The organism is Arsenicibacter sp. R0_47, assembly GCF_057652235.1.
Window position 1 is genome coordinate 623,349 of sequence record NZ_JBYFCJ010000001.1, and the last position, 115,343, is coordinate 738,691.

General features: G+C 53.0%; 88 protein-coding genes and 1 tRNA gene (1 of these 89 only partly in view). 49 read left to right on the top strand and 40 right to left on the bottom strand.

The window, feature by feature from the left end; translation table 11 throughout:
- The 10 genes from AC23NW_RS02525 to AC23NW_RS02570 form a co-directional block, all read left to right on the top strand.
- Positions 1–808: the 3' portion of a hypothetical protein gene (locus AC23NW_RS02525; protein ID WP_487447491.1), read on the top strand. 647 nt of this gene lie to the left of the window's left edge; the window shows 808 of its 1,455 coding nt (coding positions 648–1,455); its start codon lies off the left edge, out of view; its stop codon occupies positions 806–808.
- A 70-nt stretch (positions 809–878) separates the two neighbouring features.
- Entirely contained in the window at positions 879–1,424 is a 546-nt protein-coding gene (locus AC23NW_RS02530; protein WP_293833389.1) for a hypothetical protein, read from the top strand.
- A gap of 38 nt (positions 1,425–1,462) precedes the next feature.
- A complete protein-coding gene (locus tag AC23NW_RS02535; protein ID WP_487447494.1) occupies positions 1,463–3,085 on the top strand; it encodes a hypothetical protein in 1,623 nt (540 codons plus the stop codon).
- Between the two features lies 1 nt (position 3,086).
- Positions 3,087–4,277, top strand: a complete 1,191-nt coding sequence (locus AC23NW_RS02540) for a zinc metalloprotease (protein ID WP_487447496.1) — start codon at positions 3,087–3,089, stop codon at positions 4,275–4,277.
- Between the two features lie 108 nt (positions 4,278–4,385).
- The gene (locus AC23NW_RS02545) at positions 4,386–5,711 is read left to right on the top strand and encodes an AAA family ATPase (RefSeq protein WP_487447497.1); all 1,326 of its coding nucleotides are present in this window, start codon (positions 4,386–4,388) and stop codon (positions 5,709–5,711) included.
- A gap of 13 nt (positions 5,712–5,724) precedes the next feature.
- Positions 5,725–6,723 (top strand): tetratricopeptide repeat protein, encoded by a 999-nt coding sequence (locus AC23NW_RS02550; protein ID WP_487447499.1) that lies wholly within the window; start codon positions 5,725–5,727, stop codon positions 6,721–6,723.
- Positions 6,720–8,024, top strand: a complete 1,305-nt coding sequence (locus tag AC23NW_RS02555) for a tetratricopeptide repeat protein (protein WP_487447501.1) — start codon at positions 6,720–6,722, stop codon at positions 8,022–8,024. The genes AC23NW_RS02550 and AC23NW_RS02555 overlap by 4 nt, the downstream gene beginning before the upstream one ends.
- A 103-nt stretch (positions 8,025–8,127) precedes the next feature.
- Positions 8,128–9,006, top strand: a complete 879-nt coding sequence (gene lipA / locus AC23NW_RS02560) for a lipoyl synthase (protein ID WP_293833401.1) — start codon at positions 8,128–8,130, stop codon at positions 9,004–9,006.
- A gap of 64 nt (positions 9,007–9,070) precedes the next feature.
- Positions 9,071–10,222: a lycopene cyclase family protein gene (locus AC23NW_RS02565; protein WP_487447503.1), complete on the top strand. Its 1,152-nt coding sequence runs from the start codon at positions 9,071–9,073 to the stop codon at positions 10,220–10,222.
- 447 nt (positions 10,223–10,669) lie between these two features.
- The gene (locus tag AC23NW_RS02570; RefSeq protein WP_487447505.1) at positions 10,670–14,842 is read left to right on the top strand and encodes an ATP-binding protein; all 4,173 of its coding nucleotides are present in this window, start codon (positions 10,670–10,672) and stop codon (positions 14,840–14,842) included.
- A 55-nt stretch (positions 14,843–14,897) separates the two neighbouring features.
- Here AC23NW_RS02570 and AC23NW_RS02575 read toward each other — a convergent pair whose 3' ends face one another.
- The 5 genes from AC23NW_RS02575 to arfB all read right to left on the bottom strand — a co-directional run bounded on the left by AC23NW_RS02575 (position 14,898) and on the right by arfB (position 25,241).
- A complete protein-coding gene (locus AC23NW_RS02575; protein WP_487447506.1) occupies positions 14,898–19,136 on the bottom strand; it encodes a beta strand repeat-containing protein in 4,239 nt (1,412 codons plus the stop codon).
- 185 nt (positions 19,137–19,321) lie between these two features.
- The gene (locus AC23NW_RS02580; RefSeq protein ID WP_487447508.1) at positions 19,322–21,115 is read right to left on the bottom strand and encodes a hypothetical protein; all 1,794 of its coding nucleotides are present in this window, start codon (positions 21,113–21,115) and stop codon (positions 19,322–19,324) included.
- Between the two features lie 60 nt (positions 21,116–21,175).
- Complete coding sequence (locus AC23NW_RS02585; protein WP_487447510.1) at positions 21,176–22,675, bottom strand: LamG domain-containing protein; 1,500 nt, start codon at positions 22,673–22,675, stop codon at positions 21,176–21,178.
- Positions 22,676–22,981: 306 nt separating this feature from the next.
- Positions 22,982–24,382 carry a hypothetical protein gene (locus AC23NW_RS02590; protein WP_487447512.1) on the bottom strand — a complete coding sequence of 467 codons (1,401 nt, stop codon included), beginning with the start codon at positions 24,380–24,382 and terminating at the stop codon, positions 22,982–22,984.
- 454 nt (positions 24,383–24,836) lie between these two features.
- Entirely contained in the window at positions 24,837–25,241 is a 405-nt protein-coding gene (arfB, locus tag AC23NW_RS02595) for an alternative ribosome rescue aminoacyl-tRNA hydrolase ArfB (RefSeq protein ID WP_293844232.1), read from the bottom strand.
- 182 nt (positions 25,242–25,423) lie between these two features.
- Here arfB and AC23NW_RS02600 point away from each other — a divergent pair, with 182 nt between their 5' ends.
- From AC23NW_RS02600 to AC23NW_RS02615, 4 genes are all read left to right on the top strand, one after another.
- A complete protein-coding gene (locus AC23NW_RS02600) occupies positions 25,424–26,374 on the top strand; it encodes a hypothetical protein (protein ID WP_487447513.1) in 951 nt (316 codons plus the stop codon).
- A gap of 159 nt (positions 26,375–26,533) precedes the next feature.
- Positions 26,534–27,226 (top strand): hypothetical protein, encoded by a 693-nt coding sequence (locus tag AC23NW_RS02605; protein ID WP_487447515.1) that lies wholly within the window; start codon positions 26,534–26,536, stop codon positions 27,224–27,226.
- An 11-nt stretch (positions 27,227–27,237) separates the two neighbouring features.
- On the top strand, positions 27,238–27,582 hold the full coding sequence (locus AC23NW_RS02610; RefSeq protein ID WP_487447517.1) for a hypothetical protein: 345 nt from the start codon (positions 27,238–27,240) through the stop codon (positions 27,580–27,582).
- A gap of 29 nt (positions 27,583–27,611) precedes the next feature.
- Positions 27,612–28,538 (top strand): 1-phosphofructokinase family hexose kinase, encoded by a 927-nt coding sequence (locus AC23NW_RS02615; RefSeq protein ID WP_487447518.1) that lies wholly within the window; start codon positions 27,612–27,614, stop codon positions 28,536–28,538.
- Here the strand turns inward: AC23NW_RS02615 and AC23NW_RS02620 are convergent, their stop codons facing one another.
- The 5 genes from AC23NW_RS02620 to AC23NW_RS02640 all read right to left on the bottom strand — a co-directional run bounded on the left by AC23NW_RS02620 (position 28,539) and on the right by AC23NW_RS02640 (position 35,867).
- Complete coding sequence (locus AC23NW_RS02620) at positions 28,539–29,612, bottom strand: phosphotransferase family protein (protein ID WP_487447520.1); 1,074 nt, start codon at positions 29,610–29,612, stop codon at positions 28,539–28,541.
- A gap of 9 nt (positions 29,613–29,621) precedes the next feature.
- On the bottom strand, positions 29,622–30,830 hold the full coding sequence (locus AC23NW_RS02625) for an acyl-CoA dehydrogenase family protein (protein WP_487447522.1): 1,209 nt from the start codon (positions 30,828–30,830) through the stop codon (positions 29,622–29,624).
- A 24-nt stretch (positions 30,831–30,854) separates the two neighbouring features.
- Positions 30,855–32,648 (bottom strand): acyl-CoA dehydrogenase, encoded by a 1,794-nt coding sequence (locus AC23NW_RS02630; RefSeq protein WP_487447523.1) that lies wholly within the window; start codon positions 32,646–32,648, stop codon positions 30,855–30,857.
- A gap of 113 nt (positions 32,649–32,761) precedes the next feature.
- A complete protein-coding gene (locus AC23NW_RS02635; RefSeq protein WP_487447525.1) occupies positions 32,762–33,970 on the bottom strand; it encodes an FG-GAP repeat domain-containing protein in 1,209 nt (402 codons plus the stop codon).
- Between the two features lie 103 nt (positions 33,971–34,073).
- Positions 34,074–35,867, bottom strand: coding sequence for an acyl-CoA dehydrogenase (locus AC23NW_RS02640; protein ID WP_487447527.1), 1,794 nt, complete (start codon positions 35,865–35,867; stop codon positions 34,074–34,076).
- A gap of 126 nt (positions 35,868–35,993) precedes the next feature.
- Between AC23NW_RS02640 and AC23NW_RS02645 the strand changes: the two genes are divergently transcribed.
- The gene (locus tag AC23NW_RS02645; RefSeq protein ID WP_487447528.1) at positions 35,994–36,518 is read left to right on the top strand and encodes a DUF2911 domain-containing protein; all 525 of its coding nucleotides are present in this window, start codon (positions 35,994–35,996) and stop codon (positions 36,516–36,518) included.
- A 119-nt stretch (positions 36,519–36,637) separates the two neighbouring features.
- Here the strand turns inward: AC23NW_RS02645 and AC23NW_RS02650 are convergent, their stop codons facing one another.
- From AC23NW_RS02650 to AC23NW_RS02670, 5 genes are all read right to left on the bottom strand, one after another.
- Positions 36,638–37,723 carry a Gfo/Idh/MocA family protein gene (locus AC23NW_RS02650; RefSeq protein ID WP_293839467.1) on the bottom strand — a complete coding sequence of 362 codons (1,086 nt, stop codon included), beginning with the start codon at positions 37,721–37,723 and terminating at the stop codon, positions 36,638–36,640.
- Positions 37,720–37,980, bottom strand: coding sequence for a putative signal transducing protein (locus AC23NW_RS02655; RefSeq protein WP_293839470.1), 261 nt, complete (start codon positions 37,978–37,980; stop codon positions 37,720–37,722). Before AC23NW_RS02655 ends, AC23NW_RS02650 begins: the two co-directional genes overlap by 4 nt.
- A 32-nt stretch (positions 37,981–38,012) precedes the next feature.
- Entirely contained in the window at positions 38,013–39,716 is a 1,704-nt protein-coding gene (locus AC23NW_RS02660; RefSeq protein WP_487447530.1) for an ArnT family glycosyltransferase, read from the bottom strand.
- A 71-nt stretch (positions 39,717–39,787) separates the two neighbouring features.
- Complete coding sequence (locus AC23NW_RS02665; protein WP_487447532.1) at positions 39,788–41,758, bottom strand: c-type cytochrome; 1,971 nt, start codon at positions 41,756–41,758, stop codon at positions 39,788–39,790.
- Positions 41,759–41,764: 6 nt separating this feature from the next.
- Positions 41,765–43,618 carry a 3-keto-disaccharide hydrolase gene (locus AC23NW_RS02670; protein WP_487447533.1) on the bottom strand — a complete coding sequence of 618 codons (1,854 nt, stop codon included), beginning with the start codon at positions 43,616–43,618 and terminating at the stop codon, positions 41,765–41,767.
- Between the two features lie 136 nt (positions 43,619–43,754).
- Here AC23NW_RS02670 and AC23NW_RS02675 point away from each other — a divergent pair, with 136 nt between their 5' ends.
- From AC23NW_RS02675 to AC23NW_RS02685, 3 genes are all read left to right on the top strand, one after another.
- Complete coding sequence (locus AC23NW_RS02675; protein ID WP_293839482.1) at positions 43,755–44,537, top strand: 3-keto-disaccharide hydrolase; 783 nt, start codon at positions 43,755–43,757, stop codon at positions 44,535–44,537.
- A 118-nt stretch (positions 44,538–44,655) separates the two neighbouring features.
- Positions 44,656–45,555, top strand: coding sequence for a ChaN family lipoprotein (locus tag AC23NW_RS02680; protein WP_487447535.1), 900 nt, complete (start codon positions 44,656–44,658; stop codon positions 45,553–45,555).
- Between the two features lies 1 nt (position 45,556).
- On the top strand, positions 45,557–46,741 hold the full coding sequence (locus AC23NW_RS02685; protein ID WP_487447537.1) for an MFS transporter: 1,185 nt from the start codon (positions 45,557–45,559) through the stop codon (positions 46,739–46,741).
- A 1-nt stretch (position 46,742) separates the two neighbouring features.
- Here AC23NW_RS02685 and AC23NW_RS02690 read toward each other — a convergent pair whose 3' ends face one another.
- Complete coding sequence (locus tag AC23NW_RS02690) at positions 46,743–47,195, bottom strand: N-acetyltransferase family protein (protein ID WP_487447539.1); 453 nt, start codon at positions 47,193–47,195, stop codon at positions 46,743–46,745.
- 196 nt (positions 47,196–47,391) lie between these two features.
- Between AC23NW_RS02690 and AC23NW_RS02695 the strand changes: the two genes are divergently transcribed.
- On the top strand, positions 47,392–48,774 hold the full coding sequence (locus AC23NW_RS02695; protein WP_487447540.1) for a TolC family protein: 1,383 nt from the start codon (positions 47,392–47,394) through the stop codon (positions 48,772–48,774).
- A gap of 68 nt (positions 48,775–48,842) precedes the next feature.
- On the opposite strand, the gene AC23NW_RS02700 is transcribed toward AC23NW_RS02695, so the two are convergent.
- Positions 48,843–49,784, bottom strand: coding sequence for an alpha/beta hydrolase (locus tag AC23NW_RS02700; protein ID WP_487447541.1), 942 nt, complete (start codon positions 49,782–49,784; stop codon positions 48,843–48,845).
- A gap of 186 nt (positions 49,785–49,970) precedes the next feature.
- Between AC23NW_RS02700 and lacZ the strand changes: the two genes are divergently transcribed.
- The 3 genes from lacZ (at position 49,971) to AC23NW_RS02715 (ending at position 55,738) form a co-directional block, all read left to right on the top strand.
- A complete protein-coding gene (gene lacZ, locus AC23NW_RS02705; protein ID WP_487447543.1) occupies positions 49,971–53,207 on the top strand; it encodes a beta-galactosidase, LacZ type in 3,237 nt (1,078 codons plus the stop codon).
- Positions 53,208–53,223: 16 nt separating this feature from the next.
- Positions 53,224–54,261 (top strand): WD40/YVTN/BNR-like repeat-containing protein, encoded by a 1,038-nt coding sequence (locus tag AC23NW_RS02710; RefSeq protein WP_487447544.1) that lies wholly within the window; start codon positions 53,224–53,226, stop codon positions 54,259–54,261.
- Between the two features lie 88 nt (positions 54,262–54,349).
- Entirely contained in the window at positions 54,350–55,738 is a 1,389-nt protein-coding gene (locus AC23NW_RS02715) for a CotH kinase family protein (protein ID WP_487447546.1), read from the top strand.
- A gap of 4 nt (positions 55,739–55,742) precedes the next feature.
- Here the strand turns inward: AC23NW_RS02715 and AC23NW_RS02720 are convergent, their stop codons facing one another.
- Genes AC23NW_RS02720 through AC23NW_RS02730 form a run of 3 tightly spaced genes read right to left on the bottom strand, consistent with a single transcriptional unit; the run spans position 55,743 to position 59,074 of the window.
- A complete protein-coding gene (locus AC23NW_RS02720) occupies positions 55,743–56,156 on the bottom strand; it encodes a Fur family transcriptional regulator (protein ID WP_293837583.1) in 414 nt (137 codons plus the stop codon).
- Positions 56,157–56,216: 60 nt separating this feature from the next.
- Positions 56,217–58,025 carry an ABC transporter ATP-binding protein gene (locus AC23NW_RS02725; RefSeq protein ID WP_487447547.1) on the bottom strand — a complete coding sequence of 603 codons (1,809 nt, stop codon included), beginning with the start codon at positions 58,023–58,025 and terminating at the stop codon, positions 56,217–56,219.
- Positions 58,026–58,069: 44 nt separating this feature from the next.
- On the bottom strand, positions 58,070–59,074 hold the full coding sequence (locus AC23NW_RS02730) for a gliding motility protein GldB-related protein (RefSeq protein ID WP_293837585.1): 1,005 nt from the start codon (positions 59,072–59,074) through the stop codon (positions 58,070–58,072).
- Positions 59,075–59,114: 40 nt separating this feature from the next.
- Here AC23NW_RS02730 and AC23NW_RS02735 point away from each other — a divergent pair, with 40 nt between their 5' ends.
- Entirely contained in the window at positions 59,115–60,068 is a 954-nt protein-coding gene (locus AC23NW_RS02735) for an outer membrane beta-barrel protein (RefSeq protein WP_487447548.1), read from the top strand.
- Between the two features lie 220 nt (positions 60,069–60,288).
- Here the strand turns inward: AC23NW_RS02735 and AC23NW_RS02740 are convergent, their stop codons facing one another.
- From AC23NW_RS02740 to rpmH, 7 genes are all read right to left on the bottom strand, one after another.
- Positions 60,289–61,167, bottom strand: coding sequence for a MerR family transcriptional regulator (locus tag AC23NW_RS02740; protein ID WP_293837587.1), 879 nt, complete (start codon positions 61,165–61,167; stop codon positions 60,289–60,291).
- Positions 61,168–61,363: 196 nt separating this feature from the next.
- Positions 61,364–62,020: a carotenoid biosynthesis protein gene (locus AC23NW_RS02745; RefSeq protein ID WP_293837588.1), complete on the bottom strand. Its 657-nt coding sequence runs from the start codon at positions 62,018–62,020 to the stop codon at positions 61,364–61,366.
- Between the two features lie 112 nt (positions 62,021–62,132).
- Positions 62,133–62,206, bottom strand: a tRNA-His gene (locus AC23NW_RS02750).
- Between the two features lie 109 nt (positions 62,207–62,315).
- The gene (gene tsaB / locus AC23NW_RS02755) at positions 62,316–63,017 is read right to left on the bottom strand and encodes a tRNA (adenosine(37)-N6)-threonylcarbamoyltransferase complex dimerization subunit type 1 TsaB (RefSeq protein WP_487447550.1); all 702 of its coding nucleotides are present in this window, start codon (positions 63,015–63,017) and stop codon (positions 62,316–62,318) included.
- 71 nt (positions 63,018–63,088) lie between these two features.
- Complete coding sequence (locus tag AC23NW_RS02760; RefSeq protein WP_293837590.1) at positions 63,089–64,741, bottom strand: S41 family peptidase; 1,653 nt, start codon at positions 64,739–64,741, stop codon at positions 63,089–63,091.
- Between the two features lie 65 nt (positions 64,742–64,806).
- Positions 64,807–65,223, bottom strand: a complete 417-nt coding sequence (locus AC23NW_RS02765; protein WP_293837591.1) for a ribonuclease P protein component — start codon at positions 65,221–65,223, stop codon at positions 64,807–64,809.
- A gap of 85 nt (positions 65,224–65,308) precedes the next feature.
- Positions 65,309–65,476: a 50S ribosomal protein L34 gene (rpmH, locus tag AC23NW_RS02770; protein ID WP_083422208.1), complete on the bottom strand. Its 168-nt coding sequence runs from the start codon at positions 65,474–65,476 to the stop codon at positions 65,309–65,311.
- 254 nt (positions 65,477–65,730) lie between these two features.
- On the opposite strand from rpmH, the gene AC23NW_RS02775 reads away from it, so the two are divergent.
- Complete coding sequence (locus AC23NW_RS02775; RefSeq protein WP_487447551.1) at positions 65,731–67,179, top strand: M61 family metallopeptidase; 1,449 nt, start codon at positions 65,731–65,733, stop codon at positions 67,177–67,179.
- Between the two features lie 49 nt (positions 67,180–67,228).
- Here AC23NW_RS02775 and AC23NW_RS02780 read toward each other — a convergent pair whose 3' ends face one another.
- Together AC23NW_RS02780 and AC23NW_RS02785 are read right to left on the bottom strand one after the other, a co-directional pair.
- Positions 67,229–67,657 (bottom strand): T9SS type A sorting domain-containing protein, encoded by a 429-nt coding sequence (locus tag AC23NW_RS02780; RefSeq protein WP_293837593.1) that lies wholly within the window; start codon positions 67,655–67,657, stop codon positions 67,229–67,231.
- Between the two features lie 118 nt (positions 67,658–67,775).
- Positions 67,776–69,014: an MFS transporter gene (locus tag AC23NW_RS02785; RefSeq protein WP_293837594.1), complete on the bottom strand. Its 1,239-nt coding sequence runs from the start codon at positions 69,012–69,014 to the stop codon at positions 67,776–67,778.
- A gap of 219 nt (positions 69,015–69,233) precedes the next feature.
- Between AC23NW_RS02785 and gcvH the strand changes: the two genes are divergently transcribed.
- The 6 genes from gcvH to AC23NW_RS02815 all read left to right on the top strand — a co-directional run bounded on the left by gcvH (position 69,234) and on the right by AC23NW_RS02815 (position 73,594).
- The gene (gene gcvH / locus AC23NW_RS02790; protein ID WP_293837595.1) at positions 69,234–69,617 is read left to right on the top strand and encodes a glycine cleavage system protein GcvH; all 384 of its coding nucleotides are present in this window, start codon (positions 69,234–69,236) and stop codon (positions 69,615–69,617) included.
- Positions 69,618–69,707: 90 nt separating this feature from the next.
- Positions 69,708–70,997, top strand: coding sequence for a dihydroorotase (locus AC23NW_RS02795; RefSeq protein ID WP_293837596.1), 1,290 nt, complete (start codon positions 69,708–69,710; stop codon positions 70,995–70,997).
- Positions 70,998–71,019: 22 nt separating this feature from the next.
- Positions 71,020–71,571, top strand: coding sequence for a DUF4199 domain-containing protein (locus AC23NW_RS02800; RefSeq protein WP_293837597.1), 552 nt, complete (start codon positions 71,020–71,022; stop codon positions 71,569–71,571).
- 62 nt (positions 71,572–71,633) lie between these two features.
- Positions 71,634–72,149, top strand: coding sequence for a DUF4199 domain-containing protein (locus tag AC23NW_RS02805; protein ID WP_487447552.1), 516 nt, complete (start codon positions 71,634–71,636; stop codon positions 72,147–72,149).
- 350 nt (positions 72,150–72,499) lie between these two features.
- Complete coding sequence (gene gldF / locus AC23NW_RS02810) at positions 72,500–73,219, top strand: gliding motility-associated ABC transporter permease subunit GldF (RefSeq protein WP_487447553.1); 720 nt, start codon at positions 72,500–72,502, stop codon at positions 73,217–73,219.
- A 9-nt stretch (positions 73,220–73,228) separates the two neighbouring features.
- Complete coding sequence (locus AC23NW_RS02815) at positions 73,229–73,594, top strand: VanZ family protein (RefSeq protein ID WP_487447555.1); 366 nt, start codon at positions 73,229–73,231, stop codon at positions 73,592–73,594.
- 70 nt (positions 73,595–73,664) lie between these two features.
- On the opposite strand, the gene AC23NW_RS02820 is transcribed toward AC23NW_RS02815, so the two are convergent.
- Entirely contained in the window at positions 73,665–75,029 is a 1,365-nt protein-coding gene (locus AC23NW_RS02820; RefSeq protein WP_487447556.1) for a tetratricopeptide repeat protein, read from the bottom strand.
- A 246-nt stretch (positions 75,030–75,275) separates the two neighbouring features.
- On the opposite strand from AC23NW_RS02820, the gene AC23NW_RS02825 reads away from it, so the two are divergent.
- Positions 75,276–76,544 (top strand): MFS transporter, encoded by a 1,269-nt coding sequence (locus AC23NW_RS02825; RefSeq protein WP_487447558.1) that lies wholly within the window; start codon positions 75,276–75,278, stop codon positions 76,542–76,544.
- Positions 76,545–76,677: 133 nt separating this feature from the next.
- Entirely contained in the window at positions 76,678–78,186 is a 1,509-nt protein-coding gene (locus tag AC23NW_RS02830; protein ID WP_487447559.1) for a flavin-containing monooxygenase, read from the top strand.
- Positions 78,187–78,244: 58 nt separating this feature from the next.
- Here AC23NW_RS02830 and sov read toward each other — a convergent pair whose 3' ends face one another.
- The 3 genes from sov to AC23NW_RS02845 all read right to left on the bottom strand — a co-directional run bounded on the left by sov (position 78,245) and on the right by AC23NW_RS02845 (position 88,474).
- Positions 78,245–85,846, bottom strand: a complete 7,602-nt coding sequence (sov, locus tag AC23NW_RS02835) for a T9SS outer membrane translocon Sov/SprA (RefSeq protein ID WP_487447561.1) — start codon at positions 85,844–85,846, stop codon at positions 78,245–78,247.
- A gap of 190 nt (positions 85,847–86,036) precedes the next feature.
- Positions 86,037–86,633 (bottom strand): Holliday junction branch migration protein RuvA, encoded by a 597-nt coding sequence (gene ruvA, locus AC23NW_RS02840; RefSeq protein WP_293842500.1) that lies wholly within the window; start codon positions 86,631–86,633, stop codon positions 86,037–86,039.
- 131 nt (positions 86,634–86,764) lie between these two features.
- Positions 86,765–88,474 carry a GH39 family glycosyl hydrolase gene (locus tag AC23NW_RS02845; RefSeq protein WP_487447563.1) on the bottom strand — a complete coding sequence of 570 codons (1,710 nt, stop codon included), beginning with the start codon at positions 88,472–88,474 and terminating at the stop codon, positions 86,765–86,767.
- Positions 88,475–88,784: 310 nt separating this feature from the next.
- On the opposite strand from AC23NW_RS02845, the gene eno reads away from it, so the two are divergent.
- The 7 genes from eno to AC23NW_RS02880 all read left to right on the top strand — a co-directional run bounded on the left by eno (position 88,785) and on the right by AC23NW_RS02880 (position 94,873).
- Positions 88,785–90,065 carry a phosphopyruvate hydratase gene (gene eno / locus AC23NW_RS02850; RefSeq protein ID WP_293842506.1) on the top strand — a complete coding sequence of 427 codons (1,281 nt, stop codon included), beginning with the start codon at positions 88,785–88,787 and terminating at the stop codon, positions 90,063–90,065.
- Between the two features lie 281 nt (positions 90,066–90,346).
- Complete coding sequence (locus AC23NW_RS02855; protein WP_293842509.1) at positions 90,347–90,658, top strand: FtsB family cell division protein; 312 nt, start codon at positions 90,347–90,349, stop codon at positions 90,656–90,658.
- A 47-nt stretch (positions 90,659–90,705) separates the two neighbouring features.
- The gene (locus AC23NW_RS02860) at positions 90,706–91,221 is read left to right on the top strand and encodes a low molecular weight protein-tyrosine-phosphatase (protein ID WP_293842512.1); all 516 of its coding nucleotides are present in this window, start codon (positions 90,706–90,708) and stop codon (positions 91,219–91,221) included.
- 61 nt (positions 91,222–91,282) lie between these two features.
- Positions 91,283–92,860: a 2,3-bisphosphoglycerate-independent phosphoglycerate mutase gene (gpmI, locus tag AC23NW_RS02865; RefSeq protein ID WP_487447565.1), complete on the top strand. Its 1,578-nt coding sequence runs from the start codon at positions 91,283–91,285 to the stop codon at positions 92,858–92,860.
- 78 nt (positions 92,861–92,938) lie between these two features.
- Positions 92,939–93,514, top strand: a complete 576-nt coding sequence (locus AC23NW_RS02870; RefSeq protein ID WP_293842517.1) for a hypothetical protein — start codon at positions 92,939–92,941, stop codon at positions 93,512–93,514.
- Between the two features lie 141 nt (positions 93,515–93,655).
- Positions 93,656–94,141: a 5-(carboxyamino)imidazole ribonucleotide mutase gene (gene purE, locus AC23NW_RS02875; protein WP_487447566.1), complete on the top strand. Its 486-nt coding sequence runs from the start codon at positions 93,656–93,658 to the stop codon at positions 94,139–94,141.
- Between the two features lie 18 nt (positions 94,142–94,159).
- Positions 94,160–94,873, top strand: coding sequence for a LysM peptidoglycan-binding domain-containing protein (locus tag AC23NW_RS02880; RefSeq protein WP_487447568.1), 714 nt, complete (start codon positions 94,160–94,162; stop codon positions 94,871–94,873).
- 29 nt (positions 94,874–94,902) lie between these two features.
- Here the strand turns inward: AC23NW_RS02880 and AC23NW_RS02885 are convergent, their stop codons facing one another.
- Positions 94,903–95,739, bottom strand: a complete 837-nt coding sequence (locus AC23NW_RS02885) for a DUF481 domain-containing protein (protein WP_487447570.1) — start codon at positions 95,737–95,739, stop codon at positions 94,903–94,905.
- 126 nt (positions 95,740–95,865) lie between these two features.
- Between AC23NW_RS02885 and AC23NW_RS02890 the strand changes: the two genes are divergently transcribed.
- From AC23NW_RS02890 to AC23NW_RS02915, 6 genes are all read left to right on the top strand, one after another.
- Positions 95,866–96,840 (top strand): Gfo/Idh/MocA family protein, encoded by a 975-nt coding sequence (locus AC23NW_RS02890; protein WP_487447571.1) that lies wholly within the window; start codon positions 95,866–95,868, stop codon positions 96,838–96,840.
- A gap of 39 nt (positions 96,841–96,879) precedes the next feature.
- A complete protein-coding gene (locus AC23NW_RS02895; protein ID WP_487447572.1) occupies positions 96,880–97,836 on the top strand; it encodes a Kelch repeat-containing protein in 957 nt (318 codons plus the stop codon).
- 60 nt (positions 97,837–97,896) lie between these two features.
- Positions 97,897–98,106 (top strand): zinc ribbon domain-containing protein YjdM, encoded by a 210-nt coding sequence (locus AC23NW_RS02900; protein WP_293838699.1) that lies wholly within the window; start codon positions 97,897–97,899, stop codon positions 98,104–98,106.
- A gap of 197 nt (positions 98,107–98,303) precedes the next feature.
- The gene (locus tag AC23NW_RS02905; protein ID WP_487447573.1) at positions 98,304–99,467 is read left to right on the top strand and encodes an AIR synthase related protein; all 1,164 of its coding nucleotides are present in this window, start codon (positions 98,304–98,306) and stop codon (positions 99,465–99,467) included.
- 60 nt (positions 99,468–99,527) lie between these two features.
- Positions 99,528–100,634, top strand: coding sequence for a T9SS type A sorting domain-containing protein (locus AC23NW_RS02910; RefSeq protein WP_487447574.1), 1,107 nt, complete (start codon positions 99,528–99,530; stop codon positions 100,632–100,634).
- Positions 100,635–100,755: 121 nt separating this feature from the next.
- On the top strand, positions 100,756–102,219 hold the full coding sequence (locus AC23NW_RS02915; RefSeq protein WP_487447575.1) for a M48 family metalloprotease: 1,464 nt from the start codon (positions 100,756–100,758) through the stop codon (positions 102,217–102,219).
- Positions 102,220–102,282: 63 nt separating this feature from the next.
- On the opposite strand, the gene AC23NW_RS02920 is transcribed toward AC23NW_RS02915, so the two are convergent.
- The 4 genes from AC23NW_RS02920 to AC23NW_RS02935 form a co-directional block, all read right to left on the bottom strand.
- Entirely contained in the window at positions 102,283–105,363 is a 3,081-nt protein-coding gene (locus AC23NW_RS02920; protein WP_487447576.1) for an efflux RND transporter permease subunit, read from the bottom strand.
- 112 nt (positions 105,364–105,475) lie between these two features.
- Positions 105,476–106,528, bottom strand: coding sequence for an efflux RND transporter periplasmic adaptor subunit (locus AC23NW_RS02925; RefSeq protein ID WP_293838653.1), 1,053 nt, complete (start codon positions 106,526–106,528; stop codon positions 105,476–105,478).
- A gap of 85 nt (positions 106,529–106,613) precedes the next feature.
- Complete coding sequence (locus AC23NW_RS02930) at positions 106,614–108,008, bottom strand: TolC family protein (protein ID WP_487447577.1); 1,395 nt, start codon at positions 108,006–108,008, stop codon at positions 106,614–106,616.
- A 48-nt stretch (positions 108,009–108,056) separates the two neighbouring features.
- Positions 108,057–108,668 (bottom strand): TetR/AcrR family transcriptional regulator, encoded by a 612-nt coding sequence (locus AC23NW_RS02935; RefSeq protein ID WP_293838647.1) that lies wholly within the window; start codon positions 108,666–108,668, stop codon positions 108,057–108,059.
- Between the two features lie 184 nt (positions 108,669–108,852).
- On the opposite strand from AC23NW_RS02935, the gene AC23NW_RS02940 reads away from it, so the two are divergent.
- The 4 genes from AC23NW_RS02940 to AC23NW_RS02955 all read left to right on the top strand — a co-directional run bounded on the left by AC23NW_RS02940 (position 108,853) and on the right by AC23NW_RS02955 (position 112,406).
- Complete coding sequence (locus tag AC23NW_RS02940; protein ID WP_487447578.1) at positions 108,853–109,476, top strand: thioredoxin family protein; 624 nt, start codon at positions 108,853–108,855, stop codon at positions 109,474–109,476.
- A gap of 69 nt (positions 109,477–109,545) precedes the next feature.
- A complete protein-coding gene (locus tag AC23NW_RS02945) occupies positions 109,546–110,064 on the top strand; it encodes a sll1863 family stress response protein (protein ID WP_293838641.1) in 519 nt (172 codons plus the stop codon).
- Between the two features lie 243 nt (positions 110,065–110,307).
- Positions 110,308–111,891: an aldehyde dehydrogenase (NADP(+)) gene (locus AC23NW_RS02950; protein ID WP_487447581.1), complete on the top strand. Its 1,584-nt coding sequence runs from the start codon at positions 110,308–110,310 to the stop codon at positions 111,889–111,891.
- A gap of 11 nt (positions 111,892–111,902) precedes the next feature.
- Complete coding sequence (locus AC23NW_RS02955; RefSeq protein ID WP_487447583.1) at positions 111,903–112,406, top strand: N-acetyltransferase family protein; 504 nt, start codon at positions 111,903–111,905, stop codon at positions 112,404–112,406.
- An 85-nt stretch (positions 112,407–112,491) separates the two neighbouring features.
- Here the strand turns inward: AC23NW_RS02955 and AC23NW_RS02960 are convergent, their stop codons facing one another.
- Both AC23NW_RS02960 and AC23NW_RS02965 read right to left on the bottom strand, forming a co-directional pair.
- Complete coding sequence (locus tag AC23NW_RS02960; RefSeq protein ID WP_487447585.1) at positions 112,492–113,697, bottom strand: DUF1501 domain-containing protein; 1,206 nt, start codon at positions 113,695–113,697, stop codon at positions 112,492–112,494.
- 135 nt (positions 113,698–113,832) lie between these two features.
- Positions 113,833–115,272, bottom strand: a complete 1,440-nt coding sequence (locus tag AC23NW_RS02965) for a DUF1800 domain-containing protein (RefSeq protein WP_487447586.1) — start codon at positions 115,270–115,272, stop codon at positions 113,833–113,835.
- Positions 115,273–115,343 lie beyond the last annotated feature (71 nt).

The window sequence follows — 115,343 nt, forward strand, 5'->3', positions numbered from 1 at the left end:
CAATACCGTCGATATTTCCAATACGGCCGTCGGCCCAAACGTGAGTTTTATTCATTACGGGGCAACGGGCGATTGGCTGATCCGGTCGGCGGCTTACTCCGGTAATGTGATTATGCAGGATTTTCCTGGCGGACGGGTTGGTATCGGCACCGCATTTCCCGGCTCTACACTTAGTGTGCAGGGGCGACAGAACAACCTCGCGGCGTCGAATACGGCTGAATTTTCGAACCCGTTGCTTGGCCCTAATATCAGCCATATCCATTACGGGAGTTACGGGGATTGGTATATCCGGTCGGCTGATAATGCTGGCCGGGTCATTCTGCAGGATGTCAGTACGAATGGCCGTGTCGGTATTGGTACAAGTAATCCGCAGGCAAAGCTCGACATCAACGGCAACACCATCATGAGCGGGCCGCTGGCGGTGCGGAGTGATATATCGTTTACCAATGCGCTGACCAGTTCTGCCTTGCCGGGGCTTAATCTGCGCCCGATCGGCCTCTTTGAAATCTCGGTTTTCGGGTATGATGATGGTCCGCATGAACCGGTAATCCGGCAGGTGCCGGCCAATCTGTTTACCGGCCAGCTGGTCGGAAATGCCTCTTTTGCGGTGCCGGTTGACTTAACGATTAACCCGGCGCTGTTAACCGGAGTCAGAGAACTGTATCTGGTAGGAGGTATTCAAACGGATTTTGAAGGCTCAAGTTCCATTGAGATTGCGGGCGATAGGCTTGTTCGCGTGTATGCCTATTTCGACGGCAATGACTACGCCGGTCTACGGGCAGGCGGAGTAATCTATGCCGTCTATTAGCGACGGCGTAATGGTCGTTGTGCCATTGGTATATAAACTCTGCTTCAAAGATTTACACGAAATAAAAACTATGAAAAAACTGCTTCTTTATCTCTCACTAAGTACCGTATTGTTTGCCGGCGGCGGGGCCGGATGCGGTAAATCCGGCGATCCGCAGCCGGACAACTTCACCTCGTTAACCGGACGCTGGGAGATTACCTCGGCGGAGGTTTATGCACAGGATGCCGGCCAGTCGCAGCCCCGGTTGCTCGGTCAGTTCGGGGCTGGTCTGGCTTATATTTTCTACCCGGATGGGTCGTATGACGGCTGTATTCTGCCGGGTTCAGACTGGGACAATGCCGGCCAGAGCGGGCAGTCGGGCAGCTGGAACTGTACAACCAACAAGCCCGGACGCTGGCAGCTAAACGTAACCAAAACGCAGGGCACAGACATCGACGACGGTAAACTGACGCTGACTGCTCCGACTTTATCCGAACCGTTTATCCTCGAAAAACTCTACGCCGGCACCGCTACTTCAGGCAGCACTAAAGTGACCGTCCTGATTGGTGAAACACCGGTTAAAACCGATGCGCAGGGCCGAAAATCCTGGGGTGAATATCATTTTACAAAAAAATAGACTGCATTACATCCGGTACAGCTTTGACAATCAGGTTTATGATTACTCGTTACCTCTTTCTTTTCGGGTTTGGGCTGGTGGTCGGATCTGCCACCGCCCAGACCCTGCAACTCAACCGCACCGGCGGCAGCGTGGTGATCGGCTCCGATGGCAGCGCGGCCAACGCATCGGCCGCGCTGGAGGTCAAAAGTACGTCTCAGGGTGTGTTGCTGCCCCGGCTGAGCACCGCCCAGCGGACGGCCATCAGCAATGCGGCCAACGGGCTGCTGGTGTTCGATACCGACACCCAAAGTTTCTGGTTCCGCCAGAACGGGGCGTGGGTCAACCTGGCGGGCGGAGGCAGTTCGGGGGCTGGTGTGGGCTGGCAGCAGACAGGCGCCAACATCAGTAATACCAACAGCGGTAACGTGGGGATTGGAACCACCAACCCGCTGGCTAAGCTTAGTGTGGTCGGGAGCTCGGTAAACGCAACGGGGACCAACACCGCCGATTTTGCCAATACAAACCTTGGCCCCAATGTGAGCTTTGTTCATCTGGGCAGCAAAGGCCACTGGCTCATCCGGTCGGCGGCCGACTCGGGCAACGTGGTGATGCAGGACATCAATCGCGGACGTGTCGGTATTGGTACGGCCTTCCCCAACTCCACGCTGTCGATTGTAGGGCGTCAGGCGACAAGTGATGCGACTAACACCGTCGATATTTCCAATACGGCCGTTGGCCCCAACGTGAGTTTCATTCATTACGGCCGCTACGGCGACTGGTATATCCGGTCGGCGGCGAGTGCCGGTACGGTTGCCATTCAGGATATGAATGGTGCCCGGACGGGGATCGGCAATGGTTTCCCCGGCTCAACGCTGAGCGTGCGGGGCCGGCAAACGGGCTCCGAGAGCAATACCGCCGATTTCTGGCATCCGGGGCTGGGGCCGAACCTGAGTTATATCCATTACGGCCTCAAGGGCGACTGGTTTATCCGGTCGGCGGCCAATGACGGCAAGGTAATTATTCAGGATGTCGGGGCCACCGGGCTGGTCGGCCTCGGAACGGCTTCCCCGATTGCTAAACTACACATCTCGACTACCGGCGAAAACGCTATGCGCGTCGATGGGATTAACCCGTACATCATGTTCCGGAACGTAAACGACGCCGCCCGCACGGATAACGGCCATGAGCTGGGTTTTATCCGGACCTGGACCACCAACCCGTTTAACCCCGCCGGGTATTATGGGTTCGAAATCGGGGTGCCGCCCGCCGCCTCGGCCCAACCGGCCAAACACCTGATGTTCTCAACGGCCTATAACCTGCGGATGGTGATTCTGGACAATGGCAACGTCGGTATCGGTACCAATATTCCAACCACAAAACTGGCCGTCAACGGGACAATCCGTGCCAAAGAGGTAATTGTCGAGACCGACTGGGCTGATTTTGTGTTTGCCCGCGGCTACAGGCTCCGGCCATTGCCTGAGGTAGAGCAGTTTATCCGGACCCATCGCCATTTGCCCGATATTCCGGCGGCCGCCACGATTTCCGGAAATGGGGTGGCACTGGCAGAGGTAACTACGAACATGATGCAGAAAATCGAAGAACTGACGCTGTATGTCATTCGGCAGGATAAACAAATCCGGGCGTTGCAGCGTCGTTTAGTTACGTCAAAACGCCGGTGATATGCGATATATATACCTGATTTTGTGGTTGTTTGGCTCACTAACGGCGTCTGCACAGGTTGTTACTCCGCCGAATATAACGGAGCCAGTGCTGCGGTTCGGGCAACTGAATAAGCCGGTTCCGGGGTGTGGTACGCGCCCGAAAAAGCCGCTGGCTCCGATTCCGGCGGCCCGGCAGGCGCGGATTGCCCAAAAAAGCGGTGCGCTCCCGTATTGCGTCAAAGTGGTACTGACCGTTTTTGCCGATAACGACGGTTCAAACCGCGCATCGACCGATGCCGATCAGCTGCGGCAGTTTAATGCGATGGTTAATTTTTACCGGCCACATAACATCTGCTTTGTGCTGATGGGCATCCGGCAGATCAACAACAGTGACCTGAACATTCAGGACCGTTCGGAAGAAGATGAGTTAACGCCGTTTTTGCTGGCCAATGTCTTTAACATCTTTACCCACAAGGAAGTCTATACCGATGGTAAGCGGATTGGCGGGACCGCCTATGACATTCCGAATACGGGAGCGTATGTGAGTCTTGATCAGGGAAATGTTTCGAATGCCAGCGATAACGTTACAATGGCCCATGAAGTAGGCCATGCCTTCGGGTTGCTGCATACGTTTGAGCGACATGCCTGGGACCCGCTGCACGATACCGAAAGTGTCGAACGCAATCCCGATGCCGATTGCTGGGATTGTGATGTTGACGGTGATTATGTCTGCGATACCCCCGCCGATCCGGATCAGGACGAAGACGATGTGCTCTATCTGAGAATGAATACCACCGATCCGGCCGACGGATGCCGCTACCTGGGTAACCGCCGGGACGAATGTGATGTCCCTTATGTCCCTCAGACCTATAACATCATGAGCTACGGCCGGCCCGACTGCATTACCCTGTTCACCAACGGGCAGGGCGCGCGGATGCGCTACTACCTGTCGGAAGAGGCTGATTTTGCCCGTATCCTGGCGCCGGAAGCCCTGTTTTTACCGGTTTTAGGCCCTCAAATACTGGCAGGCGGCTCTTTTGCCGGTGTTTCCCGCGATGTATTCACCCTCGGCGAATCGTATCCGCTGCGGGTACAGCAGACAGCGGTCTTCACTATCTACTCAAAGCGGATTGTGGTGAAGCCCGGCACGCGGTTTTCGCCCGGCAGCGGCGGGCGGGTGCAGCTGACAGGTAACCCGAACTGCCCGTAAGAGACCGGCTTATAGAGGTGTATGCATACCATTGTCCGGTTTGTGACAGCGCTAAAAATTAAGCCGGTGATTTATGGCATCGCGGGGCTTTATGTTTAGCTTTGTTACATGTACACCTCTGATGATTTAAGCGGCCTGCGGGCTGCTCTTCAGGTCTCGCCTGATAATATTCCACTCCGAAAACTACTGGCCAACGCCTTATTGAATGCCGGCCGTTATGGCGAAGCCGAACAGGAATTCCGGTATGCTCTGCAAGTTGCTCCGGATGATGCTGCTTTAAAATTAGGCCTGGCTGTAGCCTTCCGGCAAAACGGTAAAACCGATGCTGCTATGGTTGTGCTGGAAGAGCTCACCAACCAGAATAATGCAGACGCCTATTTGTTATCAGCCAGAATATTGCAGACACAAGGGCAGTTATACCAGGCTCGTGACTATTATCAGCGGGCGATTTTGCTCGATGACCGTTTGCGCGACGAAGCTTTTGAAAACAGCCTGGGGGCTGATGAACCTCAGCGAATGCCAATGGGGGATCTGGATACCCCCGGCGGCGATTTTCAGCTGGAGGCTGCGCGACCGTCTATCTCTTTTGTCGATGTAGGCGGGATGGAGGCCGTAAAGGAAGAAATTGCCCTCAAGATTATTTTCCCTCTCAAGCATCCTGAATTATATAAAACCTACGGAAAGCGTCCAGGAGGCGGTATTTTGCTGTATGGCCCTCCTGGCTGCGGGAAAACGTATCTGGCCCGCGCAACTGCCGGCGAAATACAGGCTTCATTTATCTCTGTCGGCCTGAACGACATTCTGGATATGTGGGTTGGCTCCAGCGAACGTAACCTGCACGATTTGTTTCAGCAAGCCCGTAAAGCGGCACCATGTGTATTGTTTTTTGATGAAGTGGATGCCCTGGGTGCCAGCCGGAACGATATGCGCCGGACCGCAGGACGGACAATCATCAACCAGTTTCTGGATGAGCTGGATGGCGTAAAATATGCTAATGACGGGGTACTTGTGCTGGCGGCGACCAACACGCCCTGGTATCTGGACAGCGCATTCCGGCGTCCGGGCCGGTTCGACCGGATGATTTTTGTAGCCCCGCCTGATGCCCGCGCCCGTGAGGAAATCCTGCGGCTGCACCTCCGCGATATTCCGGTTCAGCAACCCGATCTGGGGGCGATTGCCCGCAAAACAGAAACCTTTTCGGGTGCCGATCTACAGGCCGTGATTGACCGGGCTGTGGAAAGTAAGCTGTTGGAGGCTATGAAAACCGGCCAGCCCGTTCCGGTCAGCAACAACGACTTACTGAATGCTGTTAAAGCGCACCGCCCGACGGTCAGAGAATGGTTTGCCTCGGCCAAAAACTATGCACTTTATGCTAACGAAGCAGGTCAGTATGAGCCGGTACTGAGTTTTATGAAAACGCAGAAATGGCTTTAACGGTTGGCGGGAAATGGCAGACATAAGTAGTAAAATAGCCAGAGCAAAAGTACTCATGGTTCAGGAAAGATATGATGCTGCCCTGAAAGAATGGGAAAGTGTGCTTGGACATTATCCTGGTGAGGACTACGTTCATTTAATGATTTGTGAATGTTTGATTAATACGAACAGATTAAGCGATGCAAATCAGTATTTGATCAGTCGTGTATGGCAAGAGACGGATACACAGGCCAGGGCCTACTATTTATTATCAGTTACTGCTACTAGACAAGGTCGGTTTATTAGATCGATAAGAACCGGGAAAAAGGCTGTTCAGCTTAATCCTGTGTGTGCTGACTATTATGGACACCTTGCTGTTGTCTATGAAAGTATTGGATTCTATCGGGAAGGATGGCGGTTAGTGAGACAAGGGTTAAGTATTGATCCTGTAAACGAAAAATGCCTTTTTGCTGAATTAGTACTACTGCCGCGTGCGAACGGCCTTTATGAAGGATGGAAAGATGTTGTGTCTGCCACCCTGACTGTTAACCCCGAAAGTGCTGGTTTCTATGCAGCATCGGGCTGGCTAAGTCTTGACGATGGTAAGCCAAAGGTTGCAAAAGCATATTTCTTATCTGCATTACGATTAAGTCCTAACTATGAATGGCCACGTCTGGGGTTAATTAAAGCCTTGAAAATGCATATAGTTACGTATTGGCTTGTCAATAGAATAAAAAGGAAGAAATACCGGGCTTTTGCTGAGTTGGGAGGCATATATGGACTAGGTTTTTTAAGTGTAATTATTGCAGAAAGTACAGGTCTGGATGGCAGACAGGCCTTTTTAGGTATAGTTACTACTACATTACTAATTCATGCCGGATTACCGCGGCTATATCTGCTCTATTGTAATCGTCAGCTTCCGTTAAAAAACTTTCTGACAAAAGAAGAAAAGTTAGCTTGTCAGAGATGGACGATCGTGCTGATAATGTTGTGGTTGTTAGCCATCGCTAATCTCTTTTTTAACTACATATGATTTCAAATCCAGACCTTGACCGTTGCCGGCTCTTATATGAACAGGGCCGATATGAACTGTCGCTGCGCGAGAGCCAGCAGTTGTTAACCAGCTATCCCGGCCATTTTGATGTACTTCTCCTGCAAGGTTATGCGCTGCTGGCCCTCGAACGGGCAGACGAAGGGGTTGTCATTGTGGATGAACTGCTGAGCCAGTGGCCGGATGAGCCGGTGGTACTCGATCTGAAGGCCAAACTGCTGCTCAAACTGAAAAAGCCGCAGGAGGCGCTCCAGCAAATACAGGAAGCTATCCGTCTTGATCCGACTGACGCTGATTATTGGGGAACGGCCAGTGTTATCCTGTTTGAGCAAAAAGAGTTTCCGGATGCGTTGCATCATGCCGAAGAAGGGCTGCGGCTTGATGCCGGCAACACGGTGTGCCTCAATATCCGGAATCTTTGCCTGGCCAAACTCGGCCGTTCGGATGAATTGCCGGTGTCCATTGAAGATACGCTGGCCGAAGATCCCGACAATGCGTTCAGCCATGCGGCGGCCGGATGGGCCTATCTGGAAAAAGGCGATCATATCCTGGCGCGGCAGCATTTTGCCGGGGCCTTGCGGCTGGCACCGGGCATGTCCTGGGCAGCGGCCGGGATGTTGCAGGCACTCAAAGCTAAAAATTTCCTGTTCCGGTTTTTTCTGCGCTATTACTTCTGGAGTAGTAACCTGAAAGGTAAGCAGCAGTGGATGTTTATTATCGGGACGTTTGTCGGTATTAATGCGCTGCACTCGCTGGATAGCTCTGTACTGGTCATTAAACTGTTACAAATGGCAGCGGTCACGTTTGTCTACCTCACGTGGTTTGTTGATCCGATCTTCAATGTGGTCATGCTCACCGATACAGAAGGCCGCCACCTGTTATCGGACCGACAACGCGACCGGTATCGCTATGTAGCAGGGCTGATGATCCCCGGGGCGCTGCTGGCGCTGGGCGGGTATATCGGAACTGCCATTATTACACAGAGCGCTACCTGGGTTTTACTCTGGCTGACGACCCTGAAGTGGCTGACGATTGCGTTTATTACCGGTATCTGTATGCTGGGGCTGGTTTTGCCGCTGAGTGCATGGATTGAGGCCGAAACGTATCGTATCCGTAACCGGTTGCAGTATATCTTTTACATCATGGCCCTTACGGCCGGGTTATGTATTGCTCTGTTGATCGGTAATAAAGGAGAGGCAATGGGTGTGCTGAACTTCTTTGCCCTCGAAATGGTGCTATTTATGCTCTTCCGGAATTATCTGGTTATTGAAGAACAGGATTGAGGCCGGTATCCAGTGAAAACTGACCGGTTTTGGCGGTTAACTGGCAATCGTTTCCGAACTTTACGGGCATAAAATTCCTTTTGAGTGAAAGACTGAGGTTGCTATGATCGAACTACCTGTCATCCCCTCCACCGAACAACGGAAAAAACGCCCTGACTGGCTGCGCGTTAAGCTGCCGATCGGGCCCGAATATGCCAAAGTACGTAAGCTGGTCGATACGTATAAACTGCATACTATCTGCGAAAGCGGCAATTGCCCGAACATGGGCGAATGCTGGGGCGCCGGTACGGCCACGTTTATGATTCTGGGAAATGTCTGTACCCGCAGCTGCACGTTCTGTGCGGTAGCGACCGGACGACCGAACGAATATGATACCGACGAGCCGCGCCGTGTGGCCGAAGCCATCGTTCTGATGAAGGTGAAACACGCGGTGATTACCTCGGTAAACCGCGATGAACTGAAAGACCGCGGTGCCGAAATCTGGTACCAGACGGTGCGTGCCGTTAAGGAAGCCTCGCCCGAAACAACCATCGAAACGTTGATTCCGGATGTGAAAAACAACTGGGACGCGCTTATCCGGATGATTGAAGGTGGCCAGGAAGTGGTGTCGCACAACATGGAAACTGTTGAGCGGTTATACCGCCGTGTACGGCCGCAGGCAAAATACGACCGCAGTCTGGAGCAGATCCGCCGGACCAAAGAATACGGACAACGCACGAAGTCGGGCATTATGCTGGGCCTCGGCGAAACCAGTGAAGAAGTATTCAAGGCAATGGATGATCTGGTTGTCAACGGGTTGGATATCCTGACACTGGGCCAGTACCTGCAGCCGACAAAGATGCACCACGAAGTAATTGAGTGGATTCATCCCGATACGTTTGCCATGTATCAGGAAGAAGGCCTGAAACGCGGCCTGAAATATGTGGAGTCCGGCCCGCTGGTGCGGTCGAGCTACCACGCCGAACGCCACGTTCATGTGTAAACAGTAATGAGTGGTTTGTGGTTAGTGATGTAATCAAGAGCCACCAACCGCAGACTACTCATTCATGAAAAAATACGACTTCATCATTGCCGGTGGCGGGATGGCGGGTCTGAGTCTGGCCTATCACCTGAGTCAATCCCCGCTTCGCGACCGGTCAATTCTGATACTGGATAAAGAAGAAAAAAAGCAGAACGACCGCACCTGGTGCTTTTGGGAGGAAGGTGAGGGACCGTTCGAATCCATACTGTTCCGGAAATGGCAAACGGTCGAATTCCACGGAACCGGTTTTGCCGGCCCGCTTGATCTGGGCAGTTATCAGTATAAAATGCTGCGCGGGATCGACTTCTATGATCATGTCCGCAGCCACCTCGCCCGGTTTCCTAATATTGAATTTCGTCAGGCTACGATTAACCGCGTAAAGGAGACTCCGCAGGGGGGCTTTGTCATTGCCGATGACGAACCGTATATGGCGAACTACGTGTTCGACAGCACCTTTCCGCTCAATCTGAAGGACCCCGACCGGCACAATCTGCTGCAACACTTCAAAGGCTGGGTCATTACGACCAATAAACCCTGTTTCGATGTGAACCGCCCGCGGATGATGGATTTCCGCGCCGATCAGCAGGGGGACTGCCGGTTTGTGTATGTGCTGCCCTTCAACGAAACCACGGCTCTGGTCGAATACACGATCTTCAACGAACGCCTGCTGCCCCAGGCCGATTATGAGCAGGCACTTAAGCAGTACATCGCCAATTTTCTGGATACCGGCGGCTATCAGATCAGCGAAACCGAGTATGGGGTGATCCCGATGTCGGACGTGCCGGCAAAAGAGCGGCCCTCGAAGCACATTGTCCGGATCGGAACGGCGGGGGGGCACACCAAGCCCTCGACCGGCTACACCTTTCAGCGTACGCAGCGCGCCATGCAGGCCATGGTCCGGAGTCTGGTCAGCCGGGGCAAACCCCGCCGGCGGCCGTCATGGGTGCGCAAACGGTTTAAGCTGTATGACAGCATCATGCTGAACGTGCTGGAACAGGGCCGCTATCCGGCCGATGATATGTTCACGCTCCTGTATCAGGATAATCCGACGTCCCGGATTTTTAAATTTCTGGACGAGGATACGTCGTTGGGTGAAGAGCTCAGGATCATTAATTCGATGCCCAAAAAACCGTTCACCCTTGCGCTGTTGAATGTATTGTGGCGCCGCGCGTTCTGAGCGCCGGCGCCTCGTGGCGGTTAACGGGCCTGCTGTGTTTTAGGCTGCGTTAACTTAATCAGTTGGCTGTCGATCCAGCGGGCAGCCTTTGTAATGGCGTATGGAACAGGAATCATATCGGTAACATGAATTTAAGCATTAACTGATGTGCAAATAACGACAGAAGGTATGCCATTATTCTGCCAATCAATACCCTAATTCTGCCAAAACGGACCTTCAGTCCGTTTTTTTTGGATTTGTGGCCAGGGAGTTAACAAAAATATAAGGTTGGTAACGAATTAGGTGCTGTTTATTTGGCCGTACTAACCCCGGGTTTGTGTTTGCTACATTATGGTGGGCATCTCCTGACGTGAAGAGATGCTAATGGATATACATTTAAGTAGTTTTTTTAAGCAGCAGTAGTTTATTTAGATGCTGATTTGTACTGAATAACTATTGACCTGCCGGATGCGTGCCTCTCTTATACTACTGGGAATATTGTATACATGGCTGAGCCAGGCTCAGTCGATAAATACCAATAGTCCTTATCGCGTTACTGTCCGGCATATCGGGGTTGATCAGGGCCTTCCGAACCGGACCGTCTTGCACGTTGGTCAGGATGGAGACGGGTTTATCTGGATTGGTACGATCGACGACGTATATCGGTTCGATGGCCGGCAGATTGTTCCATTGCCTGCGCTGGACTCCTCAGCCAGACATGTCAGGACGATTAACCTACTCATATCAGATCAGTTTGGCAATCTGTGGCTGAATGGCGGGGGCTCAGGTAATGAGCGCAATCAGTATGTTTTGTTGAAAGGACAAAAAAAACTGGCCCCTATTCAGGAGGCGTTTAAGAATGCTCCGTTTACTAATAACAGGGTTAATATTTTCGTCTCTTCGCCTAATAACGTGCTCCGGTATATCCGCACGAAGGATGGTACAATCTGGCGACAGGTAAAATCGGGAACATTTAAGCCGGTTTTCAGGCATCCCTTTCTCCGTAATAATTTTAAAGACGGCTTTTGTGAGACAGCCCGTAAAACGCTGCTGATTGCAGTGCCTTCCGGTACGGATCAATCGGGCACATTAACGGAAGTTGATAGTAATGGCCGTGTTCTTCGGCAGCGGTTTATGCCGAAGCTTATGAATCCGATTTATCAGGAGCTTGACGGCACCATTTACTGCAATACCTACATCGATTATGCCAGGGCGGCCATGCTGCCAAAGGGTGAGGCTGATGTGGTGCTGTACCGGTTGATGCCATCCGGCTCCCTTGAAAAGGTCTTTATTCCTTTTACCCGTGACAATAAAGACCCTGTACTGAATACGCTGGCCAAAGTAAATTCAAGCTATGATGCATTACACGGGCTTTTCTGGCTTTGCGGCCCGAATAAGCTCATGGCCTGGCACCCGCAGCATGGTGTAGTCTTTGACATCCGGCAAACAAGTTTCCCCTCGGCAAACATTGGCGAATACCGGAATGTGTTTGTTGACCGCACCGGTGCCGTCTGGATCTCAACCCTGAACGGAGTTGTGTTATTAACGCTGGAAGATAATCATTTCAGGCGCCTGCTGCATCTGACAGAACAGAACAAAACAGGCGAAAAACTAGCGATCAGGGGCATGGTACAGAATGGCCGGGAGTTGTGGGTAAATGCAAGTAAACCTTACCTGGTGAATCTGGAAACCGGTGTTGGCCGTCCGGCTTTTGCTGCGTCAAGTCATAAACTGATTTACACGCTGAATCTGTATCCGGCCATCCGTGGTCCGGAAGGAGCGATCTGGGCTTCCGCAGGGGATATTATCAACGTAAATCCGTCTGACTACAGGTTCGAAACAGGAAAGCTACAGTTGGATAACAGTAGCATCGCCTTGTGGCATGACGGGCGAAAACGGATATGGGTTGGCCATATGCGTGGTTTATCCGTTTTCGATACCGAAACAAGACAGGATCAGCTTTTTACCGGCTATAATCAGTTTAAAACGCTCGCCGAAAGCCAGGTAAACGGCTTTTTTCCGGATAAACGCTCCGGAAAGGTCCTGCTGGCGACAAACTCCGGACTGTATGTGCTGGATACGCTGAAAGGTGTTGAAGCGCGGTACAGCTCCGCCGGAAACGGGAAATTCCGGTTGCCTTTTGACAATATAACCTTTGTCTATCCCGACTCCGATCAGGCCGATACATACTGGCTGGCAACCCGTGGGGGAGGGCTGATCCGCTGGCACAAGCGCACTGGCAAAACGGTCGTGTTTACAGACAAGCAGGGTTTGTCGGATAATACACTTTACGCGATTTACGAAGACAAGTACCAGCGTCTGTGGCTACCCAGTAACCGCGGGTTGATGAGCTTTCACCGCAAAACCTTTCAGGTACAGATTTACCACACTGCCGATGGGATTGCCGATGAGGAATTTAATCTGCTGGCGCACTTGCGCAGTAACGATGGTCAGTTATTTTTTGGCGGTTTAAACGGGGTCACTGCTTTTTATCCGGACCGTATCCAGCCGCAAAAGCCGGTGTTTGTTCCGCTTTTAGTGACTCAGTATCAGAAACTGAATACCGAAACCGGGGCGATGGTCAGTCATTTTGCTGACTTTGAGGCAGACCACTCCATTCATCTGGCTCCGTCTGACCGGTTGTTCAGTTTGTCGTTTTCATTGCTTGATTTCCGGCAATTAGGGACCAACCGCCTTTGGTACCGGATTAAGGACTGGCAGGAAAACTGGGTGATGCAGGAGCAGCTCGATTTGCGGATCAATGGATTACCGGCCGGTGAATATACGCTTGAGGTGCGGGCACAGGCCGGTAATGGTACCTGGGTTTCGGATATTGTAAGCTTCCCTGTTGTGGTTGATAAACCGGTTTACCTGCGGACGTGGTTTTTGGTACTAAGTTTATTGTTATTGATTGGTGGCGGGCAACTGCTTTTCCGGTGGCGGAACCGGCAGCTGGTAGCCGATAAAATCCGGCTCGAACAGGAGGTAGCCCGCCGGACAGCGCAGATTGAACACGATAAGGCTATTATTGAACAGGATAAGACAATTATCGAAAAACAGGCAACCGATCTGCGGGCGAACGATACACTTAAATCCCGGTTTTTTGCCAACGTATCCCATGAGTTCCGGACGCCCCTAACGCTCTTGCTGGGTCCGATTCAGCATTTGTCGCGTCAGGTTAGTGAAACGGGTGCCCGCCAACTGTTGCAGACGATGGAACGGAATACGCAGCAACTGCTGACGCTGGTGAACGATTTGCTCGACTTAAGCCGTCTGGACGCCGGCGAGCTGATGCTGAACGAAAAGCCGGGAGATTTGTCATTGGGAATTACGCAGGTCGTGGCCAATTTCATGCCGGCCGCTACTTATGAAGGCATTGACTTGCGGGTGACCGGAGCCGATGAGCCTGCCTGGATGCTGCTGGATTTACCGCGGTTTGAAACCGTTTTACGCAATCTCCTGAGTAACGCTGTGCGTTATACGCAGGCAGGCGGTTCGGTCACTGTCCGGCTTGTGCGCGGAGAAGGCGTAGTAACGGTAACGGTGACGGATACGGGAGCCGGTATTCATCCGGATGATTTGCCCTTTATCTTTGACCGCTATTTTCAGACCAGACAGGTTGATAAGCCACTTCGGGGTGGTACGGGTATCGGCCTTGCCCTGTGCCGCGAATATTGCAACCTCTGGGGTGGTAACCTGACTGTACATAGTGAATTAGGCGAGGGGAGTACGTTTACGATCACATATCCTGTCCGTCCGGTGTCAGCTCCTGTTGCTCAGGTTATGACTGGCTCCGTTGCAGTAGCCAGTGTTTTACCCATGCCGGAAAGTACCGGACCGGCTGCTACCACTAGCGGACAGATAACGGTGCTGGTAGTTGACGATCATGCCGACCTGCGGTTTTATATTCAGACCGTTCTTGCGCCATTCTATGATATTCAAACTGCCCGGAACGGTAAGGAGGCACTTGACTGGTTGAAAGCACAGCCTGAAAACGAGTTGCCGAAACTTATTGTATCCGATGTGATGATGCCCGAACTAGACGGACTGACCATGAGCAAACTGTTGCGGGAAGATCCTGTGCTGCGGTTTATTCCGATTGTGCTGCTTACGGCCCGTGCCGACCTCGACAGCCGCTTGCAGGCCCTTCAGCTGGGGGTTGCCGATTACCTGACCAAGCCTTTTCAGGAAGACGAACTCATTGCCCGGGTCCGTAACTTACTGGTGCGTGGCGAGGAGCAGGCCAACTGGCATACGTATGGTGCTGACCCCGGCCCCGACCTATCCGTTGACGTGGCTGAGTCTAACCAGCGACCGGAAGCTGAGTGGATAAATACTGTGCAGTTGATCATTAAACAGGAACTGAACAGTTCGTTGCTGAATGTCAGATATCTGGCCGATGCGGTTGGTATGAGTGAACGCCAGTTTTACCGGCAGTGTAAAGCCCTGACCGGTATGTCGCCTAACCAACTGATTCATGAGGTCCGGTTGCAGGTTGCCCATGAGTTGCTCCAGAAAAATCCGGAAGCGCTGGTAAAAAGCATTGCTCTGGAAGTTGGTTATAGTAAATCGTCGTATTTCATCCAGCTTTACCGCGAACGGTTCGGCGTTCCGCCGGGGCAGACCCTTACGCTTCTTTAACTATTGTTGTTGCCGGTAGTGCTAAGTTAACCTTAGTGCTACCGGCAACATACTATTATTTACAAGCCTCTCCCGTGACTACGTAGGTCATCGTGTCGCTAAACGTTTCTCCGCAGGCATTGGTATAACTCGCCTTTAAGCTGTACGTTCCCGGCGTCTTCACATTTACGGCGCTGACGGTATACGTACCGGTCCGCCGGTAAACCTGACTATAGACGAATGCCGGTCCTTCGAAGATAAAGCTGTTGCCATACCCGCTTCCGGTCAGCTTAACAGAACAGTTATCAGGTCCGAGTACGGCTGTCTGCGTAAACGAGCTGACCTGCGCCACCTGGGCCGGATTACAGCTTACCGAAACGGCTGCCGTTGCTGTAGCTACACAACTGCCGCCATTGCTTGCTGTGACGGCATAATCAGTGGTAGTGGCAGGTGAAACGGTAATGGCGGTTGTACTTGCACCTGTGCTCCAGGTGTAGCTGGCCGCACCGGAGGCGGTAAGCGTTACCGATTGTCCGCCTGTAAGCGTAGTGGCTGACGGGCTGATGGTAACCGTCGGACTGCTGTTGACGGTAATGGTTGCCGTTGTGGTTGCTGAACAGCCACCACTGCTGACCGTGACAGAATAAGCCGTTGTGCTGGTTGGCGAAACGGTTATGGCTGCGGTTGTCTCACCTGTCGACCACGTAAAGGAAGAGCCTCCCTGCGCTGTCAGCGTGGTAGCAACGCCCTGGCAGATGGTCTGATTGCCGCTAATGGTGGCCGTCAGTGTACTTGGCGTTCCCTGAAACTCGTAGGCACCCATATCAATCGTTGTATTAAACGGTCGGGTGGCATTGGCCAGATCGGTGGCTGGTCCGTTGGCGGCGGTATAAACGTCATTGCTGCCACTATTGATGGCCGGCGAACAAGCCAGAAGCGTCAGGTCGTTGTTGGCTTCGTTGGTAAACAGCGGATCGGCCGTGCGGTTATTACCGGCATCTGTGTAGGTTGTACTGGCCGGATCAATCAGGCTGTTTTGTAGCATCACATCCTGTTCGCTCAGGTAGTTGAAATTGGCAGCCGCGTCTGCATTGTTGCGGATGATGCTGTTAAAGACGGCAAAATTCGCCCCTTCGCCTCCCGAGAAAACAGTGCCGCCACTCCGCGCTGTATTACGGTTAATGGTGCAGTTGATCAGGGTGAAACTGGCACCCGCACTAATGGCGCCGCCGACTTCTGCCCTATTACGGTTTAGGTTAGTGTTTATCAGGATATGATTACCGCCGTTTGCATAAACTGCTCCGCCCGGCCCGCTATTGTCTGATCCGTTCTGCTGAAACAGATTACCGACGATGTTGCCACTGTTGTACTGGTCAATGAATAAAGCACCGCCGTTTTTTCCTGATCCGAGCGTATTGGTTTGCCATTGTACAAGGCTGAACATGTAAGGCGCTGTGATGTGGGCACCACCGCCACCGCCGGATGCAGTGTTACCGGTAAACGCGCTGTTGACCGCCGTCAGGCTCACAGCTTTATCAAAAAGAGCCCCGCCTTTGGCCGTCGCTGTGTTCTGGTTCAGGATGACATTATCTAACAGAAGTCCGGCACCGTCAGCGCCCTTTACCAGAATAGCGCCGCCACTGCCGGCAGTGGCGACATTTTCGGTAAAGGTGCTGCTTCGGATCGTACTGACACCGACTGCCGTTGTACTGACCAGAATAGCGCCCCCGCCAGCGGTATTGGTGAAATCCGTTTCTGCGCCGTTGGCCGTATTCCGGTAGAACCGGCTGCCCGAAATGTTTACAAAAGGAGTTGCGGCAAAGATGGCCCCGCCACCCATCAGGTTAGCCGTACCGGTGGCCGTGTTGCCGGAGAAAGTACTGTTGTTGACAGTTAGCGTGCTGCGTGCCGGTACGGAAATACTTCCCCCCAATGTGTTTGTATTGCCCGTGAACGTGCAGCTGGTAAATCGGGCAGTAGTTGGATAGCGCGCTGAAAAACCGCCGCCACCAATGGTATTGTCCTGGCTGTTGCCTGTGTTCTGGTCAAAGAGCGTATTGTCAAATGACACATTCTCTGCAAAGTCAACGCCAACCCCTGCTCCTTCCTGGTAGCTTGTATTCCGGGAAATAATACAGTTTTGGAACTGTATACTGGCTACTTCACTGGCGGCAACCCCGCCGCCGCGTCTGGCATTTTCACCAATTGTATTCTGGCTGATGGTAACTCCGGTCAGCAATGTATTCAGTCCGTTGGCATTGAGCCCGCCACCGCCCAGACTGCTCCGGTTGCCAATAATATTGCCGCCGGTTATGGTTAGCGAATTGGACGAATGAATACCTCCGCCCAAACCCTGAAGCGATACATTCTGGAGAATATCTGTCTGGTTCAGTACGAATGCTTTTCCACGGATGGCATATACACCGCCTCCATCTGCGACCGCCGTGTTCTGACTTACCAGCGAGCTGGTCAGGGTCAGGGATCCGTTGGTGCTGTAGATGGCACCGCCCCGGTTTTCTGAACGGTTATTGATGAGGGTACTGCTCAGAAGCGTAGTCGTCATATAATCACCATAGATGGCACCGCCCCGGTTGGCTGAATGGTTGTTGATGAGGGTACTGCTCTCAAGGGTAGCTGTCAGGTAATTACCATAGATAACACCACCGTTTGTTGATGCGCTGTTACCGGTGAATACACTGCCGGTTATACCTGCCACCGCCGTTCCGCTGTCGCTGGCATCGGCGTAAATAACCCCGCCGTTAACGGCTGTATTATTGCTGAAAACACAATCTGTAATGGTTGTCTGGTTGATCCCTTCCAGTACTGTATCAAGGTATAAAACCCCGCCGTCAGTGGTTGCTGTATTACCGGTAAATGTACAGCTCCGGAACGCAGACAGGGAGATGTTGGCAATGTCGGGCCCTTCCCCGTAGTTAAAACCACAGCAGCCATCTAAATAGGCAACCCCGCCGGCCGGCGCTGTATTTCCGGCAAATTCGCAGTTAACGGCCGTCAGGCTGATAACCCCTGCGTAGGGAAACCAGCTGAATGCTCCACTGCTGTTGGTGCCTGTATTGTTCAAAAAACGGCAGTTTGTGATCACTGGCTTTACTTCACCAAAATAGGTGCTGGCGCCAAAGGCCCCACCCCTGAACGCGGTATTGCGGATAAAGGTAGTATTAGCGATTATCGGGTTGGCGTGACCGGGGTTTGCGGCTGAACCAGATGCACTAAACTGAATGGCTCCTCCCTTATCGCCGGAACCCGTGTTGCTGGTAAAATAACAATTCAGGATTACCGGGCTGGCCGTTGCTCCTTCGGCCGCCACGCTGCGAAGACCACCGCCCCCTTCTGAACTGTTCCCGTCGACCATACAGTTTATGATGGTTGGATTACTGCTGTTGCCTGAGCCGGAGGCCTTGTTATTAATCCCGCCGCCCCGGTTATCAGCAGGCCTGGTTTTGGCATACCCGCCCGTAATGACAACGCCGTCGAGCCTTGTTGCGTCGCTGACATTACTGAATGAAACGACATGGAGGCTGTTGGCGTCGTCCAGTATATTGTTTCCGTCAATATCACCGCTAAGGGTTGTGCTACCGGGCGTGCCGGTACTGGTGCTGATCACCCGGCCGATGGCAGCGTCTCCGCTAATCGTATAGCCACCATAGACTTCTACGCCTGAAGCAATCGAAAAACTGGCCGTTCTGTCGGTCGTACTGGTAGTCGGTTTGTAAAGCCCTGCCCCGACAAGGAAGGTAGTGCCTGAACAGGCCGTAGCAAGCGCCGCCGGAAGCCGGTCACCGGCCAGTGCATTGGCCCAGTTGCTGCCGTCTTTGGCGCCGTTTCCGGCTGGAGTTACATGCACGGTTGTCTTACAAAAGGGAGCAGGCGGGCAGGCGCCGGTAGTAATCGTAAATTCAGGGCAGTTGGTATCTATGGCTTCCCAGCCACTGGTCGGGATGGTGCCATTGGGTGCCGGGTTGCGATAATACGCGACTACACTACCGGCTTCTGTTTCTTTGTAAACATACCATTGAGGTTCCGCAAAGGACGGAATGCCCGGGTTACCCGTAACATACCCGAAAAAATAGATTTCATTACCTTTGGCAGCGGAGTAAAGATTCAGGCTTTCAACGTATAGTTCTAAGGTAACTCCACCGGCGAGTTCGCAGGTATTGCTTATACAGATGGATAAAGGCGGTGCCTGGGACACCTTTCCGGTGCCGGGCAATCCTGCCGGGGGGAGATTTTTACGGATATTGTGAGCAGCAGGTAGTGCTGGTTTGGCGAATGCGGTTACGGTACTGGCCAGCATTATCAGAAAAATAAGGATCCGAAAGGAACTGTCCGGATATACTGGCCTGCTGACAGGCAGTGGAGGTATGTATGGTAAGTTTTTCACGTTATAGGTTTCTTTACAAGAATAAGGCAGTTAGTGGATTAGCTACCGGTGATTACTGGCTAGGGTAGGACTCACCGGTAGCTGAAATAGTAGGTAACTTATTTACAAGCCGTTCCGGAGACTACATAGGTCATAGAATCGTCACTGATTTCGCCGCATGCGTTCTGATAGCTTACCCTGAAGGTATAGGTGCCTGGCTGCTTCACATTTAACCCGTTGACCGTGTATGTCCCCACCTTACGGTAGACCGCACTGAAGACATAGTCCTCCGGCCCGGTGATGGTATAGCCGGTTCCGTAGCCCGTGCCGGTGAGTTGCACCGAACAGTTGTCGGGGCTGAGCACGGCGGTTTGGGTGATTGAAACGGCATCGGCGATGATAGTCCGGTCGCAGGCTAGTGAAATCTCCGATAAGGCCGTAGCCGAGCATTGGCCGGTGGTGCCGGTGACAGAGAGGGTGGTTGCTGAGATAACGTTGCTGACGGTGATGGCCGATCCGCTCATGCCATTACTCCAGGTATAGCTGTCGGCGCCAGTGGCAGTGAGCGTAACGCTTTGCCCGATGGCAACGGCCGGGGCAGGGGTTGCCGTGATGGACACCGAAATGCCGCCACCACCCAGTGGCCCGCAACCCACGACGATTGTAACACCATAATTCCCGAATTCGCCGCAAGGCAGGGCAGAGGCAGAGCCTGCCTGTGTAATGCCGGCCTCATTGATAGACGACAGATAAAACTCCCAGCTGCTACCGTTCCACCGTAACTGATTGCCATTCAGTACCCACGAAGGAGCGCCCTGGTAGGTTTCGCCCGGCGTATAGATGCCGCCCAGCCCGTTGGTATTATCCGTTACAATGATAGTACGGGGAACATAAGGCGCACAGGGGTCAACCGGCGGGGTAAAGCTAACAGTACCGTTAGCAGTTGCCGAACAGGTTCCGCTCGTACCCGTTACGGACAAGGTGGTCACCGAAGTGACATTAGACAGCGCTATACTTGTACTCTGTACACCGTTACTCCATGTGTAACTGCTTGCGCCCGAGGCTATCAGTGTAACACTGCCTCCCGACGCAATGGTCAGGCTGGGGATGGCCGAGATACTGACCGGAGCGCAGACAACTGCAAAGGCGTCGGTTACCTGCTCATGCGAAAAGTCGTGGTTCGAAATCCCCAGTTTCCGGTTTGCCCCAACCGCATCTGACGTAAATTGTACTACCCACTGCCCCTGGGTCGTCGTCGAACTCCAGACAACGGTATTGCCCGGGCTATTGACCCCCTGTACCTGTAAGTGCAGTGAAATATCATTGGCATCGGAGACTGTGCCATTGTACAGCGAGGGATAGTAGGTTTCGCCCACAATGCCCCCAGTCATGGTCGCTGTCACACTTTGCCCGACCGTGTAGCTGGTTGAGTTAGGGGAGAGCGTAACGGTCAGTGCAGGTTTGGGCAATACCGTAAACCCACCCAGGTCGGTATCGGCAAATTCGTTGTTGGCGGCATTTCCCACATCGAAAACACGATTACTGCCGGCTCCCGTAAAGCGTACCACAAACCAGGCGGATGTTTGCCCGCTTTGCCAGGTAAGCGTGTTGTTGGAGTTTCCTTCGCTGTTTTCGATGAATGAAAGTTCGGAGACGGGCGTACCCATATCTGTCGGATCGCCGTCATACAGCGACAGTGCATAGCTCCGGCCGCTGGTGCCGCCTGTCAAGGTTACGGTAACGCTTTGTCCGATAGTATACGTAGCAGAAAGGGGGGATACCGAAACTGACAGCGTATTTGGTGCTGAGAGGGAGAGATGTTCCGGACCGGCGTGCAGGTGGGATGGAATACCTGCCAGACTTGCCTTGACCGTGAACACTAACAGCAAAAGAGAAAATATAACTGACTTCATGGAGGGTGAAGCGATTAACAAACGTGATGATTGAAACATATATCGGGTAGGCTGTAAACGTTATGGGCAGCTACCGGTAACCTGGAATGAAGTGATAAACGGTGGGGTGCCAGGCGTATCATACACTACAATGTAATACGTACCGGCCGTACGTAAGTCAGTAACCCCAAGAAGCCGGTTAATGACGGGGGCACGGAATCCCTTAATGCCGAGATAGTTTCCCGGGCCAGTAACGGCAAACCATCGTCCTGTACCGGTAAAGGTAGTCCGGCCGGGACAATTGGCCCCGCCAAGTACCACCGATGCCGGTGGTGTAGCCGTCAGCGACAGGGTGCCCGTACAGGTATTTGACGAGGATACACCCCCCGGCGCGACCCAGTTGGACGTACTGCCAGTAAGGCTAAAGTTTTTCAGCGTGCCGCTATTCTGGGCATTGGCCAGATTGCTCAGGCTGGTGACGCTGGTATTGGTTCCTCCATCATCCCCCTGATTGAACGTATAATAAGCCCGTAAACCCGTTTGCGTAGCCGGATTAAGCTGACAGGCATAATTCAGGGCAATCTCATATTCAGGAAGCGCACGATCCCAGATGCGTACTTCGTCCAGCGTACCGACAAAATAACTGCTCATCGATTTGGTTGCTCCCACGTAGATTTCATCACCAACCGTATTCAGGGTTGTCAGGCTGGCAGGCAGGGATTTGGTTTCTTTCAGCACACCATCAATGTAAAACGAGACCGCTGTACTGGCGGCTGGATCCGTACTAACAGCTACATGGTGCCATTTACCATCATTTACCGCATAGCTGCCTGTTACGTTTGCCCCGCCCAGATAGACCGCCAGATACCCTGTGTTCCGCATAACAAATCCCCAGCGACCGCCTGCGCTGGTATTGCCCCAGTCCATGATGTAGGAGTCGGTGGTTGCAGAGGTTTTAATCCAGGCTTCAACGGTGCGCGCCGAATTGCCGGCAACCCCGTTGAGGCCGGTTGCGACGTAGTTGCCCGTCGCGAAGTTTAGCGCGGCGCCTTTGGCCCGCACAGTAACGGTAGTACTTGCTGTTGCCGAACAGTCGCCGGTTGTTGCCGTTACGGAGAGCGTGGTTGTGCTGGCTGGGGCAACGACCACTTCTGCATCGGTCTGTCCGTTGCTCCAGCGGTAGGTTGTGCCCGTACCGGTTGCCGTCAGGGTGAGGTTTTGTCCGGCGTTGATGGTCGGAGTGTTGGGTGTAATCCGTACTGACGGGCTCGACAAGGCACCACAGCCTACTGTCAGATAAGGATAACCGCTGCCGGACGACCAGCCATCGCAGGGGATATACGACGGCGACCCTCCTTTATTGGTGGCCAGCACTGTTTTGTAAACGGTATGATAAATCTGCCATTCGGTACCCGTCCACTGGATGATCTGGCTATCCATTTTCCAGGAAGGAGCACCGTTAATCGTACCATTGACAAGATAGGAGCCGTTGTAGTTATCATTACTAAAGCTATATGTATCGATGCGTGTAAGCGGCACCGAACATGATGAGGTCTGTAGGTTGGCCGTGTTATCTGCCACACGGGGAGTTAGAGGTGAATTCGGGACTATGATTTGCCGCTGTGCCAAAGCAATCCGGCCAGCCGGCCCTGATATGAGAATCAGGATTAAAACCATTAGTCTGATTATGTTAAACGGTGATGGCTTACTGAGGGTACAATACTGGATAAGATGATAACTACTGTTAATTCCGGACATAAAGTCTGATACCTTGGTTGATTCGTGAAGATGTTTTGGCCTGTCCGGCCATGTTGGTGTTGCTGAGTTGCTGATGGTCTGTATTGAAGCAGAACTTCAGCAACTCAGTAACTATCGGAGACAAAAGGTTTATTTACAGGCCTCGCCTGTGACGACATAAGTCATGGTGGCGTCGCTGGTTTCGTCGCAGGCATTTTTATAGCTCGTCTTGAGTGTATAGGTTCCTGGCTGAGTCACGTTTAAGCCGTTGATGGTGTAGCTGCCCACCCGCCGGTAGATCGCACTGTAGACGTAGCCGCCTGGGCCGGTAAAGACGAAACCTGTCCCAAAACCTGCACCTTTCAGGGCTACGGAACAGTTGTTCGGCCCGAGTACGGCCGTTTGGGTTACCGATGTAACCTTGGCCGTTATTGCGGGATTACAGGTGACAGACACCGTTGCTGATGCCTCGCCAATACAGCCGTTTTGGTCCATGCCTAAAACAGTATAAGTGGTTGGTTTTGAGGGAGAGCCTGTTAATACAGTCGTGTTCGCTCCGGTGTTCCATGTATACGAACCGGCTCCGGAAGCCGTAAGCGAAAACGTATCCCCACCCGTAATGGTCGTGGCAGAAGGATTTATTGTAACGGTTGGTGATGTGTTCACCGTGATGGTTGCGTTTCCGGTCATGGTTGAACTGCAACCGTCACTTGTTCGGGCAGCCTCTACAGTATAGGTACCGGTATTGGTCTGGCTTCCAAATGAGATAGCCGAATTGGTTCCCTGAATCGCTGTACCTGAATTGGTGTTGCCCAGCTTTAATTGGTATGTGACACCCGACTCGGAGTTTGATAAGCCAATAGCTACACCACTGCCGCCAGTACAATAGCTGCCGCCACCTGTAACGGTGTACTGCGTAGGCGGGGCGCATAGAACGGTGACGGTGGCCGAGGCCGTGCCGGTACAGCCATTTGAGGTGCCGGTAACTGAGTAAACGGTTGTCTGGGTTGGTGATACACTTACCGTTGTGTTGGAGTTGGCGGGGGAGATATCCCAAAGGTATGTGTCAGCTCCGGAAGCTGTCAGCGTTGCCGACTGACCACTTATAATGGTTTGTGAAGAAGGAGCTATATCGACAACCGGCGCATCAGGATTTACCAAAGACCCACACCCCCCGCTGAGCGTAAGTGCACCAAATCCACCCCAACCCGTACAAGGCAGGTTGGTTTTTGACCCTGAATTGCTGGTCGCAAATTGCCCGTACTTGTTGTAAATAATTTCCCATTGGGATCCCGTCCAGCGGATGGTAAACAGTTCTCCCTCTCCGGGCGTTCCGGGGCTGGTCCATTGGGGGGCACCATTGTACGTACCCGCAGGCGTGTACGTACCCGTTGCATTTGCGGGTACTTCAGTACTGGACAACACGACGTTCTTGGGCACAAACGCACACGGAGATTGAGCGTTCACCGCAGCGAACGCGATGAGGGTAAGAAAAAATGCAGTTGCTACTTTCTTCAGTAGTAGCCTGGTTGGTAAATAATTAGTTGTCATTTTGCAAAAGGTTAAACTTAGTTTGACATTATATTGATTACTTACAGGTTTTGCCCGTGATCATGAAGGTCATGTGTTGTCGCTGATTTCGCTGAAAGCGTTCTGGGTAAGGAGAAATTAGAACGCCTCCAGCTGTAAATAATACCAGGATGCTTAGGGTTACAAAGTAACAACATGTGTACCTAGGATGGGGGGAAATCAATACCCGAATCCTGCCAATCAATACCCGAATCCTGCCAAAAGTGGTTTATTTTGGTGATAGGTTACTTCTGAGGGTAGGTTTGCCAGTGGGAGATGGCAACGCAAGTTTATCCTTTGTGTAATTGTAGATAAGATAAGTAAACAAGAGTTAGGGGGAGACTCATAAAAAAAGCCGCGGTATCCTGAGCGGAACCACGGCCTTGAGGAGCTTGTCTGCGTACTGATTTTGCCTTCTTTTCATGGGTGTTGCCGGTTAGTCGATGGCTACTTTGCGGCGGCTGGCCTTCAGATCACCGCGCTTCTTCTTGTCGGCCTTGCGCTCTTCCTGCGACGCCCGGCTTGGCCGGGTTGCCTTGCGGGGCTTCGGCACCTCAAACGCCTTTGCGATCAGCCGGAGAAATTTCTGCGTTACCTTCTCTTTGTTGGCCAGCTGCGTCCGTTCGGTCTGGTGCGTCAGTACCAGCTCGCCTTCGGTGGTCAGTTTGTTGGCGAGTTTCTCCAGCAGAACAGCCCGTTCGTCGTCGGTCAGCGCGGTTGAGCCGGAGACGCTGAAGCGCAGTTCGGCTTTGGTCGAAACCTTATTGACGTTCTGACCTCCCTTGCCGCCACTGCGGGCAAACTGGTAAGTGATTTCGGGTAGTAATTTTTGTGTGTCCATAAACAGTCTGTTACGGGAGGACAACACCAGTAACCCTGCAATATGTTTCAGAAAGCACCTGAGCCTTTACTTTTTTCAGTTCAGGTTACCGGATTGACGGTTCAGCCGTGAGGCCGCTGGTAGTGTGCGGCCCATACCCCAACTTTGACCCATCAAACAACAAATACTTTCCTCTTTTTACCATGAATAAATTGATCGGTCTGGGCGTGGCACTGGCAGCCACGTGGCTTATGGCGGCCCGTGTCGCCGATGTGTTGTCCGATACGGGGGTAACGATGGACAACGTGCGTCAGGGTACGCTGCAAAACCTGACCGAAGAACGCTGGTTTCAGTTCAGAAGTACCAATGCCATGCGGCAGATGGCCCGACGGATTCCGGAAAGCTCCCGGGCAACGGCAGTACGGGCCCTCGGTAAGGTGGTCCGGTCTTACTGCGAATCCGCTGAGTTTAAAAAGGAATTTCTGGGTTGGGTAAAGCAGAAATACCCTTACGACGACCGGTACAGCGATGAAAACATTGCCTCGCAGGAGCAGGCGGTCGGGCAGATGGATGGCATGGTGAACCAGCAGCTGGGTATGATGCAGCAGGCATATGCACAGATTGATCCGGCCATGCTTCAGCAGGTTGTCCGGGCACAGCTTCAGCAACAGGAGCAGGAACTGGCCGGTCTGGAGGGGGATGACCGGACGGCGCTGGCCACGGAGATCAGCGATGTGAAAAAGATGCTGAGCGCCACCGCCGGCAAACCGGCCGCGTTTAAAACGCAGTATCTGGCCTACCAGAACCGTAAACTACAGAAACAGGCGGCGGGCAACATCGCCGGCGAAAAGGAAAAAATAGCAGATGCCAAAGTACAGAATGCCGAATATCACAGCCAAAAAGCTGCGTTTGATGCGCATTCGGATGCCCGTCCGCTGCTGAAAAAACGCTTAAACGAATTTATTGCGCTGTGTAACGATGTGGATTTCGGGGCACAGACTGTGCAGAAAGGTTACCGGCTGGAGTTTGTTAATCCGGTACACCAGCGCAAACCGGCGGAGTGGAAATTCCTCTACCGCCTGGGTAAAGAACCGGTAATGGAGGCCAAAGCCTTTGCACAGGCCTGGCTGACAGATCTGGAAAGAGTACGATAAACGACTTTTATTTTCATAGGTTAGGGAGTTTCTACAGCCCGTCGACGCTTATCGACGGGCTGTTTTGTTTTACTCTACTATTCATGTAGTCATTTGCTCGGAAAGGAAAACAATCACCGCCGGAGCGGGTTCTGACTGCATAAACAACAAAACAACGTTATGACCCCGAATGCACATACAGGCCAGTTGGTAGACCGTACGGTTGAGGCCTTTAACGGAGAGGCAATTGCCGTTTCGGCACAGGATGGCATCTCTCTGATCGATAACTGGATCAGCTTCCTACATAGTGGTGACGCATCGACGAACCCGATTGCAAGCCTGCTCAGCGAACTCAAACTTGAACTACAGCGGGGTAATCCCGACAGCAATCATATTCAGGATGTATTGTTACAGCTCTCGGACCGCGCCTATGACGCAGCCAAAGGACAGGAAGAACTGGCACAGAACCAGCTGAAAGAGCTTAGCGCCGCGCTGCGGGAGTTTAGCCGGCAACTGGGCGGCGAACGCGGTGATGCTAATACTGCAGGTCGTGCGCCCATGACCAGCACCGTTGGTCAGACCAGCATTGCCGGTGTGGCTAATATAACGGCAGATGATGCAACACCAACCAGTACGCTTAGCGGACAGTACCGGACGCAGTCGGATGCGGGCAATACGCAGGCAACTCCCGGCGATGATGAGGCCATGGCTGAAAACACGCAGGGTGGCGGGGCATATGGCTCCGGATACGGTACAGGCTCATCAGCGGTGGAAGACGACGAAACCTCAGGCACCGGCCGTGGCACGGCTGGCGATATGGACGACAACACCAGTCGTCAGCAGGAAAATACTGAATTGCATGGTAACGAATAAACGAAACGGCAATGGGCTCTAACAATCTGGAACAAAGCATGCTTGATGATACGCTGACCCTGTTCCGGCAAAACGAATCATCGACAGTTTCACCTGCGCAGGGTGTTATGATGATTGACGGCTGGTTGCAGGCGCTGGATAAGGACCCGCACCTTGGCCATATCAAAGACGATCTGACGGAGCTGCGCAATCAACTTAATGCCGGTCACCCTGATCCGGGTAAAGTCCGGACGCTCATGGGGCAGCTGGCTAATCAGATTGAGGATGTAGCGCAGGGACCTTATTCGCAGGGGCAATGGACCGGTGGATTACAAAGCATGGCACAAATCATACGGCAATTCGGGAATAGCCTGTAATTTGGGGCTTCATTCAACCTCCCGAACACATGATTGTCACATTAACCTTAAATCCTGCCGTTGATACCAGCACAACCGTTGAGCAGTTTGTGCCGGAGCAGAAACTACGCTGTGCGGCTCCGCGCCACGATGCGGGCGGGGGCGGTATCAACGTCTCGAAAGCCATCCGGCGGCTGGGCGGTGAGTCACTGGCCTTGTTTACGTCGGGTCGTACGCAGGGACTGCTGTTGCAGGAACTGGTAGAAAAAGAAGGGATTACCCATCAAATTATTGGTATTGAAGGCAGTACGCGGGAAAACTTTATTGTTACCGAAACATCCACCAACAACCAATACCGGTTTGGGATGCCCGGTCCGGCGTTGACGAGTGCCGAAGCCGATGTGTGCCTCGCGGCCCTGCGCACGCTGAACGGGGCAACCTATGTAGTGGCCAGCGGCAGCATGCCGGAAGGATTGCCGGTTGATTTTTATGCGGTGATTGCCCGTGAAGTGAAAAAGCTCGGCGCCCGGTTTATACTGGATACGTCCGGCGAACCGTTGCGGGCGGCCGCGAACGAAGGCGTTTTTTTACTTAAACCAAACGTCGGTGAGCTGGCGAAAATGGTGGGTACTGACAAGCTGGAGCTGAGCGACGTTGACGATGCCGCGCTCGACATTATTCATCGGGGCAATTGTGAAGTAGTCGTGGTATCGCTCGGACCACAGGGGGCCATGCTGGTGACGAAAGATGGTTATGAACACATACCAGCCCCGCCGGTCAAGAAACTGAGTACCGTCGGGGCTGGTGATAGTATGGTTGGGGGCATGGTCTATGCGCTGTCGCAGGGCAAAACCTATGCCGACATGGTGCGTCAGGGTGTTGCCTGCGGATCCGCCGCTACGATGAACCCCGGCACCGAATTATTTAAAAAAGAGGATGCGGAACGGTTGCTGGCCTGGATTAACCGGGGCCGGTAATTACCGCATCTGCTGCGCATCGAGGGAGCGCCGGGCTTTGTCGGACAAGGCCCGGACACCCATCAGCAGCCCGGCAAAGCGCGGGTCGCTGGTCAGTCCTTTCTTGTAGCGGCTGTAAATCTGCTGGAGTACCACACTGTTTTTGAATAACCCGAATACATAGTAATACAAAATCTCCGACACATCGCGTCCGCTCTTCGCCGCATACCGGTCGGCAAACGCCTGACGGGTCAGATTGCCGGGGAGCCATGACAGGTTAAAGCCCTTTTCAAAATCCTGATCGGTGGCTTCGGCCCAGTAGGAGAGAGTGGTGCCCAGATCCATCAGCGGATCGCCGACCGTCGTCATCTCCCAGTCCAGCACGGCCTTAATGTGGGTCAGGTTCTGCGCATCCAGTACCACGTTGTCGTATTTGTAATCGTTGTGAATCAACGTGGGTGCTTGCCCGGCCGGTACGTGCTGCTGTAGCCAGTGCGCCAGTTCGTCCATAACGGCGATTTCGTCTGTTTGGGCGGCCTGATAGCGTTTGTACCAGCCCTCGATCTGTCGCTGTACATAGCCGTCCGGTTTCCCGATCTGAATCAGTCCCGTCGCCTCAATGTCAATCGCGTGCAGTTCGGCGAGGTTGTCGCAGAGTGCCTCCGACAAGTGGCGCATGGTATCGGCCGTCAGCGTTTGGGCCAGCTGCCGTGCCTGATGCGCCCGCAGAATAACCCCTTCGACCCGCTCCATGATGTAAAACGGATAACCCAGTACGGCCTCATCGTCGCAATAGAGTAAGGGCGCCGGTATTTTATGGTAGCCCGTCTGTTGCAGGGCCGACAGAATCCGGAACTCGCGGCCCATGTCGTGCCCGCCCTTGATGGCTTTAGCGCCGGCCGGTGGTCTCCGCAGCACGTATTCCGTCGCATCAGCGCGCAGAAAATACGTCAGGTTGGAGTAGCCACCCGGAAACTGCGCTACCGACGCGACCGGCCCGATCGCCGGGTTTACCTGAGCCAGGTACTGATTCAGCCGGTCGGTATCGAGTTCTTCGCCCGTCCGGACCGACACGGGTTGATCCACAGAAAGCATAGTGTTGATTTACGGGTTTGGTGCTTTAAACTGTTTCAGGATGGTTTTGGCCAGCGCCATTTTGTGCACCTCATCGGCACCGTCGTAGATACGGGCGGCCCGCTCGTGCGAATACCAGAATGCCAGCAGAATATCGCTGGTCATGCCAAGCGCGCCGTGGGTCTGGATGGCACGGTCGACAACGCGCAGCATCATGTTGGCCGTGAAGAACTTGATCATCGAAATTTCGCCCCTGACAGCAGCGGCGCCCAGTTCGTCGATGTGTTTGGCCGTGCGGAGTACCAGCAGTCGGGCAGCATCAATCTCGGCGCGGCTTTCGGCAATGAATCCCTGAATAAACTGCATGTCGCCCAGTAGTTTGTCTTCCGACAACCGGCGGCTCACGGCATACTGACACATCAGCTCAAAACTCCGCTCAGCGATGCCGATAAACCGCATGCAGTGGTGAATGCGGCCGGGGCCAAGGCGCTCCTGCGCCAGCAGAAAACCGGCCCCTTCCGGCCCGATCAGGTTGGCTTGCGGCACCCGCACGTTTTCATAGCGCAGTTCGGCATGGCTGGCCCAGCTGTCGCCGGCATGACCCATCACCGAGATATTGCGGATAAACTGCACGCCCGGCGTATCCATCGGCACCAGAATCTGGCTGGCGCGTTTGTGGGGGGCCGCCTCCGGATTGGTCACGGCCATCACGATGGCAAACGCCGCACCGTCGGCAGAGCTGGTAAACCACTTGTGGCCGTTGATGATGTACGCATCGCCGTCTTTTACGGCGGTTGTGCCCATCATGGTTGGGTTTGAGCCGGCAAACTCGGGTTCGGTCATGCTGAAACAACTCCGGATCTGTCCGTCCATGAGCGGATGCAGGTAGGCTTCCTTCAGGTGGGCGGGAGCGTATTTGTGCATGAGTTCGGTGTTGCCGATGTCGGGAGCCTGCGTGTTAAACACAAAATGCCCGAACGGGCTTTTCGCCAGAATCTCACTAATCTGCCCGAACTCACACAGGGTCAGGCCGAGGCCACCGTCTTCTTCCGGCAGGTGAAGCCCCCACAAACCGGCCTGTTTTACCAGCTGCCGTTTTTGTTGCAGGACCGGCTCAACCGCCGAAAAGTTATGCGTCAGGTTGTCGGGTGTTTCGAGGGGGTAAAGCTCCTGCTCAACGAATGCCTTTATCCTGGGCAGCAGCGTTTGCAGACGGTCAGTAAGGAACAGGGTTTCCATATTGTAAGGATAACGTATATAAAATCAGAACCAGTCGGGTTGCATCTCCAGCGTAACGCGGGCCGGCGCGCTGAGACGCTGTAGCAATGCATCGGTTTTAATCAGTTCATAGTCGAAAAAATAACGGGCCGTCATGATCTTGCCCTGATAAAACGGCTGATCGGCAGCATGGGCGTTGGCCAGCGCCTGACTGGCCGTGATGGCCTGTTGCAGCCATCGCCAGCTGATGGTTACGAGGCCGAACAGCTCCAGATATAGGGTGGCATCGGCCAGAAACGCTTCCGGATTTTCCCTTGCCTGACCGAGCAACTGACCGGTCAGCTGCCGGACGCGCTCGCATACCGCGTTCAGCGTATCGGCGAGGGATTGCAGGGCCGGTATTTGCTGCGCTTCCGCGATGGTTGTCATCACGGCCTCAAAATAAAGCTGTGCCGCTTTTCCGTGTTGCAGACTGATTTTCCGCCCCAGCAGGTCCAGCCCGTGAATGGCCGTGGTCCCCTCGTGAATCGGGTGAATCCGTGCCTCGCGGTAAAATTGTTCAACAGGGAAGTCGGTCGTATAGCCTGCCCCGCCCAGAATCTGAACCGCCGCCGAGGTCGTCAGGCAGCACATTTCGGACGGATACGACTTGGCAACCGGGGTCAGCAGGTCGAGCAGGAGCAGGGCATTGTCCCTGGCTTCGCCCGTTTCGACATGGGCAAGGTCAGCGAGGTAGCTGCAATACAACAGCAACGACAGGGAGCCCTCAACAACTGATTTCTGGAACAACAGCAGCCGTTTGACATCGGCATGGTTGATGATGAGCGTTTGCGGCAGGGCAGGGTCCTTTTCCGTAATCCGGCGTCCCTGCGGCCGCTGACCGGCATAGGCGAGCGATGCATAATACGCGGCCGTACCGATGGCCGTTGCGTTCATGCCGACGCCTACGCGGGCTTCGTTCATCATCTGAAACATGTAGGAAAGCCCTTTATTTGGCTCACCGACCAGATAGCCTTCGCAGTTGCCGTTACTGCCCATGCTAAGATGGGCAATCGGCGCGCCCTTGTAGCCCATTTTGTGATAGACACCGGCCGTCAGCACATCGTTCGGCTCCAGTTGCTGATTGGCATCGATGCGCTGCTGCGGCACCACAAACAGCGAAATACCCTTGACGCCGGCCGGTGCACCGCTGATGCGCGCCAGCATAAGGTGTACCACATTGTCGCAGGCATCATGGTCGCCGCAGGAGATAAAGATTTTTTCGCCCCGGATGTGATACACGCCTTCCTGACCGGTTGGTGTCGCGGAGGTGGTAATGTCGGAAAGCGAACTGCCCGCACCTGGTTCGGTCAGCGCCATGGTGCCCTGCCACTCGCCGGTATACATGCGGGGGGTATAGGCGTCGATGAGCGCCCGCGACCCGAAGGTACGGATGAGGTTGGCGGCTCCGGTAGTCAGAAACGGATAGACACTGGCCGAATAATTCGCGGCCTGGAAGATAAAACCGGCGCTGTTCTGGATGGTTACCGGCAGTTGCTGCCCGCCCTCGTCATAGCTGAACGTAGCATTGATCCAGCCATCAGCCCCGAACTGCTGTACAATGGCTTTCATGCCCGGATGCACCCTGATTTTGCCGTCGGTCAGTTGCGGCTCGGCGCGGTCCATGTCGGTCAGCAGGGGATGCAGGAGCTTCGCGGCAATCTGATCGGCCGCGTCGAGTACCATATCGAACGACTCGCGGCTGTGATCCCTAAAGTAAGGGTAGCGCAGCAGGGTTTCCGCTTGTTGTACTTCGTATAAATGGAAACGGAGATCCCGCTTCGAATAAAATGTAGCCATACCGGGAAAGCATAAACCATAAAGGTAGTATGCTTGCATACTTAAGTAAAGCCATGCGGGTATTTTTTGGACTTTACGGCCAAAAAACTAAAGAATACAGGGAGTAGCCGCGGCTAATTTTCGTTCCAGTAGATAAGTACATTGAGGGTGGCGCGGCCGGACGCAATCAGGTCCAGGTCACCGTCGCCGTCCAGATCAGCGGCCTGCAGGTCTTCGCACGCCATCCGGACACTGTCGTTCAGCACCTGTTCAATCCAGCGGCCATCGGGCTGCGGCACAAAGATCCGGACACCGACCTGCTGCGCGGCGTTCGGGTTTCGCCAGCCCACGATAATCTGGTCGCGCTCCATTTTCAGGAAATCGCCGCAAACGAGCGCGTGGCCCTGACTGAGTTTGTCGGTAATCTGCGTCGGCGCCTGAAAGGTGGAATCGTCGTCCATTTCAATCAGCGGCGCGTCGGCATCGTCGTCGTGCAGGGTCGGAATAAATTTGAGCTGGTTGCCGTGCATGGGCATGATGGCGGCAATGCCCTCGTCATAGATTTTGACCTCGCCGACGCCCTCGCCTTTGAAATAGTCGTCGTTGCTCTCGGTGCGGTTCCATTGTTTATTCCGCCACGCATAGACGGCTGTTCCTTCTTTTCCACCGGCGATGATGGCCGGGTGCGGGAGGTAGTCTTTTTCCCAGACCTCAAGATTATGGGTCATGTGCATGGTGGAGTCGATGAGGTGGCGTGGCCACGGTCCGCGCGGGTCTTTCGGGAATTCATAGCCCCAGATGCGCACACCGGCTCCTTCGCCGTTTTTATTGTGGCGACCGTGGAGTGGAACTACAATGAGCTGATGGTTATTTTTCCCGAGCCTGGCCCAGCGCATGCGGTGAGTAGTCACCTCGTGCGGCAGCCGGATGGCCTCCCACTGCTGGGTCGGGTCGGCGGGGCGGTTGAGGTAAAACACGGCCCCCGATTTGGTCGTATCCGACGTCTCGGCCGGATTCCAGCCCGCACCGACGGCCACTTCCACCTTGCCGTCGCCGTCGAGGTCGCGGGCAGCAATGCAGACATTGTCCTGCGGTGTCAGGTTGCGCGCCATGATGTAGCGGGCCCAGTTGCCGTTTTTGTTGCCCGGGTTCTTGTACCAGACAAAGTCCTTCTGATCCGCCAGCAAAATATCAGGCAGCTTATCTCCGTCGACATCGCCAATGGCCAGGCCGTAGCCGATGTCGATCTTGTTATCAACCACCTGAATCCGGAAATTCGGGGTTTTCGATTGGGCCAGTGTCAGGCATGGCCACAGCAGGAGGGCACAGAGATAGGCTTTCATGAGTTGATACATGTAGGGGCGACCCCACGTGGTCGCCCGCTTTACGGATGTTATTCTTATTTTAAATAGGTACGTACAATCGGGCGACCACGTGGGGTCGCCCCTACGGGGTTACGATTGTCAGTACCTCGGGGTCTTTCAGGCGTCGGGCCAGGCCGAGGGTTTTGGGCACTTCGTAGTGGAAATAGAACTTCATTGTGTGCAGTTTGCCTTCGTAGAATGCCAGCTCGTCGCCTTCGGGGTTGTGGGTCAGCAGGGCCTGTTTGGCAACGGTTGCCTGTTTCAGCCATTGCCAGGCCACGCACACCGTACCGAATAATTCCAGAAAAAGCGTAGCATCGGCCAGATACCGCTCGGTGTTACCGGCCATTGCGTGCGGCATTAATACCGCCATAATCTCCTGAATCTGCGTCAGTTCAGCCGCCATTTGACCGGCATATGGCTTCAGATCATCATGCGTGCCGGCTTCGGCGATGGTTTTACCAATCTCGGCAAAGAGCAGTTTGGCCGCCTTGCCACCTTTCAGCGTCATTTTCCGCCCCAGTAAGTCCTGCGCCTGAATACCGGTGGTGCCTTCGTAAATCGGCGTAATCCGGATGTCACGGTACAACTGCTCGACCGGAAAGTCTTCGGTGTAGCCATAGCCGCCGAACGTCTGCATGCTCTGACTCACCGACTGCACCCCCATTTCGGACGGGAACGTTTTGGCTACCGGTGTCAGAATTTCCATCAGCAGGGTGTACGTTTCCTTGTCATCTCCTTCGGCTACCGACGACAGGTCGAACAGGCGGGCCGTTTCGAGCAGAATCGAGAGGGAGCCTTCCGTAACCGCTTTCTGGAACAAGAGCATCCGGCGCACATCGGGATGGTTGATAATCGGCGTTTGCGGGGCATCCAGCAGGTTTTTCTCGTTCAGGCGGCGGCTTTGTGGCCGTTCTTTGGCGTATTGCAGGGCGGCGTGATAGGCAGCCGTTGCAATCGCCGCTGCGGTCATACCCACCCCGATCCGGGCTTCGTTCATCATCTGGAACATATACGACAGGCCGTGGTGCGGTTGCCCGACCAAGTAGCCGGTGCAGTCGTCGCGCTCGCCCATGGTCAGGTGCATGGCCGGTACGCCGTGCTGACCCATTTTGTGGTAAATGCCCGTTGAGGTAACGTCGTTATCGGCAAATTTACCCGATTCAGTCAGCCGGTATTTAGGAACTACGAACAGCGAAATGCCTTTGGTGCCTTTTGGCGCCCCGTCGATCCGGGCCAGCATCAGGTGGATGATGTTGTCGGCGGCATCGTGGTCACCGGCAGAGATAAACACCTTCTGGCCACGGATTCTGTAGACTCCCGCCTCAGCATCGACCGGCGTGGCCGAGGTTGTTACATCCGACAGGGAGCTGCCAGCCTGTGGCTCAGTGAGCGCCATCGTACCTTGCCAGACACCCGAGAGCATGTTTGGTACATATTGCTCCTGCAATTCTGCCGATCCGAACGACGTAATCAGGTGAGCCGCTCCGGAGGTCAGGCCGGTGTACATCATGCCGTTATTGGCCGCCATCAGAATAAACCCGACACTGGAGCTGATCAGCTCAGGCAGTTGCTGCCCCCCGTGCTCAAACGAAAAACCGGCACCGATCAGGCCCGATTCGCCCATGGCTTTCAGATAGGGTTTGATCGCCGGATGCGCCTTCACCTGCCCGTCTTTCAACTCGGGCTGATTCTTGTCAACCCCTTTAAGGTGCGGGTACATCAGGTTTTCGGCAATGTAGGTGGCCGAGTCGAGTGCCATGGTAAAGGTCTCCCGGTCGTGGGCGCTGAAGTAAGGATATTGGGCCAGTTTTTCGGCCTCAAAAACCTCATGCAGCAGGAATTGCAGATTTCGTTTGCTAAAAAAAGTAGCCATGAAGTAAGGTTAGTTAGTCGGGTCGCTTAGTAAAAATACAGGTATTTGCCCGGATTATACCATTGGGTCAGGAATTATAGCTTACTTTATGGCGTTAAAGCAGCGTTAAACAAACTAATTTCTATCATGAGAAAGCTAACCGCTTTTATCCTTGTATTCTTATCAGCCTTTTCATTTGTGATGGCGCAAAACCCATCAAGCCCTAAGATTACGGCCGAGAGCCCCAACAAAAATATTAAAGTTGTTTATGGTCAGCCGTCGAAACGCGGACGGGTAATTTTTGGGGAAGAAAGCTCGAACAGCCTTGAGAAATTTGGTAAAGTATGGCGTACCGGCGCCAATGAAGCCACGGAGATTACCTTCAAAAATGATGTGATGTTTGGCGGTAAGCACGTGAAGGCAGGTACCTACACACTCTTTACGATCCCGAACCCGAAAGAGTGGACCGTTATTCTGAATAAAGAACTGGGTCAGTGGGGTGCTTATGACTACGATAAAATCAAAGGCAGCGATGTGGCACAGGTGAAGGTACCGGTAACGGCCAACAAGGCAGTCGTAGAAAAACTGATGATTACCCCTGCCAACAACAGTGTGGCCATTGCGTGGGATAACGTAAGCATTTCCGTGCCGGTGATGGAGCACGGTAAGTAAGTAGTGTTCTGGAAATAGTTTAATTTTTCCTCCCCCTAACCCCCTCCAGCGGGGGAAATTGAGCCCGATTTCCCCCGCTGGAGGGGGTTAGGGGGAGGAAAGCAATATAAGTTAAAGTATCATAACTGCACCACCTTACCGGTCTTCGCCGATTCACGGGCGGCCGACAAAATCTCCACCACCACTTCATTCACCGGAAGCGACGACAGGTCCTTTTCCGGCTTTATCTCTCCCCGCACAACGGCTGCCAGATACGCAAACACATTGGCCCGCGCGTGTGGCAGTGGCTGCAAATCAAGCCAGGTCTCTTTGCCGAAGCGTTCGCCGGAGACGTACTTCATCTTTTTTTCCCTGTTAGCAACCAGAATACCTTTCGTGCCATACACTTCGGTGTCCTTGCGGTCGAACGGCCAGTTCCACGACGCCTGAATAATAGCCTGGCAGGTCGGATAGGTCAGAACAATGGTCGCTTCGTCGTCTACCTTAGGGTATATCGCCGGTTTCAGTTGCTGGGTGACGGCCATGACTGAAGTCGGGCGCTGCCCGTCCATGAGCCACGTCATGATGTTGGCGCCGTAACAGCCAAAATCGATCAGGGCTCCGCCGCCGTTCTGAACCGGATCGGTAAGCCAGCCGGTGAAATCGCGGCTACACCCGATCTCAACCGGACCACGGTGCCCGTCCATAATCACCACTTTCCGCAGGGTACCGAGGCTTTGTTCCGTTTTAACCATATCCCACACCTTCGCGTGTGATGGATACCAGGTGGTTTCGAAATTGGTCAGCAGGTGAATCCCATGCTTTTTCTGGAGCGCGCGCATCTGGTTCAGGTGATCAACACTGACCGCCAGCGGTTTTTCGACAATTACATGCACCCCTTTCGGCGCACAGGCTTTAACCACGTCGAGGTGCTGGTAAATCGAGTTGAACGCGCACACCGCTTCGGGTTTCGTCTTCCGGATCAGCTCATCAAGGCTGGCAAACCAGAGCGATTCGGGCAGGTTGTGCTGTTTCAGCAGGCGCATGGCCAGTTCTTTATTGGGCTCGGCAAAGCCGGTGATCTCCACATCGTCGGGGTGTTTCATGTAATCGAACACCAGGTTGATGTGGTCGTGGGTCATACCGGCGACACCTACGCGGACCGGTTTGGCGCAGGCAAAACCAATGATGAACAGGCCCCAGAGAAGCGATACGATTGTTTTCATGATTCCGTGTCTTCAGGCTCGTTTTGCTGATAGGCGTCAATAATGGCTTTAGCTTTGTCTACGTCTGTTTTTGACACAATTACCTTGACGGCCCCCATGCCGCCCGGCGACGCCCACCAGGGAGCCAGCGTTCCCAGAAATTCGTCTTTCAGGAACGCGTTGATTTCTTCGTTTTCCAGCAGGCTTTTCACGACTTCGGCCTGCATGATGCTGCCGGCATAAACCTGTACAAACTCAATATTATTCGGTGTTTCCATATACTTTAAAACAGAAGGATAAGCGGTTCTACTTATTTCCGGACTTCGGCTACAACAAACGGCTCCACAGCAGACGCCCGCGTCTCGTGGTCGAGAAAACTGCCCTTTAACTGACTGACATGAAAGTACGAAAAGGACTTTAGTTGTTTTACCGTCCAGCCCTGTTGCTGAAGCGAGTCCAGCCGTTCGGGGCGGGTGAACACAATGACCGGCTGCCTGGAAGCGGCGGTCTGTAACGTATCCGGATTGCGCCAGTAATGCACCGGCTGGTCGAGGTAAAACTCAAACGAATACGAGTTGTCGCGGTACATGCCGACAGGCTGGTTTTTCGGGCCGGTCTGGTTGAGGTAAAAAGCAGCTTCGCCCCCCGCCTGATAAGGCAGCAGGTCGGGCAGGAAAAACAGATTATAAAACCCGAATGTCAGCAGCGATGCACCGACGGTCCGGCCAACCAGGGTCGATAACAGGCTCGTATGCCCCCAGACCGGGCTAATGGCACTGGTCCGGAACACAACGAAGATAAACAGCAGAAACACGCCGATCCAGATGGCCGCACCGGTCAGCTGCGAGGGCCGGAAAACGAACAGCAGCGCCACAGCCACTACAGCCAGCAAGACGGCAATGCCCGTCTGCACCCACAGCCAGCGGCGCAGCACCAGCTCCGAACGCAGGCCCGTCAGGTAATGCGCCGTCAGGACGGCAAAGAACGGAAAGACGATGTTCATGTAGTGCGGGAGCTGGAAGCCCGACAGCGAGAACAGCAGAAACGTCATCAGCCCCGACCCGAACGAAACGTATTCCGGCAGCGGGTTTTGCCGGCGGACCAGGCCCGTAATGACCTTCCCGACGCTGGCGTACAGCAGCAGCGACCACGGCAGAAAGGCCCAGAGCAGGGTATGGACAAAAAACAGTTTATCGCCCTGGCCTTTGATCGGACCGGTGTTAAAAAATCGCCCGAACTGGCTGTCCCAGAAGAAAAAACGGATGCCCGATACACCGGTTTTACCAAAGACGATTTTCTCCGGATGCAGGTCAAACTGTTGATAAAGAGTGTATAACTCCGGTAGTGTAAAGGCAATGGTCAGGACAATGGCCGCATACCACCGCCATTTCAGAAGTTCTTTCCAGTTGCCCGTCAGGAAAAAGTGGATCACCAGCCCGGCACCGATCGGCACAAGCACAAACGGCCCTTTGGTCATCAGCGCGCAACCCGCCCAGAATGAGCCCGCCAGCAGGTCAGTCAGGCTGGTTTTCGTCCGCAGGAACATGCGGTAAAAATGAAAAACGCTGCCGATGATCTGTCCGAGCAGGAAGGGCTCGGCCCGTACGTCGTTGTTCGACATGATCAGGTGCATGGTCGTCAGCAGGATCAGGGTGGCGACCTGCGCGACAAGGCGGCTGTACGCCAGCTGCGCAAACCGGTAGGTATACCAGACACCGATGCCGAAGAACAGAATGCCGGGCAGCTTATAGGCAAACGAGTTGATGCCGAATAGGTTATAGCTTATCGCCGTGATCCAGAACGGGAAATGCGGTTTGTCCAGCCAGTCGTACCCTTCAACGTAGAGGTTGACAAAGTCGCCGGATTGTGCCATGGTTTTGGCAATGGTAGCGTACAGGGCACCGTCGGGTTCGAGGATATACGAGCCCAGACCAAGTGCATTCAGGATGACGCCCAACGCGACAAGGCTGTAAAAAAGCCGGTTGGGTAAAGCGGCAGACGATTCGGTAATCATGGCACAAATGAACAAAAAAAATAGCCCGGTAGAAAACCAGGCTATCGACTGTATCGGTTAAACCATCTGCCTTACGGCTTTGGTTCCGCCGGTTTTGACGCTTTGGCCGGAGCGGCCAGTGAGTTAATCCAGGCGGCAATTTTCAGTGCATCGGCGCGGGGAACCTGTGGCATCGGCGGCATCTCGGTCGCGTAGTCAGGCCAGTTCGCCGGCTTCGGATTGTGAATCAGGTCCACAATCTGCTCGTTGGTGTATCCCCGTTTGGCAACGTCGCGGTAAGCCGGACCCACCTGACGCTTGTCGGCCTGATGGCAGGCCAGACAGGTGTGGCGGGTTAATAAGCCTTTGACTTCTTCGTAGGTCGGGGCTTTGGTTGTGGCTGTGTTTGGGCGACCACTTGGGGTCGCCCCTACGGGGGCTGTTTTGCCTGGTTTAACGGCTGGTTTGTTGGCCGGCCGGACGGGGGCTAATTCGCTGACGGGCAGTTTGGCGCCGTCGGGAATGTTGTTCAGCGTGTAGTAGGCAATCGGGTGAACCAGTGAATGCGAACCTTCAACCGCACGCACACCGTCAACCGTCAGCTGGTGGATGTAGTACTGGCGCAGGTTATCGACTACCAGACGGGCTTTCATGCCGTCTTCCGATACTTTTATCCCTTTAACCGCATGCTTTTCCTTGTTTATCGTCGGGCTGCCATATACCGGATGGTACTTGTAAATAAAGCTTTCGACGTTGTAGGAAGCCGGATCTTCGGCCGATTTGCGGTCAACCGGTTTGGTGAATTCTACTTCAAATCCATCCGGCATGGCCCGTACCGCGCGCATCTCAAACGGTGTTTGCCCGTTCCAGACCAGGCGCTGAAGGCCCTCGTTCGCTTCACCGGCTGAGCCCCAGCCACGGTTGGTTTCGCCGACAAACAGCGAGCCGTCTTTGGCCCATGCCATCCGCAGTACACCCGACTGGAAACCATTCCGGAACTCGATGGCGGCACCCTGGTACTCGCCTTTTACCTTTTCCAGAACTACCCGCGAAATCTTGCTCATGCCCTGATCGCCGACCAGCAACTGCCCGCCAAACGGCCCGAAGTTACCTTCCGGAATGGTCAGGATTTCCGAGTTTGAAATGCCCAGGATACCGTGAGGGAGCCAAACCGCCGGCAATTGCACCTGCGGAATTGATTTTTTTACCTCAAACAGCAGATCCGGCGTTTCGTTGACTACGTTTTCCGGCTTGATATACCGCCCGTTGGCGTCCTTGTTCTGCCGCGGGCTGACTTTTGCATACAGCTGCTCTGTCGTCAGGTTCAGCGGTGAGCCTGGCATGTTGGTCCAGCGCAGACCGCCCGGGTGACCGGTGAAGGCGCCTTTCTTCACATGGATGATCCCGCCCGATCCCTGCCAGTCGCCTTGGTTGTCGGCGTAGAAAAGCTCCCCGTCAACGATACCCAGGCCGCACGGAGACCGCATACCGGTCGCCCACGGCTCCATTTTACCGTCTTCGCTGATTTTCATGGTCCAGCCGCGCCACGGGACACGACTTTCGCCCCGCCACCATTCTTCGTCGCCGAAAGCCACGTTGCCGGTCACGAAAAACGTACCGTCCGGCGCGATTTTAGGCCCGAAGCTGTATTCGTGGTAGTGCCCTGAAATCGGCCAGGCATATACCGTTTCAAACACATCGGCTTTGCCATCCTTATTGGAATCAACGAGTTTGGTGAGCTCGCCGCGCTGGGCGCAGTAAAGCGCTCCGTCTTTGTAGACGAGGCCCAGAATCTCGTGCAGACCACTGGCAAACTTGCGGAAATAGGGCTTGCGGCTCGTCGGATTTTCGACAATCCAGATGTCGCCCCGGCGGGTGGCTATGCCCAGATCGCCGTTGGGCAGTACCGTCAGACCGCCTACTTCGAGCAGGGTGCCTTCAGGAGCCGTTACTTTCAGAATTTTAAAGAAGTCTTCCTCTTTCGGAGATTCCTGCGCAACAGCCGGAAGGACAAGCGCCGACGCCAGGCAAGCGGATAACAGGAATTTATGTAGTTTTTTCATGGACGTTTAGAACAAGAGTGAGTAACTAACCTTACCGTTGGCCACAGGCGCAATCAGCTCCTGCCGGCCGTTGACGGTCCGGATAACCGGCGATGTGCCGTTGTCGGGACGGATATACCACAGTCCGTCGATCAGGTACAGCCCGTTGTCGAGCTGTTTGATCACACCGGCTTCCGCAAGGCGGGCGGTCAGGCCGCTGCCTCCGTTTTCGATGGTCACGACGCGCTGAACACCCTGACCGTTTTCCAGCGGGCGGACAGCGTCGCTCACCAGTGAGCCGTTGGTGTAATACCGGAAGGTCGGCTTATCGTTTGCGTCGAGCACATAGCCTTTCGGACGGAAGCTGCTGCCGGTGGTGTCTTTCGGCCATTCGGCCTGATTATTGGCCAGTTTGCTCAGGAATAACGCCGGTCTGCCCATCTGCTGGACCATACCCATCGGCCGTGATGAGCCGTCGCCGCGGTCGTGCCACATCGGCGTAGAATCCAGAAACTGACCCCGCCAGACCTGTACGAGCGCACCGTTGTCGAGATCATAGGTATAGTACACCTGCTCCGGACCGCTGACCGAAACGGCATGTACGACACGGTACGGCCCGCCTTTCGGCCCCTGAATGCCCGGCAGATCCATGAAACTGCGCAGAATCGGGGTTTGGTTGGCATCGACCAGAATCGGATCGGTTTCCGGCTCTTCGCCGATGGCGCTGCTCATCACAAACTGACGGAAGCCCGGCCCCGATACCGCCAGCCGCATCGATGGCGGCAGCCAGTCAACGGTTTTGGTGTAGGTCAGCTCAAACGGCAGTTTACCGGCAGGCAGGGTCGCCGTGCCTTTGCCTTCCCACTGGAATGGCTTTACGACCGTCTGGTTATTGATCTTCAGGTTACCGCCACCGCTGTGCAGGGCCAGGTCGAAGGCGTATTCGCCCGGTTCGCTAACGGTCAGTATACCTTTATACTGCACCACAAAGTCGTTGCCGAGGTGGCTGACCGACGGGGTGAGCTCAGGTGCCGTGCCTTTTTCGTCAAAGGCCAGCTTACTGAGTACCGGTTCCTGGTCAAACTTGTCGAACCGGCCTTTGTAAACCGAAAACGAAATATCCGACACGGCCGGGCGCACTTTGTCGTACGACGTGTACTGAATATTCCGGAACGCTACCGAACCGTGATCGCCCTGGAGCATCAGCGGGCCAACGGCTTTTTCGTCGGTGAAGGCTGCGGCGCGTGTCGGGCCGTAGAGTTCAACGTTTTCGTGCAGCAGTACGCCGTTCAGTTCCACGCGCAGCATGCGGGCATTGGCAATTTTCTTACCGTTGCCATCAAAGCGGGGCGCCTGAAACGAAATTTTCAGGTGTTGCCAGAGGCCCGGTGCCCGACCCGCATTCTGGTGGGCCGGATAGCCTTCAAAGCCCTTGGTGCCTTTCGGCCGCGATTCGTCCCAGCGTTCGTAGATGGAGCCGTTGTCCGTAACCGTCGGATTTTTAACGCCCCAGCTGTCGTAAAGCTGTACTTCGTAACGTCCCTGGAGGTAAACGCCCGAGTTCGACCCTTTGGCAATCATGTAATCCAGTTCGATGTCCAGATCACCATGCTCCATTTTAGTCAGGAGGTTATACTGGTCGCCGTAGGTCGGCTTCGGCATCTGATTGGCCAGTACAGTAGTGCCGGGCTGTGCGATCAGGGCGCTTTCCTGGTAGGGGTTGGCAATCACATCGCCCACAACCGACCAGTTTGCCTGGGCGGGACGGAAGGCGCTGAGATCGTTGAGTGGTAAACGTGTTGGCTTCGGTCCGGTCGGCTGGGCGCTTGCCAGGCCTAAACCCAGCAACCAGCAACTGACGCTTGCAAAACGTAGCAACATTGTTATAGGTAGTAATGAGTAAGAAAAGAAAAAAACAGGGTTGAAATTATCGCTTTTCGGCGAAAGAGCGGCTACATACCGATTAGAATTTGGTTACGATTCGCTTATTTTGGAGCAAAATCCAGTCAAGAGCGTAATGAAAAAAGTAACGACAACCCTTTTCCTGAGCCTGTGTGCCATGAGTTTAGCAATGGCGCAAACGCAGCCGGCCAAACAAACCCCTGAATCAAGCGAAATCTGGGAACCGGTACCACCGGTAATCACCCCGGGGACCACCGGCCCGAATGCTTCCGGTATTTCGGCACCATCGGATGCAATTGTCCTGTTCGACGGTAAAAACTCAGACGCATGGGTAGCTGCCAGAGGGTATTCGCCGGACAGCCCGAGCATCGGCCGTCTGGAGTGGCCGATCACGGATGGTATCCTGTATTCGACCAAAGGCTCATCGGCCCGCACTAAGCAGGAGTTCGGTGATTTTCAGTTGCATATCGAATTTAAAACACCGGAGAAAGTAGAAGGCAACGGACAGGGCCGTGGTAACAGCGGTATCTTCCTGCAAGGCCGCTACGAGCTGCAGGTACTGGACAATTACAACAACGCAACCTACGTAAACGGTATGGTTGGCTCGATCTACAAACAGGCGATTCCGCTGGTAAACCCAAGCCGTAAACCAGGCGAGTGGCAGACGTACGATATCATCTACAACCAGCCTAAATTCAACAAGGCCGGCATGATGATGGAGCCTGCGTTTGTAACGGTACTGCTGAACGGTATTCTGGTGCAGAACCACGTAGCCATCCGTGGTACAACCGAGTATATCGGCTACCCGAAAGTGAAAGCACACGACAAAGGCCCGTTGATCCTCCAGGATCACGGTAACCCGGTTGGTTTCCGCAATATCTGGATCCGCGAACTGTAGTCAGATCCCGTAATGGATAATGGACAATGAATAATGGATGATGCATCTCGAAGAGAGCTTCTTGTAACCGTTATCCATTGTCCATTATTCATTTTTCAGTATACATCATCGGCAAACTATGCGTTACCTACTGATTTTATTAACGGGCATCTGCCTGACGGCCATGACGGATAAACCGGCCTATCAGCTTTACGACAAAAAGCTTAAAACCCTTTCGTATGCCAAACTGATACGGCAGGCCGCGGAGGCCGACGTAGTGTTGTTTGGCGAACTGCACAACAACCCGATCTGTCACTGGCTGCAGCTACAGGTAACGCAGGACATCTACAAAGCCAAAAACGGGAAACTGGTCCTGGCAGCCGAAATGTTTGAAACCGATAACCAGCAGGCACTGACGGACTACGTACAGGGAAAAATTACCGATAAAGAGCTGGCCGAAAAAGCCCGCCTCTGGAAAAACTACCAGACCGACTACCGGCCGCTGGTCGATTTTGCCAAAAAGAATAACCTGGTTTTTGTGGCGGCCAATGTGCCGCGTAAATATGCCAGCCTCGTCGCTAAACAAGGCCTTCCGGCCCTGGACGCGCTGCCGGCCGACGAGAAAAAACTAATAGCGCCGCTGCCGCTTGAGGTGGACCTGAACCTGCCGGGCTACAAGGCTATGCTCGACATGATGGGCACCCACGGCGACAGCAAATCAGCAACGCCGGTTGATCCGGCTCAGCACCCTGCCGCCAATTTTGCCCGTGCCCAGGCCGTTAAGGATGCCGCCATGGCTTACTTTTCCCTACAGCAGCTGACACCCGGCTCCGGCAACACCCTGCTGCACTTCAACGGCGATTACCACTCTAAGAATTTCGAAGGCATTGCCTGGTATATGCGTAAGCAACGGCCTGACCTTAAGATCTTTACCATTTCATCGGTTGAGCTCGAAGACATGAGCAAGCTGACGGATGAATGCCGCAACCGCGCTGATGCCGTGGTGACGATTCCGGCCGATATGACGAAGACGTATTAGTATGGCAGCCCCCGCTACCCTCAGTAACGGGCAGTTGCTGGTTATTGTCGTGGCGCAGTTTGCCGGCACCTCGCTTTGGTTTGCCGGCAATGCCGTGTTGCCCGACCTCCAGCCGTTGTTGCATTCGCCCGGCCTGAACGGCTGGATTACGTCGGCCGTCCAGCTTGGATTTATTGCCGGTACGCTGACCTTTGCCTTACGGTCCATCGCCGACCGCTTTCCGACAACCCGCGTATTTTTCAGTTCCGTGCTGATTGCGGCGCTGTTCAACAGCCTCCCGCTGCTGTTGCCGCTGCATGCCGGTGTGGTGCTGCTGAGCCGCTTCGGAACGGGCTTTTTTCTGGCTGGGGTGTATCCCGTCGGTATGAAAATCGCCGCCGACTGGTTCAGGCCGGTGCTGGGGCGGGCAATGGGCTTTCTGGTCGGAGCTCTGGTACTGGGCACGGCCTTCCCGCACCTGATTCGTGGGCTGGGAACAGCCTTGCCGTATCAGCAGGTGTTACTGTCGGTCAGTCTGCTGGCCGTTGCCGGGGGCGTGCTGCTGCTGGTATTTATCCCGTCAAAACCGGTATCCGGTGCCGCCACGCGGTTCAGTATGCAGGCATTTGGGGTACTGATGAAGCCGGGCGGTCTGCGTTCGGCGGTCTTCGGGTATTTCGGACACATGTGGGAGTTGTACGCACTCTGGGCCTTTCTGCCGGTCTTGCTGACGCTGTACACGACGGCAAACCCTGAGGTCGCTATCAACCGGCCGGTCTGGGCCTTTACCGGTATTGCGGCCGGTTTTGTCGGGTGTGCGGCAGGCGGCTTGCTGGCCTTACGGATTGGCAGTCAGCGGGTGGCGGTCGGTAACCTGATCGTATCGGGCTGCTGTCTGCTACTGGTGCCGGTTACGTTGTCGATGCCACCGGCCGTGTTGCTGCTGTTTCTGGTTGTGTATGGCATGTCACTTGCCGGCGATTCGCCGCAGCTGACCACGCTGGTATCGGTGTATGTCCCGAACGATATTCGCGGGAGTGTGCTGACGCTGGTCACCTGCCTTGGCTTCTCAATTACCATCGTGTCGATTCAGGGCCTGGCGTGGCTCTTAGACCAGACACATCAATCGGTCTGGGCCTTTTATCTACTCCTGCCCGGACCGGTGCTGGGGGTGTGGGGGCTGGTAGCAGCGCCGAAACAACACTAAGCTATTCCGTTACTTCCCACGACAAAATACTCCGGTTCAGATCACGGAAGCCCAGCGATTCGTAGAGTTGTTTGGCCCGGGGGTTGTAAGACTCGGTCTGGAGGTGGAGGGCTTGCAGCCCCGACTGCCGGGCTTTCTGCTGAATTTCTGTCAGGACGGCACGGCCGAGCCCGAGGCTGCGGTAGGCTTCGCGGATAAAAAACTCATCGACAAGGGCGTAGTGGCCGCCGAACTCAAAACTATAGCCGTTGGTAAGTGCCAGATAACCCGCAAGCGTCGTTTCGTGGTAGACCATCCAGATAGCACCCAGGGCAGGGGTGGCCAGAAATTCGGTCAGCATGCGCCGGTGCCGTTCCTGTTCGTAGGGATAGCCGAACAGGTCATAAAACTCCTTGATAATGATTTGTACGGGCTCCAGATCGGCGGGGCCGGCCTGTCGGATAGTCGGGGACATGTTACTGCATCGAGGTTTGTAAAGCATTAACTGAACTAAAAGTAATACCAATCCCGATTGCTCTACAAAGGATAGTCGATAAAAAATAGCCGCCTGTCGATTTATTACTATGATTAAGAGGATGGTAAACACAAACCTTAAGGCTTGTACCACTTTTATTGTATTTTTGACGGATTTACCCAAAAAGTGTTCATCAATGAAATACACAGCCTGGTCGCTTTTGTTTTTGCTTCCTGCTATAGCGTATAGTCAACAACAGCCTACCCCCGTTCAGCGTGCCCTTCACCGAACCGAAACGGTAGCTTCTGTTCCCCAGTTGGGAGAACAACTGAACCTGAAAGATGCCATTGCGATGGCGCTGGAAAAGGATTATCAGATCAAAGTTGCCAAAACCCAGGAACAGATTGCGCGCAATAACCGGATTCCGGGCAACGCCGGTCTCTTGCCCACGCTGACCGGTAACGTCAACAGTAACGGATCGCTGCAAAACCTGAATCAGGGCTTTCTGGATAATATCCGGCCACGGCAAACCGCAAACGGCGTTTTTAACCGTACCGGTGTGTTCGGCATAACCGGCACGTATACGCTCTTCAATGGGTTTTCGAACTTTATCACCTACGAACAATTGGGTGATCTGGTAAAAATCAGTGAGGTAACTACGCGGTTAAACATCGAAACAACCATTGCCGGCGTAGCCACGGCGTATTACGATGTGGTCCGGCAGCTTCAGCAGATTCTGGCGCTTCGTCAGGCGCTGAATATTTCGCGGGAACGGCTGGAACTGGCTAAAGCCAACTATGAAGTAGGAACGCGGTCGAAAGTGGATTTTCTGAGTGCGCAGGTCGATTATAACGCCGATAGCTCGGCCCTGGTGTCGCAGGAGCAGACACTCCGGAATGCAAAAATTCTGCTCAACAGCCTGATCGTGCGGGACCCGTCCACCGAGTTTGCCGTACGGGACACCATTCTGGTGAAAACTGATCTGGCGGCCGATCAACTCCGGCAGTCGCTCTTCGAAAACAACCCGCTGCTGGTAAATGCCAAACTTAACCGCCGTGTTGCCGACCGGAATACGCAGATTGCCCGGGCGTCGCGGCTGCCGACGGTTAACTTACAAACGGCTTATAACTACACAAGGATTGATAACCAGGGCGGTTTCGGTATCGGAAATGCCCGCAACACCGGTCTGACCTATAACATCCAGGCGGCCATCCCGATTTTTAACGGTGGCAACATCAAACGGGTAATTGCGAATGCCAAAGCCAGTGAGCTGATTGCCGAATATCAGGAGGCTGACCAGAAAGTGTTGCTGCAACAGGCGTTCGATCAGACGTATACCCAATACCGCAACAGCCTGACCCTGCTGAACCTGGAGGTTCAGAACTACCAGATTGCAATCCAGAACATCGATATTGCCTATGAACGTTACCGCGTCGGTAACTCAACCGCCGTTGAATTCCGTGATGTGCAGCGGAATGCCGTGGCCGCGCAGGCGCGTTTGATCAACGCCGAATTTACGGCCAAAGCCGCTGAAATCGAACTCCTCCGCCTGAGCAGCACCATTGCGCAGGGACTGTAATAATTGTGTGATTGAGCGATTTGTGATTGAGCGAGTCACTCAATCACAAATCGCTCAATCACTCTTGGTTATCTCTCAAATCCCTTCGCGATAAAGGCCAGCGCCAGGGGGAGGCCGGTGCGCCAGTAGCTCCACGTATGGGCACCGTCGCGGGCGCGGTATTCGTGCGGGATTTTCCGCTGGAGCAAGGCGAGGTGCAGTTCGGCGTTGCCTTGTGAAAGCGCATCATCATCGCCGCAGTCGAGATACCACTGTACTTGTTTTAAATCCCCTTCCGGGGCCGATTTCGATAGCGTCAGCGGGCTGTTCCGCTTCCAGTGTACCGTAACCCGGTCTTCGCCTTTCAGGTCCGGCCCCAGCAGTACGCTATACCGGCGGTTATAACCTTCATCATCCATCGCTTTCAGGGTTTCGTCGCTCCGGACCGCCGCGCTCATGGCCGCTGAGGCACTGAACAGGTCAGGATGATGCATGGCCAGCAACAGGGAACCGTGACCGCCCATCGACAACCCCGAAACTGCCCGGAACTCACGGCTGGCGCGGGTCCGGTACGTCTTGTCGATATGGGGAATCAGCTCCTGCACAAACATGTCTTCGTACCGGTATTTATTCTGGTAATCATTCATGTACCACGTTTTAGCGGCGTCGGGCATCACAATGATCATCGGCGGCAGATGCCCCGTCCGGATGTGCTCGTCCATCATCCGGTCTACCTCGCCGAACTGAATCCAGCTGGTTTCGTCGTCGCCGAGGCCGTGGAGCAGGTATACCACCGGATAGCGCCGGTTTGAGGTGTAATAATCAGGCGGTAAATAGACCGAATACCTGACCTGCGCATTGAGCAGCGAACTACCCATTAACATGCTTTCGAGCAGGCGTGTCTGAGGAGCGGTAACGACCGGAATCGGGCCGCTGGCAGGCTCCGGCAGCGAATTCCGCCGCCGTGACTGACCGCTGGTAACCGCAACGGTCAAAATAAGTAAGGATACGGTCAGAAAAATATGTTTCATACTGAATGTAGACTATTGCCGGCTATGTGGTTAATTTTAGGTTGTTTTATTGTTAATTCATAAACCATGAACGGTTTATTAGCGGGTATAACTGCTTGTTTTAACGAAATTTGCCTTTAAACGCATATATAATAAAACTTACGTATAGCTATTTCCGTACGTGTTCAGGCTACTGTAACTTATCACATGAGAAAAAGACATATACTCGCTCTCTGTCCCTTATTACTGTCGGCGTATAGTTTTGCCCAGGTGCCGGACTGGGAAAATCCGCAGGTTATCAGCCGGAATGTAGAGAAACCACATGCCAGCTTTGTGCCTTACCAAACCGATGCGCAGGCTTTTGACGGTAAAAATTCGCCTTTTGTTAAAAGCCTGAATGGCACCTGGAAGTTTCGCTGGCTTAAAAATCCGGCGGCTGTCCCGCAGAATTTCTATGATCCTGCCACGCCGGACCAGAACTGGGATAACCTTCCCGTACCGTCGAACTGGCAGGTAGTCGGTGCGCGGGAAGGCCGTCCGTACGACCGCCCGATCTTCACCAATATCAAACATCCGTTTCCGGCCACGCCGCCCCGTATTCAGGCGGATACCAACAGCGTGGGCTTGTACCGGACACGCTTTACGACCCCGGCCAACTGGCAGGATCAGGAAGTATACCTGCATTTTGCCGGTGTGCAGTCGGCCTGTTATGTATACCTGAATGGCCAGCAAATCGGCTATCACGAGGATGGAATGACGCCGGCCGAGTTCCGGATTACCGACCAGATACGGCCGGGCGGCGGCGAAAACGTGCTGGCTGTTGAAGTCATTAACTGGTCAGACGGCAGTTACCTCGAAGATCAGGATTTCTGGCGGCTGTCGGGCATTTACCGGGATGTGTTTCTGGTGGCTAAACCCCGCCTGCACATCCGCGATGTGCAGATCGTCACGGATCTCGATGAGCAGTATAAAGATGCTACCCTTAAAGTTTCGGCCTACCTGCGCAACCTGACCGGCCGTGCAGACCTGACTAACCAGTTCCGGATTACCCTCTACGATCCGGCCCGCAAACCGGTATTCAGTGAAAAGCTGCTGGCTGCCGATGCCGTGGGTACCGAGATGGATAAAATGTTCCGGATTACGAAGCCGGTTACGGCTCCGGCCCTCTGGACGGCTGAAACCCCGAATCTGTATACCTTAAGCCTGCAACTGTTGAATGCCGACGGGCAGACGATTGAGACCGTAACGCAGCGTGTTGGTTTCCGCGAAGTGACCATGGCCCGCGGGCAACTGCTGGTTAACGGTAAGCCCGTAACCTTCAAAGGCGTAAACCGCCACGAATTTGATCCGTTGACCGGCCGCGTCATCAGCCGCGAAAGCATGATCCGCGACATTATGCTGATGAAGCAGCACAACATCAACGCCGTCCGGACATCGCATTACCCGAACGTGACGGAATGGTATGACCTCTGCGACGAATACGGACTTTATGTAATTGACGAAGCCAATATCGAAAGCCACGACTTGTGGGGTAAAGGGGTAATTCTGGCCAATATGCCGGAGTGGCGGGATGCGTTTATCGCACGCGGCCGGGCGATGGTTGAACGGGACAAAAATCACCCCTCAATCGTGATCTGGTCACTGGGGAACGAGTCGGGTATGGGCCAGAATTTTCTGGATATGGCCGAGCTGATCCGCGTAGTTGACCCGTCGCGCCCGATTCACTACGAAGGCCGCGCGCCCTATACACCAACTTCACTGTCGAATTTTGACATTATTTCGACCATGTACCCGTCGGTCAATGACATGCTGACGCTGATGGAGAAAGACCCGAACCGGCCGGTGATCGTCTGCGAATATGCACACGGCATGGGTAACAGTATTGGTAACCTGAAAGATTACTGGGTCGCTATTGATAAGTATCCGCGTCTTCAGGGTGGTTTTATCTGGGATTGGGTGGATCAGGGGCTGCGGCTGAAAAACAAGGCAGGGCAGGAGTATACTGCCCATATCAATTACATCGACGGAGCGAATGCAGGGGATGGTCTGGTGAACCCCGACCGTATACCACAGCCGGAAATCAACGAGGTAAAATACATCTACCAGTATATTAAAATCGGGACGCAGGGAGCGGTTTCGGCCGAGCAGCAGACCGATATTTCGGCACGGATTACGCTCAAAAATTCCTACGACTTTCTGGGCCTCGATCAGTTTAAACTGGAATGGACACTGATCCGCAACGGAGAGGCCGTACAGAAAGGCACGGTTGACAACCTGAATGCCCAGCCGGGACAAACCCAGCTGGTTGCCCTGCCACTGCGTTTACCGGCGGGTATGGACAACGGTAGTGAATATTTCCTGAATGTAGCGGTTGTTACCAAACAGGCGGCACCGTGGGCACCGGCAGGCCATACCGTAGCGTCTGAGCAGATTCCGATCCGGACCCGGTTGTCGGGCATGGTGCCGATGGGCATCAGCAGCCTGCCGGCGGTTAAAACCACGGTTTCGCCGGATAAGGTTGTTATCCGTACGAAAGACCTTGTTACGATTTTCGATAAAAAGGCGGGTGGTTTGTCTGAGCTGTTTTATTTCGGGAAAAAGGTCATTGAGCATGGTCTGCAACCGAGCTTCTGGCGGGTACCGACCGATAACGACGAAGGAGGCGGAACAGCTTCGTTTGCGGCCCGCTGGCGGAAGGCTGGTTTAGATACTGCGTTGGCCACCCCTGTCGATATGCAGGTGTTGGTTAATCAACGCCAAATGGTGACGATCCGCAGTACGAACGAAGTGCGGCTGACGGAAGGCAAGCTGATTCAGCAGACCGATTATACGGTGTTCGGCACCGGCGATATTCAGGTCTCGACAACGGTAACGGCCGAAGGTACTGTGCCGCCGCTGGCCCGGGTGGGTACGCAGCTGGAACTGGCCCCGTCGTTTACCAACCTGAAGTGGTATGGCCGCGGACCGTTCGAAAGCTACCGGGACCGCAAGGAGTCGGCGCGGGTCGGCCTGTACAGCGGCAAAGTAGCCGACCAGTATTTCCCGTATATCATGGCGCAGGAAAACGGGAATAAAACCGATGTGCGCTGGGCGCAGATTACGGAAGACGCAGGGCTGGGCGTACTCATTATCAGCAGTCCGGCCAGTATGTCGTCGGCCGACCGGAATCTGCTGAACATCAACGTCCGGGACTACACCGATGAGGCCTTGCTGGCAGCCAAAAATCCGGCGCAGCAGACACCGGAGCGCGGCAACATTACCCTGGTCAACATTGATATGCAGCAGATGGGGCTGGGCGGAGATGACAGCTGGTCGCCACGGACGCATCCGGAATATCAGCTACCGGCCAATAAAACCTATACGTACTCATTCCGGATCCGGCCGATTGATGCCCGTACCAGCGTGACCGACGTGGTGGCGATGCCGTTGCCGCTTTCACGCTGATTAACCCGTAAAACGCATGAAAAAACTCATTCTGTGCCTGTTGTTTCCGCTGGCAGGTTTTGCGCAGTGGCAACCGCAGCAAAGCAATACCGACGCCAGTTTCCGGGCAGTATCAGCGGTTAATAAGACTGTTGCCTGGATTGGCGGGACTAAAGGAACATTTGTCCGCACCACCAACGGCGGTACGACCTGGCAGGCCGGTACGGTAAAAGGAGCTGAAGCCTGTGATTTCCGCGACGTACATGCCGTGGATGCGCAGACAGCCTACCTGATGGCGGCAGGCCCCGCCGAACAGGGGCAGGCCCGTATCTACAAAACCACTGACGGCGGCAATTCGTGGCAGTTGCTGTACGAGACTAAGCAAGCCGGGGTGTTTTTCGATGGCATCGACTTCTGGAATGCGGATGAGGGCATTGTGTTTAGTGACCCGATTGGTGGTAAGTGGTTTGTGTTACGGACGCAGGACGGCGGCAAAAGCTGGCAGCAGGTCTCACCGGACAACTTACCGGCAATGGCTACCGGCGAAGCCGCGTTTGCCGCCAGCGGCACGAGCTTGCTGGCACGATCCGGCAAGCAGAAACAGGTCTGGATTGGCTCGGGCGGCGCCACCACCGGACGGGTTTTCCGGTCGGCCGATGCCGGTGCGACCTGGTCGGTGGTCGAAACAGGACTGGCCGCCGGACCGAGTGCCGGGGTTTTTGGCCTGTGGTTCAGCAAAGATGGCCGCAAAGGCATTGCCATCGGCGGCGATTACAAGCAGGAAAAGCTGGTTTCTGACAACGTGGCCATTACGCAGGACGGCGGCAAAACCTGGCAACCGGGCGGCGCTACCAATCCGGCCGGCCTGAAAGAAGCGATCGGCATGCTGACTGCCAACCGGCTGGTGGCTGTCGGGCCCTCGGGGACGTGTTACACCGACGATTTCGGGAAGACCTGGACACCCATCGACGAATCAGGGTTTCATGCCATCAGCTGTGCCGGCGGTGTTTGCTGGGCGGTCGGCAGTAAGGGCAAAGTCGCCGTACTGACCGGTGTGCCGAAGGCGGCGAAGTAAGGGGATGTTTTTTTCATGATTGCTTTGCAACGGAAGGCCCTTTATCCGGCGTAATGCCAGTAACTCCCTTGTAATCAGTAAAACCAATATGAAACCTGCTTCTCTTATCACCCTATGCGCCGCCGTGTGGGTATTTATGGCCTGTAGTAAAACGGTTGATCCGGCAAACGGCTCCGGTAATACCAGTGCTACCGATGCCAATCCCGACTGGACGACGGCTTCTCACGGCAAAGATGCCGATCCGGATTATACCGTTGTGTTTCCACAGACGCAGGTGAATACGCTCGAAATCACCATGACCGCTGACGACTGGACGGCCATCCGGACCGATATGAAGAAAATCACCGGCAGCGATTTCGGTGCAGCCAGCGGTACGCCGGGCGGTGGGGGCGGTGCCTTTTCGACAACCGAGCCGGCTTATGTGGCGGTTACGCTGAAATTCAACGGTAAAACATGGAATAAGGCAGGCTTCCGGCTCAAAGGAAATTCCAGCCTGTCCTCAACATGGCGGTCGGGAATTTACAAATTGCCGTTCCGGCTGAACATGGACGAGTTTGAGGATACGTACACGGAAATTAAAGACCAGCGGTTTTACGGCTTTCAGGAGTTGTCGATGTCGCCGGGTTTCAAGGATAACTCACTGATCCGTGAAAAGGCAGGGGCCGATATTTTCCGCATGGCCGGCATCCCGGCTGCCCAAACGGCCTTCTATAAGGTGTACATCGATTTCGGTGCCGGTAAAAAATACTGCGGCGTCTATACCATGGTGGAGGTAGTTGACGACACCATGGTTAAAAAGCAGTTCGGGGAGGATAAAGGCAATATTTACAAGCCTGAATCAACGTTTGCAACATTTGTCCAGAGCCAGTTTGAGAAGAAAAACAATAAAACCGAAGCCGACTACAGCGATGCCCAGTCGTTTATCACTGCCCTGAACGCGGCAAACCGCACGACGAATGCTGCCGGGTGGCGGGCAAATCTGGAAAAGACAGTAAACGTCGATCATTACCTCCGGTATCTGGCCGTCAATAATACGATTGTTAACTGGGATGCCTACGGTGCAATGGCCCATAATCATTATTTCTACAACATGCCGTCGAAGGGTCTGACGTGGATTCCGTGGGACTTAAACGAGTCAATGACGAGCAGCAGCGGAGCCGGAAAGGCGGTGTCACTGGAAATGACGGAAGTTGCCAAGACGTGGCCGTTAATCCGCTATGTGGCCGATGATCCGGTCTATTATGCGAAGTATAAGCAATATGTAAAGGAGTTTAACGATACGGTATTCACACCGGCAAAAATGAATGCCTTGTTTGAGCAATACACAACACTCATTACGCCCTACGTTAACGGGACGGAGAAAGAACAGGCGCCCTACTCGCACCTGACCAGCCTGACGAACTTTACGGGGGCTTTAGCTACGCTGAAACAACACGTTACTACCCGTAATCAGGCCGTGGCTAACTTTGTGAAATAACGGTTTATTTAGTGCAGTCAGAGCAAACACCCTGAATCAGCAGGTTCATTTCCTTAGACTCGTAGCCTGTTGGCAGCGGAACCTGCGGGATCAATACCTGGTCGAGGCAGGTTGTCTGCCCGCACGCCTGGCATTTGAAATGAACATGCTCATGGTGATGATGGCCGTGGGCACAAGTCTCCCGGCAAAGGGCATATTTCGGGTTTCCTTCATCGTCAAGTACCTTGTGGAGCAGACCCTTGTCGAGGAATGTCCGCAGGGTACGGTAAATGGTCACGCGGTCATGATCAGGACCTAACCCCTGTTCAATATCACCGTGCGAAAGGGCGTGGCCAGCCTTCAGAAACAGATCAAGCACCTCCTCGCGGCTGCTGGTGTGCCGGAGGTCAAAGCTTTTGAGCATTTGTGCTGTAGTCATGGCTGTATTGGTTTTGGTTACAGGGTAAGTGATCGGTTAGCCGCTTACCCTGTAACAAATTTAATCAATGGTTTCGAACTGTAGCTTCACTAAATTAGCATACAGACCATCTTCGAGAGCTGCTAATTCGTCGTGTGTACCGGTTTCGGCAATCTGTCCTTCGCGGAGAACATAAATCGTATCGACCTTGCGGATCGTGGCCAGCCGGTGGGCAATGATGATCGTTGTGCGGTTCTGCATCAGCTCATCGAGCGCTTCCTGTACCAGCCGTTCCGATTCGGCATCGAGCGAGCTGGTTGCTTCGTCAAGAATCAGAATGGCCGGATCTTTCAGAATGGCGCGGGCAATGGCAATCCGCTGCCGCTGACCACCCGAGAGCTTAACGCCCCGCTCACCGACCAGTGTTCCGAACTTCTCGGGAAACGACTCAATAAACTCGAGCGCATTGGCTTTGCGGGCAGCTTCAATAATATCGGCGTCCGTGGCGTCGGGTTTACCGTACGCGATATTCTCGCGGATCGTCCCGCCGAAGAGCATCACTTCCTGCGGTACAATGGCGATATTCTGGCGTAAATCCGTGATGTTAAAATCCTGAACCGGTTTGTCATCGACAGTAATGCGGCCGCCCTGAACCGGATAATACCGCATCAGCAGCTGCACGATGGTCGATTTACCGGCACCACTCTGGCCAACCAGCGCGATCTTGCGGCCGGCTTCCACACGGAGCGAAACCCCTTTCAACACCTCAATATCCGGGCGCGCAGGGTAAGAGAACCGGACGCCTTCAAATGCCACGGTGCCTTGTACCTCAAGCGGCAGGGCAGGGCGTGGGGTGTCGACATCTACCTCCGGCGTTTCTTCCAGAATTTCCAGTACACGCTCCGACGAACCGATCGTTTTCTGAATCTGGGCATACATATCGCCCATTCCGCCGACCGAACCGCCAATGAAGCCGGTATAGAAAATAAACGTAATCAGATCCGAGAGGGCCATTTCGCCGGAGAGCACAAGGCCGCCACCGTACCAGAGCACACCAATAATGCCTCCGAAGAGGGCAAAAATGACAAATGACACAAAGCCGCCACGGAACCGCGACGACCGCAGGGCCACCGTAACGACCCGTTGCAAGGCATTGCCATAGCGGTTAATCTCAAAGCGTTCGTTTGTAAATGCCTTGACAACATTGACCGATTGCAGGGTTTCTTCAACGATTACGTTGGCCGTGGCCAGTTCGTCCTGCGCCTGCTTCGACATTTTCCGGATATACCGGCCAAAAACAATGGCCGAAATAATCAGTACCGGGAAGGTCGCCAGCATAAACAGGGTCAGCTTCCACGATACATACAGGATGATGGCCGTACCGACCAGCAAGGTTGCAATCTGGCGGAAAAACTCGGCCAGCGTCAGTGATAATACATCCTGCAACTGCGATACGTCGGCCGAAATCCGGCTCGTGAGCTCACCCACGCGGCGCTTTTCGAAAAACGAAACCGGCAGCGTAATGATTTTACTGTAGACTGCGCGGCGGACATCGGCCATTGACCGTTCGCTGACCTGCGCAAAAAAGTAGATCCGGCTGAACGAAAAAACGGCCTGAATCACCAGAATACCCACAAAAAAGAGAATGATCTCGTTGATTGTGTAGGTCGATTTGCGTTCGAGTACCTTGGTTACTTCTTTAATAATCAACCCGAAGCTCAGGGTTGTGCCGGTCGATAATACCAGAAAACCGAAGCCCAGGATGTACTGTAACCGGTAAGGTTTGATAAACCGAAAAATTCTGAAGGCCTTGGTTAAACCTTCGCGGCTGATTTTCTTCTTATCCTCGGGGCTTGCTTCACTCCCAAACCCTCTGCCATGCTTTGCCATTGTACTAAGAGACGGCAGGCTTGTCGCCTGACCATTTTATGTGTTTATTCCTTTTCGTCGGCCTGACCTTTATAGCCCGATTGCTCAAAAAGCCGGCGGGCGTTGGTCTGGGTCATTAAGTCCTTTAAGGAAGGTTGTTTTTCGTCAAAATAGCGTCCTACAATGCGCCAGCCCACCCAGCGGCCGATGGCACCGGGGCAACGGGCACCGATTTCGGCCGTAAACGGACGTTCATTCATGTAGCGCATTTTAACGGATGGGCTAATTTGGTATAACAATTGATTGTCAATAAAGTGCGCCCACACAAGGTCCTGCGCATTGTAGGTCTCGGTGAGCTGCAGGTCGCTGTATCCGATCAGCAGGCTGTCGGCCAGTGGCTGACCATCTGAGCCGGGTAAAACGGATTTGGTAAAGACATAGCCTTTGCCATAATACACCATATCGGCCAGCAACGTCTGATCCTGACGGTCCGTTGCATTGTATTTGTCGGAAATCCCGAACACTACGGCCGGAGCAATGTACTCTTTCTGGTAGCGTTTGAGGATGTACTGCGGAAATTCAGGACCGCGCGGCCGGTAGGTGGCGTTCGGACCGGCAAAGAAATCGAGGCCAATGACGATCAGGCTATCGGTAATGACCAGGTCGGGGCCCATAAAGCCGGTTACCATGGTAGCGATACGCGGAGGCCGGAAATCCGGAAACTCCCTGTGAATGTTGGTAAATGCGGTTGCCAGCTGTTCGCGCAGCTCCTTTGCCGGGCCGAACTCGTTTTGAACCTGCCGGTACAATACGTTGAGTGTACTGTCGTTAATCCGGTTGTATAACTCGTTGACAAGGGCTGTATCATTGCCAGGCTGCTGCGGAGCAGTCGTGTTAAAATACAATCGGGCCACATCCGCGTTGGCATTTAGAAAAGCCTGGATGCTGTCGCGCGATTTGGCGGAAAACAGGGCCTGATCGAGCCGATGGAGGGTAACTTCCTCACGTTTGGTACATGAGTTGATCAGGAGAATACAAAAAAAGCCCCACAGGGCAACCCGTAAATGCATGCGTGTAAGCAGGTTTTCTTTCTTGAAAACGTACAAAATTATGAAAAAAGTTGCAGCCCTGACCTTAATCTTTGGCTATTTCCTGTTACCGGGTCTGGTTACGGCACAAAAGCCGGCCTGGCAATCGGGTAACTATAGTACGTCCGGTACGGATGATCTGTCGCCGGTAACCAAACGCCGGTTGAAAAAGATTCTGGGCACGTCCTACGATCAACGTCAAACCGGACCGCAGTCGTATGTCGACGACCGCGATGACCGGAAAGGGAAAAAGAAAAAGGGAAAAAATAACACCGCTGACCGCCAGTACCAGAGCGAACTGCGCCGCCGGCAACAGGCCGGTCAGGATATTTATCCGGACTATGAGCGTCCGAGCCATCTGATTGAGATGAGCCTGCGGTTTTCGCCGGTTTTCAACGCAAATACAGCCGAAGGGCAGGGAGCCTATCAGAATTTTGCACCCAATGGTCTGGGTGTTCGCCCGAGCATTGGGGTATCGCTGGATTATTTCTTTTTCAAAGACCGCTATGCGTTCAGTTCAGGCATCTGGTATACGATTAAGCGGTCGGGTTACGTGATGCCGGGATCCTTCGGCCAGACCCGCTGGGATCCGGCGGCACCGGCCAAACGCTCGGTCTATAATCTGCAATACGCGCAGATTCCGGCAACGGTGAAAATGTTTGCCAACAATGCCTTCCCGAATGCGCGGCTGTACCTGCAGACCGGCGGCCTGATTGATATTAAGCTGTCTGAAAAGGCGCTGGACCCGCAGCGGAACGGGCTTTACCTGGCTGCTGAGCAAAGCGGCACACGGCGGCAGTATGGCTTCGCCGACTTTACATGGTTACTGGGAGCGGGTGTGCAGTACAAACTGAACCAGACCAACGCTGTTAACCTGGGTATTAGTTATCAGCGTGGTTTACTGGATGTTGCACGCGGCCGTGATCTTGTTTCGAAGCAACGGATACTGGCCCTTGAGGTCGGATTTAAGTTCTAAGTATACGTTCGAAAAAAAATAATAACATTTGATGTATTCAGATAATATCTGGCACAGGTTTTGATGAAAGATTTGTAATTAAGAAGATTTAGCTCGTCCAAACATATATAGTCTTTCGAGACGTTGCTTACCGATACTTTTCGATGCCAATCGAAAGTGCCTGTATGGGAAAGCCTGGTTCACTAGAAACCGGGCTTTTTTGTTTCCCATAACCTTATCTTTATGAACCTGCGATCCGGATCAGATCGTCAATGTGATTAACAATCGTCGCATTTTCGGGCAGTTCAATATCCTGCCCTACCACCTGGTATCCTGTCATGAGCAGATGACTGTCCGGAAAGGCAGCGGCAAGCCGGTTCACAAATGGCTGTACCTCGTGGTTAGACGGTACGGAGGTAATGGCTGTGAAGATATAGTCCGGCTTGTGTACGTTATAGGCAAATTCCAGCTCGGTGAACGGCAGGCTCTGCCCCAGATAAATGACTTTGTTATAGCGTGCCCGGACAATGTAATTAGCAAACAGCAGGCTGATTTCGTGCAGTTCGCCTTCCGGTAGAAACAGGAGGTATTTTTTGCCGTCGGGGCGTTGTTTACTGACCTGTCCGTCAATGGCAACAATGAGCTTTTGCCGGATCAGGTTGGTAATAAAATGCTCCTGCGCCGGTCCTATAGAACCTGTTACCCACAGCGTACCGATACGGCTCAGAAACGGATAGATGATGTTGATCATCGTATTTTCAAAGCCGAACTGAAGAATATTGGTACTGATGATTTTTTCAAAACGCTCCTCGTCCAGATCAATCATGGAGATGGTAAGCGCATGAATCTGATCGGGATAGTTGAGCTGCCGGTCCGAAATTTTAACCACTTCCCGATACATTTCCTCTACTGACAATCTTGAGATGTCAGAGATTTTGTATCCGTGGTCTTTTAACAGCGAAATATTCAGGACAAGCTTAAGATCCTGATCGTCGTACGTGCGGATGTTTGTATCCGTGCGCTTAGGCGTAATGATGTTGTAGCGCTGTTCCCAGATACGCAACGTATGGGCTTTAATGCCGGAAAGTTGCTCTAAATCCTTGATGGAATAGTTGCTCATGGGACAAGATAATAACGATTAATAAATAAAGACACAGGTGTCGCATTGCTACCAAACTGAAGAGGCATCTTACAATTCGGAAAAAAGTGGTACAAGCTAGTGAATCATAGTAAACAAGTCAATCACTAAACAGACTTGTTTGGTGACAACTTATTTAGTATACAACCCGGTGTTTGCCAGTTTTGTTTTACAAAGATTAAACAAGAATCAGTAAAAGATGTGAAATGAAGAAAAGAAATTGTGCAAGGAGTAGCCAGCCAGCCAGCCGGTTAGCTTTTATAAACGGAAAACGGAACCAGCAGAGAAACAGGCAGAAGGAGACAATCCACCAGGCTACGTAGTTTTGAAGCGGTACAGGCTGTCCGTACCAGTGCCAGAAATCAAGCCTGATGGCGACCGGTTCAATAAATACATCCAGTAAGACCATCAGCGAAGCCGCCAGGGCAGCCTTTGCCGGATAGGAATGTGTGGTCTGCGCACACACAGACCCGCAGCAATACGACAACATCAGCCAGTTAAAGCCAATCATTGGCGGTACTTCCCAGAGGTGAGGCCCCAGTACGGGTCCGTAGGCATAATGTCCGAAAATAAGGCCGGTCTTTACGCCGGTCACTTCAATGAAAAAGCCGGTCAGTATGGCAATTACGATGTAGGTTTTAAAGGAGGGTGCCCAGTCGGTGTGATACCAGAGCAGCAATGCCAGCGATACCGTCAGATTGACCGGAACGAGCAGCTTAAATACCGGAGCCAGCATCGGTACATGCAGACCGACAGAACCTACAAGGTGGCTTAACAGCAGTAAAAAAACGATGAGCGTGTGTTGACGGTTGGTATTTGGTACGGCGGTGAACATACCCTTAAAACAGAATTGACAAAAAAAAGTTGGCAAATAAACCGGCAGGTCAGGCCATTAAAAGGGAGAGGAACAAAACAAAAAAGCCTCACATTTGTGAGGCTTTAGGTAGGGTAGAAGATGGGGTTCGAACCCACGACCTTCGGAACCACAATCCGACGCTCTAACCGACTGAGCTACAACTACCATTTTGGATTGCAAATATAACAGGTTATGTCTGGTTTTGGCAAGCGTTTTGCCGAAAAAAAATCACAAAAAAACGCGTTCCGGTCGTTTTAGGTTGATAATTAGTACATTATACTAGCTTGCGTGGCGTGGTAGCCATAAAGTCTTTGAGGTAAAAAGGCTCGAATGTGACGACATGCTCAAACCGGCCTTGTTGCCAGGCAGCAGCGGCCAGTACCCCGATCTGACGCGCAGAAGGAGATATAACCGTTTCGGGAAAGAGGGCGTCGGGGTGATTCCCCAGTACCGGCCGGCATTTAGCAGCACCGTCACCAACAAAGACGAGGGTGTGAGCGGCCAGTTCGCCGGCAAATGAGGTTTCATCAATAATCATTGCCGATGTAGGTGCGGTTTCGTTACCGGCGGTATCATACAGGGCGCAGTATACTTCCATCCGGCGCGCGTCGATCATCGGGCAGATGAGAATGGGTTTGCGGGGCGTCTGTGCTGCATAGAACGGCCGGATCTGTTCGGCCATGCCCTGTAGGGTATTAACGGCAATCAGCGGTTTATCGAGCGAAAAACAAAGCCCCTTTGCCGTTGACACGCCGATGCGGAGACCGGTATAGGAGCCCGGACCTTTCGCAACGGCAATGGCATCCAGCTGCGGCAGCGAAAAGCCGGTGTGCTGTACGACCTGATCAATCAGGGTGGTCAGCATTGCCGATGATGTGCGTTCGGTAAACAACTCATAACTCCCCAGCAATGTGCCGTCCCTGTGCAGTGCAACCGAACAGATGGTTGTTGAGGTATCAATGGATAAAATAAGCATAGAGCACTAAGATAAAAGGCAGAAAGGGAGCATGCCAGGCATGTCTCCCTTTCCGGTAAGCAGCAGCTTTATTATTTCTTCAGAATAGACTGATAGCGGTTCATGTCTTTGAACAGATCAAGGGCCGCTTTCATCTCCGGATCGTTGTTGAACGACGACTCTTTAATGCCTTTCTGGAGGTAGTAATGGCCTGTAATTTCCTGCTCAAGCATTGGCTTCAGTTCCGGCTTAAAGGTCATCAGGTCGGCCTCCTTGCTATGGGATACCTTGGTTTGCAAGGCTTTCAGCTGGTCTTTGATCAGGTCAAAATATTTTTCCTTTTTCGCCGAGGCTTCCAGGTTCGACAAATCCTTCTCTACCTGCGTCGTATAATCGTATTCTTTATCTTTCAGCCAGCTGACAAACTCCTGATATTCAGCGTCAGTCAGGCGGAATTCGCGGGCCGGTTTAATCTGCGGGTGATCGTGCCGGTATTTGACGGCATAGTCGAAAATCAGCCCTTTATTGCCCAGGCTCAGCGCAATCGGCGTCGGATTATTGGCTTCGGTAATCACATCCGGCAGTACACCGCCACCGTCATACACGACGCGGCCGTTTTTCGTTTTAAATGCCGTTTTCAGCGAATCGGCAATCTTACCAACGCTGCCGTCCGGGTTGCGGTGGCTGTAATCAATAGCCTGAATACACCGTCCGCTCGGAATATAGTACTTCGCGGTGGTAATCTTCATTTTGGTATTAAACGACAGGTCGCGGGTTGTCTGAACCAGCCCTTTACCATACGTCCGTTGCCCGATCAGTACGCCGCGGTCATAGTCCTGAATAACACCCGATACGATTTCGGCTGCCGAGGCGCTGCGGCTGTTGCAGAGCACCACAATCGGCAGATCGAGGTCAAGCGGCGGGGCCATAGCCGTGTAGGTTTTATTCCATTCCTGCACTTTTCCTTTCGTGGTAACTACTTCCGAATCTTTCGGAATAAACAGGTTCGAGATGTCGATGGCCATGTTAAGTAAACCGCCCGGGTTCTCACGAACGTCGAGGATCAGCTTTTTCATGCCTTTCGCCTTCAGATCAATAACGGCCTGGCGCACTTCACGGGCGGCCGTAGCGGTAAAGTCTTTCAGATCGATATACCCGACCTCGTCGTTGATCATACCGGAATACGGCACGTTGGTCATCTTCACCACGTCGCGTGTTACGGGAATGGTCAGCAGGTCTTTTTCGCCGTAGCGGCGGACACTCAGCTTCACGGCTGTTCCGTTCTGTCCGCGCAGGAGCTTGTCGGTATTGTCGTCGTCGGGGCGGTTGCGGACTTCAATCCCGTCGATTTTCAGGATTTCGTCACCGATGCGAAGACCTGATTTTTCGGCAGGCGTGCCTTCGTAAATCATCATGACCACGCTTTTTCCCTGCCGCGCACCCACCAGCGCCCCGATGCCGTTGTAGCGGCCGGTGGTCATCGTGCGGTAATCCTCAATTTCCTCCTCGGCGTAGAAGTTGGTGTACGGATCAAGGGCTTTCAGCATGGCGTCGATACTGGTTTTCACCATCCGGTTAGGATTTACCTCATCGACATAGTACATGTTTAATTCACGGAAAAGGGTCGCATAAATGTCGAGGTTGCGGGCAATTTCAAAGAACCGGTCATCGGTTTTGAAGGCGGCCAGCGACGCACCTCCGGCCAGGAGGCCGGCCAGCGCTAAGGCTTTTACAGACTTTTTCATAAACATGTATTTGCTTGTGGCCCGGGGGCACTGCTATCATGGAGTATAAGAAATCAACAGCAAGATCAGGCACGAAATTTCACGGATTGGTCACCGCCCAGTTTTCGTAAGGCTAATTTCATGCCTTTTTCTATCTCTTCAAACGAAATTATTTGTTTGGCGGTATACAAAAAAGCAATATAAGCAGGAGGGGCCGATGTTTGGGTGCCAAATAATAAAGATTTGTTGAGCCGGTAGCTTTCGCGTACCCGCCGGCGCACTGTATTCCGGTCGACCGCATGTTTAAAACTACGTTTGGAGACAGAAATCAGGATGGATGGGAGTGAGGGAACGGGTGTGTCGGCCAGCGGCTGTTCATCGAGGTAAACCACCCTAAAAGGAAAGAGGTAGAACGTTTGGATTTCCGTGCTACCTCTTTTGAATAAGCGATCAATGATCGTTTTGTTGGTCAGCCGTTCGGCTTTCTGGAACGTCTGTTTCATAATGCTGTCAGTTCGAGATCTACAGTGATTTGTGTTCCGTTTGGTCGACAAACCCGGCAGAGGGTCAGGCACCTGATGAAAAACCTTACAGTTTAACGCGGTCGCCTTTTTTCTCGTCTGATACAGTCAGTTTCCAACGACCTTTAGCACGACGACGTGCTAATACTTTACGACCATTGTGGCTGCTCATACGCTCGCGGAATCCGTGTTTGTTTTTCCGCTTGCGGTTTGATGGTTGATAAGTTCTTTTCATTGTATTATCTGCTCAGGAGCGCTGTTTCCCAAATGAGTCCGCAAAAATAGCTGATCAGGCCGGATAAACCAAATTTATATTTGCTAAAGTTTAAGGTAGTGCCTTTGGGTGTGGTTGTGGTACATATTATGTTGGTTTTCCGGTTAATTAGACGACCGGCACAAAGTTAAAAAGCGTGTCAGGTTATAACTTTACAGGCGTTTTCATTGTCATGTGAATGTTGTCCGAACGCCGTTCACCAGAGCCTGTCATTTATGCACTATATTCTGTCTGCTGATCCGCAATTACCGCATTATATTGCCGTTGATGCTCATCTGGCTGATATTACGACTGATACCGTTGTGTTCCAGTTACCTGCCTGGCGTCCCGGCCGGTACGAACTGCAGCATTTTGCCAAAAATATTCAGCGCTTCGGTATTTATGATCAGGCGGGAAATCCGGTTCCGTTCCGGAAAGTTACCAAAGACCGCTGGCTGGCTGAGACGAAGGGGCTGACGGAACTGTTCGTCCGCTACAACTATTTTACCGGTGTCATCAACGCCGGAACGAGTTTTATCAGTGATACGCTGCTATACGTTAATCCGGTCAATCTCTGTGTATATGCAGAAGGGCGCATAGACGAGCCTTGTCTGCTGACACTGACTATTCCGGCTGCGTGGCCGGTTGCCTGTGGGTTGAAACAAGCCGGTGAACAGCAACTGTGGGCCAGTGATTTTTACGAACTCATTGACTCGCCGCTGATTGCAGCGCCTGACCTGCAACGGATTGATTATACGGTTGGCAATACTCCGTTTACAGTATGGTTTCAGGGAAATATTGTGCCGGACCATGAGCGGATTGCCGACGATTTCAGCCGGTTCTCAGCGGCCCAGCTCGCGTTATTCGGGGAGTTTCCGGAAGACGATTACCATTTCCTGACCATTGTGCTGCCAACGGCTTACTACCACGGCGTTGAACACCGCAACAGCACCATGCTGGTGCTGGGTCCTGATGATGAAGGCGAAGGGCTGTACATCGACCTGCTGGGTGTGTCTTCCCATGAGTTGTTCCACGCCTGGAACATCATCCGGATACGGCCGCAGGAGCTTCTGCCCTATGATCTGACCCGCGAAAATTACTTTCAGACCTGCTTTGTGGCCGAAGGCGTTACGACCTACTACGGCGACCTCATGCTGCGCCGGGCGGGCGTGTTCTCCGATGCGGCGTACCTGAAAGAATTGCAGGTGACGTTTAAGCGGCACTTCGATGTGAGTGACCGCGCCTTCCAGTCGCTGACCGAATCGTCGTGGGATTTGTGGCTGGATGGCTACGACAAAGGCGTTCCCGACCGAAAGGTGTCCGTATACCATAAAGGGGCGATTGCGGCTTTGATTCTGGATCTGCATATCCGGCAGCTGACCAATCATCGCCGGAGCCTGGATGATGTCATGCGGCTGATGTGGGAGCGGTATGGTAAACCATTTATCGGCTATAGCTATGCGGATTATCAGGCTGTTACGGAGGAGGTTGCCGGACAGCCGCTGGCGTGGTACTATACGCTTTGCATTGAGGGAAATACCTCGTTGCTGTCCACGCTGAATCAGTATCTTGGTTTTGTCGGCTTGCAGATTACCCATGATGAGAACGGCGGCGTGCTGCTGGAGGTGGTGCCCGACGATCTGATCGGTACCCTGAACCGGCGTAAATGGTGGGGAATTGACTGAAATAATAAAACCGGCGCAAGTGCGCCGGCCTTATCACCGTTAACTAAATCTAATTCATTGTGATATTTCGTTGCGGCAGCGTTTCGGTGATACCCGGCGTCGCTAACTTAAAACTGCGTTCCTGAATTTGTTTGCCGTCAGAAATCTGGAAGGTGTATAACCCGTCGGCAAGTTCGCTCAGGTCGAAACGCTGGCGGAAAGTCGTTTTCTTTGAGTAAATATCGCTTTCATAAACGACTTTCTGCTTGCTGTCCATGATACGCATGGTCAACCGTTTGGCAGGGATTCCCTTTTCGACAACCATCCAGAGTTTGGACGGGTCGGATGCCGGATACATGGCTAAAGCCAGATTCTGTTCAGGCTTCGCTTCGTAATAGGTTTCAGTGGAGGCTTTTGCCTGTGCATTAGCCCATGACGATACAACTACACATGTGGCCACCAGCAGGGCCTTGCCGAAAGATTGACGTAACGTTTTCATTGAGAGTTCAGTTTATGTTGTTTACATGCTAAAGATGACAACAACTGCCCCGAACGTTGCATCCGGTGATGAGCGGCCGGAATAAAGGACAAACGGCACCTGTGCTGTATGAACAGCACTACTCGGTATATTCCAGTTCTTTTCCGAAGGTTTCGTCTATCTTATAAACCGACCAGAGGCCAATGGCAAAACAAACCAGGCCGACGATGGCACCGGCACTGATCACGCCAACCGACGCTTTTAGAGCCTGAAAGGCCGGAATACTCAGCAGCGTAGTCGCCCGTACGTTGTTGGCTACGGAGGTGGTCGCCGTAGCACGGAGGTTGGTACCAAAGTTCTCAGCTGTGACGGTCAGGAAAAGGGCAATGTAGCCTATGGCAAAGCCCATACCGGAGCAGACGGCATAAAATGCATTGGCCGATGAAATACCGCCAAACAGGTAGACACCCACAAAAACCATCGTCAGGCCGGTCATGATACCAATTGCTTTCCGGCGCGAATGCAGGTAATGGCTGAACGGTCCGCTGATGAGATCACCGACCACCACGCCAATGTAGGTAAACAGAATGCAGCGGCCAGCCTGAATATCGGTAATGCCCATAGCAGCTCCGAACTCGTTGCCGAAGGTGGCCAGGATGCCGATGACATAATAAGTCGGTACGGCAATGCCCATGCAGAGCAGATACCTGACGAAGCGGTCGCGGTTGTTGAAAAAGGCAGCAAAACTCCCCCGTCTGATCTGGTCCTGCCGGATTTTAACAAACATCCCCGATTCCAGGACGCCTAACCGGAGCAGCAGCAGACCGAGGCCCAGGCCGCCACCGATAAAGTAAGCAGTCCGCCAGTCGGAGCCCTGGACGGTAAAAAAGGCAACCACCGCCCCGAGTAGCCCGATGCCGGCGACCAGTGAGGTACCGTAGCCGCGCAGGTGTCTGGGCAGTACTTCGCTCACAAGCGTAATACCCGCCCCCAGCTCACCGGCCAGACCCAGACCGGCCACAAACCGGAGCCACGCATACATATCAGGGCTGCTGACGAAGCCACAGGCAATGTTGGCCAGCGAATACGTAATAATAGAGCCGAACAGGACTGACAACCGTCCGCGCTTATCGCCCAGAATCCCCCACAGGATACCTCCGAGCAACAGACCGGCCTGCTGGTAATTGTAAATTTTTCCGCCGATGATCGAAATTGATTTTTCGTCGAGAGCCAGATCTTTCAGACTGGGGACGCGGACGATATTGAACAGCAACAGGTCATAAACATCCACAAAATAGCCCAGAGCAGCCACAATAACGGGCAGGCTGAACAGCGGGCGCAACGAACGGTTTGTGTCGGTAGAGAGTTGGGTTTGCATAGAGTCGCTAACTTAGAGGCCACTAGTTTAGCTTATTTTTTGACAGGATCGGTATTTTTTGAGAGCACAGGCATGATTTTCAGGATTACCTTGATCTGCCTGATGCGGCCTCTCCGGCAATCCTGCCAAAAAACATCTTCATCAAATTCCTGCTGACAGCAAAAAAGGTTGCAAATCCCACAGAGCCTTCCGTATTTTGCATACCTAATCAATAAACGAATGAACTTCCCCGCAGAACTTTTTTACACACCGGACCACGAGTGGATTCGGTTTGATGCCGATGGCACAGCGGTAATTGGTATTACTGATTTTGCACAGCATGAGCTGGGTGATATCGTGTATGTTGATATCAATACCATTGGAGAGGCATTGGGCAAAGGTGATGTTTTTGGTACGGTTGAAGCCGTAAAAACAGTATCTGACCTGTTCCTGCCGGTTGAAGGTGAAGTCCTTGAGGTAAATCCTGACCTCGACGGCGCTCCTGAACTGGTTAACACAGAACCTTACGAAGGTGGCTGGATCATTCGTGTTAAAGTGGCTGACGATATTCAGAAAGACGATCTGTTAACGGCAGAAGCTTATCAGGAGCTGATTGGTAAATAACGAGTTATAAAGAAAGTGTCAAAGGGCTCCGGTAGGGGCCTTTTTTTTAGAATTGACATTCCGTTTTGCAAGGAATGACAACCCCGATATATGCAAATTCTTCTTCGTTCTGCCCGTATCGTTGATCCGCAATCGCCTTTCGATGGGCAGGTGACCGACCTCTTACTTGACAATGGCCTGATCCGGCAAATCGGCGACAACCTGACGGCCAGTGAAAATACGCGTGTCATTGAACACGAAAACCTGCATGTGTCGCCCGGCTGGGTGGATCTGCGGGTTGCCGGCAAAGATCCGGGCTTTGAGCATAAAGAAGACCTTAGCAGCCTATGCACTGTTGCCGCTGCCGGCGGGTTCACTGACATTGCCCTGCTGCCGAATACACAGCCTGCGGTAGATAACAAGAGTACGCTGGGGTATATCCGGCGCATGACCGAAGGACAGCCCGTGTCGGTACATCCCGTGGCAGCCATCACCAAAGGGGCGAAAGGCGAGGATTTTACGGACATGATTGACCTGCATCATGCCGGCGCCGTGGCGTTCTCCGACGGTGACCACCCGCTTCAGAATGCCGATCTGCTGGTGAAAACCCTGCAATACCTGAAGCCGTTTAACGGGCTGCTGATGAACCGGCCGGAGGAAAAAATGCTGACCCGTTTCGGGCAGATGCACGAGGGCGTACAAAGTACACTGCTGGGGCTCAAAGGGATTCCGGCCCTGGCCGAGGAGCTGATTGTTGACCGCGACCTGCGGCTCCTGGATTATGCCCTTGGTAAAGAGCCGGTATCGGCACCGGTGCTGCATTTCTCCACTATTTCGTCGGCACGATCGGTTGAACTGATCCGCCGCGCGAAGGCTCAGGGAATGCCGGTGAGCTGCGATGTGGCCGTGCACCAGCTGATTTTTGACGATTCGGCGCTGGCCACCTTCGATACCAACCTGAAAGTAGACCCGCCGTTCCGGTCGAAAGCCGATGTACAGGCACTCTGGTACGGTCTGGCCGACGGTACGATTGACGCCATTGTATCTGATCATAACCCGCAGGACGACGAAAGTAAAAACATCGAGTTCGATCTGGCTGATTTCGGCATTATCGGGCTCGAAACGCTGTTTGGAGCGCTGGTAAGCCATAATCAGGGGCTTTCATTGGGGCAGATTGTTCATAAGCTGGCCGTCCGGCCACGGCAGATTCTACGCTTACTGCCGGTTATAATTGACCAGGGACAGGCAGCCACGCTGACGCTCTTTAATCCCGAACGCCCGTGGACGTTCAGGCAGACCCAGTCAAAATCGAAAAACTCACCGTTCCTCGGCAAATCACTGACAGGTGCGGTATCGGGTATTATCAACAAAGGACAGTTTGTGCAGAATACGGGCATTTAATGGTTTTGCCTGAGACAATTATATGAAAAAAGTGATAGACTATTTCAGCCACCCGCTGCTCAGAATTCCGCTGCTGGTTGGTGTGCTGACCGGTGTACTGGGGTTTGTGTACTTTCTGGCATTGTATAGCCTCGGTATCCCGCCGCTGGGAAACCATAAATCGCTGGATTTTGGTATCCATATCATTACGATGACGGCAACCGTATGGTATTACCGGAAGCATATCGGCAAGGGCCGGCTGCACCTGTGGGAGGGCATTTCAATCTGCTACCTGATTAACACCATCGCCGCACTGGTAACCGGCTGGGGAATCTACTTCTTTGTCACACAGATTGATCCGTCGGTCTTTCAGCAATTTCTGGACAACTCGCGGGCGCTCCTGCTGGAAGGGCAGAAAGACATTGTCCGGCAGCTGGGAGCCGATCAGTTTAAAACGATGCTGGCCAACGTTGACCGGATTCAGGAGGGTGATCTGATCTACGATGAACTGTTCAAAAAAACAGCACTGGCCGTTTTGCCGGTTCTGGTTATCTCGATGATCTTCCGAAAGCAGGATTATAGCGTACTGGAATAACCGGCAACAGTATGAATGGTGTATACTATTTGTATATTTAAGGGATAAACGCAATTACAGGTATGGAAGAAAAAGCATCATCTGCGCGCTTTGCCCTGAAATGGGGTCTTATTCTGGCCGTTGGTCAGATTTTGTTTTCGACAGCGCTCTACGTAACGGATCAGATGGGTAATGCCGGGCTTTCGTCATTATCGTACATCCTCATTATCGCCGTTCTGGTCATGGCCATGCGCGATTTCCGTGCGGCCAATAACGGCTACATGAGCTACGGTGAGGGCCTTGGCCTGAGTGCCCTAATCGGTGCGGTATCGGGGCTGCTGTCAAGTGCCTTTTCGGTATTTTACACCACTGTTATTGATACAGAAGTAATGGCGCGGCTGGCCGACCGTGTACGTGAAGATCTGGAAAACAAAAATATCCCCGACAATGTGATTGACAGTCAGATTGAGATGATGCAGAAGTTTCAGTCGCCGGGCTTTCTGTTTATTTTCGGGATCGTCGGCATGATCGCCATGAGCTTTATTTTTTCGCTGGTGATCGCCGCCATTCTGCGCAAAAACAAACCGGTATTCGAGTAGGGGCGACCCCACGTGGTCGCCCTGTTGATAGTCCCCACGTGTAAATTAATTGGGCGACCACGCGTATATTGATTGGGCGACCACATGGGGTCGCCCGTACGGGTTTTTAATTGATCGCCCACGTGTAAATTGATTGGGCGACCACATGGGGTCGCCCGTACGGTTTTTTAATTGATAGCCCACGCGTATATTGATTGGGCGACCACATGGGGTCGCCCGTACGGGTTTTTGATTGATCGCCCATGTGTATATTAATTGGGCGACCACGTGGGGTCGCCCGTACAGGTTATTGATTGGGCAAAAAGGTGGGGCGATTCGCATAACCGGTGCTTTAAATTCGTTAATGCTGCATGTTTGCTGTTTTCCGTAAAGAAGTCAATCAATTTTTCAGCTCGCCCATCGCCTATATCATCATGGCGGTTTTCCTGACGGCGCTGGGGCTGCTGCTCTGGGTGTTTCCGGACACCAGTCTGCCGGAGTATGGCTATGCCGATATGGGTACGTTTTTCAACCTGACACCCTATGTCATGCTGTTTCTGGTACCTGCCATTACCATGCGGTCTATTGCCGAAGAAGTACGGGCCGGTACGCTCGAATGGTTGCTGACCAAGCCTGTAAGCCGCTGGGGCGTTGTCGGCGGTAAGTTTCTGGCGAGCTGGTTGCTGGTAGCGGTCATCCTGCTGCCAACGTTGCTGTACTACTATTCGCTGTATCAGCTGGGCAATCCTGTCGGTAACATTGATTCGGCGGCCGTAAGCGGGTCGTATATCGGTCTGCTGCTGTTAAGCGGGGTATTTGTCTCCATCGGGCTGTGGGCCTCATCACTGAACGATAATCAGGTCGTGGCCTTTGTTCTCGGCGTGTTTGTCTGTTTTTTACTCTACATTGGCCTTGGTGCCGTAGCGGGTCTTGACTTGCTGGGTAGTTTGGCCTATTATGTCTCCTATTTTGCGCTGGATGAGCAGTTCCGTGCGCTGGGCCGCGGCCTGATCGATTCACGCAATGTGGTCTATTTACTGAGCCTGACGGGTTTTTTCCTGTGGCTTACGGTTCGCCGGTTATCGGCCTGATCTCACGTTATGGATGTTCTTAATCAGCTTATTACCCGTAAAAACTTCTGGCGTCTGGCCATTATCTGGACGGTCATTATGTTTATTGGATGTGCGTGGCCGGGAAACGGGCTGCCAAGTGTCGATAATTTCGACAAGTTCGAGCATCTCGCCATCTTCGCCCTTTTTGCCTGGCTATGGCTTCGGGCCGGCCGGAGCGTTACGTGGGTGCTGATTGCCGGTGTGGTTTATGGCATGGGCATTGAAGTGTTTCAGGGCGCATTTCCGGTCTTGAAGCGCTCGTTTGATCTGTACGATGGCGTGGCCGACGCCGTTGGCACAATCCTTGGCATCCTTGTGGCGCAAATTCCTGTATTTAAGGCAGCTGACAAATAAGCATAGTATATAAAAAAAGGGGTAAACCGGTGATTATCCGGTTTACCCCTTTTTTATTGCCTTAACCGTATTAACGCTGTGCGGTTACACGGTTACATTTCTCACCGATTACTTTATAGGCCTGAACAAAGCCAAGCTCTCCGGCACGGCTCAGGTCTGCGCAACCAGCCTGCTCATCGCCGGTATCGAAACGGATGATACCCCGCAGGTAATAGGCTTCTGCATGACGTACATTCAGGCGGGTAGCGCTGTTACAGTCGATAATGGCGCCTTTCTGATCGCCCAACGAAGAACGGATAACGCTGCGGATGAAATACGATTCGGCGTTCGACGGGTTCAGTTCGATGGCACGGTTCATATCGGCTAGTGCGGCTTTCCCTTCACCCTGAGCGTTTTTCAGCAAGCCACGCATCATGAACGCATCCGAACGGTCGTCCTGTAATTCGTTGATTAACCGGTAACGGTCCTGCATCAGGTTATTCAGGATAGGCAGCAGATTGCTGGTGATAAAGTCGCTGTAATAGGCTTTAGTCTGGATCTGGGTATTGCCCATTTCGATTGACTTGTCGATATCGCCGATAGCCTGTTTGTTACTGCCCAGACGGCTGCGGCAGAAACCACGGCTGAAGAATGCCCGGAAGTGCGTCGGATCTAGCTGGATCGTTTTGTCAAAGTCGGCCAGCGCGCCTTCAAAATCCGTCAGACGGGTCTTGGCCAGACCGCGGCGATAGAATAATTCAGGATCGTTCGGGCTGATTTCGATGGCACGGCCAAAGTCGGCGAGTGCACCTTTCGGGTCTTCCAGTTTGTAACGGGAATAACCGCGACCGGCCAGAGCGGCCGATTTGTTCGGTGATTTCTCAAGTGCCAGTGTATAGTCGGCCAATGCACCTTTAAAGTCGTTGGTCTGACTTTTTACGTTACCGCGGGCCGTCAGAATATTTACGTCATTCGGATTTAATGAAATCGCTTTGTTAAAATCGTTTAAGGCACTTGCATAGTAGTTGATCTGTGCCCGGCAAATACCCCGATGATAGTAAAGCATGGCGTCGTTCGGATTCAGATCGATAGCCCGGTTAAAGTCCTGCATCGCTCCCCGGAAGTCATCCAGCTTGGTCCGGTTAATACCGCGGTACAGATAAGCATTGGCATCCTGCGGGTTGAGTTCAATGGTTTGATCAAGATCTTTGATCGCTCCCTGAACGTCATTCAGGCTGATTTTGGCGAGTGCGCGGTTATAATAACTTGGCGCATTTTCGGGATTCAGGATAATGGCTGTAGTGAATGCCTGCAGCGCGCCCGCGTAATCTTTGGCGTTGATCTTCTGTACGCCTTCATTAAAATAGTCTGCGGCGGTTTGTGCGGATTGACTGTACACTAAACCCGGCAATAGAAATCCTGCGAGTACAAGGATACGAAGTAGTGGTTTTATCATAAAGGTTTACAGTAAATTACGGGTTAAATTAGTTACTATACGGTAAAAGTAATTCTATTGGATTGCGCTACCAAGTAATTGTGCATAAAAAAATTAAGATGCTATCACGTATGGAAGTTTACTTATATGCATAATTGTAAACATATGTGTGTGTGCTTTGTATATGGATAAGTATTGACAGACAGATCACTTTTATTAACCAGAAATCCTGAGCAATTTCGGGGACTAAACCCTTCCTGATTTCTTATGCAATCTGCAGTTGCCGACCCGAAACCGGTATCTTTCCGGCCGCTTTTCTCACTGGCGGTTATTGTCTCAGCCCTTGGTTTTTTCGTGGACGTATACGACATGCTTATTTTTAGTATTGTCCGTGTGCCGAGTCTGAAAGGGCTGGGTTTTGATGAAGAGGGTATTTCAAAAGCCGGCACATTTATCCTGAACTGGCAGCAGGCCGGCCTTGTTCTGGGGGGCATTCTATGGGGTGTTCTGGGGGATAAAAAAGGCCGTATGTCGGTACTGTTCGGGAGTATCGTTACCTATTCACTGGCGAATATCGCCTGCGGATTTATACCGTACGTGACGTTCATGCCCATTGTTGATTACTATGCCCTGATGCGGTTCATTGCCGGGGTGGGGCTTTCCGGTGAGATCGGCGCGGCCATGGTGCTGGTTTCCGAAATCCTGCCGAAAGAAATCCGTGGGTACGGCTCGGCCATTGTTGCCGGAATCGGTTATCTGGGAGCGGGCGTCGCCTTTCTGACGCAAGCCCTGTTTGACTGGCAGACTGCTTTTTTTGTTGGCGGCGGAATGGGGCTTCTGTTACTGCTGCTGCGGGTCAGTATGTTTGAATCAGGCTTGTTTGATCACCTGAAGAAGGAGCAGCGCCATGTGGGGCGCGGAAATTTTATGGCTTTTTTTACCAGCTGGCCCAAAGCCGTCAAATACCTCCGCTGTGTGGCTGTGGGCGTACCAACCTGGTTTCTGGTCGGGATTCTGGCGACCTTTGCCAATGAGTTCGGGCAGGCGATGGGCATTACCGAGACCGTTGCACCCGGACAATGTGTAACGATGATTTACCTGGGCATGGCCATCGGTGATCTTTTGTCGGGGCCGGCCAGTCAGTGGCTGCGTTCACGGCGGCGTACGGTCATCTACATGCTGACCGGTAATATGTTCTTCTGCGGTGTTTTTCTGTTTGGCGGGCTGAAAACACCCGGTGCTGTCTACACGGTTTGCCTGTTGGCGGGTTTCTGCACCGGCTACATTGCCATGTACCTGACCATGGTTGCTGAGCAGTATGGCACAAACCTGCGTGCCACGGCCACAACGTCTGTGCCCAGCCTGGTGCGTGGCATGGTCATTCCGATGACGCTGTTATTTAACCTGCTGAAGCCATCGACCGGCGCGTTGATGGGCGCCGGCATTCTTGGTGCTGTTGTCTATTTCTTTACGTTCTGGTCGCTGCGGCACATCGAGGAAACCTACGCCAAGGACCTGGCTTTTCTGGAAGAGTAATATCTTTTGTTCTGGTGGTTGATGGTGCTACCACTATGGCTGGTAAGCTCTTTCGCCGCGCGGCGGCCGCTCGCCCGCTCTTGCACTCTTTACGCCATCCGTTGTATTTTTGGGGCGTTTTTGAGTACAACGTATGAAGACTACTGTTGATGTGGCGGTGATTGGCGCGGGTTTTGCAGGGCTGGGAGCTGCTATTCGCCTGAAAAAGGAGGGGTACAAGTCATTTGTGGTGCTGGAACGGGCATCTGCTATCGGCGGCACCTGGCGCGAAAATACCTATCCGGGCTGCGGTTGTGATATTCCTTCTTATTTATACTCTTTTTCGTTTGCACCGGGCGCGGCCTGGTCGCGGGTATACGCCGGTCAAACCGAGATTCTGAAGTACCTGAATGACTGTGTGACGAACTATGCCTTATTGCCGCATATCCGTTTTCAGACAACGGTTGCAAAGGCGGTATTTTCGGAGGCGCACGGGCACTGGACGCTGACAACACAGCGTGGGGAGGAGATTAAGGCCCGTGTTGTTATCAGTGCCATTGGCGCGCTTGATAAGCCTGCGTTCCCTAAAATCAGCGGTATGGATGCGTTTCGGGGAGCGGCCTTCCACTCCGCCCGCTGGGACCATACGTGTGATTTGAGGGGTAAGCGGGTAGCTGTGATCGGTACGGGGGCCAGCGCCATTCAGTTGATCCCCGAAGTGGCGGCAATAGCCGGTGAACTGCGGGTTTTTCAGCGGACAGCTCCGTATGTAATGCCACGCGCCAATCCCGTAGTGCCTGATTTCATACAGTCGGTGCTGCGTAGATTTCCGGTTGTTCAGCGGCTGTTGCGCGAAAGCATTTACTGGATAAACGAAGGGCAGGGGCTAAGTTTCCGGGGCCATAACCTGCTGAACCGCATCGGAACCTGGCGGGCGCTCCGTCATCTGCGCCGCCAGATTGCTGATCCGCTACTTCGCCGGAAGCTGACACCGGATTATATGCTCGGCTGTAAGCGGGTATTGTTCTCAAACGACTACTATCCGGCCTTCACCCGGCCAACCGTTTCACTGGTGACCGAAGGCATTGCCGAAATAACGGCTGATTCCATAAAAACAAAGGATGGTGCAGAGTACCCTGTTGATGTGATCATTTACAGTACCGGATTTCAGCCGGCCGGCGGGCTGTTTTCGATGCCTGTTGTGGGTCTTAACGGCCGGATGCTGGTTCAGGAATGGGTTGCCGAAGGGGTGTCTTCCCTGCATGGTATGGCCTTCTCCGGCTATCCGAATCTGCTGTTACTGGTAGGCCCGAATACGGGGCTGGGGCACAATTCAGTCATTCATGTAATTGAGTCCCAGATGAACTATCTAACCGACTACCTGCGCTTTCTGGAGAAGGCGGGGCCGGAAGCATCGCTCGATGTGCGTCCGGCGGTACAGCAGCACTACCAGACATCGCTCCAACAGCGCTTTTCATCGACGGTCTGGGCATCCGGTTGCCGCAGCTGGTATCTGGATAAACGCGGCAATAATACCGCTCTGTGGCCCGGATCTACAATGGATTACAGAGCACGGACAAGACGCATCAACCCCGACGATTTTGTCGTTATTCACAGCAATCCGCAGACGGTGCCTGCTGAACCTCATGATGTAGTCGTCTAATTCTGTTCATAAAAAAAGCCCGGATGGTTGTCCGGGCTTTTTCATGGTGTATGGGCTGTTATTCTGCCAGGTTAAAGCGTACCTGAACCCCGCCGGCCGTTGTGGCCCGGATAAACGAGTTCGACACGAGCGGGTTGTTAAACGTCCGGTCGAAATAGAAGTTCAGATTCAGGCGCTTGTTCACTACATAACTCACCTGCGGGCGCAGCTGGAAGTTGATGTTACCCGACGTGATAATGTGCTCGGCGTCCAGTTTCCGCTGAATAGCGCGGGTATCCCTGAAGGTCAGGTTACACGAGAATGTCAGGTCATTTTTCAGCCGTTTGTAGCCGCCGTTGATTTTGAACGGAACCCGGAAGTTGCTGCGTGTAAAGCCGATCCTTGCCGTGATGTCCTGATTGTTCAGGTCGGCCACCTGCGAGTTAGACAGGTTCAGCGCTACGTCGCGGCTTTTGTTGTATTCCAGACCACCGGTAATTTTGTTCTTTGTCTGGAACTGAATACCGATTAACGGTGCAAACTTCTCCGACATCGTGATGGTACTCATAATAAAGATCGGAACATACTGGCCGTCAAGATTGACCTGATTCGCCAGGTTATAGCCCATTACCGCCAGGTTTACATACTGTGCGCCGTAGTCCAGTGACGAGATGTAGTTACCCACGCTATACGTTGATGTATAGCTGTGTGCGAGCACAAACGAGCTGAACAGCTTCTTGAACGGTTTCAGATTCGACAGCCCGTTGTAATCGACCCGCCAGTTAGGCAGCGGGAAGTTATAGAACGGCGACGTGCTGGTCTTCATCGGACTCTGGCCGCTATAGGCGGCAAAGAATGCCGGAATCAGGACGTCCTGCGAGTTTTTGTTGTACTCACCGGCACTGGTATTAATCTGTTTCAACCGGTTCAGAATGATTTCCCGGAAGCCTTCAAACCGCTCGAAAATCGGTGATGAGTTGTCTTTCCGGATTGGATCAAAGGCCGTACGGAACGACCAGAACGACATGCTGAACTGACCGTTACGCACCGGACTCTGGCTTTCGTACTGACCATTGGCGCCCGGCCGGAACCGCTCTTCGTAGCTGTCCGTCCGGGTCAGGTTCATGTTGATCGTCATCCGGAAATCCTTGAATGGCTCAAGGTTAGTGCTGGCCGTAAAGCGCTTGCCAATCGTCTGCTGGAAGGCTGTGTTCTGTTCTACACTTTTCGAGATCCAGCCACGGTCGGCAGCCTTATACTGAATATTCCGGTCCTGCGATCCCAGCACAAACGGCAGACTAGGTGCCAGACTCCCTTCCGCCATGCCGAAGAAACGCGGTGTTGGCAGGAAGCCCGGCAGTAAGGTTGACTCCTGAATGGTATAGGAGTAATTAATGCCGCGGATCGTCATCAGCAAGCGGGTCGCACTCTTCAGGATTTTGCTCTCCGAACGCTGGATTTCCTCATCATCACCCGGGCTGCGGGAGAAGTTCTTCCGGATTGGCGAAGGCGTATTGGCAAAACGCAGATACCGGAGTTTGTTATACAGACGTACCAGATCGACACGGCCCGAAATACCCCGTTCGCGGTTATTACGGACAATGTTCCCGAATAGATTACCCGCCGAATCGGCCAGTGCATAGGAGTTGCCCTGGAACTGATAACCGACATTATACGTAACATCGGCCGACATCCAGTCTGTCAGCGGAATCTTGTCAAGCGGCAGACGGTAGGTAGCGCGAAGCTCCTGCTGGTAGTTCTTCAGACGACCCAGCTGTTTCAGGCTGCGCAGCATAGAGTCGCGTTTGACCTCAGTATTGATAGCACCGTAAGGCTCATCGATAATGGCATTGGCCTGTGCCTTGTAGGTAATATTAATGCTCTTGGTCAGCGCCCAGCTCAGGTCGTAATACCGGTTAAAGAGGAAGTATTTCTCAAACTGCGGGGATACCCCGTTGGTCGTCAGATCGGAGCTGCGGTACTGGGTTTTGATAAAGCTACGGTCCAGATCCGTACGGAACGAAACAACCGTCGGCAGCAGTGACAGGTTCAGGTCTTTCAGCCAGAACAGGTATTTACGCTCCAGACTCGGGACATTTTTGAACGGCTCCCACGACACAGGACGCGGTGTATAGTTGTAGGCAAAGCCACCCCGGTACTGGCGCTGGAAATACTCCTGCATCAGGATATTCTGACGGCGGCCTTCGTTAAAGGCGTAATTGAACGAGAAGTTTTCAATATCGTAGAAATGAGCCTTCGCGTTGGTGTTGGTTTTTACTTTCCGTACGTTCGACAGGTTGATGCCTTTCCGGTAGTTATTGTCTTCAACCATGCGGCGGTAGGCATCGCGCTCTGACTCCGGCAGGGTCGATAACGCCTGATCAAGCGGCATGTCCGGATCGAGCGGGTTAAAGTGCGGAATCACACGACGCATGTCATAGTTGACGTACATCGGAATCCGTAGCCCCCAGTTTTGCGGGAACAGCTTATCCACGGAAATCGAAGAAGAAATACCAAATTCCATGGAAGTCTCCTGTGAGCGGTCGCCGATCTTGGTCTGAACCCCGCCAAAGCCGAATGTCGATAGTTTACCGGAAGCCTGAACCGTAGCGAAATCGGCCAGCTTGGCATTGAGCGTACCGACAGCTGCCGTACCGCCCGTCTGATCATAGCCGTTGGTACGTAGTTCATTCACCCAGATCGTAAACGTTTTCGGGAGTTCATCCGGCGATTTAGGGTTCCTTACCCCGATCATTATCGACTGGACCGAACTCAGATCAGGATTACCGACAACCGTAATCGGGTAATCTTTATCCTTCTCCTCATTCCTATAAATCGTTGTAAAAGGTAGGCCGGAGGTCCTTCCATAATCCCTGTCTCGATCAGCCTTGGCGTTCACCAGCGCTTTCAGGTCGACATCCAGTTCGTTGACCGATGGCCAGATTTCTGTATCTGCCTGCGCATTAGAGGGTGTTGCTTTCAGCTTCGGAATTTCAATTTCGTAATAGTTCTGCAGGTAATCCGTACCGATGCGGATGAACGCTGATACCTGTCCGTCGGCTGCTGTACCGTATGCATCTTCGCCGTGCATGTGGATAAACATCTTCAGGCGCTGGCGGAACAACATGTTCAGGTTAGTGATTTTAAATGCCCCCCGGGCATCACCATCCCGCAGGTTTTTCACCGATAGCGCCATTGACTGTTCGTTCAGTTCAACGTTCGCAATGTTGGTATAGTCACGGTCACGCTGAAAGCCTGGCGGTACGACGTACGTAAACTTCGGATTCGGGTTAGCCGGATCCACGACCGTCTGGCTGTTTTCTTCAATGTTAACGGTCGTAACCTTAAACTGAGCATCGTACGGCTCCGGTACTTCCTGTAAGCCGCGCTGGTTCAGATCGCCGGTGTATTTCCGGTATTGGTTGGCTTCCAGCTGTAACTGGGCAAACCGCAGCACCACCGGTTCCGCAAAATCGGTCAGGTACATCCGCATAAACCGGATTGACTTAAAGCCGTTGATGCTACCTATTTTCCGCATAAACTCCCGAACCGGAATCCGGAACTGGTACCAGGTTGCTCCGTCAGTGACAACTTTATCAGTGATGTATCCTTTTCCTACATCCAGGCCACCTTTCCGGAGATCAATTTCGTATTCGTAATACGCCTCATTATCGTTGATCGTATTATCGGTGTTGAGATCCTCAATGTCCGGCAGGTTGTTATTGGCAGGGGTCAGGAGCTGGTCGGTAGCGCTGTTTTCAGGAGAGTTATTCTCCATCCCCATGTACTTCTTATACCGGCTGACGATGTATTTAGCCTGGTTAGCTTCTTCCCCCAGATAGAACTGGAAGTCGTCATTTGAGGGGTCATTCAGGATCGCACTCAGCGCTGCCGGATCGGTCACCCGTTGCCGGACAGCAGCGATGAAATCTCTGAAATATTCCCGCTCAGCGGCGTTGCCTAACCCGTCGAGACCAACGTCCTGCCGTTCGCGTGCGCCTGCCTGATTGGTAAAGGCATTGGTAACAAACTGCTGGCGGGTTACTTTACCCCATGCCGTTGAATCGACACCGGAGATGTTGTTCCGGTCGTTCGGGTCATCACTGATCGGCAGACCGTTTTCGAAGTTATAGCGGCTGTCTTTAACCACATCTTCCGAAACATCACCAAGGTTAAAGATCAGTTTACCGCCGGTGGTGTTGTTCTTGTTTTTTGTATTGTCCGGATACGCCCTGACCACACCGTCGGGTCCCTCGATGAACGGATCCAGCATCCAGAACGTCAGGTTTTCAACGTTGATGTTGTCAAAGTCGTTATCCGACGTGACGGCCCGCATGATGGCGCCGAAGTTCTGGCGCGGATTCTTCAGCTTACCGTCAAACGTCAGGTCCCGGTTGTAGTTGTACATCCCGCGTTCTTCCGGAATATACGCCACATCCAGTACGTTGGCAGGCTGCTGTACAGTCGGCACTGAGCGTCCCGGAAAGAGTGTCGTCGGCAGGTAATACCGTTCGTAGAAGTTACGTTTCTCAACATCCGTCAGGTTAACGCTGGCGTCCCGGATGTTAGCGTTTTCGTTATAAATTGTCTGGTCAACGGTATACACCGAAATACGGGCCCGGTTGTAGGCGTAAGGCAGCGGATCATTCGGCGTACCCTGCGGGAATTGCTGCGGGGTTGAGCCCAGGCGCCAGCGGGTCGGCTGACGCGTCAGGTCAAAAATGGTCCGTGTTGCTTCGAAATCGTCGATAAACGAGTTATTGTTGACACGAGGCGCCACCCCCGGAATCAGTTGTGCCACCTCACCCTGGAACTGGATATTCGACATTTCCTTGGTCTGAATGAAGGGAAGCCAGTCCATAAAGCGGGTTAGTGCCGCTGAGTTTTTCCGGATATTGGCACTCACGCCCAGCATGGTGTTGTTTACCGGCTCATTACCGATGGCCACCCGCGTCAGGAAGCCCGCCGGGGTTTCCTTCATCTTCATGGCCGTCAGACCAAACGTAACATCCGGGCTGAGGGCATAATCGAGGTGCGTACCCACCAGGGTCCGGATCTGGTTCTGGAACATATCCGGCAACTCGTATGAGATTTTGACATCACGCCCTGAGTTCAGTACACCATCATTCATGAGCCGCAGCGTCCCCGACGACTCGTCGAACTGGTAATCCTGACCCGGTGAGAGCGGTACGTTGCCGGCTACTACCTGGATAGAAGCCGACTTGACGCCGAATGGGAGCTGAACCACCTGCCCGGTCGATGACTGGAAGCTGCCCCGGATAAAGAACTTGTTTTTATCCGGTAATTGCTGCGCATCGGCCAGTGTTTTCCGGTAGAGCTCGTTGAACACATATTTTGCTTTCAGATCCTCTTCAGACGGCAGGAATTTGCCGGACAGATACGACCCGAACGGTTCCAGTACCGGGAAAATCACCCGACCAAAGCGGCTGTCGACAGTCACATCTTCAACATAGTCAAAGTTTCCGTCAGGCTGCCGGTCCTGCATCTGGTTCAGCACGTCCATGTTAAAGACCTGTACCAGCGGACGGTTCCGCAGGTTTTCGCCCTCCTGCAGGTTAGGTACGTCCATACCCGTAAGGTCATCCTTATAGATCAGCCGGAGCTGGAAGTTCTGTTTGGTAATCTGCGTTGTGTTGAGGGAGTAGATGTTTTTCATCATCAGATCCCACATCGGCAGCTGCAGGTTATTCCGGATCGTAGCCGATTTCAGGAGCTTTAATACCAGTACCTCATCGTCTTTCCGGTTCTGGTAGTTTTCAGTGAGTTCACCCACCTGATAGCGTTGTCCCTGGTAGGTATATTCGTAGGAAACGGCCAGAATCTCGTCATTACGCAGCGGCGTTAAGAGTGAGATATACCCCAGTTGCGGATGGAATTTAAATTCACGGTCGGTAAGGCGTTTGGCACCCCGCAACAGGTCATAGTCGCGGCCTTTCTGCATGCCGAACGATGATTCTACCACGTTGGATGTCTGATCAACCTGACGCAGCGGATCATTGGTCCGCAGTCGTTCATACAGACCATTGGTGCCGTTGTTAACCGGCGCACCGGTCCGCAGCGGTTGCAGGCTGCTGTTGCCCGGGTTATTGAATTTGCTGCCCTCACCCAGATCGGAGAAACCGGCAATGTTCCGCAGGCTTTCGGTTGTGTTGGTACGGTTTGTTACATATACCTCCACACGGGTAATGGTTACCCCTGACGTAATCTGAGGGATGTACCGCAATGAACGCTCGTACTGATCGCGGAAATACTGAGACAGGAAGAAGTGCCGGTTTTCGTCATACTGATCAGCACGGATCTCGTATTGTTTCCCGATGGAGCCGTTACGCAGAGTAATTTCCTGTTTCTTTGACCGCTGCTGCGAAGCAACGAGCGTTGCCATCAACCGGCCGAACCGGAGTTGTGCCTTGGCCCCGAACAGGTTTTGTACACCCGGAATCAGCTGGCTGTTGATGTTCCAGTTGATGTTACCGGCTTCCAGTCCCTGAATAATGCTTTCGTTCGTCGGCGTAAAGTCAGGAATACCCGGCATACCCGGCTGACTTAAACCTGTGGAGTTCATGCCCGGCATACCCGGCAGGCTGGGTTTATTCAGTCCGTTCAGCCCATTGGGCATATTAGGCATGTTCGGCAGAAGCCCCTGCGGTTTGTAATTGACCTTCAGGGCATTTTCGAAGTTAAAACTTGACTTGGTGTCATAGTTTGCCATAACCCCGAGCCGCTCCCCGATTTTGCCGTTGAAGTTGATATTGATCTGTTCGTTGAAAATAAAGTTACCCGTCCGCCGGAACTGAACAGGCAGGACAGGGTTGTCGATAAACTGGTGCAGATACCCGAAATCAAGGGTTACAAAGCCGTTCGGTTTAAAATCGACCTGGTTACCGCCGAAAATACGGTCAACAATTGGCGGTAATTCGAGTTTAGGTATAAGACCACGGCCGCTGAGCGCGCTCTTGCCATCCTGACGGGCACTGTATTCCCGTAGCAATGACTCCTGCGCCCGCTCGTTTTGCAGGCGGTTGTAGGTAGCATACGGAATGGTTTCGGCCGGACGCAGATACAGTCCGTTCTGCTCTGTGTTAACGCCTGGTGTCGGCGGGGCCGTTGCCACGCGGTTATTGTTCGGCGGCGTAGTGATCGGTGTAGCCGGTGCCGGGGTAGAAGGCGAGGAAAGCGAAACGCCGGGGCGGACCCGTTCGTAAACGCCCATCTGGCCGTTCGGATCGAGCCGGAATTCGGTAGATACCCCCTTTGGGTCACGCAGGATATACGGCGACCGCGGCGGCCGCTCCGAAAAACGGGTAGCGTACCGGTCCGGCCAGTTTACGGTTGGACGCCGGTTAGCATTGCGGAGAGCACGGATACTGTCGGCCCGCTCCTGTGCGAGCCGGGCCGCTTCCACACGTTGTGCGTTGACGGATGACGTACTCTTAGGCGGCGTCTGACGCTTTGTGGTGTCAGGCGCTGTTGGCCGGCGACTGCTTCCGCCCCGACGGGAAGGTGTTTGTTGCGCCAGGCTAACGGATATTGAAACTGTAAAGACGACGGTGCTTAACAGCGCCAACGTCGTAAAACGCGGCCAATATCGCCCCGACAATGCCCGGTAAAGGGCAGAATTTGTCGGGAAGGGTAACCTGTGAACGGTGGATAGGTTCACCATTTTGAATCTGCTGAATCTGGTAGTACTACGAACGATATAGAGTTTCCCAAGTTGTCTTTATGTCAAACGGCGAATAGCGTGCCAATCGTCTGTCCGGGGGAAAATTTTTGGTGGTATACACTGCCCGGCTGAAACCGCAGTATATACACGTTGCTGACACTGTCTGCATGGCCTGTACACTGCATACAAACTAGCGTAACGCCTGCCGGATCAGGTCTTCAACCGTAACCGGTTGGCCGTTAGCGGCTTTTAATACGGCATCTACGTTGCGTTCGGCCATTGGCCGGGCCAGTCCGAGTGCCATAAGGGCGGCAAGCGCTTCTTCCCGTACCGGGTTGCCGGCCTGCCCCTGCCGGTAAGTCGGCACATCGGGGACGACCCCCAGCTTTTTCATCTTATCCTTCAGTTCAAGAATAATCCGCTGGGCTGTTTTGGCACCAATGCCTTTGATCGACTGCACCATACCCACGTTTTCGGCAAGAATGGCCAGCCGCAGATCGGAGGGCGAAAAGGCTGACAATGCCGTCAGAGCCGTATTCGGTCCGACGCCTGATACGCTGATCAGATCCAGAAACAACGATTTCTCGTCGGCTGTAGCAAAGCCGTACAGTGACTGTGAATCTTCCCGAAACAAATGATGGATAAACAACTTCACCCGATCTCCTCCGCCTGGCAAGGTCGAATAGGTTTGCAGAGATATATGAATCTCATAGCCGACCCCCTGTACATCAATGATCGCGTACGTAGCTTCCTTGTACGCGAGTTTTCCGTCTAAATAAGCAATCATGCAGAGCCGAAAGCCTCTCTTTTAGCTTTTTGGTAAGCTGTAAAGTTACGAAAAATCCATGACTTTTCCTGAAAATTGCACTGGTCTCAGATACAGGCTGCTGACCGGCTGGCAGCCTGATCTGCTTTTGATTACGGCCAGGTGACCGTTATGAGCGATACACCCTGACGGGGCAGGCTGAATGACAGCGGCAAGACACTGTTGCGGGTTGTATGCCAGACGGGTGCCTGCAACAGGGTCAGTTCGCCGGCTTTTTCCAGTTCAGCAACCTGTTCGGGCGACGGATTTTTCGGCGAGCCCATTGTTTTCCAGCGTTCATAGGCGTTGCTGTGTTCCTGATCAATACGGTAGTGATGCACCAGCACACGGCCCTCCGGTAATCCGTTTACGGAAAGATCGACCTGAGCCGCAGGGGTCGGCAGGTTGTCATCGTGATAATGCCAGACCATTACCGCAGCCTTGTGAGCGTCTTTACTGGCCAGGGCATTAATGTCGGCTTCGGCCCGTACACTCTGGTCGCGTATCCGCAGGTAATTGTAAGCCAGATCGTTATTAACCTGCACACGGTTTGCCGGCATCATGCCGAACATCCGGAATACATTCAGGACCGGCTTATCCACCCCGTTGGTTGCCAGGTCACGGAAGCCTCTGAACCAGGCCTGATCTTCAAATTCAAAGGCCCAGGTCACGGCGCCGAGCAGATTGACGCCACGGGCATTGGCCAGATCGTATTTGCGGGCAAACGAAGCCGCCGTGTAGCTCGAATACATGGTGCCGTTGCGGTAGGCATTTTGCGGGTGAAGGTCTTCTGAGCACGCCGCGCAGCCTTCCGGATCCGATTCGCCGATGATGATCGGCAGTTTTTTGAGGGTCGGATAGGAGGCGACAATTTCAAAGCCCTTGTCGATGTCGCGGAGCTGTGTGCCCATGTTCATCTGCACAACGCCGTTAACCACCTTCGGGGCACCCTTGGCGTGAAATGTAATAAAATCAAGGGGGGAGCCGGTTTTGCCGGTTACGTAATTTTTCCCGCCGACCACGTGATCCAGAAAGGCTTTCAGGAACTTAGCGGATTCTGTCCAGCCGGGTCCCGTCACTTCCGGTCCGCCTACTTTGGCTGTCGGCAGGGCGCGTTTAACGGCATCGGCGGTGTAGTCGTAGAGTTTGATATACTCCTCGGTTGTGCCTTTCCAGTAGCCGATGTTAGGCTCGTTCCAGAGCTCCCAGTACCATGATTCTACCTCTTTGCGTCCGTAGCGGTCGATGGAGTGTTTTACCCATTGATACACCAGTTCGGCCCACTTCTGATAGTCTTTAGGCGGGTAGGCCCAGCCGGTGTAAATGTCGTTGTAGTTATCGCCCGGCTTCCAGTGATGGCGGTAGGGCTGAGGTTTGGTGGACATGGCTTCGGGCATAAACCCGATCTGGGCGATTGGTTTCATGCCCCGCTCGATGTATGTATCAAAAATCCGGTCGACAATTGTCCAGTTATAGACCGGCTTGCCGTTGGCATCTTCGGTATAGGCGTTCGTCGATCCCCATTTCAGGGCGGCTTCGCCATCGCCGGTGACGAGCAGGCTGTGGGCCCGCACGTTGACCGGTACCTTGCTCAGGTTCGCAATTTCGGACAGGAGCTTTTTGCCGTCCTTCATGTAAGTATAGTTCGGCTCGTCGTAGCCAAACCATGCCCAGATAGGCTGGAGCGTTCCGGCCGGTTTGTTGAGGTCAACGCGGATGCTGACCGGTTTTGTGGTGGCCGGTTGTGTCTGCGCGGCAGAGAAAAAGACCGGTAGAAAAGCCCCTGCCAGCGTCAGGCAGCGAAGGCGGTTTAGCAGCGTCATTGAATGAGAAAGGGTTGGTAGAGACAAAACAACAGTTTCGCCGGAATTTACCCGGCAGCCGGTAGCAGATAAGCCGAATACAGGCGGAATACCGCCGGATTTGACCGTTCGGGCTGTCTGCGGCCCCTGAATCGTAAACTGCCGCCGTGCATCCCGAAAAAAATCCTTTACTTTGTACGGCCATAACCGGTTAACTACCTATGATTTAAGAATAATCCGTGAAAAAACCGGATAAATTCCTGAATACCTGATTGTCGGGGATGGCTACGTAACCCTGTTATCGAAATTTAACCAATTACAAGCAGACGCAATGAGTACCATTCAGAGCATTCATGCCAGACAAATTCTGGACTCGCGAGGTAACCCAACCGTAGAAGTTGACATCCGTACTGAACATGGCTTTTTAGGCCGTGCTGCCGTACCGTCAGGAGCGTCAACCGGAACGCACGAAGCTGTTGAACTTCGCGATGATGACTCGAAAGTATACGTTGGTAAAGGCGTATTGAAGGCCGTATCAAACGTGAACGAATTGATCGCCCCTGAACTGGTTGGCATCTCGGTATTTGAGCAAGGTATGATCGACAAGATCATGCTGGAACTGGATGGTACACCAAACAAAGCACGGTTAGGTGCTAACGCGATTCTTGGTGTATCGCTTGCCCTGGCAAAGGCGGCTGCTCAGGAAGCTGGTCTGCCCCTGTACCGCTACATCGGCGGTGTAAACGCCAACACACTGCCGGTTCCGATGATGAACATCCTGAACGGTGGTTCACACGCCGATAACTCAATCGACTTCCAGGAGTTTATGGTTATGCCGGCCAACGCACCGAGCTTCTCAGAAGCCCTGCGGATGGGAACGGAAGTGTTCCATACACTGAAAAAAGTATTGAAAAACAAAGGCTTATCGACAAACGTTGGTGACGAAGGCGGTTTCGCTCCGAACATCACGTCAAACGAAGAAGCGATTAAAACGATTCTGGAAGCTATCGAGAAAGCCGGCTACCGTCCGGGCGAAGATATCTGGATCGCTATGGATGCCGCTACGTCGGAGTTCTACAATGCTGAAGACGGTATCTACCACTTCAAAAAGTCGACCGGCGATAAGCTGACGTCATCTGAAATGGCCGGTTACTGGGCAGACTGGTGTGCGAAATACCCGATCCTGTCGATTGAAGACGGTATGGCCGAAGACGATTGGGCAGGCTGGAAAGCACACACGGATGCCCTGAAAGGCAAAGGTGTTCAGCTGGTTGGCGATGACCTGTTCGTAACGAACGTAACCCGCCTGCAGCAAGGCATCGACGCCGGTATTGCCAACGCGGTACTGGTAAAGGTAAACCAGATTGGTTCACTGTCAGAAACAATCGACACGGTTAACCTGGCGAAACGCAACTCATACAAAAACATCATGTCGCACCGTTCGGGTGAAACAGAAGACGCAACCATCGCTGACCTTGCCGTGGCATTGAACACCGGCCAGATCAAAACCGGTTCGGCTTCACGTTCAGACCGGATGGCGAAATACAACCAGCTGCTTCGTATCGAAGAGGAACTGGGCGAAGTAGCCTACTTCCCTGGCCTGAAATTCTAAGCAGTCCGGTATAGCAGAGTAGCCATGCTTTAAGGCGGGTTTACAGACTCAGATTAATTGTTTACCACATAGTCACATAGATAAACAAAGAAATTTTATGTTCTCATGTGTCTATGTGGTTTAAACATACATTCAGAGTTAAGAACAATGTATCTCCTGATGAGTGGGTAGTTGTCTAATTCACGATAGGCTTAGCCGCTTATTTCTTGCCTGTCAATGACAGGTTCCTGTGTTGCCCGGACGATGTTCCGGTTTTAGTAGGTATCAAAGACAACAGACGTATGTTTAAACGGATGCTTCGCTCGCTTCGCAATTTTTACGTCGCTACGGGCGTCGGTCTGTTTTTATGGATGATATCAGTAGATCCCAACGATCTGCGCTCGCAGTTACGGAACTGGTGGACGCTCCATAAACTACAGAACGAAGAGGCATACTATCAGGGTAAAATCAAGGAGGTACAGAACGCCCGGCGTGAGGTGCTGGGAACCGATCAGCTCCGGGAGAAATTTGCCCGCGAAAAGTACCTGATGAAAAAGCCGACGGAGACCGTATATGTCATTGTCGATGAACAAAACGAACCGATTGAAAAATAAAAGAGTGGGAGCGCCGGTCCGGTACTTCCACTCTTTCTTTTTTTACCATGATTAACGTTTTATTCGTCTGTCTGGGAAATATCTGCCGTTCGCCGGTGGCGGAGGGCGTTTTTCGTCAGCTCGTTGCCGAGCAGGGGCTGACCGCTGAGATTCAGTGCGATTCGGCCGGAACGGCGGCGTATCATACCGGCGAACTACCCGACCGGCGGACCCGTGAGAACGCCCTGGGCCACGGTCTGAAGCTGACCCACCGTGCACGGCGCATGATTGGCGAAGACCTCGCAAACTTTCAGTATGTGGTGGCTATGGACGAGGCGAATTTCGACGCCATTCTGAAACTCAGCCACCGCAGTGTCGGTTTAATCAGTGAAGACAATATCTTCCTGCTGCGTGAATTTGATCCGGTTGTCAGTGACGAAGCCAGCGTACCGGACCCTTACTACGAAGGTCCCGAAGTCTTTGAGCAGGTGTATCAGATCGTACTGCGCTGCTGCCGGCAACTCCTGATTTACCTGGCTCATCACCATAAACTAAAGCTGTTGAATGATAAACTGACTGATTGACGCGTTTCAGCCAATCCAATCAGTACTACGTCATTCAGCCTTTCAATCAATCAGTTACTCTATGAACAAGAAGGTTATTCTGATCATTATGGACGGTTGGGGCATGACCGTTCAGGCCGACCGTTCGGCCATTGCTGCTGCCAATACGCCTTTCTACGATAAAATCTGGAATACCTATGCACACAGCCGCCTGGAAGCCTCCGGGCTGGCGGTAGGCCTGCCTGCGGGCCAGATGGGTAACTCCGAGGTCGGGCACATGAACCTTGGAGCCGGCCGGATTGTGTATCAGGATCTGGTTAAAATCAACAAGGCTGTTGACGAACATACCCTGGCAAAAGAGCCGGTGCTGGCTGATGCCCTGGCGTATGCGAAGGCAAACGGCAAAAAAGTACACTTCATCGGGCTGGTGTCGGATGGGGGCGTACACTCGCACATTGAGCACCTCAAAGGCCTGACCTCTATTGCTCATGCCGAAGGGCTGCGCGACGTGTTTATCCACGCCTTTACCGATGGCCGCGATACCGACCCGAAAAGCGGTCTGGGTTTCCTCGGTGACCTCCAGGATCACCTCAACAAAACCACAGGTACCATCGCCAGCATTACCGGCCGTTTCTACGCGATGGACCGCGATAATCGCTGGGAGCGGGTGAAACAGGCGTATGATGTGATGGTAAAGGGGATTGGCCAGAAAGTACGCACCAACGAGCTGTTACACGCGGTTGAAGCCTGCTATGATGCCGATATTACCGATGAATTTATCAAGCCGATTGTGGCCGTTAAGCCTGACGGTTCGCCGGTAGCGGTTATTGAGGAAGGCGATGTGGTGATGTGCTTTAATTTCCGGACCGACCGTGGCCGTGAAATTACGCAGGCCCTGACACAGCGCGACTTCCCTGAGCAGGACATGCATAAGCTGAACCTGTATTATGTGACGATGACCAACTACGACAGCGAATTTGCGGGTGTACACGTCATTTACGACAAGGACAACCTGAATAAAACGCTGGGTGAGGTCGTCTCGGAAGCCGGCCGGACACAGATCCGTATTGCCGAAACGGAGAAGTATCCGCACGTTACGTTCTTTTTCTCAGGTGGTCGCGAGGAGCCGTTTACCGGAGAACGCCGCCTGCTGTGCCCGTCGCCGAAAGAGATGGTTGTGATCAATGAGCATGGAGAGTCGGTAACGATACCGGTAAAGACGTACGATCAGAAACCGGAAATGAGCGCGTTTGACATCCGGAATGTTATTGTGCCGGAACTGGAAAAAGAAAGCGCTGATTTTATCTGTCTGAACTTTGCGAACCCTGACATGGTAGGCCATACCGGCGTATTCGATGCCGTTGTGAAGGCCGTTGAAACCGTTGATCAGTGTACGGAAGCCGTCGTGACGGCTGCACTTGCCCACGGTTATGCGGCCATCATCATTGCCGACCACGGTAATGCAGACTATGTAATCAACGACGACGGCTCGCCGAATACAGCCCACACCACTAACCTGGTGCCGTGTATTCTGGTGGCCGAAGACTACCATCCGACGCTGAATGACGGTAAACTGGCCGACATTGCACCAACCATATTACAACTGATGGGAATTCCGCAGCCTGCCGAAATGACGGGAGTCAGCCTGATTGCAAACTGATTTTAAAAAAATCTTGTTGGCCATTCAGCAAGCAGTATTTGCGCCCTCTGCAACCCTGCGGAGGGCGCCTTTTTTGTCATGATGAGATACGTCTTACAAGTAGCCCTATGCCTTGGCATGGCCGTTTTTTCGGCCTGTACACCAACCGGTGAGCAAAACCAGACTAAAGTATACTACGACCTGGAAGGTTTTGTGAAGAAGCAGATTGCCTTACTCGCGAAGGAAAAGCCGCTGGTTGACAAGGCCGCTACGATCAAACAGCAGACGCAGAAACAACAGACCCGCGATATTGACTGGGCCCATGAACTTGAGCTGTTCGTACAGGCTGATCTGAACAAACCGGCTTTCCGGAGCAGCTATGCCATCAGTCAGTCTGATCCGTTGTCGTATACCTATACGCTGAAGCCGGAGGAAGACAAGCTTACGGTACGCTCGCTGAGTATTCAACTGGATTCTGCCACGCGCCAGCCCCGCCGGATTGAAGCCCTGCTCCGGACCAAAAACCTGTTGTACGAATCTGACCGGCATGTGCTGATGACGTGTGCACCATCGGCGGGCAACGAATGGCGGGTGCAGCAGTATACCATTGACGGGTACCAGCAGCTCCGCTTTTTTGAACGCAACGATTTCGGCATCAACGCCAGTATTAAGTAATACGTCTGTTTGTTAAATAAAAAATGCCTTCCTGCTACCCAAGTCTGCGTTAAACTGCGTTATTTCGCAAGAAAAGTTGATTAATTGATATGAAGTAATCGGTTTATAGTGAATCGGTTTACGGATTGAACATTGTTGAATATGGTAGGGATTATCATGGGAAGCCTTTCGGACCGGAAGGTAATGCAGGAAGCCGCAGACATTCTGACTGAATTCGGTATCGCTTTCGAGATCGATATTGTATCGGCACACCGCACACCCGAAAAGATGGTTGAGTATGGAAAGACAGCACGCCAACGTGGCCTGAAAGTGATCATTGCCGGTGCGGGCGGAGCTGCCCACCTGCCGGGGATGGTGGCTTCACTGACGATGTTGCCCGTGATCGGCGTACCGGTTAAATCAAGTAATTCCATTGATGGCTGGGACTCGGTACTGTCGATTCTGCAGATGCCATCGGGGGTTCCTGTGGCCACGGTAGCACTGAATGGTGCCCGTAATGCCGGTATCCTTGCTGCCCAGATCATCGGTACATTTGATGATGCCGTTGCTGCCCGGCTGGATACCTACAAGGAAAGCCTGAAAGCCAAAGTCGATGAGATGAGCCGGGAGCTTCACTCGCTAACCTAATCTGCAAGTAAAACCCATATGAGTGCACATCAACAACAAAGCGGTAGTTCACAACTTCCTGCCATTACACTCGCGGTGTTGGTGGCCATGATTATTGCCCTGTTGTACATTGGCTACGAAAAACTGGCTGACACAACCGGCAATACCGACGAATTAACGAATATTCCGATTGATTCCGTGCAGCGCAACCTGTCGCTGGAGGGCGAACCCGAACTGATTGCACCGGTGGATACGCTGGTTGACACCACGGCCACACCGGCTCCGGTTGATTTGTCGCAGGAAACGCCGCCTGCCGAGGCAGCACCGGAAGAAACCAAACCGGCCGCCGAAGGGGAGGAGACAAAAACAGCCGCCAGCGAGACAAAACCACCGGTTGAGGAAAAACCAAAACCGGAAGAAAAGAAACCGGACATTCCGAAAGGCGGTCTGACGACTACCTATACGGTCGGTGACGGCGAAACCTTCTATGGTATTGCTAACCGGCTGAATATGAAGGTCGGTACGCTTAAGGCTATGAACCCGAACGTATCAGAGGAATCGGTAAAGGCCGGTGTAACCAAGCTCAATGTGAAAGCCAGAGCGGTACACACCGTCGGCCCCGGAGACGTACTTCGGGTGGTAGCCGAGAAGTACGGGATCAGTAAGGAAGCACTGATGCGGGCCAACGGAAAAACAAAAGACTTTGCGCAGCGGGGGGAAAAACTGATTATCCCTTACGCCGACCGCCAATAGCAACACGAGGCTGACGAATCCGTCAGCCTTTATTTTTTCTCATAGACCAGGCCCATGGTCCACCGGAAATCGTTGTTTTGACGACCGGGCGACACAATACTTTCGTAGGAGTTAAATGCCGTGGTCCGCAGGCTCACTGCTGCCGTCACCCGTACCTGCATGCTGAGGCTGGCGTTCCAGCGGACGTTGCCTTGCTGATTAAGGGCAGGCTGGTAAAATGCCGTGTGGGAAATTGACCAGCGTTTATCTTTGCCCATAAAGTATTCTCCGTATACCCTGGCCGAGTTCCGTAACACCTTAATGTCGTTGAGTTCACTAAAATTGGTGTATTCGTACAGCAGTACATTGGTAACTGACAGGTAGGCAGAGGGTTTAGTGATCAGTTTATACCCAACACCTCCGGCGGCGGAAAAACGCAGGTCAATTTTCCGCAGATTACTTTTCTCCAGTGAGCCGAAGGCAAGGTAGTAAAGCCGGTCTTCGTACTTAAAGGTAGACCGGAGATCACCGGCCCACTCCCGTTCGTTTAACAAACCATTCTGACGGCCGTAGATAAAGGAAGGATTGGTAGAGAGCTTGAACTGACGACTTAATTCATAGTCGATGGCACTGGTTAACTGCAATAATATCCGGTTTACATTTCCGCTGTTAGCGGTTCCGTCGGCAGTGAGTTTAATCCGGTACGTAACCGAGTCACGAGCCGGTTTTAGGGCGACCCGGGCAACAGAGGAGTCGGCTTTTACCCGTTTGGTGGTGTCAGGTGCGGAAGGGCGCAGCGGATCGGCCGTATCAGCAATCTGTGCCCGAAGCGGAAACAAAAGCAGGGTTAAGGCGGTGGTTAGCAGGCTGAAAAGTGTTTTTTTCATAACGAAAACGAGGTAAGCTAATGTAGTAATCTCCTTTATAGTAACGTAAAAGCGTTAGTTTTGCCGCAGCCAATTTACGCACTTACCCTTATTACTACTTAATTACTAATACCTGATTTGCCGCTTATGACACGCTGGGGAATACTTGGACCGGGCCGGATCGCCCACAAATTTGCACAGGATTTACTGACTGTACCGGATGCTGAACTGTGTGCCGTTGCCTCTTCTGACCTGGCGCGGGCCGAAGCATTTGCGGCGCAGTACGGGGCCAAATATGCTTTCGGAGACTACGAGTCCCTGCTTGCCTGCGAGGCGGTAGATGTGGTCTATATTGCCACGCCACACGTGCAGCATTATGCCAATACCATGATGCTGCTGGGTGGCAACAAGGCGGTTTTGTGTGAGAAACCATTTGCGATGAATGGCCGGCAGGTAGGTGAAATGGTGGCCTTAGCCCGTAGTCGTCAGGTTTTTCTGATGGAAGCACTCTGGAGCCGGTTTATGCCCACGATCCTGAAGGCGAAGGCGCTGATTGACGAAGGCGCCATCGGTGAGGTGCAGCTGCTGAAAGCCGATTTCGGCTTCCGCGCCACGTTCGATCCGGAAGGCCGCTTGTTCAATAAGGCGCTTGGCGGCGGATCGTTGCTCGACATTGGTATTTATCCGCTCTTTCTGTCGTATTTGCTGTTGGGTAAACCTGAAACCATTAAAGCTGCGGCTAACATAGGGTCAACGGGTGTTGATGAACAGTGCGGCATGGTGCTGACTTATGCCGGTGATAAAATGGCACTGCTGGATAGTACGATCATGGCCAAAACGGACTGTGTCGGGCTGATTTACGGTGAGAAAGGTATGATCCGGATACATGGCCGGTTCCACGAAAGCATGGCCGTGTCGCTGGAACTGGACGGACAGGAGCCGGAGGGATTTGATTTCAGCCGCGAAACGCACGGTTACGAATACGAAATTCAGCACGTTGGCGAGTGTCTGGCGCAGGGCCTTACCGAAAGCCCGACGTGGTCGCTGGATGACAGTGTAAACCTGATGAGCCTGCTGGACGCCATCCGGCAGGAAACCGGTATTGTGTACGATGCTGACTGAGCTGATAACTGAACCCTTAACAACCAATCTCTCTATAGTATGCAAAAACTAATACTGCCGCTGCTGCTGGCACCCGTTCTGGCTTTTGGTCAGGCGTGGGAGCCGGTAACGACCCAAAACAGCTGTGAAAAACGCCACGAAAATGCCGCTGCCCTGGTCGGTGACAGCCTGTATGCGATTGGCGGCCGTGGCATGAAGCCGTTAGAAGCGCTGAATCTGAAAACGCTGATGTGGAAGAAGCTGCCAACGCCACCGGTGGAAATGAACCATTTTCAGGCTATTAATTACCATGATGAGGTTTATGTGATTGCGGCCTTCGAGGGCAAGTACCCGCACGAAACGCCGATTCCGAACATGCATATCTACAGCCCGAAAACCGGTAACTGGCGTAAAGGCCCTGAAATCCCGAAAGAACGCCTCCGGGGCTCAGCGGGTGTTGTGGTGTATAAAGATAAGATTTACGTCGTCTGCGGCATTATAGACGGGCATTACGATGGTCATGTGGCCTGGTTTGATGAATACGATCCGAAAACCAACACCTGGAAACAGCTGCCGGATGCGCCGCGGGTGCGGGATCATATCAGTGCTGCTATAGTTGGCGATAAGTTGTATCTGGCAGGTGGCCGCAAATCGTCGGCAAAGACCAATCAGGTGCTTGAGACAACGATCGGCGAAGTGGACATGTACGACTTTAAAACCGGTCAGTGGACGACCCTGCCGGCCGAATCCAACATTCCGACGCAGCGGGCCGGTAGTACAGCAGTGACGAATAAGGGTAAGATCTGGATTCTTGGCGGTGAAAGTCCGCAGCTGGCCGCGCACAACGAAGCCGAAATACTGGACCCCAAAACCAATACCTGGACCGCCGGCCCGCGCATGAAACAGGGGCGGCATGGTACACAGGCGGTGGTGTATAAGAAGAAAATTTACATCGTTGCCGGTTCGGCCAATCACGGTGGCGGCCCCGAACTGGATACGGTTGAGGTACTGAAGTAGTTTTAATCCATTAATGAAAATATAAAGCTGTATCTTTACGGGCGGATAATTCCTCTTTTTATGGACGTTAAAGACAGTAACGGTAACTTGTTGAAGGATGGGGATTCGGTAACCCTCATCAAAGATCTGAAGGTGCGTGGCTCCTCGTCGGTGCTGAAGCGCGGTACAATGGTTAAAAACATACGTCTGACCGATGATGAAGCCGAAATCGAAGGCAGAGTAGAGCGGACAATGATGGTGCTGCGGACCGAATTTCTGAAGAAAGCCTGAGCTTTTCCGGTAAGAATAAATGCATAAAACAGCCCTGTATCAACGCGGTACAGGGCTGTTTTTTTGACAGGATCAGGGGATTTTGATCATGCCCAAACGTATAGCTCAGCCATCTTGTCAAACATAAGACTGTAGAATTTAGCGTGAAGTAAGCGGGAGAAACGGTATCTTTGTGCCGTCAATACTGCAAATTCATCATGACTGACCGCTACGCCCAACGGGGTGTTTCCTCTCAGAAAGAAGACGTTCATAACGCCATAGCCAAGCTTGATAAGGGCCTTTTCCCGAAAGCTTTCTGCAAAATCGTGCCGGATACCCTGGCCGGTGATCCCGATTACTGTACCATCATGCACGCCGACGGGGCAGGTACCAAATCATCGCTTGCTTACCTGTACTGGCGCGAAACCGGCGATCTGTCGGTTTGGCGGGGCATTGCGCAGGATGCGGTCGTGATGAATACCGATGACTTGATCTGTGTCGGCGCCACCGGTCCGATGCTGCTCTCATCGACTATCGGACGGAACAAAAATCTGATTCCGGGCGAGGTGATTGCCGAAATTATCAACGGTACCGAAGAGGTGCTGGAGATGCTGCGGAGCCACGGTATTGACATTTACAGCACCGGCGGCGAAACGGCCGATGTCGGTGATCTGGTCCGGACGGTGATTGTCGACAGTACGGTCATTGCCCGCATGAAGCGCAGCGACGTGATCAGCAATGACCGCATTCAGGCCGGCGACGTGATTGTCGGGCTGGCTTCGTTTGGGCAGGCAACCTACGAAAACACCTACAATGGTGGCATGGGCAGCAACGGCCTTACCTCGGCGCGGCACGATGTACTGGCCCATTACCTGGCCGGTCAATATCCCGAAAGCTTTGATCCGGCGGTTGACCGCAGCCTGATTTACAGCGGTTCAAAACGACTGACAGACCCTATTGCTGACACAGGGCTCAACGTTGGTCAGCTGATTTTATCCCCGACGCGGACTTATGCGCCGGTTGTGAAGGCACTCCTAAGCGAATTACACACGGACATCCACGGGATGGTGCACTGCTCCGGCGGTGCACAGACTAAAGTCCTGCATTTTGTGGACGGTGTCCATGTCGTTAAAAATAACCTCTTCCCGGTACCGCCGCTGTTCCGCCTGATTCAGGAGGAAAGCGGGACGAGCTGGCAGGAAATGTATAAGGTCTTCAATATGGGCCATCGCCTCGAAATATATCTCTCCGAAGCAAAAGCACAGCAGGTGATCGACATTGCGAAATCGTTCGGTATCGATGCGCAGATTATCGGCCATGTTGAGGCATTTGAAGGCAAGCAGGTAACGATCCAAAGCGAAGCCGGGACGTTCGTTTACTAACATGAATTGGAACTTTGCCGGAGTTTTAACACCTTGGCAAAGTTCCGGTTTATGTGGTTTATGAAACAGGTTATTAGTTTAATAGTCAGTTTATTAGTGTCTGTTTTTGGCTCGCTGGTGTTGGCACAGACGCCCTTCACGGTTACGTGGGGGTTCGACGGAAACACCGGCGCATCATCGTCCAGCCCGAATGTTCAGGGCAGCGGCGCGGCGTTAACCGGCGTTAATTTATCGGGCATTTCGCCTTATGCGCCGGGACAGTCGGGCCAGGCCGGCAATATCCAGAACTGGTCGGTATCTACCTGTAACTACAGCGAGTTTGTCCAGATAACGCTTCAGCCGCTCAACGGCGAGAAAATGACCATTACAGGTCTTTCTTTCTTCTTCAATCGTTCGAATGCAGGTCCGCAGGAGGTGTATGTACGGTCAAGCGTGGATGGCTTTTCCGGCAATATTGGTGCCTTTGCCGTAACGGATGGTTACCAGCATGCCAATATCGGGCTGGCCTACGCGGATGTGTCCGGCTCTGTCAGCTTCCGGATTTATGCCTGCAAACTGATCTCACAGGGCGGGACGCTGCGGCTGGATAACATCGTAGTGAGTGGTACCGTGACGCAGACGCCAACACCGGTATCCTTGCTTTATTTCGATGCCCGACCAGCCGGAAACGGGGTACAGGCCACATGGGAAACGACGCAGGAAGTTAATGCGGGCCTCTTTGTTGTACAGCGTAGCCGCGATGGGGTCTCCTACGAACGTATCCATGAACAACCGGCTACAGGGAATTCGCAAGGCCGGCAGCGGTATACGTTTCTGGATCATCAGCCGCCCGAAGGAACAAGCTATTACCAGTTACTGCATGTTGACAGCGATGGCCGGCGGTATGCCGCTAAGCCGGTTCTGGTCATGGTCAAAACAGATCGTCCGTTAGCGGCAGTTGCACCGAATCCAGCCAGTCCGGCCGGTATTTTCGTGGTATTACAACAGGCTGTGCGGCCGGAGGTAGTCGTGTTGACGCCCGCCGGACAGCCGGTTACCGGCCAATGGCAGCAAACGGGGGTGCAGGAAGGCCAGTGGGTACCGGTTCAGCCGCTGAGTCCGGGGCTGTATTGGCTGGTGCTGACTGAAGGAGCTACTAAACAGGTTATTACGGTTTTAATAAGGTAACCGGAATGGAGGAGTCCTTACAGGAGTTTTCGTCCGGAATGTTGTCAACAGGATCATAGATTAAAACCGGTCTTACCTTTGAGTAGTTATACCCCACTACAAACCATCACATTACTGAAAAATGACATCAATACGTTCGCTTCTATTCATCACACTAATTGGCTTAACGGCCTGCTCGCGGAATCCGGTAACCGGAAAGCGGGAGGTCATTTTAATGTCTAAAGAGCAGGAAATTGCCCTCGGTCAGCAGTCGCATCCATCTGTCGTGTCAACAATGGGGTTGTACGACGATAAAAAGTTACAGGAATTTATCAACCAGAAAGGCAAGGCGATGGCGCAGATTTCGCACCGTCCCGATTTGCCTTACCAGTTTTACATCGTGGATTCACCGGTGGTGAATGCCTTTGCGGTGCCGGGTGGCTACGTGTATTTTACACGGGGGATCATGGCACATTTCAATAATGAAGCCGAGTTTGCAGGGGTGTTGGGCCACGAAATCGGGCATATTACGGCGCGGCATTCGGCACGGCAGCAAAGTACCCAGTTATTCGGTACGGCCGGGCTGATTCTGGGTTCGGTGTTGCTGGATAAAACAGGGCAGTTGACCGAAGCCGCTGCTCAGGGGCTTCAGCTGGCGTTGCTGGGCTACAGTCGTTCGCACGAAACAGAGTCTGACGGCATCGGCGTGGAGTACTCAAGTAAAATTGGTTATGATGCGCACCAGATGGCCAACTTTTTCGGCACCATCAAACGGATTCAGGACAACTCAGGTCAGGCCATTCCGCAATTCCAGTCGACGCACCCCGATCCGGGCAACCGGCTGACGCGTGTCAATGAACTGGCAACGGACTATCAGCGCAAAAATCCGGGTAATTATCAGGCAAACCGCGATACCTATCTCCGCATGATTGACGGCATTGTCTTTGGCGAAGATCCGAAACAGGGCTTTGTCGAGAATAATCAGTTCTATCATCCTGAGCTGCGTTTTCAGTTTCCGGTACCGGCTGGCTGGGCCCATCAGAACTCGCCGGCTCAGTTCCAGATGGGTCCGAAAGACGGGCAGTCTGCCATGATCCTGATGATGGCCAATGGGAAAACGCTGGAAGAAGCCGCACAGAATCTGGTTAAGGAGCTTGGGCTGACGGTGCAGGAAAATACGAGAACAACCATCAACGGCAATCCGGCGGTGGTACTGATTTCGCAGCAACAGGCCCAGCAGCAACAAGCCGGCCAACAGCAGCAGCAGGACCCGAAAACGCGCCTTCAGATCGGTACGTGGCTGATTCAGTATAACAACGCCGTTTATGCACTTCATGGGCTGGCACAGGCCGCAAACTTCGGTAACCGCTATGATACCTTCCGGCAGGTTGCCGGTGGCTTTAAGGCGTTAACTGATCCGGAAAAAATTAACCGTCAGCCCGAACGGGTGCGTATAAAAGCGGCACCACGGGCTGGTACATTCAGGGAGGTTATGACGGCATTAGGCATGCCGGCGGCCCGCCTGGAAGAACTGGGAACGCTGAACAGCATGAAAGCCGACGATCAGGTGCAGCGGGGTATGCTGGTGAAGATTGTGAGCCGGTAATCACCAGTACCTGCATACAAAAATGCCGCTGACGGGAAGTCAGCGGCATTTTTTATTGGTGAATCAGGCCATTTCCGCTTCTTCGGCAACGACTGAAGATTGTTTCCTGACAGTTATGCCAGGCGGTAAAATCTTATACAATACTGGCGTCACGATCCGCGATAGTAAGGTTGAGGAAATCAGCCCTCCGATCAATACCCAGGCCAGTGGCGAATAGAGTGGATTGCCTTCGATTGCGAGCGGAATAAGGCCGCCGATCGCCGTCAGTGATGTCAGTACAATAGGTACGAAACGGATTTCCCCTGCTTCCTGAATGGCATCCAGCAACGACCTGCCTTCTTCCCGCAGCTGATTGGTGAAATCAACGAGCAAAATGGAGTTTTTTACCTCAATACCGATCAGCGCAATCAGGCCGATAACCGCCACAAACGAAAACGGATTGCCGGTGATATACAGCGCCAGTACCGCGCCGATAATGCCCAGCGGAATCACAGAAAGCACGATCAGTGTACTTTTGAAGGTGCCGAATTCCAGAACCAGCACGGCGATAAACCCGAAAACGGTAATCAGGATGATGGTGCCCAGACCACCAAAAGATTTCTCGCGGCTTTCCAGTTCGCCAGCAGCCTTGTAGCTGAAGCCTTTCGGAAACTTCAGGGTATTCAGTTTCCGCAATACATCATTAAAGACGTCATCTACCAGATACCCTGTTTTAACAAAGCCCGTAATGGTCACGTAGCGGTCCTTGTCGTAGTGACGGATCTGGTTGGTGCCGCTTTCAAACTCGAGATCAGCAATCTGGCGCAGCGGCACCGCACTCCCCGCCATCGTGTTCACGTAGAGATTATTGAGTACGCTCTGGTCGGTAATTTTACCCTTAGGCATCGTCACGTTGATGGTATAATCATCGCCGTTTGGCTCCTTAAACGTGCCGACGTTGAGGCCTGCAACTGCCAGGCGGATGGTTCGGTTAACATCAGCAATCGAAATGCCCAGCAGCCCCGCTTTTTCCTTGTTGATCCGTACCCGCAGGTCGGTTTTCTGATTAGCCAGCGGATTTTTTACGTAAATCAGGCCCGGTGTTTTTTTGAATTCGGTTTCGACACGGGCAGCCATTACCTTGAGCGAGTCGAGGTTTTCGCCGAATATCCGGACGGCGACAGGCGCTTCCTGATCCGGTCCCTGTTCAAAGTCCTTTACTTCGATTTTGGCATTTGGATAGGCCGAAAAGGCTTCCCGCAGTTCGTCGATCAGTGCGCGCTTTTCGGCTGGCTCCATATCATGAAGCTGGACAAAAAACTGAGCGTAATTCGTTGATTCGTTCCGCTGAATGACGTTGTAGTAAATCCGTGGCTGACCTTTCCCAACGTTGGTGGTCACATACTTAACGCTTGTGTTCTGTTTCAGTTTTCCCTCAACATAGCGGGCAACGCGGTCTGTTTCGGTCAGGCTGGTGCCTTCCGGTGTTTCGATATTAATCAGAAACTGGGGCTTTTCGGAAGCCGGAAACAGGGCAAACCCAACCGTTTTGAACATCGATAAGGCACCGGCAAAAATGGCGCCGGCAATAATCAACGTAATGGCCGGATGCCGTAAGCCCCAGTGTAACAGGCGGCTGTATGAACCGCTGATCAGTTTTTTCAGGGCCCGCAGGAAGATATTGCCGTCCGGGTTGTGCGATTCTTTCAGGATACGGCTCGACAGGAACGGTACAATCGTCAGCGAGACCAGTAAGGACGCCAGAATAGTGGTTACTACCGCCGTGGGCAGCGACCGGATAAAATCTCCCGATGCTTCGGGAAGAAACATCAGCGGTAAGAAGGCCAGTATCAGCGTTACGGTACAGCCAATAACTGCCAGCGTAATTTGTTTAGTGGCACGGATGGCGGCCTCGCGTCTCGAAAAACCTTCGCGCAGGTATCGCTCGATGTTTTCGACCACCACAATCGAGTCATCGACCAGAATGCCGAGTGCCACAATCAGGCCGACAATACTCAGCTGGTTGATACTGAAACCCAGAAAATCGAGTCCGGCCAGACCGATTGCCAGCGAAAGCGGAATTGAGATCATCACCACAACCGCCGCCCGGAATCCGAGGGGTAACAACGTCAGCGACACAAGCAGGATCGCAATGCCGAAGTCTTTGGCAAAGCGGCTGAGCCGTTTGTTGACACTGGCCGACTGATCGAAGTTTTTGACCAGTGTAATGTGCGCCGGCAGTGTTTTCGCAAAGTCGTCGATAACCGGATTAACCATTTCGCCGACTTTGGCAATGTTCTCGCCCATTTTCTGACCGGCCGTTACCAGTACCGCCCGATGGCTGTTCAGCCGCGTGATATGGGTTTCTTCTTCGTAGTTAAAATCAACATCGGCGACATCGCGCAGGTAGATAATTTTCTGCCCGTTGGTGGCGACAATCGTATTCCGGATTTCATTGAGTGACTGGTAATCGCCCGACGTTTTTACGTTGAATTTGCGGGTGCCTGCCTGGAGACTGCCGCCCGGAATATTCAGGTTTTCGGCCTGTAAAGCGCCCAGTACGCGGTTAACGGCCACGCCGTTCTGAGCCATTTTCTCGATATTAAGCGATACCCTGACTACGCTGGCCGGATAGCCCCAGTCTTCGGCGTTTTTAAGGCTTTTGATCTTCTCAAAGCGCTTTTTCAGTTCATCGCCGTACTCGCCCAGCTCTTTTGATGATGCCACTTCGGAGAGCAGGGCCACCTGCACAATGTTCACATCGGTCGGCGAGAATTTTTTGATGTCAATGCGGAAGATATCCGCCGGAAGCTCACCTTTCAATGCATTCACTTCGCGGACGATTTCCTGATATTTTTCATCCGGATTAACGCCGTAATCGTATTCAATCCGGAACACAGCCAGCCCGTCGTCCACGTTGGTGATAACATGGTTCATGTCATCGAGCGCATTGAAGCGGGCTTCGCCGGGATCGACCACCAGCTTTTCCATATCTGTAGCATCCGTGCCCGGATAGATCACGGCGACGGCAAAGCTCGGGGCCACAAACTCAGGGTCTTCGCCCCGTGGCATATTCAGCAGGGAGTTGATGCCCAGGGCCAGCACAGCCACAAACAGCACCAGCATAAACTGCCAGTTTTTGACGGAAAATTCAGACAAGTTCATCGTATATCGTTTTGACTCTGTGAAACTCTGTGCCATACTTTGTGTCCTCTGTGGTTAAAAAGAAGAACTAACCACGGAGGTTCTCTGCGTTTGGCACGGAGTATCACGGAGATTATTTAACCTGGACCGTTGAGTTTTCTGTGAGGTAGGCAGAGCCTGCCGTGACCACTTCGCTGTTAGCAGATAAACCGTTTGTCAGCAGTACGTTAGCGCCGTCGATGAAGCCGATCTGAACCGGTATCTTCTGTACATGTTTCCGGTCAGCAGCCAGTGTATACACAAATCCGTCCTTGCCGTTGCCTTCCACAATGGCTTCGACCGGTACGATGCTGTAGCTGCGGCTTTGGCCGGGCTGGAGCGTAACCTTGGCAAACAGACCTGGCGCCAGTTTAACACCGGCCGGCTGAAGGCGTACTTCCACCTCATACAGCTTGTTCATCGGATCGGCGGCCTGAGCCAGCTCCTGAACGGTGCCGCTAAACGTCTGGTTGGGGTAGGCATCCAGCGCAATTGTCGCCCGGTTACCGATTTTAAGCCGTGCCCAGTCTTTATCCGACACCCCAACCCGCACAATCCAGTCGTTTTGCCGGTTGCCGGAAATCATGAAAACCGGTGAGCCCGGACCTGCCAGTTCGCCTTCGTTCATGAGTTTGCGGGTAACGGTGCCGTCGATTGTTGCCCTGATCTGCGCAAAGTTGCGGTTAAACTGTGCAATGGTCAGGCTCTGCCGGGCGACATTACTGCCGGTCGTTGCGTTCTGCATCTGCTCCAGGGTGGCGGCTGTATCGGCATACATGGCCTTTACCCGGTTCAGATCACGCTCCGATTTCTCGACACCGAGCTGTGCCTGGGCTACCTGTGCGTTAATCTCGGTCAGATCGAGCGTGGCCAGCAACTGACCTTTGCGGACAAACTGTCCTTCGTCCACGTAAAGTTTATTGACAATGCCGCCGATTTTGAAGGAGAGGCGGGCTTCTTCGGCCGACGACACCAGTCCCGACGCAACAACCGGTTCTGCCCGGACAACAACGTCTGTTTTGGTCAGCCGTACCGGAATTACCGTTTCTTCGGCCGGTGATGAGGCGGGCTTTTCGTCGGCTTTGGTGCCGCATGCCCACAGGAAAACCGCCGGTAGTATGGCTACTAGATAATGCGTGGTTTTCATAATTTATGGAAATGAGAGTGAGACATATACGCCGGCTGATGGCCAGCGCGTGGGTTCATTAGTGATACTGTTCTGTACAGGGAACTTATTCCGCCAGAATGCGGCTCAGGTCTGCCCGTTTTACCAGCAGGTCATACATAGCCAGGGATTGCTGGATCTGTGCCGTCAGGTAATCATTTTGGGCCTTCAGGAGTTCGATGAGCAGCGCCTGTCCGTTACGGTACCGGCTATCGATAACTTTAAGTGTCTGGTTCGTGGCCGTGACTCCCTGCCGTGTTGCCTGCAGACTTTCCTGTGCGGCATCAATCCCCGCATCTGCCTGGACTACCTGAAGCCGGATCTGCTGCTGTACTTCGCTGAGTTTTGTCTGGAGGGCATCCACCTGAATTCTGGCCTGCTGGATTTTTGACCGCTTCTCGTAGCCTTTAAACAGATCCCAGCTCAGACCAAGTTGGGCGATGCCATAGGCCTGATTGCGGAAGGTGTAGCCGTAGCCCTGAAAGCCGGTATAGCCTCCCAGGTATACCGACGGAATTTTAGCATTGGCTTCATTTAGTTTTACCGCATTCTGGGCGGCGCGGATCGAGCTTTGCAGCTGCGTCAGTTCCTGCCGGCGGGTAATGGCTGTTTCCTGTAATCCGGTAATGGTTTCAGTAACCTGAGCCGGTTGTTGCTCCAGCAATGTGCTGTCGATGGTAATGGCCGATTGCAGCTCTTTATTCAGCAGAAAATTGAAATAGGCCTGAGCCGTTGTGCGGTTTTTTTCTGCATTGGCCAGTTGCTGCCCGATTTTACTGACTTCATACTCGGCCGAAGTAACAGCATCTTTCGTAGCGACATTGTTGCTGACGAGCTTCTGGTTCAGGCGGGTCAGCTCACGGAGCAGGTTGCGGGAGTTTGTAAAAATCCGGATTGCGTCGAGGGTTTGCAGGTATTGGTAGTAAGCAGTAGTAATGTTGTACCTGAGCTCGTTGGCTACCACCCGTTTACGGGCCTCCTGTGCACTCAGCAAGTCTTTTTGGATAAGGTAATTATATTGAATGTCAGTATTGTAGATCGCATACTGGACATTAATACGTGTGTCGTGGAAGTTAGTAGGGGCCAGCAACTGATTAACATTTTCCAGATTGGTCGGAAAGCGTTCAGCACCCGTCAGCTGATTCAGTGTTTTATACACCGGATTCAGCATGTCACCCACCGGAAATTCGAGGCGACGGCCACCCGCAGCAAGTGAATAGGTCGGGTTAAAGGTAAACCTCGGGTAGAACAGCGCTTTTGCCTGATTCAGTGATTCGGTAACACGTTTGATTTCCAGATGTTCCTGGCGGAGTGTCAGGTTATTCTGTAAGCCTTCCTGAATGTACGCTTCCAGTACGGCAGAAGATCTGCCGGGATTAGGTTGCGCTACAGCAGTAGCCAGCCCTGAGCATATCGACACTAAGTATACTAATTTACGCGAATGCCTGATTAAGAGATTCATAATCGTAGGTCATTTAGTGAACAGTGTTTAGTAAAATGGTAAAAAATTTTAGAGCCCTCTTTTTATAGTATCACAAAAAAGGTTGAAAGCTTCAGTCATCAGTTCCTGCCGGCGTTCTTCGCTAAACATCATCATGCGTTTACGCAGAAACAGGGCAGTATAGCCATGAATGGCACTCCAGATCATCATTGCTGCTACCTCAGGGTCCTGTGGTTTGAACACACCGGCGTTAATACAATCCCGGACAACCTGCACCAGGGTATTAAAGGCGTTTTTTCCTTCATCCCATTCATCGTCAAGGCATGCTTCCATCGGTCCTACCATGATAAACATCAGGTCAAATAACTCTGGGTTATTCACGGCAAAACTGATATAACGCCGCCCCATTTCAACAAGCCGTTCAAACGGATCATCAATTGTGGCAATCGGCGCAAAATCCTGTAACATCAATCCAAAGCCCTTTTTATGAACCGCGTAAAGCAGTTCATTTTTGTCTTTAAAATAGAGGTAGATCGTGGCCGGACTGTATTCAATAGCATCCGCGATGTTGCGGATACTCACCTTTTCGTAACCGTTTTCCAGAAACAGCGTTTGGGCTGCATCCAGAATCCGTTTCCGCATTTCTTCCTTTTCCCGTTCCTTGCGTTCGGTAATTCCCATGGGCACATTGTTAACGGAACAAAGGTAACTGAACAGTGTTTAGTAAACAAACAGTGTACGATAGAATGGAATAAAAAAAGGATGAATGGTTATTTTTTGGCGACAAAGAGTAGTATTATTGATTATTGCCATTAATCTTTCGGGCAGCAACGTTATCTAAGTATTAAACAAATACGCTACTAAAATGAAAACAAAACGGAGTCAGCCGGTTATGTGGGCAGTAATGCTATCTGTGCTGACTTTGGCTGGTGCCTGGGCGCAATCACCCAAAACGTACGGAATTGGCGATGCGGTAAGTGATTTCCGGCTCAAAAACGTAGATGACCGTCAGGTTTCCTTACAGGACTACCGCGGGCAGAAAGGGGTAATCGTTGTCTTTACCTCCAATCACTGTCCGTTTGCCAAGAGTTATGAAGATCGCTTGTTATCGGTGCATCAACGGTATGCCGGTCAGGGCTATCCGGTAATTGCCATTCAATCGAACGATCCGGGAGCTTATGAAGATGATTCGTTCGATAACATGAAAGCCCGTTCGCGTGAGCGGAGCTACCCGTTCCCGTATCTGTTTGATGAAACCCAGCAGGTGGCCCGACTGTTTGGTGTGACAAAAACACCACAGGTTTATGTATTAAAGCAAACAGGTGGTCAGTTTACCCTACAGTATACCGGTGCCATTGATGATAACCCGCAGGATGCAAATAGTGTGCGTGTCCGTTACCTGGAAGATGCCCTGGCGAGCTTAATTGCCGGAAAAGCCATCGTAAATCCGGTAACCCGGCCGATTGGGTGTGCCATCAAATGGAAATAAGGCAGAGAGCTTTGGCATGACGTTTGTTTTTAAGACAGTAGTCAAACTAAAACAAACTACACAAACGTTATGAAATCTATCCAGGTTTTCGCAAAACAGCTTCGTTATTTTCTGGCCGCCGGTCTGGTCTTTACCTCATTAGCTATGCTCCCGTCATGCAGCTCAGACAACAAAAAAGAGTCGCGGACTGAAGATGCGCTGGAAAATACAGGCGATGCAATAGAAGCCGACACCAAAGAGGCTACGGCAGATGCCCGTGAAGATATGAAAGAGGCCGGTGATAAAGTTGAAGCCAAGGCCGATGAAGCAGCAGCTGATTTCCGTGAAGAACGCGATAAAGCCGTTGCTAACATGAAAGAGCAGCAGGAGAAGCTGGATACCAAAATTGACGAATTACAGGCCAAAATCAAACGCGAAGGCCGTGAAGCGAAAGCGGATGCCCGCGAGGAGCTGGATAAGCTGAAGCAGGAACGCGACGAGCTGAAAGCAGATATGAAAAATGCCCAGGATGCCACAGCGGATGCCTGGCAGGAAGTTAAAAAAGGGTTCAAACGGGCAGGTGACCGTCTGGATAACGACAAAAATTAAGGATACATACACCTGATCTTAAAAGCGCCAACTGTAGATAGTTGGCGTTTTTTTGTGGAAAGATATCTACAAAAAAGAAAGTAACCCTTGTGGGCAGCCACACCGGTCGCTCGTTTTTATGATCACTTTTTGACGGAAATTTATACGATTTTGTCGAGTCCTTTCTTCCCGTATAAAGAGCCGTCTGCGTACGCTCCGTTTTTAGTAACTTGCCTTCTAAAGCCATTATTTTAACGCATAGCAATGTCTTCTTCCTTAACTGGTCATCAATTCCTGGCTGCTACCCGAAGCGCCGCAAATACGGAAATTTTTCAGGGCATCAACCCCGCGACGGGTGAGTCGCTGCCGGGCGATTTTCACGAAGCGACGGCCGCCGAAGTCGCTGAGGCCTGCGCCCGGGCGACCGAAGCCTTTCAGGTCTACCGGCAGACAACCGGTGAGCAGCGCGCCCTGTTTCTGGAGCGGATTGCCACCGAAATCGAAAATCTGGGTGATGCCCTGCCGGAGCGGGCACACGCGGAGACAGCCTTGCCAATGGCACGTCTGACCGGTGAACGCGGCCGGACAACCGGTCAGCTGCGGTTGTTTGCGCAGTATGTCCGTGAAGGGTCATGGGTCGATGCACGCATTGATACCGCCTTGCCGGACCGTCAACCCCTGCCTCGTCCGGACCTGCGGCAGATGCTTCGTCCGCTGGGACCGGTCGGTATTTTCGGCGCCAGTAACTTCCCGCTGGCCTTCTCGGTAGCGGGTGGTGATACGGCTTCTGCCCTCGCGGCAGGGTGTCCGGTGGTCGTAAAAGCACACCCTGCCCACCCGGGTACATCGGAGCTGGTTGGCCTGGCCATCAGCCGTGCGGTTGAGGCGTGCGGGCTGCCGGCGGGTACATTTTCGATGGTTCAGGGCCGGACAGTAGCGGTCGGGATGGCGATTGTGCAAAATCCGCTGATCAAAGCCATCGGATTTACCGGTTCGCTGCGTGGTGGTAAGGCAATCTTCGATGCGGCTAATCAACGGCCGGAACCAATCCCGGTTTATGCCGAAATGGGCAGTACAAACCCGGTTTTCTTCCTGCCTGAAATTGTGGCACAAAAAGGAGCTGCACTGGCACAGGCCTATGTTTCATCGGTCACGTTAGGGGTTGGGCAGTTTTGTACTAATCCAGGATTGGTGCTCCTGCAATCAGCAGAAACGACAGGTGTTTTTGTAGAGCAGGCACGGGCAGCTGTGGAGCAGGCTGCTCCGGCTGCGATGCTGACAAAAGGCATTCAGGAAGCCTACACACGGGGGCTGTCGCACCTGAAAACAATTGACGGTGTAACGGTAGTAGGGGAGGGGCCGGCAACCGACGGTTTTGCGTTAGGTACACCGGCATTGCTGACGGCTTCGGCTGACAATTTCCTGAAAACAGCGGATCTGGCCGAAGAGGTATTCGGGCCAAGCAGCGTCATTATCCAGGCCGATACCCGGGAGCAGTTACTCGATGCCGCCCGTTCGCTGGAAGGCCATCTGACGGCAACAGTACATGGGACCGACGACGAGCTGGTTGCCTATGCCGACCTGCTGGCCATACTGGAACAGAAAGTCGGCCGGCTTATCATCAACAGCTTCCCGACGGGGGTTGAGGTAAGCCACGCCATGCAGCACGGTGGCCCGTATCCGGCAACTACCGACAGCCGCAGTACATCCGTTGGCACCAATGCTATCCGCCGGTTTGCGCGGCCGGTTTGCTATCAGGGCTTCCCGCAGGCACTCTTACCTGCTGAACTGAAAGACGGAAATCCGGTTGGCATCTGGCGCCTGGTCGACGGAAAGATGAGCCAATAGCCGACTGATCTATGATTACCATCGTAACGGCATCAACTACCGATATTCCCGTTATCCGGCGGATTGCTTACCAGACCTGGCCGGAAACATTCGGCGCTATCCTGTCTGCTGAACAGATTGCATACATGCTCGACTGGATGTATGCTGCACCGGCGCTGGAAGCACAGATGACAACGGGTGGCCATCAGTTTTTTCTGGCAATGGACGATGACGAAGCCGTCGGCTTTGTCTCGTGCCAGCCCGACTATAAGGATAAACCGACCATCAAAGTACACAAGCTTTACATCCTGCCTGACCAGCAGGGCAAAGGTGTGGGGCGCGTGTTGCTGAAAAAGGTTGCAGAGGTTGCGGAGACGTACGGAAATACGACCATGTCGCTTAACGTAAACCGGTATAATAAAGCCCTGGCGTTTTACGAAAAAATCGGCTTTACCGTGGCCGGTCAGGAGAATATTGATATCGGCAACGGGTTCCTGATGGAAGATTACATTATGGAAAAGCCGCTGGGAGCGTAGGGTAGCGAGCAACGTGCGTAGTGTTTAGTGGTGGCACGACTGGAGGACGCCCCCGTCCTCCAGTCGTGCCACCACTGTTTAAGAGCTACACAAACTGTAAGGTATCAAATTTTTTGCCGAGGATGGCGACATCATCGGTTTTCAGCCAGTTCCGGAGCAGTGTTGCATAAATGCTGCGGAAATCCACACTATACTTTAAATCGCCCTCGTCGAGGTTGGTCAGGTTAGGGGCTTCGTTGAAGACCTTGCCGGGCGTCAGGTTGCCGCCAAACAGAAACACATTGTTTGCGGTGCCGTGGTCGGTACCGTTGCTGGCATTCTGCTTTACCCGCCGGCCAAACTCCGAAAACGTCATCAGCAACACATCATTGACCAGACCCGCCTGCTTCATGTCGCGCATAAAGGCGTTGACCGCTTCGGCATATTGACTCAGCAACCGCTCCTGCTGATTGACCTGATTGATATGTGTGTCGAACCCACCGATTGAGATGTAATACACACTCGTTGACACATCGGACTGAATGAGTTCCGAGACGGTTTTCAGCCGGTTACCCAACTCACTGCCGGGATAGGCGATCTGGCTGGACTTAACCCGCTTCGCCTTATCATACACATAGTCTGCCGAGGACACAGTTTCGGCCAGCGTTTTGTAGAGGTAGGCTACGTTTTCATGCTGTGCCTCCAGCTTGCTTTCCGACAACCCGTGCACCAGACCACTGCGGGTCTGATTGTACAGCTTCTTCGGGTCAAGCACTGCCAGACCGTTAATATCGGAGCCTTTCATGGCCAGACTCAGCGTATCGTCAACTTCAATGGCGCGATGCGGCTCGCAGGCTTTACCGCTACAGTTTGCATCAAGATACCGCCCGACCCATCCGGTTTGTACGTACTTATCGGAGTCACTGGCGGTATGCCAGATGTCCATCGACCGGAAATGGGAGCGGTCGGGGTTGGGGTAGCCCACGTTGTTGATAATGGTCAGCAGCCCGTCGTCGTATAATCCCTTTATTGATTCCAGAGCGGGGTTGAACCCTACATCATCGTTCAGCTTGAGTACCTTGTCCGCTTTAATGGCAATGCCCGGCCGTTCGCGGTAGTAAATATCGTTGCGGTAGGGCACAACCGTGTTCAGACCGTCGTTACCGCCCGACAGTTGCACAACCACCAGTATTTTATGGGCAGGCGCTCCGGAGCCGAGGTGGCTGGTTTCATAGGCCTTCAGAAAATGCGGGATCATCATGGTTCCCGCCGTGGCCAGCGCCGATTTATTGAGAAATTCGCGACGTTTCATGTGTCAATGAGTGAATGAGCGAAAGAGTGATTGAGTGAAAGTCTGTAGCTCGCAGACCCGCAGTCAGGCGAATACTTCCGCTCTTTTACTGCGCGACACCCGCTCTTTCACTCTTTATCTCTTTCGCTCTTTGGTTTACGAAAGCTGGTATTCGGGTAAACTCATCAGGGCGGCTGTTAGCGTCCGGATTTGCTCACTGTGCGTCTGGCCGGGCTTTATCGTTTTTAAAATCAGCTGTTGCTGAACCGGCTGTAAGGGGTAGGGCAGCAGGTAGGTCGCCAGAGATTCCAGGAGTTCCTCCTCTTTTACGCGTTGGAAGGGCTTTTCAAACTCGTCCCAGTTGACGATTGTTGTGAACTGATTTTTGCCCCGTTTGGCCAATAGCTCGGCGTTGACATCGGCTTCGTCTTTGGCCCGGATGTTCACTTCTGCCGCTTTGAGAACATAGTCCGGCAGTTTCATGCGGAAGAGCAGACTTGACGAGTCAATCCAGTTCCTGCCGCCGGGCCAGCCTGCCACGTTTGGCGGGTAAAACAGCACCTGCCCGAGCGTCCGCTGGACAAACACCTGTGGTTGCGGCTGATCAAACTGCACACCAAGCGTGTGGCGCATCCCTGCCAGTAACTCAACCGGCGACTTGATGTGCGCACCGATATTGGCCGGATCGTAGAACCAGTCGGCGGTAAAGATGGTTTCCATCAGCTGCGTAATGTCGTAGCCGGACCGGTAAAAACCATCGGCGAGGCTATCAACCCGCTGCCTGTCTTCCTGTTCGTTAACGAAATAACGGTATATTTTTCCGGTAATGTAGCGGGCGGTTTGTTTCTGCTCCAGAAGCATAGTGAGCACATCATCGCCGGTAAACGCACCTTTTTTACCGAAAATCTCTTTTTCGCCGGTATCATGTGCCTGCCGCCGGAACGTAAATTCGCCGTCGATATTGAAGCCCCAGCCGGTAAAGGCGCGGGCGGCTTCCTTGATGTCATGTTCGGTATAGTTGCCGCGACCGAGCGTAAAGAGCTCCATCACCTCACGGGCAAAGTTCTCGTTAGGGGCGTTTTTCTTGTTTTGCTGAGCGTTCAGAAACTGAAGCATGGCCGGCGTTTTCGAGACACCTGTCAGCAGATCGCCGAACTTGCCGAGTGCATGCTGCCTTACGACATTGGCATATTGCTGCATCACCAGACCATTGCGGCCCTGGGCGCGGCAGGCAAAATGACCGTGCCAGAACAGCGCCATCTTTTCGCGGAGGGCTCCCTTGCCGGAGGCCATCCGGTCGAGCCAGGTAACGTTGAGATCGCGCACGAGCTCGGCGTTCTCTTTAATGCGTGCTTTAAGCGAATCGCGGTCGAGCATGCCGTTCTGCGCCATGTTCTTCAACTGTTTCTTCGGACTGTATTCTTCGGGATCAATGACGGTAAAGGGTGTGTACTCTTCACTCTGTTTAAAGAGCGTGCGCACCACTTTCCTGACCGGAGACTGTGCTGCTTCTGCTATGCCGGCAGGAGTAGCGCCAAAGCCCGCCCGGTCGAATAAATGACGCATTCGGGCGGTAGCCTGCTTTTCTTTACGCATATGCATGGTTAGTTAATTGGGTCTAAGCCCGTTAGACAGGCATAACGCAAAAACGTTTAACTGACAGTATG

Bases quoted from the DNA above. Each gene is read 5' to 3' on its own strand.
- AC23NW_RS02725 (WP_487447547.1), bottom strand. From the start codon at position 58,025: ATGGCAAAGCATGGCAGAGGGTTTGGGAGTGAAGCAAGCCCCGAGGAT.
- purE (WP_487447566.1), top strand. From the start codon at position 93,656: ATGGTAGGGATTATCATGGGAAGCCTTTCGGACCGGAAGGTAATGCAG.
- AC23NW_RS02945 (WP_293838641.1), top strand. From the start codon at position 109,546: ATGAAATCTATCCAGGTTTTCGCAAAACAGCTTCGTTATTTTCTGGCC.
- AC23NW_RS02860 (WP_293842512.1), top strand. From the start codon at position 90,706: ATGATTAACGTTTTATTCGTCTGTCTGGGAAATATCTGCCGTTCGCCG.
- AC23NW_RS02540 (WP_487447496.1), top strand. From the start codon at position 3,087: ATGCGATATATATACCTGATTTTGTGGTTGTTTGGCTCACTAACGGCG.
- AC23NW_RS02550 (WP_487447499.1), top strand. From the start codon at position 5,725: ATGGCAGACATAAGTAGTAAAATAGCCAGAGCAAAAGTACTCATGGTT.
- lacZ (WP_487447543.1), top strand. From the start codon at position 49,971: ATGAGAAAAAGACATATACTCGCTCTCTGTCCCTTATTACTGTCGGCG.
- AC23NW_RS02715 (WP_487447546.1), top strand. From the start codon at position 54,350: ATGAAACCTGCTTCTCTTATCACCCTATGCGCCGCCGTGTGGGTATTT.
- AC23NW_RS02740 (WP_293837587.1), bottom strand. From the start codon at position 61,167: ATGAGCAACTATTCCATCAAGGATTTAGAGCAACTTTCCGGCATTAAA.
- AC23NW_RS02880 (WP_487447568.1), top strand. From the start codon at position 94,160: ATGAGTGCACATCAACAACAAAGCGGTAGTTCACAACTTCCTGCCATT.
- AC23NW_RS02925 (WP_293838653.1), bottom strand. From the start codon at position 106,528: ATGAAAACCACGCATTATCTAGTAGCCATACTACCGGCGGTTTTCCTG.
- AC23NW_RS02570 (WP_487447505.1), top strand. From the start codon at position 10,670: ATGCGTGCCTCTCTTATACTACTGGGAATATTGTATACATGGCTGAGC.
- AC23NW_RS02640 (WP_487447527.1), bottom strand. From the start codon at position 35,867: ATGGCTACTTTTTTTAGCAAACGAAATCTGCAATTCCTGCTGCATGAG.
- AC23NW_RS02625 (WP_487447522.1), bottom strand. From the start codon at position 30,830: ATGGAAACCCTGTTCCTTACTGACCGTCTGCAAACGCTGCTGCCCAGG.
- AC23NW_RS02545 (WP_487447497.1), top strand. From the start codon at position 4,386: ATGTACACCTCTGATGATTTAAGCGGCCTGCGGGCTGCTCTTCAGGTC.
- AC23NW_RS02635 (WP_487447525.1), bottom strand. From the start codon at position 33,970: ATGAAAGCCTATCTCTGTGCCCTCCTGCTGTGGCCATGCCTGACACTG.
- gldF (WP_487447553.1), top strand. From the start codon at position 72,500: ATGTTTGCTGTTTTCCGTAAAGAAGTCAATCAATTTTTCAGCTCGCCC.
- AC23NW_RS02620 (WP_487447520.1), bottom strand. From the start codon at position 29,612: ATGCTTTCTGTGGATCAACCCGTGTCGGTCCGGACGGGCGAAGAACTC.
- AC23NW_RS02845 (WP_487447563.1), bottom strand. From the start codon at position 88,474: ATGACGCTGCTAAACCGCCTTCGCTGCCTGACGCTGGCAGGGGCTTTT.
- AC23NW_RS02660 (WP_487447530.1), bottom strand. From the start codon at position 39,716: ATGATTACCGAATCGTCTGCCGCTTTACCCAACCGGCTTTTTTACAGC.
- AC23NW_RS02800 (WP_293837597.1), top strand. From the start codon at position 71,020: ATGAAAAAAGTGATAGACTATTTCAGCCACCCGCTGCTCAGAATTCCG.
- AC23NW_RS02940 (WP_487447578.1), top strand. From the start codon at position 108,853: ATGAAAACAAAACGGAGTCAGCCGGTTATGTGGGCAGTAATGCTATCT.
- AC23NW_RS02590 (WP_487447512.1), bottom strand. From the start codon at position 24,382: ATGACAACTAATTATTTACCAACCAGGCTACTACTGAAGAAAGTAGCA.
- AC23NW_RS02710 (WP_487447544.1), top strand. From the start codon at position 53,224: ATGAAAAAACTCATTCTGTGCCTGTTGTTTCCGCTGGCAGGTTTTGCG.
- AC23NW_RS02795 (WP_293837596.1), top strand. From the start codon at position 69,708: ATGCAAATTCTTCTTCGTTCTGCCCGTATCGTTGATCCGCAATCGCCT.
- AC23NW_RS02565 (WP_487447503.1), top strand. From the start codon at position 9,071: ATGAAAAAATACGACTTCATCATTGCCGGTGGCGGGATGGCGGGTCTG.
- AC23NW_RS02605 (WP_487447515.1), top strand. From the start codon at position 26,534: ATGACCCCGAATGCACATACAGGCCAGTTGGTAGACCGTACGGTTGAG.
- AC23NW_RS02955 (WP_487447583.1), top strand. From the start codon at position 111,903: ATGATTACCATCGTAACGGCATCAACTACCGATATTCCCGTTATCCGG.
- AC23NW_RS02825 (WP_487447558.1), top strand. From the start codon at position 75,276: ATGCAATCTGCAGTTGCCGACCCGAAACCGGTATCTTTCCGGCCGCTT.
- gcvH (WP_293837595.1), top strand. From the start codon at position 69,234: ATGAACTTCCCCGCAGAACTTTTTTACACACCGGACCACGAGTGGATT.
- AC23NW_RS02745 (WP_293837588.1), bottom strand. From the start codon at position 62,020: ATGTTCACCGCCGTACCAAATACCAACCGTCAACACACGCTCATCGTT.
- AC23NW_RS02645 (WP_487447528.1), top strand. From the start codon at position 35,994: ATGAGAAAGCTAACCGCTTTTATCCTTGTATTCTTATCAGCCTTTTCA.
- AC23NW_RS02935 (WP_293838647.1), bottom strand. From the start codon at position 108,668: ATGGGAATTACCGAACGCAAGGAACGGGAAAAGGAAGAAATGCGGAAA.
- AC23NW_RS02780 (WP_293837593.1), bottom strand. From the start codon at position 67,657: ATGAAAACGTTACGTCAATCTTTCGGCAAGGCCCTGCTGGTGGCCACA.
- AC23NW_RS02775 (WP_487447551.1), top strand. From the start codon at position 65,731: ATGCACTATATTCTGTCTGCTGATCCGCAATTACCGCATTATATTGCC.
- AC23NW_RS02895 (WP_487447572.1), top strand. From the start codon at position 96,880: ATGCAAAAACTAATACTGCCGCTGCTGCTGGCACCCGTTCTGGCTTTT.
- AC23NW_RS02815 (WP_487447555.1), top strand. From the start codon at position 73,229: ATGGATGTTCTTAATCAGCTTATTACCCGTAAAAACTTCTGGCGTCTG.
- AC23NW_RS02690 (WP_487447539.1), bottom strand. From the start codon at position 47,195: ATGTCCCCGACTATCCGACAGGCCGGCCCCGCCGATCTGGAGCCCGTA.
- AC23NW_RS02530 (WP_293833389.1), top strand. From the start codon at position 879: ATGAAAAAACTGCTTCTTTATCTCTCACTAAGTACCGTATTGTTTGCC.
- AC23NW_RS02695 (WP_487447540.1), top strand. From the start codon at position 47,392: ATGAAATACACAGCCTGGTCGCTTTTGTTTTTGCTTCCTGCTATAGCG.
- AC23NW_RS02910 (WP_487447574.1), top strand. From the start codon at position 99,528: ATGAAACAGGTTATTAGTTTAATAGTCAGTTTATTAGTGTCTGTTTTT.
- AC23NW_RS02610 (WP_487447517.1), top strand. From the start codon at position 27,238: ATGGGCTCTAACAATCTGGAACAAAGCATGCTTGATGATACGCTGACC.
- AC23NW_RS02920 (WP_487447576.1), bottom strand. From the start codon at position 105,363: ATGAACTTGTCTGAATTTTCCGTCAAAAACTGGCAGTTTATGCTGGTG.
- AC23NW_RS02870 (WP_293842517.1), top strand. From the start codon at position 92,939: ATGATGAGATACGTCTTACAAGTAGCCCTATGCCTTGGCATGGCCGTT.
- AC23NW_RS02915 (WP_487447575.1), top strand. From the start codon at position 100,756: ATGACATCAATACGTTCGCTTCTATTCATCACACTAATTGGCTTAACG.
- AC23NW_RS02905 (WP_487447573.1), top strand. From the start codon at position 98,304: ATGACTGACCGCTACGCCCAACGGGGTGTTTCCTCTCAGAAAGAAGAC.
- AC23NW_RS02820 (WP_487447556.1), bottom strand. From the start codon at position 75,029: ATGATAAAACCACTACTTCGTATCCTTGTACTCGCAGGATTTCTATTG.
- AC23NW_RS02555 (WP_487447501.1), top strand. From the start codon at position 6,720: ATGATTTCAAATCCAGACCTTGACCGTTGCCGGCTCTTATATGAACAG.
- AC23NW_RS02600 (WP_487447513.1), top strand. From the start codon at position 25,424: ATGAATAAATTGATCGGTCTGGGCGTGGCACTGGCAGCCACGTGGCTT.
- AC23NW_RS02805 (WP_487447552.1), top strand. From the start codon at position 71,634: ATGGAAGAAAAAGCATCATCTGCGCGCTTTGCCCTGAAATGGGGTCTT.
- AC23NW_RS02960 (WP_487447585.1), bottom strand. From the start codon at position 113,697: ATGAAACGTCGCGAATTTCTCAATAAATCGGCGCTGGCCACGGCGGGA.
- AC23NW_RS02650 (WP_293839467.1), bottom strand. From the start codon at position 37,723: ATGAAAACAATCGTATCGCTTCTCTGGGGCCTGTTCATCATTGGTTTT.
- AC23NW_RS02765 (WP_293837591.1), bottom strand. From the start codon at position 65,223: ATGAAACAGACGTTCCAGAAAGCCGAACGGCTGACCAACAAAACGATC.
- AC23NW_RS02580 (WP_487447508.1), bottom strand. From the start codon at position 21,115: ATGAAGTCAGTTATATTTTCTCTTTTGCTGTTAGTGTTCACGGTCAAG.
- AC23NW_RS02680 (WP_487447535.1), top strand. From the start codon at position 44,656: ATGCGTTACCTACTGATTTTATTAACGGGCATCTGCCTGACGGCCATG.
- tsaB (WP_487447550.1), bottom strand. From the start codon at position 63,017: ATGCTTATTTTATCCATTGATACCTCAACAACCATCTGTTCGGTTGCA.
- AC23NW_RS02665 (WP_487447532.1), bottom strand. From the start codon at position 41,758: ATGAAAAAACTACATAAATTCCTGTTATCCGCTTGCCTGGCGTCGGCG.
- sov (WP_487447561.1), bottom strand. From the start codon at position 85,846: ATGGTGAACCTATCCACCGTTCACAGGTTACCCTTCCCGACAAATTCT.
- AC23NW_RS02655 (WP_293839470.1), bottom strand. From the start codon at position 37,980: ATGGAAACACCGAATAATATTGAGTTTGTACAGGTTTATGCCGGCAGC.
- AC23NW_RS02900 (WP_293838699.1), top strand. From the start codon at position 97,897: ATGGACGTTAAAGACAGTAACGGTAACTTGTTGAAGGATGGGGATTCG.
- AC23NW_RS02965 (WP_487447586.1), bottom strand. From the start codon at position 115,272: ATGCGTAAAGAAAAGCAGGCTACCGCCCGAATGCGTCATTTATTCGAC.
- arfB (WP_293844232.1), bottom strand. From the start codon at position 25,241: ATGGACACACAAAAATTACTACCCGAAATCACTTACCAGTTTGCCCGC.
- AC23NW_RS02885 (WP_487447570.1), bottom strand. From the start codon at position 95,739: ATGAAAAAAACACTTTTCAGCCTGCTAACCACCGCCTTAACCCTGCTT.
- AC23NW_RS02930 (WP_487447577.1), bottom strand. From the start codon at position 108,008: ATGAATCTCTTAATCAGGCATTCGCGTAAATTAGTATACTTAGTGTCG.
- AC23NW_RS02630 (WP_487447523.1), bottom strand. From the start codon at position 32,648: ATGGCTACATTTTATTCGAAGCGGGATCTCCGTTTCCATTTATACGAA.
- AC23NW_RS02720 (WP_293837583.1), bottom strand. From the start codon at position 56,156: ATGACTACAGCACAAATGCTCAAAAGCTTTGACCTCCGGCACACCAGC.
- AC23NW_RS02700 (WP_487447541.1), bottom strand. From the start codon at position 49,784: ATGAAACATATTTTTCTGACCGTATCCTTACTTATTTTGACCGTTGCG.
- eno (WP_293842506.1), top strand. From the start codon at position 88,785: ATGAGTACCATTCAGAGCATTCATGCCAGACAAATTCTGGACTCGCGA.
- ruvA (WP_293842500.1), bottom strand. From the start codon at position 86,633: ATGATTGCTTATTTAGACGGAAAACTCGCGTACAAGGAAGCTACGTAC.
- AC23NW_RS02890 (WP_487447571.1), top strand. From the start codon at position 95,866: ATGACACGCTGGGGAATACTTGGACCGGGCCGGATCGCCCACAAATTT.
- rpmH (WP_083422208.1), bottom strand. From the start codon at position 65,476: ATGAAAAGAACTTATCAACCATCAAACCGCAAGCGGAAAAACAAACAC.
- AC23NW_RS02730 (WP_293837585.1), bottom strand. From the start codon at position 59,074: ATGCATTTACGGGTTGCCCTGTGGGGCTTTTTTTGTATTCTCCTGATC.
- gpmI (WP_487447565.1), top strand. From the start codon at position 91,283: ATGAACAAGAAGGTTATTCTGATCATTATGGACGGTTGGGGCATGACC.
- AC23NW_RS02950 (WP_487447581.1), top strand. From the start codon at position 110,308: ATGTCTTCTTCCTTAACTGGTCATCAATTCCTGGCTGCTACCCGAAGC.
- AC23NW_RS02785 (WP_293837594.1), bottom strand. From the start codon at position 69,014: ATGCAAACCCAACTCTCTACCGACACAAACCGTTCGTTGCGCCCGCTG.
- AC23NW_RS02855 (WP_293842509.1), top strand. From the start codon at position 90,347: ATGTTTAAACGGATGCTTCGCTCGCTTCGCAATTTTTACGTCGCTACG.
- AC23NW_RS02675 (WP_293839482.1), top strand. From the start codon at position 43,755: ATGAAAAAAGTAACGACAACCCTTTTCCTGAGCCTGTGTGCCATGAGT.
- AC23NW_RS02535 (WP_487447494.1), top strand. From the start codon at position 1,463: ATGATTACTCGTTACCTCTTTCTTTTCGGGTTTGGGCTGGTGGTCGGA.
- AC23NW_RS02685 (WP_487447537.1), top strand. From the start codon at position 45,557: ATGGCAGCCCCCGCTACCCTCAGTAACGGGCAGTTGCTGGTTATTGTC.
- AC23NW_RS02575 (WP_487447506.1), bottom strand. From the start codon at position 19,136: ATGCTGGCCAGTACCGTAACCGCATTCGCCAAACCAGCACTACCTGCT.
- AC23NW_RS02615 (WP_487447518.1), top strand. From the start codon at position 27,612: ATGATTGTCACATTAACCTTAAATCCTGCCGTTGATACCAGCACAACC.
- AC23NW_RS02760 (WP_293837590.1), bottom strand. From the start codon at position 64,741: ATGAAAAAGTCTGTAAAAGCCTTAGCGCTGGCCGGCCTCCTGGCCGGA.
- AC23NW_RS02830 (WP_487447559.1), top strand. From the start codon at position 76,678: ATGAAGACTACTGTTGATGTGGCGGTGATTGGCGCGGGTTTTGCAGGG.
- AC23NW_RS02670 (WP_487447533.1), bottom strand. From the start codon at position 43,618: ATGTTGCTACGTTTTGCAAGCGTCAGTTGCTGGTTGCTGGGTTTAGGC.
- lipA (WP_293833401.1), top strand. From the start codon at position 8,128: ATGATCGAACTACCTGTCATCCCCTCCACCGAACAACGGAAAAAACGC.
- AC23NW_RS02735 (WP_487447548.1), top strand. From the start codon at position 59,115: ATGAAAAAAGTTGCAGCCCTGACCTTAATCTTTGGCTATTTCCTGTTA.